Below are 115,343 nucleotides of genomic sequence, written 5' to 3'. Positions count from 1 at the left end.
TATACGCTGTATTTTGTAAATACAAGCCAAAGGCTGTTAATCCGGAATGCGCGGCCGCCGGTATCGGCGCAGGCAATGCTGCGTCCGCGGCGCCTATGCCAGTTCGGCGCCGGTCGGGGTATGACCGTGCTAGGAGCGCGGTTCGCGGTTATGCAACTAACGGCCCGCCGCATCCGATCCCCGCGACTGCTTCGCAGCATCTCAGGGGCCCTCACCGGAAAGCGGTCAGAGCGAGCCTGCGAAATGGCAGAGCGGCGCAATTCGCTGAGACTCGCGTCGATTGCCGTATTCCATTCAAATCGACACAACGCGCATTCAAAAGGCGCAAAAACACATTCTCGCGATTCCACGTCGTCCTTCGGAACTTTCCCAGATTTATTCGAGGGGCCGTGTTTTATTCTCATGCCGGTCATCGACGTAAGTCTCCAGCATTAACTCGATTGAATCATGGCTGACGGGGTAGCGATCAATCATTAGCCATGCAATGGTTTCCGCGAAGCATCGACTGTCTCATTTAACAAAGGATCATCCGACATCGCAGAGACACTTCAAGGGGAAGCCCGCAATACACTGATCAAATTGGTTTTCAAAAAAGACGAGTATCTATTTTTCAAGAATAACGATAATGCGTGAAATTGCTGTGGTCGGAATGGCTTGCCGCCTTCCAGGCGGACTGGACGATGTCGATTCGCTGCTGGCCGCCCTCCGTGCACGCGTCGTGACCGCCGGGCCGATACCGGCGGATCGCTGGGACGCAGCCCGTTACTACTGCGCTGACGAGAGCGTGAAGGGCAAAGCCTATGTCGACCACGCCAACTTCCTGAAGCAGGACGTCCGCTCGATCGACGCGGCGTTTTTCGATCTGCCCGCGCGCGTGGCCGAGAACCTCGATCCGCAGCAGCGACTGCTGCTCGAACTGACCTGGGAAGCGTTCGAGAACGCCGGTCTCGACCTGCCTGCTCATGCCGGCCGCAGGGTCGGCGTGTACGTCGGCGGCTTCATGCTCGACCACATGATCACGCTGACGCAGGCCGCCAACCGCGCACAGCACAACGCCAATACCGCGGCCGGCATGATGATGACCATGTTGGCGAACCGCTTGTCGCATGCGTTCGACCTGCGCGGACCGAGCCTGTCGATCGACACCGCCTGCTCGTCGTCGCTGGTGGCATTCAGCTATGCGTGCCGCGACATCTGGGCGGGCGAGTGCGATGTTGCGGTGGTCGGCGGCGTGAACGTCATGACGCGGCCCGAGTACTCGATCGGCATGAGCAAAGGGCAATTTTTGTCGCGCGACGGGCAGTGCAAATCCTTCGACGCCCGCGGCGACGGATATGGCCGCGGTGAGGGCGGCGGCATCGTGCTCTTGAAGACATTGGAGCAAGCGCTTGCCGACGGCGACACGATTCTCGCGACCGTCGCGGGCGCGGGCGTCAACTCGGACGGCCGCACGCCCGGCATCTCGATGCCTGGCGTCGACGCGCAAAGCCGGCTGATCCGCGAAGTATGCGAGCGCTTCGCCATCGATCCGGCGCAGGTGCGCTACGTCGAATGCCACGGCACCGGGACCGCGGTGGGCGATCCGCTCGAAGCGGCGTCGATCGGCTCAGTGTACGGCGCGGGTCGCGAGGGCGACGAACGCGTGGTGCTGGGCTCGATCAAGAGCAACATCGGGCATCTGGAAGCGGGTGCGGGGATTGTCGGCGTGATCAAGGCGGTGCTCACGCTGATGCATCGCGAAGCGTTTCCGCTCGGCAACCTGCAAACGCCGCATCCGGACATCGCGTTCGAAGAATTGGGCGTGCGTCTCGCAGACAGGTCGATTCCGCTTGCCGGCGCGCACGAGCCATTTCTCGTAGCGGTCAATTCATTCGGCTATGGCGGCACCAACGCGCATGTGGTCTTGCGCTCGGCGCACGGCGCGCCCCAACCGGGCGCGACCGAGAGCGCCGCGCCCGCGCGTCCCGCAGGCTTTCCGTTGTACCTGCCGTTCTCCGCGCGCAGCGAGCCGGCGCTGAAGGCGCTCGCGCAGCGTTACATCGACCGTCTGTCGAATCCCGGTGCGCCGGTCGCCGATCTGCTGCATTCCGCCGCGCTGCACCGTGCTGCGCTGAGCCATCGCGCAGTCGCGCTCGGCGCAAGCAACGGCGAATTGCGTGGCGCGCTTGCAGCCTGGCTGGAAAGCGGCAAATCGGCGCACGTGCTCACCGGCCAGCAGGTCGTGCCGGGCGGCAGGTTGCCCGTCTGGGTGTTCACCGGCATGGGCCCGCAGTGGTGGGCGATGGGCCAGCAGCTGTATGGCGAGGAGCCCGTCTATCGGGCAGCCGTCGACCATGCCGATCGTCTCTTTCAGCGCATCGCCGGCTTCTCCATCCTCGCCGAGATGCTCAGGAGCGAAGCGCATTCTCACATCACCCAGACCCTTTACGCGCAGACGGCGAACTTCATGATCCAGTGGGGCATCGTCGCGGTACTGCGCGCCGCGGGCGTCGAGCCGGGCGCCGTGGTGGGCCACAGCGTCGGAGAAGTCACGGCCGCTGGCGTGAGCGGCGCGCTGAGCCTCGAAGACGCCTTGCGCGTCAGCTACGAGCGAAGCCGTCTGCAGGCGCGCACGGCGGGCAGCGGCAGCATGCTCGCCGTGAGCGGCCTCGACCGCGAGCGTGGCGCCGCGCTGCTGCAGCCGTTCGAAGGGCGTCTCGAAATCGCCGCGATCAATGGACCCGGCACCCTCACGCTGTCGGGAGACACGGCGGCGATCGAAGCACTCGCCGCCGAGCTTGCCGCCCGTGACATATTCCATCGCGTGCTGAACGTCGAAGTGCCGTATCACAGCCACCTGATGGACCCGATTCTCGACGAGCTCGCGTCGTCGCTGAGCGCGATCGTCGCTTGCGAGCCCGCGGTGCCGCTGTATTCGACGGTCACTGGCCGCCGCGCGCAAGGGCCGGCGTTCGGTGCCAGCTACTGGCCGCGCAACGTGCGCCAGCCGGTCGTGTTTGCCGACGCGGTGCAGTCGCTGCTCGACGACGGCTTTACCACCTTTGTCGAGATCGGCCCGCACCCGGTATTGTCGAGCGCGCTGCGCGACTGCGCCCAAGCGCGCGCCAAAGAGATCCGCGTCGTGGAGACATTGCGCCGCAATGAGGCGGAGTGCGCGCGTTTGCATCGCGCCGTGGCCCAGGTGTTCGCGAGCGGCTGCGAAATCGATTGGACGCGCCTTAACGGGCAGGGCCAGGCGACCACGCTGCCGAACTATCCATGGCAGCGCGAACGCTCGTGGATCGAAACCGAGCGGGCGGTCCATCAGCGCGTCGGTGCGACCGCGCGTCCTCTGCTCGGCTGCGAGCAGTATCCCGCGCCCGACGTCTGGGTCAACGACCTCGAACACCAAAACCTGGCTTATCTGAAAGACCATATCGTATCGGGCACGTCTATCATGCCGGCCGCGGCTTATGTCGAGACGCTGCTCGAAATCGCCGCGGGACTGCATCCCGACGCGCCGGGCTGGCGCCTCAGCGACGTCGAAATCCGCGCGCCGCTGGTGCTCTCCAGCGACCGCGCGATCGACTACGTCTCCAGCTACGAGCGCAGCACGTGCCGCGCGGCGATTCACAGCGTCGAAAGCGGCAAGACCGGCGAGGGGCAACTGCATCTGACCGGCAACGTGGGTGCATTGCAGGCTGCGGAAGTTCGTCGCGTCGATCTGAACTCGCTGAAGGCGTCGTCAGGCGTCCAGCGGAACCCGGCGGTGTTTTACCGCGAGCTATCGCGCATCGGTTTGCAATATGGGCCGCACTTCCGGACGGTCCGGTCGCTGCACGTCGACCCGCAAGGCGGGCGTGTGCTCGCGCTAATCGAGCGCGGCCCCGGCCTGCACGCCACCGGCTATTGCGCGCAGCCGGTGATGCTGGACGCGTGCTTCCAGGTGCTCGTCGGCATGCTCGAAAACAATGAAACGACATTTCTGCCGACCGGCTTCAAGGAGCTGCGTCTGCTCGTGCCCGCATTGCCGGATCGCTACTGGTGCGAGGCGGTAGAGGTCAAGGCCACGCCGCGCCACGTCGACGCCGACCTGACGATCATCGACGACGCGGGCCGTGTGCTCGCGGTGATTCGCGGTTTGCGCGTGACGGCATCGTCGGCGAAGGTGGAGCGTACCGATGCGTACGGCGACCTCGTCAAGCTGCAAATGCCGCGCTTCGAATGGGCCGACGCGGGCCGCCTGTCAGAACCGAAGCGGCTCGGCCACTGGTTGATCGTGGAGGAGGGGGGCACGGCCGCGCTCGCCGGGCACCTGGCCGCCGGCCTTGAAGCATTCGGCGCGCGGGTGTGCGCGCGGCTGAGCGCTGGTGCGTCGTTCAACGCGGAAGGTGTGCGCATGACCGCGCGCCCCGACTCGGGCGACGACATCGCCGCCGCACTGCAAGCCGCCGGCGCGCTGCATGGCGTGGTCTTCGTCCACGGCGCGAACGCGACGCTCGCGGGCGCCGATCCCACCGGCGCGCAGGCTCTGCTCTTCATGCACGCAGTCACGCGGCAGCTTGCAGGCTTGCCGGTCGCGCACCGGCCGCGCGCCTATCTGCTCACACGCAGCGCATTCAACGCCTGCGACAACGACGCGCCCGTGCAGCCCGCACAGACCGCGCTGAACGGCTTCGCCAGAGTCGCCTTCAACGAGCTCGAAGGCATGCGATTCAGTACCGTCGACATTCCGGCGGCCGCCAGCGACGACGATCTGGACGCGGCGATTCTCGAATTGTTGTGCGACGCGCCGCAAGACGAGGTGGCGATCCGCCGCGGTCGCCGTCTTTTCAGCCGCCTTGCCGTGAACCCGTTGCTCGCGCAGCCGCGCGTCGTGCCTGTGTCGCTGAGTGGGGACCGCGCAGTCCAGGTTCGCCATGCCGCCGAGCATGAAGAAAGCGCGGGCAGCGTCAAGCTCATCGAAATCGCCCGCCCCCCGTTGCGGGACGACGAAATCGAACTGAAGGTCGATTGCGTCGCGTTGACAATGCGAGCGTTGCGCGGGTCAAACGGCGACACGCTCGATCTCGACTTCGTCGAAGTGGTGGCGAACGTCGAGCGCGTGGGTGCGGCAGTGGTCGACTTGCACGTCGGGCAGCGCGTCTACGGTCTCGCGCCTGCCGATTTCGCCAGTCACATTCGCGGGCCGCGCGCGGCTTTCCACCTGGTCGAAGTGGCGCACGGCGCCGCCGCTTCGTCACTGCTGCTCACGGCCGTGCGAGAAGCCGTGGCTGAACGCCTGGTCGAGCAGTCCGACCTCGACGAGCACGCTCGCGTGCTCGTCGAAGCTGACGAACTGGGCTTGTCGGTGCACGCTGCGCTGCGCCGGCGCGGCATCGATACCACGCTGCTCGTGCGTCCGAACGCCCGCAACGCGCAGCAGATCAGCGGCTGTACGCCGATCGCGGCCACCCATGCCGCGCTCGAAGCGGCAGTCGCCAGTCGTACGGATGGCCAGGGCTTCGACGCGATCGTCGGCCCGCTCGCCACGTGGGCCGACAGCTTAGGCTGGCGCGCGCTTACCGCTGGCGGACTGCTGATCGACACGGCACAGCGCGCAAAAGCATGCTCGCTGCCGGACTCCGCTTCGTCGATCGTGCGTGCCGATCTGTCCGTGCTGACGCGGCGTGCAGACCGCTTCGCCGCGGCGCTGCGCCAGGCCGTCGCGCGCGCGGGTAGCGGTGAAGTCGCAGCGGCCGAAAGCCTGTCCGTGTCGATCGTCGATCTCGCCACCAAAAAGTTCGCGCTGCCCGATACCGACATTCCCCTTATCGTCAGTTTCGACGATGCGTCCACCGCGTTGCCGGTTCACGTGCTCGAAACAATGGCCTTCAGGCCCGACGCGACCTACCTCGTCACGGGCGGCCTCGGCGGGTTCGGTCAGAAGACCGCGCGCTGGCTGGTGGAGCACGGTGCGCGTCATCTGGTGCTGGCCGGACGCAGCGGCGCGGATACGCGCGAGCGAAGCGCGTTCGTCGACGATCTGCGCGCGCGCGGCGCGAGCGTCGTTTGCATGAAGTGCGATCTCGCGCATGAAGGCCAGGTGCGCGATCTGTTCGCTACCATCGCGGCCGCAGCGCCGCCGCTGCGCGGCGTATTCCATGCGGCGGCGGTGATCGTCGACCAGCCGATCGTCGAGCTGGTCCCGCAAGACCTGGTCGCGGTGATGCGCGCCAAGGCCGAGAGTGCGCGTCTGCTGCACGAACAGACCCGCGAGATGACGCTCGACCACTTCGTGCTCTATTCGTCGATTGCCAATCTGGTGGGCAATAGCCGCCAGGCCAGCTATGTCAGCGCGAACGGTTTTCTCGACGGCCTCGCATGGCACCGGCGCGCGCTTGGACTGCCGGCCACCAGCATCAACTGGGGGGCGATTGCCGACGTCGGTGTCGTGACGCGAGACGAGAGGCTTGAACAGTTCATGCGCTACATGGGACTGCGCGGCATGGAGTCGGCCGAGGCGTTGCGCTGGCTCGAACGCGCGATGCTGCGCGACTTCACGCAACTCGGCATCACGCTGATCACGAACTGGAGCGACTGGGGGCGCTACGAGACGCTCGGTGCGCAGTCGCCCCGCTATGCGGAGCTGATTGCCGCCGACGCGAACCCGCACGCCGATCCGGCCGCCGTGTTGCGCGGCGAACTGGCCGACCTGCCGTCCGCCGAACGCTTCACGGTGCTGGCGAGCCTCGTCGCGTCGCTGATCGCCGATGAACTGGGAACCGCGGCGCAGGCGATTCCGGTCGACCGGCCAATTCTCGAGCTGGGCGTCGATTCGTTGATGGCGACCGAAATCCAGCTGCTGCTCAGCCGCGATCTCGGCATCGGCGTGTCGGTGCTCGAGATCCTGGACGACCTGACGATTCGCGCGATCGTCGACAGGGCGCTGACAGCGTTCGGCTGGGGCGACGCAAACGTCGCCGCCGGGCCGGCGGCCCAGGCTGCTTGAGGCGCATTGCAAGGTCCAGGCCTCAGGACCAGTTCCGCACACCGGAGAGAGTTGAAAAATGAGTTCTGACAGTCACGTCGAGCGGCTGCGCGCCAGATTGCTCGCCAGGCAGCGCGCCGCGGCGGCCGGCAATGAGACATCGGCCGCGCGCGCCGTCGCACCGAAGGTCGCGCTCGCGCGGGAGCATTACGACTTCGCGCAGTTTCCCGAGCTGCGCGATTACGCGAACACGCGCTGGTACTACGACAAGCAGGGCTACGAGTGGAACATGTTCCGTGAGCACGTCGGCGTGGCGAGCGCCGAGGTCAACGTCGCGGGTCGGCGGATGATCAACTTTTCTTCGTACAACTATCTGAATCTATCAGGCGACCCGCGCGTGCAAGCGGCTGCGAAGCAGGCCATCGACGACTACGGAACCTCGACCGGGTCCGGCCGCATCATCATGGGCGAGATCCCGATCTTCGGCGAGTTCGAGAAGGAACTGGCCGAGACGCTCGGCGTGGAGGACGCGGTGCTCGGCGTGAGCGGCTACGGCACCAACGTCGCCACGGTGGGCTACCTCGCGCGCAAGCAGGATCTGGTGGTGTACGACGAACTGGTCCACAACAGCATGCTGGTCGGCGCGAAGCTGAGCGGCGCGCGCCGCTTCGCATTTGCGCACAACGACTGCGACGCGCTGGAGCGGCTGCTGGTCGAGCATCGCGGCAACTTCGAGCGGGTGCTGATCCTGACCGAAGGCGTGTTCAGCATGGACGGCGATATCCCCGATATACCGCGGCTGATCGACATCAAGAAGCGCCACCATGCGCTGCTGATGGTCGACGAAGCGCATTCGATGGGCGTGATAGGCGCGCGCGGACTCGGCGTGGTCGATCACTTCGGCCTGGACGGCGCGGACATCGACATTCACTACGCGTCGATGAGCAAGGCGTTCGCAACGATCGGCGGCTATGTTGCCGGGCGCCGCGAATTGATCACGATGCTCAAGTACTACGCGCCGGGACTCGGGCTTTATATCGCGTCGCCGATGCCGGCCAACGCCGCTGCCGGACTCGCGGCGCTGCGCATCATGCGCGAGGAGCCGCAACGCGCGCAGCGCACGGTGCAGAACGCCGCCTACTTTCGCGAGCAGGCGCGGCTTGCCGGCCTCGACATCGGATCGAGCGGCGCATCGGCGGTGGTTCCGGTGATGCTGCCCGACGCGGAGGTCGCGCTGTGGCTGGCGGCGCGCATGTTCGACAACGACGTTTTCACGTTCCCGATGATCTTCCCCGTCGTACCGCGCAATGCCGCGCGCCTGCGCTTTTTCATCAATACCGCTCACACGCGCGAACAGATCGATCGCACGGTTCGACTGCTGGCTGAGCTGAAGGCCGTCGCGCCGGCCAGCAAGGGGCTCTTTTGAAGCAGATCCGTTTCGACGCGTTCGGGACACCCTCGCAGGCCGCGCGCTGCTGCGAGGTCGCCGCGCCTGGCGCACCCTCGGCGTGGGAAGTGCTGGTCGATGTCGAGGCTTGCGCGATCAATCCTGCCGACCTCGCGCGGCTCGCGGGCCGCTATGGCGAATTGCCGAGGCTGCCTGCCAGCGTCGGACTCGAAGCGGTGGGACGGGTGGCCGCTCGCGGCCATTCCGTGCGCGAGCTGGCCGTGGGCGACCGGGTCATCCTGGTCGGCAACGACAACTGGTGTCAGCAGCGGCGGCTCGCGGCGTCGCAAGTATTCAAGGTCCCGCCGGAGCTCGACCCGCTGCAGCTCGCCGCGCTCAAGGTGAACGCCTGTACCGCGCTCGAACTGGTGCGCCGTCAGGCGCCACTGGAGCGCGGCGCGTGGCTCGTGCAGACCGCGCCGCTGTCGGGTGTCGGCCGTGCGGTTATGCAGATCGCGCGGCACGACGGCCTGCGCACGCTGAACATCGTGCGGCGCACCGACGCGATTGAGCAGGTGTGCGCGGCGGGCGGCGACGTCGCGCTCGTCGATGGGCCGGAACTCGCGCGCGCGGCGAAAGCCCTCACGGGCGCAGCACCGATGCGGCTCGCGCTCGATCCGGTTGGTGGCGATGGCGTCGCGCGTCTCGCGCCGCTGCTCGAACGCGGCGGCACGATCGTGAACTACGGGATGTTGTCGGGCAGGCCGGTTCAACTCGACAGCGACGCGCTGATCTTCGGAGGCATCGGGCTCCAGGGTTTCTGGCTCACGCAGCGTTTGGCGCGCATGACTCTCGCGCAGCGCGACGCGCTGATGGCAGAAGCCGTCGACCTGCTGCGCGCGGGCGTGCTGCACGTCGAGGTGGCCGCGGTCTATCCACTGGAAGCGGTCGGCCAAGCGTTGCGCCATGTTGACGAGCCCGGCCGTCGCGGCAAGGTCTTCCTGCTGCCGAACGGACCGATCGGACCGATCGGACAGAGCGGCTCAGGTCGCGCTTCCATGCCGCCCGGCAGCGCGGCCATTAACCGGCAAACCATGTCGCCGGTCCCCACGACTGCGGAGCACCTTTGGACAGACATTCATGAAAGCCGAACTGCGTGAACTGGCATGGCCCCGTACGGACGCCGCGCCGGCCAGGAAAGATGCGGGGCCTGTGGCGCGGCTCAGCGGCGTCGGTAAGACATATGGTGGCGTGCGCGCGCTCGCCGGTATCGATCTGGAGGTTCAGACTGGCGAGATGCTTGCCATCGTCGGTCCGTCCGGTAGCGGCAAGACCACCTTGCTGAATCTGATCGGACTGCTGGACAAGCCGTCGGCCGGCGAGATCGACGTGCTGGGCGAGCCGACCGCTCGTCTGAGTCCGCGCGAGTACGCGCGTCGCCGTCAGTCGTCGATCGGCTTCGTATTCCAGAGCTTCAACCTGATTCCCGTGCTCGACGCGCTCGACAACGTATTGCTGCCGCTGCGGCTCGCAGGTCGCACGAGCGCCGCGCAGACCGCGCAGGCGCGCCAGTTACTCGACGAAGTGGGACTCGACGGGCAGCACCACAAGCGTCCCGAGCGCATGAGCGGCGGACAACGCCAGCGCGTGGCGATCGCGCGCGCTTTGATCGCAAGCCCGCCACTGGTGATTGCCGACGAACCGACCGCCAGCCTCGACAGCGGCAACGCGCGCGCCGCGATGCAATTATTCCAGCGCCTGAACCGCACGCGCGGCGTGACCTTCGTGTTTTCCACCCACGATGAGCGCGCGCTGACCTATATGACCCGCGCGATACGTCTGTGCGACGGACGGCTGCCCGATGGAGATGGACATTGACGCATTCGCTGACTCTGGCGCTGAAGAACGCTTTCCGAAACCGTCGCCGCAGTTTCGTCACGCTCGCGGCGATCGCGCTCGGCCTTGCCGCGATCAACCTCTTTAGCGGTTATATCGCGAACGTCTACGCGGGGCTCGAGCAACAGGCCGTGATGGGCGAGCGCCTAGGGCATCTGACCATCTTCAGGCGCGGTTTTCTGCTGGAAGGCAAGCTGAAGCCGAAACGCTATCTGTTCACACCGGAGGAAACGCGCCGGCTCGAAGCACTCGTTCTGCGCGAACCGGGGACCCGGCTGGTCTCGCCGCGCCTGAGCCTGAATGGCCTGATTTCGAATGGCCAGGCGTCGACCGTGTTCATCGGCGAGGGCATCGTCGCCGAACATAACGACACGCTCGGCGCGGCCGACGCAGGCGACGCCGGCGGCCGGCTCGAACGGCACCGGCAAGCGGGCGTCGCGGTGTCGTCCGACCTCGCGAAGCTGCTCAATCTGCACAAGGGCGAGACGTTCAGCCTGCTGGCGTCGACCATCGACGGCCAGGCCAATGCGGTGGATGCGGACGTCGTCGATATCTTCAATACGGGCAGCGCGGGCACCAACGACAAGTATGTGCTGACCACGCTCGGGCTCGCGCAGTCGCTGATGAACACGGACTCGGTGGAGCGCTTCATCGTGCTGCTCGACAGCGCGGCATTGACCGAGCAGGTGAAGCTGGACCTGAGCCGCCGACTGCGCGCCGAGGGATTCGATATCGAGATCAGGACGTGGCAGGACATGTCGAGCTTCTATACGCAGGTGAAGGGCCTGTTTGACATGATCTTCTCGTTCATTGCGAGCATCGTGCTGGTGATCTCCGCGATGAGCGTCGCCAACACGATGTCGATGGCGGTGGTCGAGCGTACCCGCGAGATCGGCACCCTGCGCGCGCTCGGGCTCAGCAATGCGGGCGTGGTCCGCCTGTTCGCCTTCGAGGGACTCTGGATCGCGTTGCTGGGCGCGCTGCTCGGGCTCGTCGTCACGCTCGTCGCCGCCTGCGCGATCAATGCATCGGGGATCGGCTATACGCCGCCCAATTCATCTTCTCGTGTGCTGCTGGAGGTCGATCTGGACTGGCTGCGCATGGGGGCGATCGCGTTCGCCGTGAGCTTTTTCGCCGTGCTGTGCGCGGCTTACCCCGCATATCGCACAACGCGGATCGAAGTGGTCGACGCATTGAGCTTCGTGTGAGCATGCGGCGCGCCTTTGTCGTTTTTCTTGTCATGAATTCAGGTATCCAGATCATGCAGCGCTATAAAAAGACCGTCGTTCGGCTGGTGTCATTGCTTCTGGCAATCGCTGCCTCATGCGTCGTAACCCGCACGACCGCCACGGCAGCTCCAATCGAAGCGCCCGATGCCGCGCAGATCGTCGCAGCCAGTGACCGCGCGCGTGGCGGCGGTATGAACGGCGTGCAATGGACCATCGATATCACCGGCCACGATAGCGGCGGGCCGATTGACAGAAGAACGTATGTGGTGCGCGCGAGCGGCGAGGACAGTCTCGCGGAAGCGACTTTCCCGCCGCGTGAAGCAGGCAGCCGGCTGTTGCAGAACGGCCGCAGCATGTGGTTCGGCAAGGCGACATTGACCAAGCCCGTGTCTATTTCGACACGCCAGAAGATGGTCGGCCCTGCGTCGAACGGCGACATCGCGTCGACCAACTATGCGAAGGATTACGACGCAAGCTTGCTGCGCACCGAAGCGGTCAACGGTGAAACCGCTTACGTGCTCAACCTGCTCGCGAAAAACCGTTTCGTCACCTATGACCGGATCGTCTACTACGTTTCCGTATCGCGACTCGTGCCGTTGAAGGCAGAGTTTTATACCGTGTCGGGAAAGGTCTTCAAGACGGCCGTGTTCGAGATGAACAACCGGCTCAATATTGACGGCAAGGCGCAGACCTTCGTGAGCAAGATGAGCATCCAGGACGCGATCGACCAGTCGAACTACTCGCTGCTGCAATACACCGACGTGAAGACGAAGCAGTTCGCCGCCGATACCTTCAATCTGGATTCGTTGAATCGTCCCTGATCGCAGGCATCGACGTCATGCATGCTGAACGGGCCGGGAGGCGGCCGCACGCTGTGCCGTGCTGGACGGCCACCGTCGTGCTCGGTCTGATGCGGCTCTTTGCGCTGGTTTGCGCGGGCATGTCGGGGACCGCATCGGCGGCCGAAGGGCAGGACGATGGCGGGTCTGGCGGGATCGCTTTTCAGGAGCATACGCAGATCGTCGGCTTTGTGACGGGGACGGTGCTCAACCGGCGCTCAGAGGTCAATCCCGACAATCAGATAGCGAAGCTGCCGGGAACCCAGGCCGAAATCGATCCGCGGGTCGATCTAACGGTGAAGGCTGATCCGTGCTATCTGCAACTCAAGCCGCGCGCCTTCTTCGTGTGGCAAGGCAGTACGCCGGGGCAGGGCGCCCGCACCACGACCGACGCATACCTGAACGAAGGGCGCCTGTCGTGTCGGATGCCAGGCAATGTGACCATGGAGGTGGGCCGCGGTGTGCTGCTATGGGGCAGCGCGATACTGCTGTCGCCAAGCAATCCCTTTTTCGCGGAAACGGGCAAGACCGATCCCGTGCATGAGCAACTCGGCCGGGATATGGTCCGCGCGAGCGCTCAGATCACGCCGGAGTTCAGTGTCGAGGGCATCGGCAATTTCCACGTCGATACCCGCGATACGACGAAGGCCTACTTCTCTCCAGTGACGGCCCTCAAGGTCAACTGGACCGGCGACTCGGTGTCGGCCAGCGCGCTCGTGTCGCATCGGGACAATGGCGTGAACCGGCTCGGCGCATACGGCACGTGGACGGTGTCGGACGCGCTGCTGTTGTACGGCGATGCGTCGCTAGGCCAGGGGCGCGATGCGCTGTTCGCCGAGCAGAACGCGCTGGCGCCGGCTGGCTGGACACTCTCGCAAACTCAGACGCGCGACCCTTCCTGGCGCGCCAGTGCATTGCTCGGCGCGAGCTACACGCTGCTGTCCGGATGGACCCAGACACTGGAGCTGCTCTATAACGGCGACGGCTACACGAGCGATGAGAGGCGTGCGTATCAGAACGCGATCCGTTCCGGCAGTTCGGCGCTTGCCATGGGCAATCCTGCGGGGGCCGGGCTGTTGGGCCAGGCGTTGAATCCGCAGCAGAGCCTGCTGGGACAACGTTATGCATTGGTGCAGCTGGGCCGCACGGACCTGTTCAATAAACTCGATTTGACAATTCGCTACATTCAGGCGTTCGACGCGCCCTATGGAGGGAACCTCGCATTGTCGCTCACTTATAAGCTGAGTCCCGCAGCCGAGTTGTTTGTATTCGGACAATGGAATGTCGGCAACTCGCAATCGGAATTCTTACAGCTATATCGGCTTTCCGTGATCAGCGGTTTGCACTACTACTGGAACTGAATTGCATACGATAGTGGCACGTGATGATTCTCCTTCATTCCAGCAACGGATCGCTGCTGTTTGACTTTCAGGTTCGAACCGCTTGAGCTTGCGCCAGGACGCAAGCGCCCTGCTGCATGGATGGGGCGGAAACGACCTTGGAAATTGTAGAAAACGCCCTAGACTCTATATCGCGCCCCATCGCAGATGCCGGCGGCTAGTCCCGCAATGTCGGGGCGGCCGACTCACTGCGGCAGTTGAGACCGAAAAAAGGAGTCCCGATCACCTTCAAATCCATTGCCCTACATAAACGATCGACGCCACCGGATGCGGTGCGCGCACGCTGCTGGAGAACATAACTTCCATGGAGTACGTGATGGCAACCAAACCACAATGGCGAACGCTGTTATCTCTGACTTTCCTGACGTTCGCAACGATGAGCCATGTCGCCCGCGCGGACAGCATTCCAATTGTCACGGGCGAGCAATGGGTCCACTCGTCGGAAGAGGCCAAGAAGGCGTATCTCGTCGGCGTCGCCAATGCGCTCGAGATCGAGCGCGCGTACGACGCGGGCAATCAATCCGCCGGCCAGGAACTCGCGCCGCGCTTTGCCAAAGGTATGCAAGGTCAAACCCTCGATAGCGTGCGGCAGGGACTCGACAACTGGTACGCCGGGAATCCCACCCGGATGCAGCATCCGGTGATCGAGACATTGTGGTTCGAGATGGTTGTGCCGGGCCTGAAGAAAAACCCATAAAGGAGACGATCATGAAACGACTTGGATGGATCGTGGGCACGGGGGCGTTTGTGATCCTGGTCGGCTGCACGGACATGAGCGCGCAGCAGCAGGGCACGATGAGCGGCGCGGCGATCGGCGCGGCAGGCGGCGCAGGCATTGCGGCGATCTCGGGCGGCGACGCATGGACCGGCGCGCTCATCGGCGGGGCTGCCGGTGGCGTGGCGGGCAATATCAGGGGTGGCCGGCAGTAGTCATGCCGATGGGGCGCCGGGGCGATGCATCGCGCCCGGTGCGCCTGTCCATGCCGCGATTTTCTCGACAGTGCCTTGCGCCGAGCGCTACGACCAGGCGGCGGCCTACGTTGTCGCCAGACACGCAGTGCCGCAGGCAGCTGGTCGCGAGCATGCCCCGCTCGACACGTTCCTTTGCCGATTTGGCGCCGAAGCGCGCGTCAAACAGTGAGTCGCGGCGCTCCCAGCTTCGCTACTCCCCAGACGGTACATCCAGGCCGGCATCGTGCCGGGCCGACCGTGCATGCAATACGTTGAAAGCGTATCCACCTGGCTGCACAGCCCGGCAGTGTCCTGGCTCGGGCGCACCCAACGTGGCGCTTCATGAAATTGCAGCAGTGTTTGAACGGATCGATAAAAGACTTTAGGATATCCGGGCGCGATCTTCCAAACCACGCATGCCGTCATCACCGCCGAACGCCACAACGATGATCCCATGAGTCGATCGGGTCGGCCATCAGCATCTTGTATCGGTCCTGGTTACGCATGGCGGCCGGCGAGCGCGCCGATGCTTGCGTTCACATTGCAGACGCCGACGCGGCGCAGCGGCGTAGACTGAACCCGCTGTGTTCCGAGTGTGGCTGATCATCGCCTGGCAGGCCGTTGCACCCCTCACCGAGAGAGCACGAATGCTACGCACATCGCTGAAGGTAATAAAGATAAGTGCCTTGATTCTGTTCCTCCTGAGCGTAATCGCGCTGGGCTTGCGCGCGTGGTACGCGCAGCGTGCTCCTGAACTCGCGGTGTGGCACACCTATGTGCCGCGTGAAATGACTGTCAAGGAAATGGACGCCGGCGACTGGAACGCCTACCTCAAGGCGGAGTCGCGGATCTTCGACGACGTGCGCGCGAACGTCGTCGAAAAACTGACTCCTGCCGAACGTGTGCCGGCCAACCGCTACTACGAAGGCGCGCCGATCTATCCGGAGCACTTCGCGCAAAACCGGAATCGCTCGTACATACTCGAACCGTCCGGGGCGCCCGCGGGTGCGGTCGTGCTGCTGCATGGCCTGACGGATTCGCCGTTCAGCTTGCGGCACATCGCGCGCCGCTACCGGGACCGCGGCTTTGTCGCCATCGGCATCCGTCTGCCGGGACACGGCACCGTGCCGGCCGGGCTTACGCGGGTCGAGTGGCGTGAATGGGCGGCAGCAACGCGGCTCGCGGTGCGTGAGGCGCGCCGACGTATCGGTCCGGACAAACCGCTCGAACTGGTCGGTTTTTCGAACGGCGGCGCGCTCGCGCTGCAATATGCGCTCGATTCGATCGAGAACCCGGCGCTTTCGCGCCCGACCCGCGTCATCCTCGTCTCGCCGATGATCGGCGTGACCCGCTACGCCCGTTTTGCCGGTCTCGCCGGACTGCCGGCGGTGTTCCCGGCGTTCGCGCGCGCCGCGTGGCTCGGCATCGTGCCCGAGTTCAATCCGTTCAAATACAACTCGTTTCCGGTCAACGGCGCGCGCCAGTCGTACCTGCTCACGAGTACGATCCAGGAGCAGATCGCCAGACTGCATCGTGAGAACCGGCTGGTCGCATTGCCGCCCATTCTGACGTTCCAGTCCGTGACCGATTTCACCGTCAGCACGCCGGCGGTGATGTCCTCGCTATACGACCAGCTTCCCGAGAACGGCAGTGAAGTCGTGCTGTTCGACGTGAACCGCAGCGTGCGATTCAGGACGTTTCTGCGGGTGGCGTCATACACCGCACTGTCGCGATTGCTGCGGACAGGTCCGCAGGACTATCGCACCACCGTGATCGCGAACGCGGCGCCGGACTCGAGTCAGACAGTCGAGCGCAGTGTCGATGCGGGTCAGGTCGAAACGCGCGTCAAGCCTTTGAGCATCGAATATCCGCAGGATATCTTCTCGTTATCGCACGTGGCCATTCCGTTCCCGGTGACGGATGCGCTATACGGCATCGCGCCGGGCAACGAGGAGAACTTCAACGAAAACCTCGGCACGCTAGCGCCGCGTGGCGAGCGCGGCACGCTGATCCTGACGCTCGACTCGATGTTCCGGATCGCGTCCAACCCGTTTTTCCCCTATGTACTGCAACGCATCGACGAAGGCATTGGCAAGATGCCTCCCCCCGTCGTGCCAACCCCCGAGCGTTCTCACGCAACTGCCGCTGGACAACCGAACCAGGCGGAGGACGAGTTGCCGGAGGTCAACGAGGTGGGCTCGTATGAGCCATGAGAAGGCGGATCATCCGATGCGCGCAGTTGCGCGTGCAGACTTCGCGGCGGGACGAAGAGTCTGCTATGGGCCGGGCCTAGTCGAACGCCGCGGAGTGGGCACCCCGATGAAAGCTGCCCGAGGCAAAACGCAGATGCAGCGCGCGCACGGTCTCACTCACGTCCGCGCGCCCGTTCGCCCGCTGTCAGCGCCCACGAGAGAGCAGGTTGTTCAACGACGTGACGCCGCTCACCGCAGTGGCGCTTTGCTCGGCCAGCGCCACCTGCGTACGCTCAGGCACCCATCCGATTAGCGTGACCTGCCCTGGTCGTGCAAACACGAGCGTTCGCGCCCGGCGAACACGGCGGCGAGGCGCTCGCCGATCTGCTGACGGGCCGGGCGAATTTCAGCGCACGCCTGCCGTTGTCCGTGCCAAAGAGCGCGGGCGCCGTGCCCTACACTTACAACCATCGGCTCAAGAGCGCCGGTACGCCGGTCGCCTATCACTTCGGTTGTCGCTACCCGTTCGGTTTCGGTCTCAGCTATACGCAGTTCCGTTACAGCGGTCTCGCCGTGGCGCGATGGGAAGTGCCGATCGGCGATGGAACGGTCGAACTCAGCTTTATGCTGGAGAACGTGGGCGCGCGCGAAGGCACCGAGGTCGTGCAGATCTATGTGCGCGACCTGCTCGCATCGTCCGCGCGACCGGTGCGCGAGTTGAAGGGGTTCGCACGCGTGCCCCTCGCGGCACGCGAGTCGGCGCAGGTCCGTGTGCGCATTCCGGTCGACATGCTCAACTTCACCGACGGGCGCGAAGAGCGTATCGTCGAGCCTGGCGACTTCGAGTTGATGGTGGGAAGTTCCAGCCGCGACATTCATCTGAGCGACACGGTGAGCGTCACCGGTCAAGCGGTGCGAACGCTCGAACGCGACTGGCGCATGGTGAGCGAAGTCGAGGTCGTGTCGTAACAGGCAGGTCGGGGAGGTATCCAGCCGGGGTGGCTGAATACTTCGCATAGCCTCGCATAGAGAGTCATTTTCGGAACAAGCGGAATACCAGATGTCGTACGCAATCTATCCCAGCCTCTCGGGCAAAACGGTCGTCATCACAGGTGGCGGCAGCGGTATCGGCGCCGCGATGGTCGAAGCATTCGCACGACAAGGCTCGCGCGTTTTCTTCCTCGACGTGGCGGAGGCGGATTCGCTGGCGTTGCAGCAGTCGCTGAGCGACGCCCCGCATCCGCCGTTGTTCCGCCACTGCGATTTGCGCAACGTCGACGCGATTCAAAGCACGTTCGCGGAGATCGCCGCCATCGCGGGGCCGGTCGAGGTGCTGGTGAATAACGCCGGCAACGACGACCGGCACGAAATCGACGCGGTCACGTCGACCTATTGGGACGAGCGCATGGCCGTGAACCTGCGGCATCAGTTCTTCTGCGCGCAGGCAGCGGCGGCAGGCATGCGCAAGATCGGGCGCGGCGTGATCCTGAATCTCGGCTCGGTGTCGTGGCACCTCGCGTTGCCCAGGCTGGCGCTCTACATGAGCGCGAAGGCCGCGATCGAGGGGCTGACCCGAGGCCTCGCGCGCGATCTGGGCGACGCCGGCATCCGCGTGAACTGCATCATTCCGGGCGCGGTGCGAACGCCGCGGCAGATGGAGCTGTGGCAGTCGGCGGAGAGCGAAGCGAAGCTCGTTGCGAGCCAATGCTTGCGCTTGCGCATCGAGCCCGAGCACGTCGCCCGCATGGCGTTGTTCCTCGCGTCGGACGACGCATCGCGCTGCTCCGGCCGCGACTACTTCGTCGACGCCGGGTGGTACGGAGAATGAAGATCCGTCTGCCAGAGTGCGTATGGCCGGTGAATGCGGAACTCGGCGAAGGCCCGGTGTGGCATGCCGCGGAGAACGCGGTCTATTTCGTCGACATCAAAGGTCGCCATATCCATCGTTTGTCGGTCGCTACGGGGCTCACGCAAACGTGGAGCGCGCCGGATCAGCCGGGCTTCGTCGTGCCGCTTGCGCACGGCGGTTTCGTCTGCGGGATGCCGGGCGGGCTGTATCGCTTCGATGCTCACAGCGGACAGTTCAGCAAGCTCAGGGACGTGGAGACGCATCTGCCGGGCAACCGTCTGAACGACGGTTTCGTCGATCCGAGCGGGCACCTGTGGTTCGGCTCGATGGACGACGGCGAGGAGCAATCGACCGGCAGGCTGTATCGCGTGAACGACGCGGGCGACGTGGTGGTGCAGGACGACGACTATGTGATCACCAACGGCCCGGCGATGAGTCCGGATGCACGCACGCTCTATCATAACGACACGTTGCGGCGCGTCGTCTACGCATTCGACGTGAGCGATGACGGGACGTTGTCGCGCAAACGCATCTTTGCCGCTATTTCCGGCGACGGCTATCCGGACGGAATCGCGGTCGATGCCGAAGGCTGTGTGTGGGTTGCGTTGTTCGGCGGCTGGCGTATCGAACGATTCTCGCCGGACGGCAAGGTGGTCGAGCAGGTGCGGTTTCCGTGCGCGAACGTAACGAAGCTCGCGTTCGGCGCAGACGACCTTCGGACGGTTTATGCATCGACCGCGTGGAAGGGCTTGTCGCGGGTCGAGCGTCAGCAGCAGCCGCAGGCGGGCGGCCTGTTTTTGTTTCGCTCGCCCGTGCCGGGGCAGCCGCAGGCGCCGTGTCGATGGGGCGTCGCGCAATGAACGGGGCATGACGGGCAAGCACCGCGCGCGGGAAAGCCGATCCCGATGCCGGGTTTCGCCACGTATCATGTGCGTTCCGTAACTTCCGCGCGTTTGCAGTGATCAAGACCATGACGTCCCAACCGCCCGTTCCGCCCCGCATGGCCGACGTCGCCCAACGCGCCGGCGTGTCGAAGATGACTGTCTCGCGCGTGCTGGCTGGGCGCAGCGTTTCGCAGGCCACCCGCGAAAAAGTGCAGAAGGTCATCGACGAACTGGGGTACGTCGCCGATGCGGCAGCCGGTGCATTGTCATCGGGACGCTCGGAGTTCGTCGCGGTGCTGGTGCCGTCGCTCTCGAGCTCCAACTTCTCCGATACGGTGCGCGGGCTGAACGCGGCGTTCAGCCCGCATGGGCTGCAACTGCTGCTTGGCGACACCGACTATCGTCTCGAACAGGAAGAACTGCTGGTGCGCTCCATGCTGCGCCATCAGCCGCGCTGCGTCGCGCTCACGGGCAGCCGGCACACCGATGCGACCCGCACGCTGTTGCAGCGCGCCGGTATCCCGGTCGTCGAGATGTGGGACCTGCCTGCCGATCCGATCGACACCGCGGTGGGCTTTTCGAACGCAGCGGCCGCGCGCGCGATGGTTCGGCACCTGCATGCGAAGGGCTATCGGCGAATCGGCTTCATTGCCGGAGCGAGTGAGCGCGATCGTCGCGGTCTCGACCGCGCGCGCGGCTATATCGCGGAAATGAAAGCGCTCGGACTCGGCGAGCCGCGCGTGATTCGGCTCGGCGAATCGCCGATCACGATGAGCCATGGCGCGCCCGCGATCGGCGCGTTGCTCGACGCGTGGCCCGATACGCAGGCCGTGATGTGCGTGAGCGACATGTCGGCGTTCGGCGCGATCATGGAATGCCACCGGCGTGGACTGTCGGTGCCGGGCGACATCGCGATTGCCGGATTCGGCAACTTCGAGGTGTCGTGGTGCTGTCAGCCGACCATCACTACGGTGTCGGTGGACGCATATGGAATAGGGTTGCGCGCCGGTGAAAACCTGCTTGCCGCGCTCTCGGCGCCCGAACCGGGACAGCCGCAGCGCGCCAAAGCGGTCAAGATCGACTTCTCGGTGATTGCGCGCGAAAGCGCCTGAGCGCCTGAGCCACTGAGCGGGCGGCGCGCCGGTTCGGCACCACCTCAGCAGACCGTTTTCCACGGTCATTCCCATCTCAGGGATATCCCTTGGTTGTTCCGGTGGTTCGCCACGCGTAACATCCACACCGCGAAATGTTACCGGTAACTTTCCCGGCGGCGGTATATCGACTCGCATGCAGGCGAGCGGTGGCGCGGAGGCGTTTCCTTCAAAAATACGCTGATGGAGATTGGAATGACCACTGTGCCCTCCACCGTCGCCGCGCCTGCCGCGCAGACGAGCGAGTTCGACGAAAGGACCTATCGCAAGGTCGTGCGCCGCCTGTTGCCGGTGCTGTTGCTGTGCTATGTCGTGGCTTATCTGGATCGCGTCAACGTCGGCTTCGCGAAGCTGCAGATGCTCGACGACCTCGGCTTGTCCGACACCATGTACGCGATCGGCGCCAGCGTGTTCTTCTGGGGCTACTTCATCTTCGAAATTCCGAGCAATGTGTTTCTGCATCGCTTCGGCGCACGGTTCTGGATCGCGCGAATCATGTTCACGTGGGGTCTCGTGTCGATGGCGCTCGCCTTCGTCGAGCCGCTCGCGCACCTCGCGCATGTCGAGACGGCGACGATGTTCTATACCCTGCGCTTCCTGCTCGGGATCTGCGAGGCGGGCTTTTTCCCCGGCGTGATTCTTTACCTGAACTACTGGTTCCCCGCGCAGCGTCAGAGCCGCGTGATGTCGGGCTTTCTGATTGCGATGCCGGTCAGTCTCATGCTGGGCGGCGTGGTGTCGGGCTGGTTGATGGATCACACCGCGGGCCTGTTCGGCTACCAGGGCTGGCAGTGGATGCTGTTGATCGAAGGCGTGCCGTCGCTGTTGACCGCGTTCGTCGTGTACTTCTCGCTCGATGACTGCATCGAGCGCGCACGCTGGCTGACGGCGCAGGAGAAGAAGTTGCTCACGGCGAATCTGCAGCGCGAGGCCGCCCAGAAGACCGCGCGTTTCGGCTCGGCGGTGCGCGATCCGCGCGTATGGCTGCTGGTCGCGATCTTGCTGACGTTCAACACCGGCTTCTACGGACTGGCGTTCTGGCTGCCGTCGATCATCAAGGCGACCGGCGTGCACGACCCGTTGCATATTGGTTTGCTGACGGCGATCCCGTATGGGGTCGCGATCATCGCGACACTCGCCAATGCGGCGCATTCGAAGCAAACCGGCGAGCGGCGGCTGCATGCTGCAATCCCGGCGCTGATCGGCGGCGTCGGCCTGATCCTGAGCGCGGCGTTTGCGCATCAGATCGTACTGGCGATTACCTTTCTCACGATTGCCACCGCCGGCGTTCTCGCGCTGATGCCGATCTACTGGACGTTCCCCGGCCAGCTGCTGTCCGGCGCGGCCGCCGCGGCCGGGATTGCGATGATCAACGCGATCGGCAACCTGTCGGGCTTCACCGGTTCGATGATCACGGCCGTCGCCAGGAATCTGACCGGCGACCTGAACAACGGCACCTATGCGCTCGGCGCGTGTCTGCTGGTTAGTTGTATGCTGATCCTGCTCGTGCCGCGCAGCATGCTGACGCGGGCAGCGCCGGCCGATGGCGGTAAACCCAACCGCCAGACGGTGCGCGCGACGCAGCGCGCCAGTGATCCAGCTCTCCCCATGACAGAGAGGTAAGCACTATGCCAGCAATTACACCGCGCCGGCTGAGAAGCCAGGAATGGTTCGACGACCCTTCGCATGCGGATATGACGGCGCTTTACGTCGAGCGCTTCATGAATTACGGTCTGACGCGCGAAGAGCTTCAGTCGGGCCGGCCCATCATCGGCATTGCGCAAACGGGCAGCGACCTTGCGCCGTGCAACCGCCATCACATCGAACTCGCCGTGCGCACCAAGGCCGGCATTCGGGACGCGGGCGGCATTCCGATGGAATTTCCGGTGCACCCGCTCGCCGAACAGAGCCGCCGGCCCACCGCCGCGCTCGACCGCAATCTCGCGTATCTCGGGCTGGTGGAAATTCTGCACGGCTTTCCGCTCGACGGCGTCGTGCTCACCACCGGTTGCGACAAGACCACGCCTGCCTGTCTGATGGCGGCGGCGACCGTCGACATGCCCGCTATCGTGCTGTCGGGCGGTCCGATGCTCGACGGCTGGCACGAAGGCAAGCGCGTGGGTTCGGGCACCGTCATCTGGCATGCGCGCAGTCTGCTCGCCACCGGGGAGATCGACTACGAGGGCTTCATGCAGCTGACCACGGCCTCGTCGCCATCGATCGGACACTGCAATACGATGGGCACCGCGTTGTCGATGAACAGTCTCGCCGAGGCGCTCGGCATGTCCTTGCCTGGCTGCGCGAGCATTCCCGCCGCCTATCGCGAACGCGGCCAGATGGCCTACGTGACCGGCAAACGGATCGTCGATCTGGTGCGTGAGGACGTGCGCCCGTCGCACATTATGACGAAGGCCGCGTTCGAAAACGCGATCGTGGTGGCCTCGGCGCTGGGCGCGTCGAGCAACTGCCCGCCGCATCTGATCGCGATTGCCCGGCACATCGGTGTCGAACTGAGTCTGGACGACTGGCAGCGCGTGGGCGAGCAGGTGCCGCTGATCGTGAACTGCATGCCCGCGGGTGAATATCTCGGCGAGAGCTTTCACCGTGCGGGCGGCGTGCCGGCCGTGTTGCGCGAACTGGTCAATGCACGGCTCGTGCATGGCGAATGCCTGACGGTGTCCGGCCGCACGATTGGCGAGATCGCGGCGGATGCGCCTGTGGCAGATCGCGAAGTGATCAGGACAACTGAGGAGCCGCTCAAGCACGGCGCCGGGTTCATCGTGCTGTCCGGCAACTTCTTCGACAGCGCGATCATGAAGATGTCGGTGGTCGGCGACGCGTTCCGCCAGACCTATCTGAGCGAGCCCGGTGACGAGAATGCGTTCGAGGCACGCGCTATCGTATTCGACGGTCCCGAGGACTATCACGCGCGCATCAACGACCCGTCGCTCGAAATCGACCAGCATTGCATTCTGGTGATTCGCGGCGCGGGGACGGTGGGCTATCCGGGCAGCGCCGAGGTGGTGAACATGGCGCCGCCGGCCGCGCTGGTGCGCGAGGGCATCACGTCCTTGCCCACGCTCGGCGACGGCCGCCAAAGCGGCACCTCCGCGAGCCCGTCGATTCTGAACATGTCGCCCGAAGCGGCGGTGGGCGGCGGACTCTCGCTGTTGCGCACGAACGACCGCATTCGCGTGGACCTGAATTCGCGCAGTGTCAACGTGCTGCTCGACGAGAAGGAACTCGCGCGGCGCCGCGAAACGGCGAGCTTTGCGTATCCGCCAGCGCAGACGCCCTGGCAGGAGCTGTACCGCCAGACGGTGGGTCAACTGTCGACTGGCGGCTGTCTCGAGCCCGCGACGCTGTATCTGAAAGTGATTGCCGAGCGCGGCAATCCGAGGCATTCGCACTGACGCGCAGCTTGCAGCGCCGGGTTCCGGTTTGACGTCGGACCCCGGCCCTTGTGCTTTCCAACTTTCCTGAACAAACCACTCCCATGTCCGCAACTTTCCAATCCAGTTTCCTTCCGGACGACCTCGACCAGGCGCTGCTCGTGGGGCGCGTGTGGCGCAAGACCGATCAGCATGAAGGCCCGTGCGTGGTGGTCGTGCGTGGCGGCGAGGTGTTCGACATCACCGCCGCGGTGCCTACCACGGCTGACCTGTTCGAGCGCGAGGATGCCGCGCAGTTCGCGCGCACGGCGCCGGGCGTGCCGCTAGGCAGCGCCGGGCAACTGATGGCAGCCAACCTGCCCGGCGCCGGCGCGCCGGCCGTGCAGCTGCTCGCGCCGTGCGACGTCCAGGCCATCAAGGCGTGCGGCGTCACCTTTGCGGTGAGTCTGATCGAACGGGTGATCGAAGAGCAGGCGGGTGGCGATCCGGCGAAGGCGAGGGAGGTCCGCGAGACCATCGCTTCGACGATCGGCACCGACCTTTCGAAGATCAAGCCGGGCTCGGACGCCGCGATGAAGCTGAAGGCCGAGCTCGAACGGCGCGGCGCGTGGTCGCAATACATGGAAGTAGGCATCGGCCCGGACGCGGAAGTGTTTTCGAAGTCGCAGCCGATGTCGTCGGTGGGTTTCGGCGCCGACGTGGGGTTGCTCGCGGCGTCGACCTGGAACAATCCGGAGCCGGAGATCGTGCTGGCGGTGAATGGCCGCGGCCAGATCGTCGGCGCGACGCTGGGCAACGACGTCAACCTGCGCGACATAGAAGGCCGCTCGGCGCTGCTGCTCGGCAAGTGCAAGGACAACAACGGCTCCTGCGCGATCGGGCCATTCGTGCGCCTGTTCGACGAACGCTTTTCTCTCGACTCGGTGCGCTCGGCGAGCGTCGCGCTGCGGGTGGAAGGCGCCGACGACGACTTCGTGCTCGAAGGCGTGAGCCACATGAGCGAAATCAGCCGCGATCCGGCGGACCTCGTCGCGCAGACATGGGGACGGCATCACCAGTACCCGGACGGCTTCATGCTGTTCCTCGGCACGATGTTCTCGCCGATCAAGGACCGCGATGCCGCCGGGGGCGGATTCACGCATCACCTGGGCGACCTGGTGACGATTTCGACGCCGCAACTCGGCGCGCTGACTAACACGGTCCGGTTGAGCACCGAAATCGAGCCGTGGACGTTCGGCGTGCGCGCGCTTTATCGGAACCTTGCGGCGCGTGGGCTGCTCGGCACGGCCTGATCGGCACGCCCATTGAGCGTATCGTGAGCGTAGCGCGCGGCGATCTTGCCGCGCATCGCTTCAGGTATTTTCCGTGGCCTCCGTGCCGGGCTGACCATCGCGCGTCGCCGGCGAAGGCTTCAATCCCAATCGACCGGAGAAAGACAGCATGAGCCAATTTGCAAACTACATCGACGGACAGTGGGTAGAAGGCGCGAGCGTGTCGCGCAACGTCAATCCGTCCAACCTCGACGACCTGATCGGCGAGTTCGCGCAGGCCGACGCCGAGCAGACCCAACGCGCGATCAGCGCCGCGCGCAAAGCGTTCGTGCAGTGGTCGTTGTCCACACCCCAGCAGCGCTTCGACATCCTCGACCAGGCGGGCACCGCGATCCTCGCGCGCAAGGCCGAGCTTGGCCGGCTGCTCGCGCGTGAAGAAGGCAAGACGCTGCCCGAGGCGATCGGCGAAGTGGGCCGCGCCGGGCAGATCTTCAAGTTCTTCGCGGGCGAAGCGCTGCGTTTGAACGGCGAGACGCTGCCGTCCGTGCGCCCCGGCATGACCGTCGAAGTCACGCGCGAACCGCTCGGCGTGGTCGGCCTGATCACGCCGTGGAATTTCCCCATCGCAATCCCCGCATGGAAGATCGCGCCGGCGCTTGCGTATGGAAACACGGTCATCGTCAAGCCGGCCGATCTGGTGCCGGCCTGCACGTGGGAACTCGTCAAGATCATCGCCGAAGCGGGCGCGCCCGCGGGTGTGATCAACCTCGTGATGGGACGTGGCTCGGTGGTCGGCGAAGCGTTGGTTTTGTCGCCGGAAGTGGATGCCCTGAGCTTCACCGGTTCGGTCGCGACCGGGCGGGCCATCGGTGCGAAATGCTTCGAGTCGGGCAAGAAGTTCCAGCTGGAGATGGGCGGAAAGAATCCGATGGTGGTGCTCGACGACGCCGACCTCGCGGTCGCGATCGAAGCGTGCATCAACGGCGCGTTCTACTCGACGGGTCAACGTTGCACCGCGTCGAGCCGTCTGATCGTGACCGAAGGTATCTATGAGCGCTTCATCGACGGCATGAAAGCGCGCATGCGTGCGTTGCAGGTAGGCGATGCGCTGGCCGACGGCACGCACATCGGCCCGGTGGTGGACGACAAGCAGCTTCAGCAGGACGAACGCTATCTCGCGATCGCCACGGAAGAGGGCGGCACGGTATTCGGCGGCGAGCGGGTGGAGCGCGACACGCGCGGCCACTTCCTCGCGCCGGCACTGGTCACCGATACCACGCCGCAGATGCGCATCAACCGCGAAGAAGTGTTCGGCCCGGTGGCCTCGGTTATCAAGGTCAAGGACTACGACGAGGCGCTCGCGGTGGCCAACGACACGGAATTCGGTCTGTCCGCGGGCATCTGCACGACTTCCCTCAAGTACTCGACTCATTTTCGCCGTCATGCGCAGGCCGGCATGGTGATGGTCAACACCGCAACCGCCGGTGTGGACTATCACGTGCCGTTTGGCGGGCGCAAGGGTTCGAGCTACGGTCCGCGGGAGCAAGGCAGTTATGCGCGGGAGTTTTATACGACGGTCAAGACCGCGTACGTGAACCCGGGTGCCGTTTGAGAGTTGGGACGAGCGGGGGTTTGCCGGGAGCGGCGTGATGTGGAGAAAACGCGGCGGGCGCAACTTTGTTGTACGCGGTAGCGATCCGGCCTGACACCTCCGTGTGGGCGCAGGGTACGGGGCCACTTCCGCCCGGGCATTTGAGCGGAAGTGGCAAGCCGCCGACATTGTTGCGCCGTGCGCCCGGCCATGAAACGCTCCGATGAAGGAACTCGCCATGCAGTTACCGTGACCGCCTGGCAAAGCGTAACCTGGCGGGCAGGCAGCGAGTCAGGATGAAGCAGATCTGCGCGATAAAAAAGATTCCTCGAACGTGCGCTGCCTGCCCTTCCCCCGAATTACGTCCCACCGGGGCATCCAGCGCGCACAACGTCACTTTCCTGATTCCATCACCATCTTACGTATCCTGCCTGGACTGCGCTTCATGCAACGATGGCGTGTCTCGTGTAGCGATAGACTCGCGAGCCGTTTACATAGTATAACTAAGATATAGGCGAAGACTCCACAGATATCGAGCCAGTGGCTTAACGTATCTTGCAATGAAATTTCTTCCTGACGAATTCTCTTCCAGGCACGGCACACTTGCCAGTGAGGGACGCTGTTTCCCCTGGCGCAGGATGCGGAAAGAAGGAACAGCAGCATGAGCAAAGAACAACGCGCATTGCAAGGTGAGGCCGTCAATCCGGAACGACGCGATTTTCTGGCGAGGACTTCGATGTGGTCAGCGGCTAGCTTTGCGTTGCCGATTGCAGGATGCGGCGGCAGTCTCGCCGACGAGATGCAGAATGCCGATTATGTGATCGATACATCGATTCAATCACCGAACCAGGACTCGCGAGTTCGCGCACTGGTGTTCCATTACACCGCGCAGACGCTGGCGGACTCCCTCGCATCGCTGACTGATTCACAGAAACAGGTAAGTTCGCACTACCTCATACCGGACACGGGCACCAGCGGTGAGCGCTTGCGCGTCTATGCGCTTGTGCCGGAACCTCGTCGCGCCTGGCATGCCGGTGTCAGCTACTGGCAGGGTGACCGGATGCTCAATGCGAGCTCGGTCGGCATCGAGGCTGTTAATCTCGGCTTTCCCTCGCAGGACGAAGATGCGCCGCTGATGAGTCGACGCTGGTATCCGTACGTGCCCGCGCAGATCGCAGTGATCGGCAAGCTCGCGGCTGATGTCGTCGCGCGTCACAAAATCCTCCCGCAAAAGGTCGTTGGGCATTCCGACATCGCGCCTGGGCGCAAGTTCGATCCGGGTCCGCTGTTTCCGTGGCAAAAGCTATACGAGCAGTACCAGGTCGGGGCTTGGCCAGAAGCGGAAGCGATAAGCTATTACCGCAGCCATCAACCATTCCACGGCGACATTGCAGAACTTCAGGCGATGTTACTTGCGTATGGTTACGACACGCCGCAAACGGGCGTGCTCGATGCGCAAACCGTCAGCGTCGTCGCAGCGTTCCAGATGCATTTCCGTCCCGCACAATACGACGGCGTACCCGATGTCGAAACTGTGGCGATCCTCAATGCGCTACTGGAAAAATATTTTGGCCGAAGTCGTTCGCAGCTACGTCAAGCGGTGCCCGGACAGTTCGGTCCGCGAGGCGAAAACGAAAAAGGCGACGACTCGTGGCCTGCTCCAGGCGCAATCAGGCAACCGGATACACCACACTTCTGAAGCACGGTGCATGCTGGCCGCCGCTTCCTGCATCCAAGCGGTCTGATTCCATTCTGCGGGCCTGCGCAGTGGCCAACCGGCGGTTGCACACCCACGGCAATCGCATATAGTGCAACGGCAGCGTCTACGCCAGTTCATGTGCCGGCGTGCCGCTACTGCGCTTTCACGTCAGACGGCCTCTTCACTATTAAAGCAGTGCTTCCATCGTTTCGTCGTGTAAAAGAAAAATTAAACGCTTTTGCGACTTGTCTGAAACCTATTCCCTAAGCTGTCGATTATAAATGCCGTTGCATATGATGCCTTTGGCGGAATATCTGGCATTTGACAATGCTTGACTACTGGCTTTTGCGTGCACAAGGTAGACTCGGTGTCCGCTTTTGCCACCGCGATCCTTTCGAGAAAAGAATCGATCAGCAGGTCATTGACGGTTGGCAGCCAGAATACTCACTTGGCGAAGCGTTTATCTGCCGATGCTTATTTCGAGATGGCTGTCGTAAGGAAAAACAACTTATTTATGCTGCACATGGCGATCATGTGCGGAATAAGAATTCGATGACGCTACGCGCGTCGGCTTGGATGTGGGGCATGAATTTCGCGGCCATTAGCAGGACGCAAGAATGATTCCGGACCTGTGGCGTAACTTTGCGGGGAAAAACGTCCTGCTATTACAAGGGCCCGTCGGACCTTTTTTCAGAAGACTATCGAAGGTTCTGAAGAAGGCGGGCGCTTGTCATGTGCATAAAGTGAATTTCAATGCGGGTGACTGGTTTTTTTACCCATTCAATGCCATCAATTATCGCGGCGATGCCGAAGCGTGGCCCGTTTTTTTCGAGAATCTGTTGGTAGATTTGCGCATTGATACCGTCATGCTTTTCGGTGATTGCCGCTATCTTCACGCAGTTGCCCGAAGCATCGCCCGCGCCAGAAAAGTTGAAACCTGGGTATTTGAGGAAGGTTATGTCCGTCCTGATTTCATAACCATGGAGCGTGACGGGACCAATGCATATTCGTCAGTACCGCGACGATCCGATTTTTATCGTGGAAGGCCCGAAGTGCCTATGCGCGAGGTGCGGCCCGTTGGCAAGACGTTCAGATACGCTGCCGGCTGGGCTGTGATGTACTACCTGGCGGCTAGTGCTGGAATGTTGCTGTTTCCTCGCTATCGCCATCATCGCTCGCTCTCGATTGCGCAAGGTTTGTTCTGGGTGGCCGCAGGTTGGCGCAAGCTGTTGTACCGCATCAAGGAAAGAAATGTCCTGAATTATCTGCGCGGGCAGAAGTCGAAACGATTTTTTCTTATGCCACTGCAGACGGAAATCGATGCGCAGATGCGGGTTCATTCGAGATTCGACTCGGTCCAGGATTTCATAGAGGAGGTGGCGGCTTCATTTTCCCGCTACGCCAGTCCAGAATATTTGCTGGTTATCAAGCATCACCCCCTTGATCGTGGCTATAACGATTATTCGAGCTTTATTAAAAAGATCGGCCTGAAGTATGGTGTGACGGGCAGGTTGATTTACATTCACGATCAGCATTTGCCAACCTTGCTCGACCACGCGGCGGGGGTGCTCGTCGTTAATAGCACCGTTGGCCTGTCGGGGATCCATCATGGTGTGCCGCTAAAGGTTTTGGGAAAGGCCATTTATGACTTTGATGGACTCACTTTCCAGGGCGAATTGACGCGCTTTTGGTACGAATCGGCAAATTTCACCCCTGACATGTCGTTGTATCACCGATTTCGAACTTTTCTGATTCAGCATACCCAGTTGAATGGAAATTTCTATTCAGGCAACGTGGCGGATATTTCCAGCGTGGCATGCAGTGGGTCGTACCGTTTTTGCGATAGTCGCCAGGATGAGCTTAGGAATTGGGGGCGGAATAACGCGCTGGTGCCTGAGCGAGCCGTCGAACAGGATTCCGCTGAAATTTAACATGTATTTACATTGGCTTATTGGGTAAACCCCTACAATTGCCGCTTGGCCAATTTGGGTGGCAACCTGATTTTGAGAGCACGGTGAAAGGGCGGGAGTCTTGCAGATTTACCTGGATATTACGAGGCTCCTGAAAGGGCGGTTTTTCGGACAGAGGCCGACTGGCATAGATCGTGTGAGTCTTGCATATGTGCGGAACTACTCGCATACAGCGCTGGCCGTTCTGTGCGTGCACGGCTTTTATATTGCGTTGTCGGCGCGAGAGTCCGCGCACGCGTTTCAGTTGCTTCTGGCTCAGGATTGTTCTCGCAACTCCGTCGCGCGGCTCATCCTCCGTTCGGTGTTGACTGTCTGGCCCCGCAGGCAATTGAAAGACGGGATCTTGCTGCACACATCTCATTCGGGTGGCGAATCCGATCGTTATTTCCGCGGGTTGCGCCGGCGAAATGTGGGTCTGGCTTTCATGGTGCATGACCTGATTCCGCTGACGCACGCGGAGTATTGCCGTGCAGGGATAGCGCAGGTGCATGAAGAGAGAGTTAGGACTGCTTTGAAATATTCGGGCGGAATCATTGCGAATTCGCAGGCAACGCTCGATTCGCTTTTGGGATACGCAAGCCGTGCGCGCCTGCCGCTTCCAAAAACGGTCGTGGCAAGACTCGCACCGGCGATGTCGCGGGGCAATGTTGCGTCGCGCCCAATTGATACGCCGTACTTCGTGATGCTCGGAACGATCGAGCCCCGCAAGAACCACTGGCTTATCCTGCACGTCTGGCGCCGCCTCGTGGAACAGTTGGGCAAAGCAGCGCCGAAACTGGTGGTGATCGGACGTCGCGGTTGGGAATGCGAGAACGTGCTCGATATGCTTGAACGCTGCACCAGTATCCAGGGCAGTGTGATCGAGGAAATGGACTGCTCCGACGAGCGATTGCATACCTGGCTGCGGCATGCGCAGGCGCTCGTATTTCCTTCGTTTGCTGAAGGCTATGGCATCCCGATCGCCGAAGCGCTTGCGGAACGCGTGCCGGTACTCGCGAGCGACCTCAGCGTATTTCGCGAGTTCGCTGGCGACATCCCCGACTACCTCGATCCGCTTGACGGTCCTGCATGGTTTGCCCGGATTCTCGCGTACGCGCGGCCCGACAGCCCTGAGCGGAAGGCACAGCTCGCTCGAATCGAACGGTTTCGCGAGCCCACGTGGGCCGAGCATTTCGAAAACGTCGACCGACTTCTAAACGCGCTAAAGAGTCCGGCGTAGTGAGCCGATGCGCTCGGTGACCAGAGTTCGCGTTGTCGGCCCCTACGTTGCTTCCCCAGCGAAGAGGGTACGGCCAGCGCATATATTTGAGGATTTACCTTGGTCGTTGACCGAACTATCGATGCGCTTGCCGATACCGCGCCGTGCGGGATCGCGGGCGCGAACGGCCGGACGATCGCGTCGCACCGGCAAACACGCTTGCGGTGCGACGGCTGCGCGATGCGTGCGCCTGCCGGTTCGGTTCGCACGCTTGGCAGTCGTTCACACAACGCGTGTGGGCGTCACTCGCCGCATCATTTGCGCACGACAACCTCGAAACATAACGCGGTCATGTCTCTTAACCCGATAACCCGGCAACCGGCCGATTGCGACGACGCCAAGAAGGCATTCGATCTGCGCGCCATTACGCGCGGATCGCGTCTTCTCAGCTGGTTCATGGGCCGATCCGACTTGCTGTGGATGGATACATGGGCGGGATATCTTTTGCTTCGCGTCGCGCGCATGGCCGGATGGCAGGCGCGTGCCGCGTGGCCAGGACCGTTTACGCCCAGGATGGTGCGCGGCGTGCCGGCGGAGTCGTGGTTCGAAATGCCGCAAGGGGCGAGGGCACCGATGACCCTGGTTGCGGCGATGAACACAGCGCTCGTCGATCAGTCCTCCGCGCAAACGAATCCCGAGGGCATTCGGCTGATGCACCGCGTTCTCGCAACGTGCTCGCGGGTCGACACGCCACGTCGTCCGTGCGCAATGACGACGTCTGCGCGTTCTGTGCGCCTGCTGCTGATCGACGAGCGTGGCTCGTCGTCGGCCGCTGGGGGGTTTTCGAGGCGTCGGCGCCGCGATGCATTCGACAGGATGGCCGCCGCCGCGCACCTGGCCTACCCGGACGCGGAGATTCTTCTTGCGCGCTCCGGTGACAGCGGATCCGGCCCGTGGTTGTCTTCGAGTTGCACAACGTTGCCGCCGAGCGTTCGACAGTTGAATGCCGAGCGTTCGCTTTGCGCCGTGTTCGGCAATGTCGACCACGTCTATACAGTCAGCGCCTCCGAAGGGATGTACGCAATGCTGGCCGGGGCTCAGGTCCATGTGTTCGGCGATCCGTACTATGCCGGCTGGGGACTCACTATCGATTATCGCGTGCTGTGCGGCCGTACTGCCCGGCCGACGCTCGCTGGCTTCTTCGAGGCGGTGTTCCTCCGATCCGCGCGCTATCTCGATCCGCTTACGCTCGCTCCTGGCAGTCTCGATTCCCTGCTTGACAGCATGGAGTTGCAGCAAGACGTTGCTCGCCGGTTCAACGATCTGCGGGAAGTTGTCGGCTGGCACTTTCAATGGTGGAAGCGGCCATTCGCCACGCCATTCCTGACGGCCGGAGGCGGCTTGCTGAGATGGACTTGCGCTCGGTCGTCGTTAAGGACCACAGAGTGCGCAGCGCTATGGGGTGCGCGAAGTTCCGACGATCTGCCACCGGGCAGTCGTCATGTTCGGATTGAAGATGGCTTCCTGCACTCGTCGGGTCTCGGTTCTGACATCGTCGCGCCATTCAGTCAGGTGATTGATCGCCGCGGCTTGTACTTCGATTCCACCCAGCCGAGCGATCTCACGACGATACTGAATGAGGCCGATTTTAGCGGCACTGAACTGGCACGCGCGGCTGCGTTACGCGAGGCAATCGTCAGGTTCGGCATCACCAAATATAACCTTGGCCGGTGCCGGCCGGCATGGAAGGCACCCGCCGGCAAAACAACGGCTTTGGTGCTGGGGCAGGTCGCGGGGGACGCTTCGTTGCGGCTTGGCAGCCGGGCAATCGCTTCATCGGAAGCTCTGCTGCGTGAAGTGCGCGCGCGACGCCCGGACGCGTTTATCGTCTACAAACCCCACCCAGATGTGCTTTCAGGCAATCGTGCAGGTCTTATCGATGCGGGACGGGTTGTGGACGTGATCGATATCGCAGCGGACCTGATCTCCCTGATTGATGCAGTGGATGAGGTACACACTATGTCATCGCTCGCGGGTTTCGACGCGCTGCTGCGCGGCAAAGAAGTCTTTACATACGGCCTGCCGTTTTACGCCGGCTGGGGACTCACACACGATGCCGCAGCACCTGTTCCGTGGCGCGAACGCACAGTCTCGCTCGATATGCTGATTGCGGGCGCATTACTTCGTTATCCGATATATTGGGATTGGAAGCTGCAACGGTATACGACGCCTGAGGCAGTAGTGCGCCGCATTGCGTCGGATGCCGGCCGTCCGCTTCGAAGCATGCAGCGTTCGACAGCAAGACCCTTTTTGAAAGGTGCACGATGGACGCGCAACGTACTGCGTCACGCTTTATGGCGGTTTAGACAGCGGATGCGTTCGAAGACCACACTGGCAACTCATATTTAACCATCTTCATTGGCAGTCCGAAAAGCTCGCGCATGCGCCACCGCAATTTTGCTCGACCACTCGTGGCTATATCGGCACGCCTTAACAATGTTTTGATGTAAGAGAGAAGTACGTGATGCATATCTATCCAGTAATTCTGTGTGGCGGAAGCGGCACCCGCCTGTGGCCGCTGTCGCGAGGCGGATATCCGAAGCAGTATCTGAAGTTGACAGGGCAGCACACCTTGCTTCAGCAAACTGCGCTTCGGCTACGCGCGCTCGACGGGGCGACGGCCCCGTTGGTCATCGCTAACAACGAACAACGATTCCTGGTTGCCGAGCAACTCAGGGAAGTCGACGTGAAGCCGTCGTCGATCGTCCTGGAGCCCGTGGGCCGTAATACCGCGCCGGCTGTCGCAGCAGCCGCGTTGCTTGCGCTGCGCGAATCGCCGGATGCGCTGCTGCTCATCGTTCCGTCGGATCACGTGATTGCAGAAGAGACGGCGTTCGCGGCGAAGGTCAACGAAGCCGCGCAGATTGCGAAAGACGGCTACATGGCGACGTTCGGGATCGAACCGACCGAAGCGCATACCGGATACGGCTACATCCGTCGCGGCGCGCGGCTCGGCAGCAGCGGCGATACTTATCGTGTGGACGCGTTCGTCGAAAAGCCGGATACCCAGAGGGCCAACGTTTTCCTCCGTGATGGTGGCTACTACTGGAACAGTGGCATGTTCATGATGAAGGCGTCGACGTATGTTGAAGAACTTGTCCGGCATGAACCGGATACGGCCCGCCTGGTCGATACGGCTTTGCATTGCGCTACGCGCGACAGCGATTTCGTGCGTCTCGATGCGGCCGCGTTCGCCGGTTGCCGCAACGTATCGATCGATTATGCGGTGATGGAGAAAACCGACCGCGCGGTCGTCGTGGCGGCGGGCGAGCTCGGCTGGAACGACATCGGCTCGTGGGACTCCGTCGCCGCGCTTTCCGCAGCCGATCCGGCCGGTAACGCGATTCTCGGCGATGTGTTTATCGATGCTGTTTCGAACTCGTACATTCGCGCGGAGCACCGTATGGTTGCGGCGGTAGGTTTGCAGGACGTCGTCATCGTCGAAACGGCAGATGCAGTGTTGGTCGCGAGCCGGGACAAGGCGCAGGATGTGAAGAAGATCGTCGAGCAACTGAATGCCGCGGGGCGGCACGAGCCGTCGACGCACCGCCGTGTCGTTCGTCCCTGGGGCGCATACGAGGGCATTGATCAAGGCGACCGATTTCAGGTGAAGCGGATTATCGTCAATCCCTCCGCTCAATTGAGCCTGCAGAAGCATCATCATCGCGCGGAACACTGGATCGTGGTCAAGGGCACGGCGTTGGTTACGAACGGCGATCAGCAAATCATGCTGAGCGAAAATCAGTCGACCTACATTCCGCTTGGCACAGTGCACCGCTTGACGAATCCGGGAAAGATTCCGCTCGAATTGATTGAAGTTCAGTCTGGAACCTATCTGGGAGAGGACGATATCGTGCGCATCGAGGATACCTACGGCCGAGCGTCAGACGATGCGGGTCGGCGTGCCTAGTATCGCCTGAACTGCCGAATTGGCCTTGCATTTGAATTTTCAGAGAGATCATTCACGTGAGATCTTATTGGTCGCATTCTTTTCAATGGCGTCCTGGCCGACAATTAAAGATTGACCGGGATCGCTGCATTTGTACCAGGTAATGCCAAATTTATCTTTCCGTTGTATTTGTGCTGGACTCGTTTGCGGACTGGCGTCGCTCTTCGGCTGCTCGAGCATCCCGACATCGGGACCCAGCAGGGCCCAAATCGCGCATGTAACGGCCACGCCGAATCAGGCCGGAATTCAGATCGTCGACGTAACGGAGACGATTGCGCGGACGCTCTATTCCAAACGGCATCACGCGGAGTTTTCTGAAGCACTCGGCGACAGTCAGGCCTTCCGGCAGCGGCTGGGCATCGGTGACACGCTTGAAGTGTCGATCTGGGAAGCGCCGCCCGCCACGCTATTCGGTGCCGGACAACTGGGGGGGAGCGGTACGACGGGCAATGAGCACGCGACCGTGCTGCCCGATCAGGTGATCGATGGAGACGGAGATATCAGCGTCCCCTTTATTGGTGCGGTTCAGGCTGCAGGGCGCACACCGACGCAATTGCAACGGGATATCGCGTCGCGACTCCGGAACATGGCGCACGAGCCGCAGGTACTCGTGAAGCTGTCGCATAACGCCACGTCCTATGTGACCGTAGTGGGCGACGTCGTCAACAGTAATCGGCTACCGTTGACGGCGCACGGCGAGCGAGTCCTGGATGCGCTGGCGGCGGCCGGCGGCGTCCGTCAGCCGATAGGCAAGATGACGATTCAGATCACGCGTGGAAATACCGTCGCATCAATGCCACTGGACCACGTGATCCGGAATCCTCGGCAGAACGTTCCACTGAATGCCGGTGATGTAGTCACCGCCTTGTTCCAGCCTGACAGCTTTATCGCGCTTGGAGCTACCGGAAAAAACGAGGAGATCGATTTCGAAGGTCAGGGCATCACGCTGGCGCAGGCACTTGCACGCGCCGGCGGGTTGCAGGATTCGCGTTCGGACGCTCAAGGCGTGTTTGTGTTCCGCCTCGAGAACGCCAATGCCTTGAACAATTGGCCGAGAACGCCGGTTCGTACCACAGCGGACGGCAAGGTGCCCGTCATATACCGGATAGATCTGCGCGATCCCAATTCCTTCATCGTCGCACAAAGTTTCATGATCGACGACAAGGATTTGCTGTACGTGTCCAATGCTCCGGTTACGGAACTGCAAAAGGTGTTGAATCTGTTCTTTTCCGTCGCGTATCCCATTGTGACGGGTGTGCAGACGTTCAAGTGAGAATTGGTTGAAGTGAATGATCGTCTCTTTAGTGGTTAGCCGCGACTGGCTAGCGCTGCATGGGCAACGCACCATCCTCTGGATCACGTGCGTTCGCGGTTTCTCTTGAGATCGATCAAATCAACTTTTATCTATAGCGACGTCCCCAACAAGATGCAAAGTCATATCAGTTCATTGACCAAGGCCATATTTGACAACCCGGGAGAGCAGAGGCGCCTTGCTGAAGTTCTCGAGCCTTGGGTGACCGAATTGCTGCAACGCGTTGTTGTTGACGTCCAGGCGGCAGAAATGACGCGCGAGCAATGTTTGATCAAGATCGCGCCCGACGTGGTGCACTCGATCTTCCATGCGTTGCTTGGCCGCGCGCCGGAGGATGAGGCTGTCGAACTGTACAGGCAGCATTTGCATGAGTTGGATGGAATCGAACAGTTGATCAAAATTGTGCTCGAATCGGAGGAATGCCGGCGTCGATTGGGGATCTTCCCGTTGGATTATCCCCATCCAGGGGCGACATATGACTTGCCCGCGATTGTATTGATACACATCCAGAAAACCGGCGGCACGTCACTGCAGAATATGTTTACCGACGTTTTTGACGATCGGCATGTCTATCGCGAGCATGCCGATACGTTGTATCGGCGGCCGCCCGGTGAGCTGGGACAGTACGATCTGTTCCTCGGCCACTTCAACTATGACTCGATTGCGTTCATACCCAAGTCCAACATTTCGCTGATTACGTTCCTGCGCAATCCTGAGGCGCGACTGTTGTCCCTGTACGGGTTTTGGCGAGCACACGAACCAGATCATCCATCGTTCCATGAAGGCATGGAGTTGGCAAATAAGTTCGATTTCGATGGCCTCGCGAATGCGGTGTTGTCAAACCCGAACCCGGACACGTGGAATCACATCGCTTGGTCGATCATGGGTGAGAGGAGCTGGACATATTGGCGCGATGTTTTGACTGACGAGTCGAGCGCAGCTGACGGCATCTCAAATGCGATCGACAGGTTTCGGCTGGCGGCTAGAGCACGGCTCAACCAATTCTTCTTCATCGGTATGCTGGAGGATTTCGACCGTTCAACGAAAATGCTTGCTGAGCTATTGCGCAAGCCAGCGCTCAAGTCCAGACACGATCACGCGGTCAGTTCGTTGATTGAAAACGAACCGTTCTTCAAAAGAATACCCGCGACTGGTGAGGACTTCTTAATCAGGAGCGATGCGATAAGGAAGTTGACACAGCTGGATGCGATTATCGTTGACGAAGCGCAGGCGCTCTATCAGGCACGCTGCGACTTGTATGAGCTGAGATTGCAGAATGACGACGGCGTGACAACACGGGATGAATCCAGCCAGGCATCGCAATCGTCGAATGCGGCGGTGTCGGCTCGTTCAGGAATTCGGTGATAACGTGACACGTATCGTTGCAATCGATGGGCATAATCTCGCGCTGCAGCAGGGAACTGGCGTGGCGACGTATGCCCGAAATCTGGCCAATAACATCGACGAAATGGGCTGGGACGTATGGACACTGTATGGTGCGCCAATCCCGCGCCGACTGCCACCGATTTTGCGCGAAATTTCCTTTTTTGATTATCTTGGTGGCGCAAGTTCGTCTAAGAACAAGTTTGCACAAACGTGTGGCTGGATCAGGCATTCACTTACCAGCCCGTTTGGATACCGAGCTGACGAGGTTCAGCTGAGCGGTCATGTCGAGACCCGCCGGTTTGTCGACAGGCTACCTCAGAGATCGACAATCTTCAACATAGAGAGTTTATTCGGAATTTCCCGCCAGTATTTCCAGAGACATAAGAAGTTTTTGGAAATACGTTTTCAGAACCCACCGGACGTGATGCATTGGACTTATCCGTTGCCGATCAGGGTCGCAGGGGTCCCCAACATCTATACTATTCACGACCTTGTTCCCCTGCGTCTTCCTTATACGACACTGGATAACAGACGTTACTACTACAGGTTGATAAAGCACTGCGTTACCACTGGAGATCACATCTGCACGGTCTCCGAGCGGTCCAGGCGCGATATAGCTGAGATGTTCGGCACTTCCGGGTCGATCATTACCAACACCTATCAGGCGGTCGATACGACGCGCGAGGTGGCTGGTAAAAGCCAACGCGAGGCCGAGCTCGAGGTACTGGGTATCTATGGTCTGGAACCAGAAAAGTATTTCCTGTTTTTTGGTGCAATTGAGCCAAAGAAAAACGTTGGCCGTTTGATCGAAGCCTTTCTTTCAACTCAGGTAAAAGCGCGTCTTGTAATTGTTGGCGCGCCGGCCTGGAAGTCTGGCGAAGAAATGAAGCTGCTTGACAGCATCGTCAAGCAACGCCGCGATCTGAAAGAACGCATTCAGATTTTTGACTATGCGCCGCGGCCTTTTCTGCTCAGTTTGATCCGCTCCGCCAAAGCCGTTGTGTTTCCGTCGCTATACGAAGGGTTCGGTCTGCCGGCGCTGGAAGCTATGCAATTAGGAACGCCCACACTGTGCTCATCAGAGGGAGCACTGCCGGAAATTGTGGGCGACGCCAGCTTGAGCGTGAATCCCTATGACGTTAAGTCGATTGCGGCCGGACTGCGCATCCTTGACGAGGACGAGGGCGTTCGTCGCGCACTGGTGGCCGCAGGCTTTGAGCGGGCCAAGCTGTTTGGGCCGGCAGCTTATCGAGGGCGGTTGCTCAGAATGTATCAGAACAGCTTCTGATGGAACGATGGATTAACTTGCGGGTTCGAGAACACATGCTAAATAAATTAATGCCTTTCCAAAACGGAAAAAAACTGATGTTTGAAAAAAAGAGAAAACTGGGTGATGAGGCGCGTGATGCACGCGCATGGGATAACGCGGTTGCCCATTACAGCGAAGCTCTGCAAATCAACCCGAACGCGGAAGGTATCTGGGTTCAGCTCGGCCATGCACAAAAAGAATTGGGCATGTTTGGCAAGGCGGAAGAAAGCTATCTTCGCGCGATCAAGTTGAATCCGCACAATGCAGATACGAGCGTGCAGCTCGGGCATCTTTTTTCAATCCGCGGCGACGCCCGAAATGCATTGAAGCGATACCGGCAAGCGGCACAGTACGGCTCGCGTGACCCGATTGCGTTGGAATGCATCGAGAAAAATCAGAGCGATGATGAACCGGAAAGTGCGATCGCGCTGTCACGCAAGCCCCAGATTTATTTCGACTACAGTGATCTTGTGCAGTATTTCCGCCATAATCGCTTTCCTACGGGCATCCAGCGTGTCCAGATCGAGCTATTCAAGGCTGCACAGGAGACAGCATCTGACGTTCCGCTGCGTGCGTGCGCGTTTCTGGAAGGCACGAACTTCTGGGCGGAAATCGATCCAATTGCGTTTAGAAGAATTTGCGATCTTTCGTCGCTTCCGGGCGATATCGACGATCCGACATGGATAACTGCTTTAAGTCAGCTAACCAGTCAGCTCGAGAAGAGCCCTTCGATTCGATTTCCGAAAGATTCGATTCTGGTGAATATTGGCACATCCTGGTGGATAAGAGATTACGGCGCCTTTGTTCGTCAAGCAAAGCTGAAATTCGGGTTGCGCTATGTTCCGTTCATACATGACCTGATTCCACTGCTGACTCCCGAGCACTGCTCGAAAGGCCTCGTTGAAGAGTTTAGAGCATGGATCAACCTCGTCACGTTACAAGCGGACTTTATTGCAGTCAATTCCAGTAGCACGCGCAACGATGTGCTTACCTATGCCAAGCAAGAATCGCCGCTTTCCTTTGACCCGGTCGTGGTGCGACTCGACGCCGAATTCGCACGGAACAAGCTAGTTCGGGAAGATGATCATGTCTTTCTCGATAATGGTCTTGAACAGGATAACTACGTACTTTTCGTTGGTACACTCGAGTCCCGCAAGAATCACGTGGGCGTCTTTCAGGCATGGAAAAAACTGATCGCCAAGCACGGCGTCGACGCCGTACCAACGCTGGTTTGCGTTGGCAAGCGTGGCTGGCTATTCGATCAGGCGAACGCGCTTCTCGAAGCGGACGCGACGCTTGCGAACAAAGTGGTATTGCTGTCCGGGATTTCTGATGACGATCTTGCGTCGCTCTACAAACGCTGTTTATTTACTGTGTATGCAAGCTTCTACGAAGGATGGGGGTTGCCTGTCACGGAAAGCCTGAGCTTTGGCAAGGCGTGTCTTACTGCAAACAATTCATCGCTGCCCGAGGCGGGGTCGCGGTTCGCCGACTACTATGACAATGCTTCGGTTCCGGAACTTGTTGCGGGTTTGGAAAAGCTGCTGTTCGACAAGGCGTACCGTGAGCGACGCGAAGCTGAGATCGCGACAGACTTTGCGACTCGCCGATGGGAAGAGGTATTGCACGACCTGATAGATGGCGTCACAGGCCATTTCTCGGCAAATTCTCATGAGTCGCAACGCGATGTCATGGCGGAAGTGAAGCCAGGCGTGCTTTACGATTTCCGCACGCGGGCCTCTACGACGAGCGGTATCGAACGTGCGATCGCGGATACGATGCGCCATGATTTGACATGGCATGCTGTCGAGACGTGGGGCGCTTGGGCCCGGAGCAAAAGTGCGAAACTGGCGTTCAAGCTTTTGCCTGACAGCGAGCCGGCTCAGGACGAACTATTGGTCTATTTGAAGCTTTGTTGTGGCCCCATGTCGACCGAAGTCAGGATCCGGCTTGCACATCACACTATCGGCGTTGTCGACTTGGCACCGCACGAGACCAGGTTCGTTCGCTTCCCAGTACGGCGCACGTGGCTTGCGGAACAGGTTGCGTCGATGGGACACGTCGTCCTAGTGTTTGATCACAGAGCGATGACCCATTTGGCCGAGTATACAGACAATCGGGACCGCCGATCTATTGGCGTCGGATTTTGTGCGTTTGGCATCTGTCATTCGAACGATTTCGCATTCCGACTGAATATACAGGAGCATCAATACATGCAGGTCCTTTAGAGAGCAGTGAAGGAATGCACAGCCACGCCCACGAGTTGGAGAACCTCTAGATCGAATCATGAACCATTGTCAAATCTGAACATCCGCTGGGAATTTTGGGCTCCTCACCAGGTCTGATCGCTATAATTTGGATGAAAGAAATCCAGTTAACTGGACTTGCATATGTGAGTTGCCTGCCCATGATCAGGCTGGTGTTCGAATATGGTCGGGGGCGATTCGCTATATAACGTGCCATCGTTCCTGCCGTTTCGCCCAATGTTGCCGTGAGGCAACCATGTTCGCTAAATAGCTAATCAAGTAGTCGGGAAATAGTTGGAAAACGGATCAAAAAAAATTGCGCTGCCGCAGACAGAAAAGCTGAACCACCTGATCGAGCTCATGAGAGGAATGAATCGGCTGTTCGTCCTCACTGTGCTCTTGCCGACAGCTATCGCGATCGTCTATTACGGCATGATCGCGTCGGGTGTTTATGTGTCGGAGTCGCGCTTTGTTGTGCGGAGTGCACAGCAGCAGCCTCAAATGAGCGTGGTCGGTGCCCTGCTGCAGGGAACCGGCTTTATTCGCGCACAAGACGATACCTATCCTGTTATCGACTACATCGAATCTCGTGACGCGCTCAAGGCGCTGAACGAAGGCAACTACCTTCGGGATGCATACTCGACACAAGGCGACATTGTCGGCCGGTTTCACGCGACGCTCGACGACAGTTTCGAAGGGTTGTGGAAGTACTATGTGAAAAACATCGTATCGGCGGATCTGGATTCCACGTCGTCAATCACAACGCTTCAGGTTCGAGCTTACACGGCGCAGGATGCGGCACAAATCAACAAAAGGCTGCTTGAGTTGAGCGAGCAGTTGATCAATCGCATGAACCGACGCGCAGCAGCCGACCAAATACAGTTTGCACAGCGCGAAGTGGATGTTGCGGCGGGAAAGGCGAAGGATGCGGCCGCTGCGCTGGCTGCGTACCGAAACTCGTCTGTAGTGTTCGACCCGGAGAAGCAGTCGGCGCTCCAACTGCAGCAGGTGACGAGCCTGCAATCCCAGATGTTTTCTGCTCAAACGCAGTTGATGCAGCTTCTGTCGATCTCGCCTCAGAACCCGCAGATTCCAGTGCTGAAGACCAGCATTGAAGAACTGCAGCGACAAATCCGGGCTGCTACTCAAGGTGTGGCGGGAGGCCGTAACTCACTCTCGCAGAAGGCAGCTGACTATGCACGGTTACAGCTTGATTCCCAGTTTGCGGACAAGCAACTGGCATCGGCTCTCGCGACACTGGAAAGCGCACGCGCGGAAGCGGAACATAAGCAGCTTTATCTGGAAAGGCTAGTCGAGCCGAATACCCCGGACGTGGCGACAGAACCGAAGCGGTTGCGTGGAATCGCGACCGTGTTCGTCATCGCACTGGTCGCATGGGCGTCAGTCAGCTTGCTGCTTGCAAGCGTGCAGGAGCACCGGGATTGAACCGATGTCAATGAAGCGCTCGTCACCACTCGGTCGCTCGGCGACAATTCAGGCTCGGGTGGTCTTTGCGTTGATCATGCGCGAGATCATCACGCGTTATGGGCGGCATAACATTGGTTTCGCGTGGCTGTTCGGCGAGCCAATGCTATTCACGGTAGGCGTCATGGCACTGTGGTCGATTCTGCGCGAAGGCGGATCGGCGCATGGAACCAACATAATGGCTTTCGCGATTACCAGCTATTCGACCGTTCTCGTCTGGCGAAATACGATCAGCCGCTGCGTCCTGGCCGTGGAACCTAATGCCAGTCTGCTTTTTCACCGGAACGTGCAGGTAATCGATATTTTTTTCGCGCGCATTGTCCTCGAGATCGCCGGGATCACGCTGTCAATGATCGTTCTGATGTTCGGCTTTGTGGCAACGGGACTGATTGCGCCTCCAGCGGACATCCTGACGATGGCGGCCGGCTGGGGGCTGCTTGCCTGGTACTCGGCCGCGATGGGGCTCTTGATTGGAGGTCTGTGCGAATACAGTGAGCTGGTCGAACGGCTATGGCACCCGATCGCCTATTTCCAACTACCCGTCTCCGGCGCATTCATGATGGCGAGCTGGCTGCCGAAACAGGCCCGGGATATCGTCATGTTCTTTCCGGTCCCTCATTGCGTGGAACTCTTCCGATTCGGATACTTCGGTACTTCTATCAAAGCGTACTATGACGTGAGCTACGTGGTGGTCATTTGCACCATTCTCACGTGGCTTGGGTTGGTCGTCGTTCGCGACATATCGTCGAAGGTAGAGTATTGATGCTCGGTCTGCACCAGGTGAGCAAGTTCTACCCTACGCGATCGGGGCGGAGCCTGATTCTGGACAAGGTCGATCTAACAATCGATCGATCGGAACATGTGGGCATTCTGGGGCGAAACGGCTCGGGTAAATCGACGCTCGTTCGCTTGATAGGTGGTTCCGAGTACCCAAGTTCAGGCGAGATAGTCAGAAACATGACAGTTTCCTGGCCGCTCGCGTTTTCCGGAGGGTTTCAGAGTAGCCTCACCGGGTTGGACAACCTCCGCTTCATTTGCCGCATATACGACACGGCTTACGACGATGCGCTTCCGTTCGTTGAAGAATTTACGGAGCTAGGATCCCATCTGCGCGAACCTGTCAGAAACTATTCGAACGGGATGCGTGCGCGACTGGCGTTCGCGATGTCGATGGCGATCGAGTTCGACTGCTTTCTCATCGATGAAGTCATTGCGGTTGGCGACGCGCGCTTCCAGGCAAAGTGCCACGAAGAGTTATTCGAGCGTCGCCGCGATCGCGCCATGCTGATGGTCTCCCATGACCCGCATATGATTCGCGATCACTGTTCACGAGCTTGCGTACTGGAAAACAATACGCTGCGTGAATTTCCGGATGTCGACTCGGCGTTTGCCTTCTATAACGAATTTATCATGCAGCCCAGACGGAGCATCGCCTCGCAGCAGGCCACATCAACCCAGCCGATCAGCCAGGCCGGCCCTCCCCAAAAGTCTTATAAAGCGATTGAGGCTGCCACTTCACTTGTACGCTCTCCTGAAAATTCCGTCCCAATGGCCGCTAATAACTGGAAAGAACAGATAATCACTGCTTTCTACCGCGTGTTGCTGGGACGGGACCCGGAGCCGGAAGGGTTGCGGCACCACATGGAGCACATGGAATTGCTCGCGCAACGTGACGGCAAAACGGCGGTCGAGCAAACATTGAAGATGTTTTTGGGCAGCGATGAGGCTAAAAATAAATCGCTCGTCTTATTTCCCGACACACTGGGCCGGTTCACGAATGATCTCGATCATATCGTCAGCCTGGGCACGCATTGTTATACCAGCGCATTCATGAAGAGATTTCATTTAAAGAAATTCTCTTCGGCATTTGACTGGACGTTTTCGAGCCCCGCAATGATAGCGCATGCAATCGATGACGACTTTGAGACGTTCCTGGACCCGCAGTACTACCTGCCCGTGCCGATAGAAGAACGTCGAGACGGTGTTGCGGTCAATCGCGTTCAGCACGAGTTTTATCGAAAGCAGTACGGCGTCAACTTCGTATTCAATCATCACGACGTTCACGAACCCGAAGATTATGCCTATTTGACACGTTGCGTCGAACGGCTACGTACCTCGCTGCGGGCCGGCGATAAAACGCTGTTTCTCCTCATTCGGCGAGAAGACGAGTCGACGTCGCGGGACTTCGAGCTGCTCCGAACCGCTCTAAAACAGGCCGCTCCGGGTACGCGGTTCATTTTTGTCGCTGTGGCCGCGCAGGTAACTGGGTCCAGGATGCCCAGCGTTAGCGTCGTCCAGCAAGATAGCTGTTCAGCTTTATACCGATTTGCTGCGTCATCGGGATGGAAGGCACTGAGCTTCGCAGATCCATTCGATGACATTTGCCTGTTCCGTACCGTTCTGAATGCAGCTGACTCACTAGGGTAACTAGTGACCAGCATCGAAATGAAGAAGCCGCACGCCTTTGAAAGATCCATTATGTGTAACTTAACCCACCTGCAGCGGCTCGAGGCGGAAAGCATTCACATCATGCGCGAGGTGGTCGCGCAGACGGAGCGGCCCGTAATGCTGTATTCAATCGGCAAGGACAGCGCCTGCATGCTGCACCTCGCGAGGAAGGCTTTCTATCCGGCACCGCCGCCTTTCCCGTTGTTGCACGTGGACACTACGTGGAAGTTCCGTGACATGTACGTGATGCGCGACCGTATGGCAGGCGAGATGGGCATGGAACTGCTCGTGCATCATAACCCCGAAGCGTGCAAGCTGCGCATCAACCCGTTCGATCACGGGTCACAGGTCCACACGGATATGTGGAAAACTCAGGGGCTAAAGCAGGCGCTCGACAAGTACGGCTTCGACGCAGCGTTTGGCGGTGCGCGTCGCGATGAGGAGAAATCGCGCGCCAAGGAACGGATCTTCTCGTTTCGTACCGCGACTCACCACTGGGACCCGAAAAACCAGCGGCCGGAGCTTTGGCGCTTGTATAACGCACGCAAGAACAAGGGCGAGTCGATTCGGGTGTTCCCGATTTCGAATTGGACCGAGCTCGACATATGGCAGTACATTCATCGCGAGAACATTCCGATCGTACCTTTGTACTTCGCGGCGAAACGTCAGGTGGTAGATCGCGACGGTATCCTGATCATGGTTGATGACGAGCGCATGCCGCTCAAGCCTGGCGAGGAGCCGACGGAGAAGATGGTGCGTTTCGGCACGCTCGGATGCTAGCCGCTCACAGGTGCGGTGGAATCCGAAGCAACGACGCTGCCTCGGATCATTCAGGATATGCTGCTGACCACGACATCAGAGCGCCATGGTCGCATGATCGACCACGACGGCGCTGCCTCCATGGAGAAGAAAAAGCAGGAGGGGTATTTCTGATGGCACACGTCGGCGACCTTATCGCCACCGATATCGATCGATACCTGAAGCAACACGAGGCCAAGAGCCTCTTGCGGTTCATCACGTGTGGCAGTGTCGACGATGGCAAGAGCACACTGATCGGAAGACTGCTATACGAGTCGAAAGTGCTGTTCGATGACCAGCTTGCGGCACTCAAAGCGGATTCCAGGAAGGTGGGTACCCGTGGCGGTGAGATCGACTATGCACTGCTGCTCGACGGTCTCGCGGCTGAACGCGAGCAAGGCATTACGATCGACGTCGCATATCGCTTTTTCTCTACCGACCGGCGAAAGTTCATTGTCGCCGATACGCCCGGCCATGAACAGTACACTCGCAACATGATCACGGGTGCTTCAACAGCGGACCTCGCGATCATCCTCATCGATGCGCGCAAGGGGGTGCTGGTGCAAACGCGACGGCACAGTTATCTCGTCTCGCTAATCGGCATCCGAAAACTTGTGCTTGCGATCAACAAGATGGATCTGGTGGACTACTCGCAGGAAGCTTTCGACGCGATCGTGCGCGAGTATGGCGAGTTCGCCACAACAATTGGAATCCAGGATGTGATGGCAATTCCGATTTCGGGTGTGAACGGGGACAACATTGTTGAAAAGAGCGCGAAGACTGCATGGTATGCCGGCCCGACGCTGATGCATCACCTCGAGACGGTGGAGGTCGACGAAGAACATCTTCGAAAGCAGCCATTTCGCTTGCCTGTGCAATGGGTGAACCGGCCGAATCCTGACTTTCGCGGGTTCGCCGGAACTATCGCGGCCGGTACGGTGCGAGTGGGTGATCGTGTCAGCGTGCAGCCGGCCGGCCGCCAAAGCACAGTCGTAGGTATTGTCACCGCCGACGGGGAACTCGAAGAGGCGATGGCTAACGAGTCCGTGACGCTGACGCTGGCGGATGAAGTGGATATTTTCACGTGGCGACGTGATCTGCGCTGCGCAAGAGCCTGCGCGGACCACTGATCGTATCGAAGCGACTGTCGTGTGGATGAGCGACCCGCCGATGCTGCGCCGACGTAACTACCTGTTGAAAATCGGTGCCAAGACGGTCATCGCCACTTTGCTGACGCTCAAGTACAAGGTCAACATCAATACGCTGGAACACGTGGCGAGCGACACGCTTGGCGTCAATGAGATCGGCGTGGCCGAATTGGAACTGGACCGTACCATTGCCTTCGATCCCTACGCGCAAAACCGCGACACGGGTGGCTTTATCCTGATAGACCGGCTGACCAACAATACCGTGGCGATGGGGCTGGTGCGATTCGCGCCGCGCCGCGAGTCAAATGTTCTCTGGCAGGCGCTGGATGTCAGCAAGGGAGCGCGGCGTGTGCTCAATGGGCATCAAAGCGGGGTCGTGTGGCTGACGGGTCTGTCCGGAGCGGGCAAGTCCACGATCGCGAACCTGCTGGAAAAGCGCCTGTATGCAATGGGTAAACGCACGTATCTGCTCGATGGCGACAACCTGCGGCATGGCTTGAACAGGGACCTTGGCTTCACGGCCGAAGAACGCGTCGAGAATATCCGGCGCGTGGCTGAAGTAGCGAAGCTGATGGCTGATGCAGGTTTGATCGTGATCACAGCGTTCATCTCGCCGTTTCACGCCGAGCGGTCCGCGGCACGCGAGCTGATGGAACCGGGCGAGTTTATCGAGGTATTCGTCGATACACCGCTTGAAGTGGCCGAGCAGCGAGATCCGAAGGGGCTTTACAGGAAGGCGCGCCGCGGTGAACTGAAGAACTTCACCGGTATCGATTCACCTTATGAAGTGCCGCAGAATCCTGATATCCGCGTCGATACGACGCGCGTTTCACCCGAGACAGCGGTGGAACAAATCTACGACAGCCTGATAAGCCGCGGATTTCTCGACGTCTAGCTGCTGGAACGGCGAACAGATTAGCGTCTGCGCTTCACAGTGGCGCCGCCGCCGTCAACTGCACACAGACATCATGCGCGAGAGCGGCAACTACTCCTTGCGATCCATTCCGGCCGACACCGAATAGCCGAAATCGCCGTCGAGCCAACAGACCTCGCCACGGCGCTCTGCGGACAGCGTGCCGATGCGACTACCGGACCCCGGACCCTTTTGCCGCTGCATCAGGGCAACCCGTGGCGCGGCGCGCGTTGGCCGCGCGAGCTTCTCGCCCGCCACGCCATGGCACTACGACCCAAGTTTTTCCATCAAAAAGTCCACAAAGCTGCGTACGCGCGACGAGAGATGCCGGGCATGCGGATACAGCAGCACGAAGGGCCGTGAACAACCGCCATAGGGTTTCAGCAATTCTTTAAGTGTGCCGTCCGCAATGTCTTTGTCGACGATAAAGCGGTACGTCTGGAAAATCCCCGCGCCGTGGCGCGCCAGGGTCACACCGGAGAGCACGTCGCCCGAAGCCGCGCAACCGCCGCGCGTCATCACCTGCGCTTCCTCGCCATTCTCCTTGAACAGCCACGGCAAGTTGCGGCCGTTGCTCGGCAACGCGTACTGGATGCAGTCGTGATGGACCAGGTCGTCGGGCGTCTTCAATGTGGCCGCTCCGCGCAGATAGGCGGGCGACGCGACCACCACCAGTTCGGCATCCTCGATCTTTCGCGCGATCAGGCCCGAATCGCCGGGCGCACGTCCGCGAATGGCCAGGTCGAAGCCTTCTTCCGCGAAGTCGATGTTGCGATTGCTCAGGTGTGCTTCGACGGTCACGCCCGGGTAGCGGGCACGAAACTGCGCGAGTAGCGGCAGCACCCGGTAGTGGCCATACGGCGTCGGCATGCTGATGCGCAACACGCCGGCCGGCGCGCTCTGCTGTCCCGTTGCTTCACGCTCGGCGTCCGCAAGCTGGTTGAGCGCTTGCCGGCATTGTTCGAAGTAGCGTCGTCCCGCATCCGTGAGCCGGATCTGTCGCGTTGTCCGCACGAACAGGCGTACGCCCAGGCGCGTCTCCAGACGCGCGACCGAGCGGCTGACCGCAGCCGGCGTAACGCTCGCGGCGGTCGCGGCGAGCGTGAAACTCTCGAGTTCGGCGGCGAGACAAAACAGTTCGATACTGCCGAGGAGCACGTCCTCAAATTGACGCTGCATGTTTTTTCTGATGTCCTGTCTGATCGCGTTGTTTGCAGCGCGCTTGCCCCTGTGTGCAATCGCGTGCTGCGCACACCAACTCACGACTATAGTCTAGTGAGCATCGACAGGGGATAGACATGATCAGCCAGAAGGACAATCGTGGTTTGCTGCAAATACTGGGTATCGAGAAGCCGATCGTGCAGGCGCCGATGGCCGGCGTCAGCACGCCGGCGTTGGCTGCGGCCGTCTCGAACGCGGGCGGCCTCGGCTCGCTTGGCGTCGGCGCGATGAACGCCGAAGGCGCGCGCAAGGTCATCGGACAGACGCGCGCGCTAACGGCTAAACCGTTCAACATCAACGTTTTTTGCCATCGACCGGCTCAAGCGGACGAGCTTGTCGAGCGCCAATGGCTGACATGGCTTGCGCCGTATTTCGAAGAATACGGCGCCACGCCGCCCGCATCACTGTCGGAGATCTACACGAGCTTCGTGGTGGACGCCGCAATGCTGCAGGTCTTTATCGAGGAAAAGCCGGCGATCGTGAGCTTCCATTTTGGTTTGCCTGGCGCCGATGTGATCGCCCAACTGAAGAACGCGGGCATCACGTTGCTCGCGAGCGTAACCAACCTCGATGAAGCTGCGCAGGTTGTAGCGGCGGGAGTCGATGCGATCGTCGCGCAAGGTATCGAGGCCGGCGGGCATCGCGGCGTCTTCGATCCGGATGCCGTCGATGACGGTTTGGGCGTGTTTGCGCTGACGCGTCTGCTAGTCAGCGAATTCGATCTGCCGGTGATCGCTGCGGGCGGCATCATGGACGGCGCCGGGATCGCGGCGGCCCTTGCGTTGGGTGCTCAGGCGGCACAGCTCGGCACTGCTTTCGTTGCGTGCCCGGAGACGTCGATCGATGACGGGTATCGTCGAGCGATTCTCGCGGACTCGGCTCGCCGGACCACGTTTACCGCCGCAATTTCCGGGCGGATTGCACGAAGCATGGTGAACCGCTTCACTGCACTCGGCAGCGACCCCCGCGCGCCGAAACCGCCGGCTTATCCGATTGCATACGATGCGGGCAAGGCGCTTCATGCTGCCGCAAAAGCCACGGGCGAGTTCGGCTATGGCGCGCAGTGGGCGGGACAGGCGGCCGCGCTGGCGAGATCGCTGCCAGCGGCCGAGCTGGTTGCCGAGCTGGAGCGCGAACTGAAAGAGAGTATTGGGCAACTGCAGCGGGTCACCGACTAGCGGCCATCGTAGTGACGAGGGCGCAAGCAACACAGTCAGCTTTCCCGAGATTGCGCCCCTCGTCGTTCGAACAGGGACCATCCCGCCAGTGTGACGGCTAATCTGCCTTCAGGCTGCGCTGTGTGCGATACGCCTCGACCGGCAATCCGCCCCAGCCCCAGTTCTCCGTGTCCACTTCCTGAATGACGACAAACGTCGCTTCGAGCGGCTTGTTCAGCACATCGAGCAGCAGCTGACTCGCGCCTTTGATGAGCGCGGCTTTTTCGTCGGCAGTGACGCTGTGGTTGCCGGGCTTGCTGCCTTCGCGGGTTACCTGAATGGTGACGATGGGCATGCGAACCTCCCTATAGCTGAGTTGACTTGCGGGGCGCCAGGTTGCAGCGCCCCGCTCCGATTAGTGGCCGGCGCTTTGGCCGCCGTCGACGTGCAGGATTTCGCCGGTGACGAACGGCGCGCCATCCAGATACAGCACAGCGCCGACCACATCGCTCATTTCACCCATGTGACCGATGGGATGCAGTGAGTCGAGCGCCGCGTGCGTTTCTTTCGGGTGCATTGGCGATTTGATGACGCCCGGTGAAACGGCATTGGCGCGAATACCCTTGTGCGCGTATTCGATTGCGAGGGACTTCGTGGCCGCGTTCAGACCGCCCTTGGTCAGCGAAGCCAGTACCGACGGTACGCCATTAATGGCGTGATCGGTAAGACTGGTTGTGATGCTGACCACGTGACCGCTCGCATTCTTTTCCATCTCGGCGATGGCCAACTGGGTAATGTGGAAGAAGCCCGAGAGGTTCACCCCAGTGATGGCTGCATAGTCTTGCGGGGTATAGCCGGTAAAGGGCTTGGCGACGAAGATGCCGGCGTTGTTCACCAGCGTGTCGATGCGGCCGAAGCGTTCGAGGGCTGCGGCGATCACGCGTTGCGCGGTGGCCGGGTCGGCGATATCGCCGGCCACGGTCACGAGGTTGGCATCGTCCGACGGTTTGATCGACCGCGCAGTGGCGACGACGCGATAGTCGAGCTTGCGAAATGCGGTGACCAGTTCCGCGCCAATGCCTTGCGATGCGCCGGTAACAACCACAACCTTGGATGATGTGCTCATGATTGAATCTCCAGATGTACTGTTTGGGATCAGATGCTGATCGGGCCACGGGCTCCGATGGGTATGAAATCTAGGCGCATTGGCCAGAAACTCGAATACCCGCTGTGGACAAACAGTCGTGCGTGGCAGGTACAAATGCCCGCGGGCCCGTGCTGGCAGTGCACGCAGCGATGGTTCGCGATCTACCGGATATTCACCGCGATCCGTTCGACCGGCTTCCTGTGCCGCAAGCTGTGTCGGAACCGTTGCGTGTGTTGACTGCGGACGGTCATCTGTCCAGGTACATGGATCGGGTTGTCACCGTTCAGGAAAACGGGAACGGCGTGATGGGAATGGAATCAATGGTTTTTTCCGCGACAGCGTCGAGTGGATGGAGCCCAAAGCAGCCGCCGCTCCATCGACAACCGTCCACTTATCGGAATCGCTCGGGACGAAACGGACGCATATCGATGAACGGCTCAGCACCCGTCATCATTTCCGCCAGCAAACGTCCGGTGACCGGGCCGAGCGTCAAGCCGTGATGGTTGTGCCCGAACGCGAACCAGAGCCCGCGATGGCGGGGCGCCCGTCCGATGACGGGCCGCATGTCGGGCGTACACGGACGCCGCCCGAGCCACGGCGTCTCGTCGAGCCGCTCGCCCAGGCCGAATAGCGCTTTGGCGATGCGTTCAGCGCGCTCGAGTTGAACCGGAGAGGGCGCGGCATCACGGTTCGCCATCTCGACGCCGGTGGTCAGCCGCAAGCCGGCTTGCATCGGCGCGACCACGTAGCCTTTTTCCGTGTCGACCACCGGCACGGAGAGGACCGCCCCGGTTGGCCGATAGTGCATGTGATAGCCCCGCTTCGCACGCAGCGGAATGCGATAGCCGAGCGGCTCGAACACCGTATCGGACCACGGCCCGAGCGCCACCACCACTTCCTTCGCGCTGATTGCTCCGGCGCTCGTCTGTACGGTCCACACGTCGCCTTGCGCGCGCAGCGTGGCGGCGTCTCCGGTCAGCACGGCGCCGCCGTTCTCTTCGAACAGGCCTGCATAGCCCTTCGTCAACGCGCCGGGGTCCGAAATGCTCTTCGGGTCGTGCCAGTGCAATGCGCCGCAAAAGCCCGCGCCGATACCGGGTTCTTTCGCGCGCAACGCCGTCGCGTCCAAAGGCGTGACGCGCAGGCCGTAATCGCGTACCGCCGCTTGCGCCGCCGCCGCTTGCTCGTCCAACTCACTGCGCGTGCGATATGCCTCGATCCAGCCGCCGTCGTGCGAGAGGCGTTCCAGGCCGGCGCGCGCGATCAGCACATCGTGTTCAGCGACGCTTTGCCGGATCAACGGCAACATGTCGCGCGCGGCCATTGCGAGGCGCTTGGGGGACGATTCCCACCAGAAGCGCCCCAGCCATCCGGCGAACGCGGGCAATGCGCGGTAATCCCAGTAGAGGTCGGTCGATTGATTGCGCGCATAGCGCAGCAGCGTGCCGAGCCGGCGCGGAAAGCCGTACGGCACGATCGACGAACTCTCGATCAGGCCGGCGTTGCCGAAACTGGTTTCCTCGCCGGGCCCGCGCCGATCGACCAGCGCGACGCGTCGTCCGCGATCCTGCAAATGCAGCGCGGACGACACGCCGACAATGCCGGCACCCAAAACGATTACGTCGAAATCCATAGACTGGCTCTGCCTCGCACACCGGTTCGCGCGTGATGGACCTGCTGCTCGCGGTCCGGAAGTCGGGGACTCGCTTACCTGGCGATGATGTCGCGCTTGAAGTATTTGATCGACAGCTTGCTCAGCGTGCCGTCCTTTTTCAGCTCGTCGAGCGCGGTGTCGATCTTCGCGCCCAGCGCTTTGTCGCCTTTACGCAGCCCGAAGCCGGTGCCTTCGCCGAGGGTCGCCGGATCTTTCAACGGCTCGCCGACGATCACATAGTCGCGGCCGGCAGGTTTGTCCAGAAAGCCTTCCTGAACCGTCTGCGCTTCCTGCACCGCGGCGTCGAGGCGCCCCGCCGTGAGATCGGCATACACCTGATCCTGATCCTGATACGACACGACGGAGACCCCCGCATTCGCCCAGTGCTGCTTGAGGAAGTCTTCCTGCGACGACCCCTGCAACACGCCGACGCGCTTGCCTTGCAGGCTCTTCGCGTCGGGCAGCAGCGGCGAGCCGCGCTTGACCACCATCACGATCGGCACGACGTAGATCGGCGGGGTGAAGTCGATGCTTTGCTTGCGCTTGGCCGTGATGTTCATCGCCGAGTTGATGACGTCGAACTTGCGCGCCTGCAACGCGGGAATCAGGCCGTCGAACGAATTTTCCACCCACACGCATTTCACGCGCAGCTTGGCGCAGACGGCGTTGCCGACGTCCACGTCGAAGCCCTGCAATTGCCCGGTCGGCGACTTGCTCTCGAACGGCGGATACGCGGCCTCGATGCCGAAACGCAAGCTGCCGGCGGATTCGGCGTTGGCTGCACAGGTTGCGCCGAACAGTGCGGCAGCAAGGCAAACAGAGAGCGGGAGCTTGAGCATCATGATGGATCCGGGCGTGGTGGGAGTTCGCAAAAGGGGCCAGGTGAAGCAGCGGGAAGCCGACGCGCAGCCTTGGAGGGACGGCGCGCCCGTCGCTGTTCTGGAACTCGAGTCTATTCTGGACAGCGGTAATTGCAAGCGATTTCAAAAAAAATAATCCAGTCTGGACTTTAATTTAGAATTGAGCCGATGCCGGAACCCTGGCACCCACTCGGAGAGCAGATTCATGAGCCATAGCCGTAGCGAAACGACCACCCCGTTGATCGTGCAGCACGATGCGGTGCGCAACGCGCTGCCTGAACTGGACGTGCGCCGCGCGCTGACGGAAATGTTCCGCGCGCTCCACAGTGAGCATGCGGTGCAGCCGCCGCAAAGCCTGACGCTGTTTCCCGCGAATGCGGGCGATTTCATCACGTACCTGGGCGCGATCGCCGACGCCAAGGTGTTCGGCGCGAAGCTGTCGCCGTATATCGTCACGGACTCGAAGCCGATCATCACCGCGTGGACCGCGCTGATGTCGATGGAGACCGGCCAGCCGCTGATGTGGTGCGACGCGGGTTTGCTCACCGTGGAGCGCACCGCAGGCGCTACCGCGCTCGCGGTCGAGCAACTCGCCGCGCCCGGCGCGCGCCGGCTCGCGATCGTCGGCACGGGGGCAGTCGGTCAGGCGCATCTGCGCCAGATCGCGCCGTTGCGGCCGTGGGATTCGATCCGGGTCTTCTCGCCCAACCTGCGTGCCAGCGAAACACAACGTGCCGCAGTGACCGCGCTGGACCCACGCGTCACCGCGCACGCGACGCTCGAAGACTGCGTGCGCGACGCGGATGTCGTGGCGCTGTGCACATCGTCGGGCACGCCGGTTTTGACCGACGGCATGTTGACGAGGCCGGCATTGATCACGTCGATCAGCACGAACGTCGCGAACGCCCATGAAATCCCGCCCGCATGGTTGCCGCAAATGGACGTGTATTGCGACTACCGGCGCACCACGCCAGCGAGTGCCGGGGAAATGAAGCTCGCGGCCCAACTGCACGGCTGGTCTCCGCAGCGCGTGGTCGCCGACCTGCCCGAGCTGCTTGGCGGTAACGCGCAACGGCCGTCGTACGGCCGCCATGCGTTTTTCCGTTCGATCGGACTCGGACTCGAAGACGTCGCGATCGCGTACGAGCTGTTTCGCTATCTGAGCGCCCGACACGCCGTGGCAAAATAGTACGGACCCTTGGCGGCGGCATCCCAGGCATCTCGCACATCGCGGCTAGTCCGTGCCGGCGCTTGCCGCCATCCCGCAACCTCTGCCGACTCCATGCGAAAGACCCAACCCACACCGGCTCGCCGGATGCTGCTCGAACGTTACAGCCGCGTCGCCGACGGTATCGCACTGCTGTTTTTCCCCTATGTCGAAGTCGTGATTCACGACCTGCACAGCCAGACGGTCGCGCACATCGCGAATAATCTGTCGAAGCGGGAATTGGGCGACGACTCCGCATTGGAAGAAATCGACCACGTCGCCCAGCCCGGCAACATCGGCCCGTACGAGAAGATCAACTGGGATGGCCGGCGCATGCGCTGTGTCAGCACCGTGTTGTTCGACGACGCGGGCGTGGCCTGCGGCGTGATGTGCATCAACTACAACATCGCGGTGTTCGAGGAAGTGAAGCACGTGATCGACCTCGTGATTTCGGGCGCCGGCGTCGTGAAGCAACCGGAAGAGCTGTTCAAGGACGACTGGCAGGAGCGCATCAACACCTTCCTGCACGGCTGGCTTCAGGAACGCCAGCTGGCGCTGAATTCGCTGACACGCGATCACCGGCGTGAACTCGTCGCCGCGTTGTGGGCCGAGGGGGCTTTCAAGGGCAAGAGCGCGGCGAACTATGTCGCGAACGTGTTAGGGATGGGCCGCGCGACCGTCTACCAGCACATCCGCGATCTGCGCGGCAGCGCACAGTAGCAGCGGGGTGGGGCGCCGCCCCCGGCATCGCACCGGGCAGTGCCGACGGCCTCCGATTCCACGCGGGGCTCTGCGCGCCAGCATCTTCGACACTGGGGAATGCCTCAGCTTGAGCCGCCGCGCGCCGGCGTCGTAAAATCGTGGCACATCGGTTTTCGGGGTCCAGCAATGCGCCTGGCTTCTCTTTGCGATTACCGTACCCAACCCCTGCGGCGCCTCGCGCCCTTGCGGCCCGCCCCGCCCGGGAACGCCCGTGGCGGCCGCGCATTTGTCGCCCGATCCTCGCCGTGACGCCGCTCATTTCCGTCAAAAGGCTCAGCAAGAGCTTTCCCGGCGTAAGGGCGCTGCACGAAGTCCAGTTCGAGCTCATCGCCGGGGAAGTCCACGCGCTGATGGGCGAGAACGGCGCGGGCAAGTCAACGCTGATGAAAATCCTCGCCGGAGTCTACACCCGGGACTCGGGCGAAATCCTCTACGAAGGCAAGCCGGTCGCGTTCGAGAGCCCGCGCGACGCGCAGGCCGTCGGCATCGGCATCATTCATCAGGAACTGCACCTGATGAACCATCTCACTGTCGCGCAGAACATTTTCATCGGCCGCGAGCCGCGCGGGCGTTTCGGCCTGTTGCTCGACGAAGTCAAGCTCAACGCGCAGGCGCGCGACATTCTGAGCCGCATGCATGTGACGCTCGACCCGCGCGCCGTGGTCGGCTCACTCACCGTTGCGCGGCAGCAGATGGTCGAGATCGCCAAGGCGTTGTCGTTCGATTCGCGTGTGCTGATCATGGACGAACCCACATCCGCGCTCAACGACGCCGAGATCGCCGAGCTCTTTCGCATCATTCGCGAGCTGAGGAGCCGGGGCGTCGGCATCGTCTACATCTCGCACAAGATGGATGAGCTCAAGCAGATCGCCGACCGCGTCACCGTGATGCGCGACGGCGAATACGTGGCCACCGTCGCCGCTCAGGACACCACGGTCGAAGCGATCATCGGCATGATGGTCGGGCGAAGCTTGAGCGATGTCGCGCCTTCGCACAGTACCGCGAATAAGGGCGAAGTTGCGCTCGAAGTCAGGAATCTGAATGCCGGCCCGCTCGTCAGGGACGTGAGCTTCACGCTGCACAAGGGCGAAATATTGGGCTTCGCGGGCTTGATGGGCGCGGGGCGCACCGAGGTCGCGCGCGCGGTGTTCGGCGCCGATCCGATCGAATCGGGCGAAATCGTCGTGAAAGGCGTGAAGGCGGTCATCCGAACGCCGAGCGACGCGGTGGCGCGCGGCATCGGCTATCTGTCGGAGGACCGCAAACGCTATGGCCTTGCGACCGGCATGGACGTCGAATCGAACATCGTCATGTCCAATCTGAGCCGGTTCCTCGCGTTCAACTGCTTCCTGCGCCGCGCGCAGATTCGCCGCACCGCCAGCCAGTTCATCAACCTGCTTGCCATTCGTACGCCTTCCGCGACCCAGCAGGTGGGGTTGCTGTCGGGCGGCAACCAGCAGAAGGTGGTGATCGCCAAGTGGCTGCAGCGCGATTGCGACGTGCTCTTTTTCGACGAGCCGACGCGCGGCATCGACGTTGGCGCGAAGAACGAAATCTACAAGCTGCTGCGCGCGCTCGCCGACCAGGGCAAGGCCGTCGTGATGATCTCGTCGGAATTGCCGGAAATTCTGCGCATGAGCGATCGCGTGATCGTGATGTGCGAGGGCCGCATTACCGGCGAGCTGTCAGCGCGAGAAGCGACCCAGCAGCGCATCATGCATCTGGCGACGCAGCGTGAAACCCTGAAAACGGCGGCGTGAGCCGACAGACCGATATGACCTTGCCCACGGATAGTTCGGCGCTTGCGAGACAGGGACGCTCTGCCGCCCTGAGAGCGCGCGTCTTTTCGCCGACCGCGCTGCAAAAGCTGCTCGCCTTCGCGAGCCTCATTCTGCTGCTGATTTTCTTCAGCTTCGCCTCGCCCGCGTTCATGCAGATGGACAACATGCTGGGCATTCTGCAGGCGACGGCGGTCAACGGCGTGCTCGCAATTGCCTGCACTTTCGTGATCATCACCGGCGGCATCGACCTGTCGGTCGGCACGTTGATGACCTTTACGGCGGTGATCTGCGGTGTGTTCCTCACGTTCTGGCATTTGCCGATGTGGCTCGGCGTGCTCGCCGCGATCGGCACGGGCGCGGTCTGCGGGACCATTTCCGGCACCCTCACGGCAAAGATGAAAATACCGCCCTTCATCGCCACGCTCGGCATGATGATGCTGCTCAAGGGCCTCTCGCTCGTCGTCTCGTCGGACAAACCCATCTATTTCACCGACACCGAAAACTTCTACCGGATCTCGCAGGACTCGCTCATCGGCTATCTCGTGCCGAGCCTGCCCATTCCGAATGCGGTCCTGATTCTGTTTCTGCTGGCCATCGCGAGTTCCATCACGCTCAATCGTACGGCGCTCGGGCGCTATACGTTTGCGCTCGGCAGCAACGAAGAAGCCGTGCGCCTGTCCGGCGTGAACGTCGATGGGTGGAAGATCGCCATTTACGGACTGAGCGGAGCGATTTGCGGCATCGCCGGGCTGCTGATCGCGTCGCGGCTGAATTCGGCGCAGCCTGCGCTCGGCCAGGGGTACGAGCTCGAAGCGATCGCTGCGGTCGTGATCGGCGGCACGTCGCTCAGCGGCGGCTCGGGCACGATCCTCGGCACGATCATCGGCGCGTTCATCATGAGCGTGCTGACCAACGGCTTGCGCATCATGTCCGTCGCTCAGGAGTGGCAGATCGTGGTGACGGGGCTCATCATCATTCTGGCGGTCTACGCCGACATTCTGCGGCGCAGGCGGGGCTGACACGACGCCGACAACATTAAACGGGGAGCGCCGAAGCTGCTCGACGGCTTCCCGACGACTGAAGCTTGCTGGTCCACCTTAGGAGGAGAACTTCCATGTTGAATAAAAAAATGGTCGCTGTCGTGGTCGGCCTGGGCGCATTGGTTGGCGGGGCGAATCTCGCGTATGCGGACGACGTCTATATCCCGCTCATTTCGAAGGGCTTCCAGCATCAATTCTGGCAAGCGGTCAAATCGGGCGCCGAGCAATCGGCGAAAGATCACAGCGTAAGGATCACCTTCGAGGGACCGGAAACGGAGGCGATGGTCGACAAGCAGATCGACATGCTGTCGGCCGCGCTCGCCAAGAAGCCCCAGGCGCTCGGCATCGCCGCGCTCGACAGCAAGGCCGCGATTCCGCTACTGAAACGGGCGCAGGCCGACAAGATTCCCGTCATCGCATTCGACTCCGGCGTGGACAGCAACATCCCCCTAACCACCTGCGCGACGGACAACCTTGCAGCCGCCGCGCTCGCCGCCGACAAGATGGCCGAGGCCATCGGCAATTCGGGCGAGGTCGGCGTGATCGTTCACGACCAGACCAGCCGGACGGGCATTGATCGCCGCGACGGTTTCGTGAACGAGATGAAGGCAAAGCATCCGAACGTGAAGATCGTCTCCGTCCAGTACGGCGGCGGCGACCATCTGAAGTCGGCCGAAATCGCCAAGGCGATGATTCAGGCCAATCCCAACCTGAAGGGCATTTTCGGGGCCAATGAAGGCTCGGCGGAAGGCGCGGCGATCGGCGTGCGCGAATCGGGCAAGAAGCTCCTGCTGATCGGCTTCGACTCCGGCAAGGAACAGAAAGCGGACATCACGTCAGGCTTGATGCTCGGCGCGATCACGCAGAATCCGGTGGGCATCGGCAAGTGCGTGGTCGATTCGGCAGTGACGGCGCTAAAGGGCGGCAAGCTGGCGAAGAAAATCGACACGGGCTTCTACTGGTACGACAAGAGCAACATGACCGATCCGAAGATCGCCGCCGTGCTCTACGATTGACCTACGCCGTGCGTAAGTGACGAAAGAAGAGGAGCGCGCCGCGCTTCCTCGACCTGTCCGTTGCGACTCACGGCGATAGCAACCGATACACGTCGATGCGGGGCGGAAGCAGCCCGCCCGTCGAGTCGCAAGCCACAAACCGGTCCGCCTTCGCTGCCAGGCGGAAGTCGATAGCTGTCGATGAGGAGCGTGTTCACATGACCACGATCACCAGGCTGTCCGTTCGGGACATCCGCTTTCCTACCTCGCGTTCACTCGACGGCTCCGACGCGATGAACGCCGCGCCCGACTACTCCGCGACCTACGTCACGCTCGAAACCGATTCGCCCGACGCGCTCACGGGCCACGGCCTGACCTTCACGATCGGGCGGGGCAACGAGATCTGCGTGAGCGCGGCACAAGCGCTGGCCCCGCTGGTGGTCGGCAAGACGCTGGAGGACATCGCGGCGAACATGGGTGCGTTCTGGCGTGCGGTGACGTCCGACAGCCAGTTGCGCTGGATCGGCCCTGACAAGGGCGCGATTCATCTGGCGACGGCGGCCGTCGTGAATGCCGTATGGGACCTGTGGGCCAAAGCGCAAGGCAAGCCGGTATGGAAGCTGCTCGTGGACATGAGCCCGGAAGAACTCGTGCGTTGTCTGGACTTTCGCTACGTGACCGACGCGATCACGCCGCATGAGGCGATCGCGCTGCTGCACCGCCACGCGGCAACTCGCGGCGAACGCGAACAGGAAATGCGCGAGCACGGCTATCCGGCCTATACGACATCGGCCGGCTGGCTCGGCTACGACGACGACAAGATCCGCCGCCTCGCGCGTGAAGGCGTCGCGCAGGGCTGGATGCACTTCAAGCAAAAGGTCGGCGGCAGCCTCGAAGAAGACGTGCGGCGCGCGCGCATTCTGCGCGAAGAAATCGGCGCAGAGCGCAAGCTGATGATGGACGCGAACCAGGTGTGGGATGTCGACGAAGCAATCACGAACATGCGGCGTCTCGCGGAATTCGACCCGTGGTGGATCGAGGAGCCGACGAGCCCCGACGACATTCTCGGACATGCGACCATCCGCCAGCGCCTGCGGCCGATCGGCGTGGCGACGGGCGAGCATTGCCACAACCGCGTGATGTTCAAGCAACTGCTGCAGGCGCAGGCAATCGACTTCTGCCAGGTGGACAGCTGCCGCCTCGGCGGTCTGAACGAAGTGATCGTGGTGCTCCTGATGGCCGCGAAGTTCGGCGTGCCGGTGTGTCCGCACGCGGGCGGCGTCGGTTTATGCGAGTACGTGCAGCACATTTCGCTGTTCGACTACATCTGCGTGTCGGCGTCGCTGCATAATCGCGTGCTCGAATACGTGGATCATCTGCACGAGCACTTCCTCGATCCGGTCGTGATCCGCAATGGCCGTTATATGCCGCCGCAGGCGTCGGGCTATAGCATCGAAATGCATAGGGCCTCGCTCGACCAGCATGGCTTTCCCGATGGGCCGATCTGGCGGGTGTGAGCGCGTCCGCGCGGCGCCGCTGGCTCGCGCTCCGAACCAGCGCGTTGCGCGCTCAGCGGCGCAGCGTCACGACGACGCGGGGTCGAACGAACCGCGTCGGCCGCGAGCGCGAACGTTTGCTTCCTTGTCATGCGCTGTGCGCGCTGTTCTTGCCGCCGCGAACGCGTGATGGAAAAACGTTGCGCACAACGCGGCAACCTGTTGCCGTGCCGCGGGATTCAGCACTTCGTGATCCATGTTGGGGATCACCATGGCGCTCGCATGCGCGAGCTTGTTGAGCCTTCGTCCGCCCGGGCCGAAGTGCATCCGCAGTTCGTCCAGCCCGCGATCCAATGGGCTGAATAGCAGCCGGACACGCACGCCCCGTGCATCGAGATCCTGCATTCTCCGCCGGGCACGGGCGCCTCGATTGCCAGCCTTTCCGTTCGCGTCGCCGGCCAGCGCCGCGGCATTGCTGACCAAAGCGTCCATCGCGTAGCGCGACAGCGTGCGCCACACCGGCCGCAGGCCGACCTCGCCGCGCAGAACCTGCGCCCATTTGCGCACCCGCAGCATTGCCCGGAAATGGGCGCGCGTCGAGCCCGCGCCGATCTTCAGCGCGTCGCACATTCTGAAGTCGGGCGGAAACTCGAAGCGCTGGAGGTTGATCAGCAGCATCGCCGAGACGGACGGGTTTTTCGTCGCGACCTGAAGGCTCAGGTAAGCGCCGGAGCAGATGCCGAACAGCGCGACACGGGGATGTCCTCTGTCGACGGCCCAGTCGACGGCGAGCGCGGTATCGGCGGCGAGCTGCTCGTAGGTGAGCAGCGATGAGTTGATGACCGTATGCGCGCCGGGGCTGTCGCCGATGCCATGCGCGTCGACCCGCAACGACGCGATACCCGCGCGTGCCAGCGAGCGGGCGAGTTCGACGTTAAAGCGTCCGTCACCGACATGCGGTGTGGTCGCCGTGTTGGCGATGACCACCAGCGGCGCGCGCTCGCGATCGTCTGCCGGTTCGCAGAGGACTCCGAACAAACGTCCGCCGCCAAGCTCGACCGGCGTTTCGGCCGCGCCGTTCGCAACGCTCCGAGCCGATGGACGCCGTGGCGGGAAAGCGGGGATCGCGGGGCCGAATGCGGGAAGCGGCAACGGCGCGCACGGTTGGGCAAATTCGCGGGCGAACCACGCTTCGACGCGACCCAGCGTGGCCTGTGGCAGCGCCGACAGCCACGAGGGCTGCAGCGTCTGCGCGTATTCGGGGAACGGCAGCGAATCGACCCGGGCGCCCAGCTTGCGATAGACGTTCGCCAGCTCGTGACTCGGCCCCTGAGTGGCCGCGTGAACGATCAACAGTTTGCCCGCGGGTGGGCTGCTCGCCCGGCGCAAGTCGTGCTTCGCAATCTCGTCGACGGAGGCGCGGCGAAAGCGATGGCCAAGCACGTCGAACGCATCGTCGGGCGGCACGTCGTTGCGCACGTCCGGCGCTACCGTGTCCAGCCAGGTGCGGTGCAGTGCGATCATTTCACGCACGAACTGCTGTCCCGCGACGACCGGCGCGATTAGCGCCACGGTGTCCGCCGCCGCCGCGCGTGCAGCCTGCACGGCCACCGTCGCGCCGAAGCGAAAGCCCACCAACGCGACGCGCCCGACGCCGCTCGCGCGCCTGAAAAAGCTCACGGCCGCGATGGCTTGGTCCACCCAGCGGCCAGGGTCGACCCGTGCGCCGATATCGATCGAGTCGCCGGTGCCCGCATAGTCGAATCTCAGTACGGCAAAGCCCCGCGCCGCGAGGCGGTCGCTCAGCGATCGCATGGTCTGATGCAGCCATAGCGCTTCATGTCCGAGTGGCGCGCAGAGCACGACGCCGGACCGACGATGCCCGCCGGCGATGGCAAGCGGCTGGTAAAGCCAGCCGAAATGCCCGTTGAAATTCACGGGCTCCATCTCGAAGGTCGGTGCATGTGCCGCGCGTTCTTCGCTGCGACGCGCATTCATCGGCTGCGAATGCTCTTGGAGTGCCTTTGCCATTTTTTTTTGGACACAGGGGGTGTGCGTGCCATTAGGCGATACCCGCCAAGGACTGTCCGTACGCTTGCGCACATGGCGGCTGGCTGACATTTGCCAGCCGTTGCCCGCCTCAAATGCATCTGCCTGGCGGAGCAAACGTTTGCCGATGGCCCCCGGTTTGGCGAACGCCTTGGTGTGGCAGTGCGCTTGGCGCTCGCTGCGCCGCGACGCTCAGGACCGACTGCGTTGCCGAGCGCAAAGGCGCATCTCCAGGCTAAGCGCGCATAGCGGGCTTGCCGGGCAGCGTAGAGAAAGTGCCTCGCATAGCATCGCGATTGAATTTCGACGCGGGAATAGGGTAGGCATTACCAATAAAAACAACGAAAACGAAAGCAAATAAGCACAATAAAAACGGCGCCGCGGGCCAACTGTGCCGTTTTCGCGGTATTCGCATTTGGCAGCGCGAACCCGACTATCAAACGTTTGCGTGCACCGATTTCCCGGGAAATCGCCGACCAGCAAGCCTGCGCGCCGCTCGCGGTAGATTCGCGGCGGCTCGGCTTCCCCAAGGCGCGGAAGCCAGGAACCACAAAAAAGCGGCGCAACGCGCTAGCAGTTGACACAGTACTTTTGTAGCGCTAATTCGTGGTGTTAAGCGTTTGCGCCACAAAAATAACGAATACAAAACGCGTTGCAAAACTGCCAAAAAATATGGCCCGGCGTCTCAAAAATGCCTTTCCAAAATTGAGGCATCAAGTCAATAATTCCCGCAAGAGATGGGTATGACGTCGTCGCCGCCGAGCTTCGATGAGTACCGCGAACACCATCAATAGAAAGAAAGACTGAAAAGAAGATTCAGGCCACTCCATCGATGAAGGAACTCTCGCGGACGTGACCGGCGTGCGCCGTCTGCTGACCAACATTCACGGTATTCGCGAGCCGATGTGCGACGGGGTGCGCATCGGTTTGCCAACGACGCCGGCCGCACGCGCCAGGAGCGCACCGTCAGGTGCCGCTCCGACTGTTTGCGTGCGAGCGGCGCCGATGTCGGGACGTAGCGCGTCCTTACTGCATCAACCTATCCCCGCCTTTTTGTTGCACCTGAATCGAGTCAGGGGCGTGCCGCTTGACGCCTTGTCAAAACGTATTTCGAGTTCTCTTTATCTTGGGGAAGTTCATGGTTGTGCGGCGCGCGAACTATCGCAACGGCATGCTTGAAGGCGAGACGCGCGATTACGCCGCCGACGGCTCCCTCGCGCAGAGCGCGCCGTATCAGCGCGATCTGCTGCACGGCACGGTGCGCCGTTTCGCGCCCGACGGTCAGATCAGCGCGGAGCGCCGCTACGCCAACGGCAAACCGCTCGGCGCATGGCAGAGCCTACTCGCAAGCGCGCCGCCAGCCGATGAGAAAGGTGCGCCCCGCGTGACGATGCAATACGTTTTTTCGATGACTTCGCGGATGGTGACGATCGCACTCGGTTGCGCGCTGTTGTTTCTGCTGGGCTTCGAGATCGGCGCGCGCTTTGTCGGGCCGGCGTCGTCGCCGGTGCTGGCGACGCCGTCGAGCGCTCATGCATCACCGGCGGCGGCCTCCGCTGGGCTCAGCGCGCTCGACGGCGCGCCCGAGCGTCCTGCGGCCGCTTCCGATTCTTCCACTTACTGATACCGGTACCCGAGATGTCGTTTTCGTCCTTGTCACCTGAGCCGATGCTGCAACGGCCTACTCGCACCGCGCCCCTGCTGCGCCGTCTTTCGCGCTGGGGCGCGACGCTCGCCGCCGGTCTCGCGTTCGCGGGCACGCCGGCTTTCGCGGCGACCCCGGCAGGCAGCGTTGCCGGTGCGGTAGCGACTGCCGCGATGTCCGCTGCGGCGAACCCGGCCGCCGGCTTGCCGACCACCTCCACCGGTCTGGTGAAGATGCCCGATGGCCGCCTGCTCACGCCGGAATTCGCGCGCATCGTTGCGCGCGGCGAACTGGTGGTCGCCGTGCTCGGCGTCGATCAGCCGCCGTTCTTCCAGCTGCAGAACGGCCAGCTGGTGGGCATCGATATCGACATCGCCAAAGAGATGGCCGCCAGGCTCGGCGTGAAAGTGCGTTTCAATCGCGACGCGAAGACCTTTGACAGCGTCGTGACGTTGCTCGCCAACGGCGAGGCCGATCTGGCGATCAGCAAGCTCTCGCGCACGCTCACGCGCGCCCAGGTGGTCAGCTTCAGCGTGCCGTACATCCGCCTGCATCGCGCGCTGCTGCTCAATCGCGTGAAGTTTGCGCAGCTCGCGAAAGGGCGCGCGGCGCCCGAGGTGATCCGCAGCTACGACGGCAGCATTGGCGTGGTGACGAACTCGTCGTACGCGACGTACGTGCTGAGCAATTTCCCGCACGCGAACGTGCAGAGCTATCCGAGCTGGGAAGCGCTGCTCAAGGCGCTCGACGCGGGCGAAGTGACGGCCGCCTATCGCGACGAATTCGAGGTCAAGCACGTGCTGAAGGTCGACCCGACCGCATCGCTGCGCCTGCGCGTCGTCACGCTCGAAGATCTCGACGACACCATTTCGATCGGCGTGAACGTGTGCGCGCCGTCGCTGCTCGCCTTCGTCAACCAGTTCCTTGCCGAGCGCACCAACAAGATCGACGTGATGACGCTGCTGCAAGCGTCCAACGAATAACCGGCTCAGAAAGACCATGATCAATCCAAGCAAGATTTACGCGCTGGCCGTGAACCCGTGGGCGGTGATCGGCAGTCTGGCGATCGGCGGCGCATTCGGGCTGCTGCAGCCCGAGTTGTCGCAGAAGTTCTCCATCGTCGGCGACATCTACGTGAACCTGTTGAAGATGACCACGCTGCCGTTCATGGTGTCGGCGGTGATCTTCAGCCTGCAACGGCTGTTTCGCGACGGCGGCACCTCGCGGCTGCTGTTGCGCGTGGTCACGGTGTTCATCGGCGCGTCGGTGACGGTGGCGGTGGTCGGCGCGATCGTGCTGCTGGTGATGCGCCCCGGCATGAACCTGTCCACTGCAACCATGCATACCTTCGGGCTGATGGTCGGCAACGACACGACCTCGAACGAAACGGTGATGAACCTGTACGGCACCGACGCCGCCGCAAAAGGCGTGAGCCTGTACGACGTGCTGACGAGCCTCGTGCCGACCAACATCTTCGCCGCGCTCGCCAACGGCGACGCGCTCAAGGCGCTGGTATTCGCGCTGCTGTTCGGCCTCGCGGTCGGCCGCGTGCCGGAGCGCATTTCGGTCGGCCTGAGCCAGGCGCTGGAAACCGTCTACCACGCGTGCCAGAAGCTGATGCACTGGTTGAGCTATCCGCTGCCGCTGATCCTCTTTTGCATGAGCGCCGCGCAACTCGGCAAATCGGGTGTCGGGCCGCTGCACGCCATGCTGCAGTTCGTCATTGCGTTCTTCGTCGTGTCGGTCGTGCTGGTGGCGCTGGCCGCCGTAGTGATCTGGAAACGCTCCAGCCACTCGCTCGGCAAGACGCTCGACGCGCTGCGCGCGCCGTTCGCGCTCGCGCTCGCCACGCGCAACAGCGCGGCCTGCATGCCGAGCATGATCGAAACGCTGGTGGACGGCCTGGGCTTCGCACGCGCCCGCGTCGAGCTGATGGTGCCGCTGACCGTGTCGCTGCTGCGCGTCGGGCCGATGGTGTACTACGTGTGCGCGACGCTCTTCATCGCGCAGCTCTACGGGCATCCGCTCGGCGTCGTCGAAGTCAGTACGGTGCTGCTCGCGTCGGTGCTGGCGGGGTTCGCGTCGGCGGGCATGACGGGGCTCGTGACGGTGTCGCTGGTCGGCATGACCTGCGTGTATGTGAGCCTGCCGTTCGAAGCCGCCTTTATTCTGTTTCTCGCCGTCGATCCGCTGTGCGACATGCTGCGCACGCTCATTCTGGTGATCGGCAACACGGCCGCCGTGACGGTGATCTGCCCGCGGCCACTCAAGATCTAGGGGGAAACGCATGGCACTGACTGGCATTCTCGGGGGGATGGGGCCGCTCGCCACGGTCGATTTCTTCGAGCGCGTGATCGAGCTGACCCGTGCGGCCGGCGCTTCATGCGACCAGCAGCATCTGCCGCTGCTGATCGCGAACCTGCCGCATATCCCGGACCGCTCCACGGCCATGCTGGCCGCGGGCGAAGACCCGCTGCCGGCATTGCTCGACGGCATCGACATGCTCAACCGCAACGGCGTCGAGCTGATCGCCATTCCGTGCAATTCCGCGCACTACTGGTACGACGCGATGCGCGAGCGCAGCCGCGCGCCGATCCTGCATATCGCCGAAGCCTGCGTCGCGGCGATCCCGCGCGGCACGCGGCGAGCCGCCGTGCTGGCGACCGGCGGCACGCTTGCGTCGGGGCTGTATCAACGGATGCTGGAGCGCAACGACATCGAACCCATCGTGCCGGACGGCGCGACCCAGCAACACATCGACGCGTGCATCCGGGAGGTCAAAGCGGGCGCGCTGGACGCGTCGGCGCTGCAGATCGAGGCAGCGCTCGCCGGCCTCGCCGCGCGCGGCGCACAGGCCGCGGTGATGGGTTGCACCGAGATTCCGCTGGCCGCGCGGCGGCTCGCGGCGCCGTCGATGCGATTGATCGACAGCACGCTCGAACTGGCGCGCGCGACCGTCTCATACGGTCTCGCGCGCGGCTGGAATACCCGTCGATGAAACTGCTGAGGCGCCTCTCGAACAGCCAACCCGCGGATCTGTACTATTCGCTCAAGGAAAGTCCGTACAAGGCGGGCTGACGATAGCGGCACGCATGCGCTCGTGGGGCGCGCGCCCCACGGCTTGTCGAGAGCTACGACAGGTGATGCACTTCCTGCAACCCGAACACGGGCGTCGGTATGGCTTCCATGCGCGCCTTCAGCTGCAACGACAGATACTGCGAGTAATGGCGCGACTGGTGCAGGTTGCCCCCATGAAACCAGAGCGCCGGCTGCCGCGTGGGCTTCCACATGTTGCGCTGCTCACCTTCCCAGGGGCCGGGGTCTTTCGTCGTATTCGAGCCCAGGCCCCACACCTTGCCTACCTTGTCGGCGACCTCGCGCGAGATCAGATCGGCGGCCCAGCCGTTCATCGAACCATAGCCGGTTGCGTAAACCACGACGTCCGCTTCGAGTTCGCTGCCATCGCTTAGCAGTACAGAATGCGCTTTGAGCTCCACAACGTCGACGCCGCTTTTCAGCTTGATCTTTCCGTTAGCCACGAGCTCGGACGCGCCGACATCGATGTAGTAACCCGAGCCGCGGCGCAGGTACTTCATGAACAGCCCCGAATCGTCATCGCCGAAATCGAGCATGAAACCGCTCTTTTGCAGGCGCTCGTAGTAGTCGGCATCGCGCTCCCGGATTGCGTTGAACACCGGAATCTGGAATTCGTGAAGGATGGCATAGGGAATCGATGCGAAGGTCAGATCGGCTTTAGCGGTCGTCATGCCAGCGGCCACCGCGCGCTCCGAATAGAGATCGCCGAGCGCCAGTTCCATCAGCGAATCCGACTTGACGATGTGCGTGGACGAGCGCTGCACCATCGTCACGTCGACGCCGGCTTCCCACAGCGCGGCGCAGATGTCGTGCGCCGAATTGTTCGCGCCGATCACGACGACCTTCTTGCCGCGATACCCATCCGGCCCGGGATGCCGCGACGAGTGATGCTGCTCGCCCTTGAACACGTCCATGCCTTTGAACGTCGGCAGATTGGGCTTGCCCGACATGCCGGTGGCGAGCACCAGCTGTTTGGGCCGCAACGTGATGTTGCGGCCGTCGCGTTCCACTTCCACGAGCCATTCGCCGTTGGCCTCGTCATAGCGGGCGGACTTGCAGGTGGTCGACCCCCAGTAGTTCAACTCCATCACCTTCGTGTACATCTCCAGCCAGTCGCCGATTTTGTCCTTCGGCGTGAACACCGGCCAGTTGTCGGGGAAGGGCAGATACGGCATGTGGTCGTACCAGACCGGATCGTGCAGGCAGAGCGTCTTGTAGCGGTTGCGCCATGCGTCGCCGGGCCGCGCGTTCCTGTCGATGATGATGGTCGGCACGCCAAGCTGCCGCAGCCGCGCACCCAGGCCGATCCCGCCTTGCCCGCCGCCGACGATCAGGCAATAAGGTTGCGACGCGTTGCCAAGCGCTTCCAGTTCGGCCTCGCGGTTTTCCTTCCAGCTCGTGCGATCGGGACGCGCGCCGTGCTCGGCGCCCATCGGCCGGCGCACTCCCTTCGGCTCTTCGTAGCCCTTGAGTTCGGCCATCGTCGTGAGCAGCGTCCAGATGCGGCCGTTTTTCAGGCGAATCAATCCGCTGCCGCGCGCCACCCCGGTTTCGAACGTGATCCAGCCTTGCGTCACGCCGTTCGCATCGGGGACAGCCTCCGCATCTTCCGCGAGCTGGAGCTTCGATGGCTTGATCGCGTCGAGCTGCGCATCCAGCATCGCGGCGATCTGTTCACGCCCTTCCATGGTCTTGATGTTCCAGGTGAACGCGAGCAGGTCGCGCCAATAGCAGTCGGGCTGGAACAGTTCGACGGCTGCCGCCGTGTCGCCGCTTTGCAGCGCGGTGTCGAGCGCTTCCAGCACGCGTGAGATGGGTCGGTTGACGTTGCTTTCAGGCATGGTTGCTCCTCCATACAAAACGGATAGTGAACTTCGATGGGAAACGCGGGTTCTGCGCCCGCTAAGGGAATCGGTGCCGCGCGGCTAGCATTTATGCGGCGGCATGATGCGCAGCTTGGCAATGCGCCGGTACAACGTCGCGCGTGACATGCCGAGCGCTTGCGCGGCCTGTTCGGTGCGCCATTTCGCCTCGCTCATCGCGGCGACGATGCGCTTGCGTTCCAGCACATCGCTGTCGGCCATCGCGGGCGTGCTGGACGAGCCTGCAGCCGGAGCGTTGGCGGGTTGCAATGCGACCGCGCGTTTGGCCGGCATGCGCGCGACGGGCGGCGGCCGCACACGCGCATAGAGCGTCGAACCGGAGTTGTTTAGTCTAAGCGCGACGAGCCCACGGCTCGCCTTTGCGGCAAACAGGCGCTCCGGCGCAATGTCGAACAACTCGGCGACGGGACGCGGCAACTGGTTGAGCGCAGGCTCGCATTCACGCGCGCGCCGGTTGGCGGCGATCGCGTGGCCGCATGCATCGATGGCGATCAGGATTTCCGGCTGCGCTTCCACGTAGTGACGATTGCGGTGTGCGAGCAGCACCCAGCAGTCCGTTGCGGCGTTCAAAAAGTACGCGTCCTCGATCAGCAGCGCGCTCTGTCGCACGATATGGTTGACGAGCCGCTGGCTCTCGCGCTCGTCGGGCGAGCGCACCGCCGAGGCGTCCAGCACGCCCAGCAGATCGCCGTGCAAGCCGAAGATCGGCGACGCGCTGCAGGTCAGTGTTGTAAATGCCGCCCGAAAGTGATCGGTTCGGTGCACGGTGATCGGCTCGGCGTCGAGCAGCACGGACGCGATGCCGCACGTGCCTTCTTCGCTTTCCGACCAGCATGAGCCGAGATAGAGGCCCGCGCGCTTGAAGTCATGGCGGCGTTCGCGATCGACGCGGTAGTCGATGGTCACGCCTTGCGCGTCGGTGAGCATGACGCAATAGTCCGCCTCGCGCACCATTTCATGCAGGCGCGACAGACACTGGCCGGACGCGCGCAGGAAGGTTTCCTCGCGATGCTGCACGTCGCGCAATTCGGGCGTGGTGAGAACGCGCGGACCGGCGGTCGCACCGGGGTCGAGATGATATTGCTCCAGCGAGCGTCGGTATGACGACGCGAGCCGCTTGCCATCCGCGCCGGGCCGCGTGGTCTGTCCTTCGATCACATTGCATACGCGGTCGATGTGTCGGGTAGGCGGGACGTAGGGCATCGCGGAGCCTCCGGTCGGATATGGCCTGAACTGTGGGCTGGAGACATTGTGCGCCGCGTGCGGCGCCACCGGTCTCCCAAGCTCGAAGTTACTGGATGCTTTTTATCACGCGGGGTCCGGCAGATCACACTGCGCTGCACCATGGCCTGCAATGAGACTTTTTTCTCACGGGGCCGGTCCATTCCCACGCCATACGCGAGCCCGAAGAAATCGACGGGAATAGCGATTGCTGATCCCCTTGCTGCCGACGATGCCGGCAAAGCCCATCGGCGCGAATGACGATGTCTGAACGGCGTCGTTAGCGTACGCCACGGTTGCCGGGAGTCGGTCGATACCTTTATCCAGGAGGCACGAACATGGACAGCGACCTCGAAGCCCGAATCCGGACGCGGGCATACCACATCTGGGAGAACGATCCCTCGCCTGACGGCAATGCCGAGAAGCACTGGGAAGAGGCACGCCGGCAGATTGAAGCGGAAGGCAATCTCGCCGAGAACGATCCTGCTCCGAACGTCGATCAGTCGGTCGATCGCGATCGCGGATCGCGCATCCCGCCGGAACAAGAGTTGCAGGAAACGCCGGGCGGGGGAAGTTGAGACGGCTGTGGACCAGCGCAGCGCAACGGCGGATCCGCAGCCACAATCGCTTCACTAAACAGCCGGCCTCTCGGCCGCATTCTCCCCACCCACGACGCTTTCAAAAAACTGCTCGTAGCGCCGGCCGCAGGCATGCCAGCCGAACTCTTCGACCGCCAGAGCGTTGCTCGAATTGCGCGAAATCGTCGGCCATGACGCGCTAATGGAGCGCACGATGTCGGGTAACTCGGAGACGTCATTGAACAGCACGACATTGTCGAACTTCCGTGCAGCCCACATCATGAAAGGCGTCGAACGCGAGATGAGTAACGGTACGCGTCCGATGGCCTCGAAAAACGCGCCGCTCACCAACATCGAGTCGGCCGCGTGCGGCAGGATCAGCACGTCGGTATCCACGATGCCCTGCGCGAACTCTGCATCCGACAAAAATTTGGCGTCCAGTTGCACCACCTCGCGCAGCGACCGCTTATCGATAATCTGGTTCAGCGTTGCAAGGTAGGCTTGGGTGCCTTGTCCGGCGATGTACAGCTTGCTTTCGCGTGGCCACACATCGAGCACCGCGTCGATCTGCTTGTACGGGCGAATCACGCCGAGCATCGAGAAAAGCGGCGTTGCATGATCGGTCTTGGGCGCAGTCGGCGTCTGCCCAGGCGCGTCCCAATAGAGCGGATGCGGCAGGTAGCGCGCGTTGTATTCGCTCTGAAAATCCGGTGCATGGACGACACGGAAGTCCGCTAAACGCCGCAATAACGCGATGATCCGGATCGACAGACGCCGGTTGAAGCCAACCGTATCGTGAACCGCGTGATCGTGGATGAAGTAGACAACCTTGGCCCGCCCGATCAGCATCATCGAGCAGTAAAACGCGAACAGCAGGGAGCCGGGCAAGCTCAGGCGGGCGGTGCCTTTTTTGCGCCCGAATGGCCGGTATTCCAGCCAATGAAAAGCGAGAATGTTGTTCGGTTTGAACAGCTGGAAGAACCCGCCTTTCAGCAGGCCCTTTATGGAAAGCGGCACCACGTCATAGCCGATCGACCTATAGAGATCCTTTTGAATCTCTATGTAGCGATTGGTCGGGTTGGTGAAGGGGGACATCATCACGCACGGCCGCGGCGCATTGATCTGGCCGCTTTGAATCCTGCTGCGTGCTTCGTCGATAGACTGCGTCATCTGTAGGTTTCCAGTTGGGCTGTACGTCGCAAGACATCGGACACCACGCCGGAAATCAATCAGGTTTGCGTCTTTCTAAAACGTGCGACGAACCAGGCGTCTAGTGAACGGCGTCATCTTCCTGGTTAGCTTGCAGCAAAAGCAATGTGCGCGGGGCATCGAAATCCGCCAATCAATCGGCGTAATTCGGCCAATCCAGCACGGGTTCGCGCATGATGGCGCGGCAGTGGCGCGAAACGCAGAGGTATAAGCCGCTTACCTCTTTCTTACTGCCGCGATTGGCTGCGTCCGGTAATAGTTATCGAATCAAGCCTCGTGTCATAAACAACAAAAAAGCCGCGACCCATTAGGGCGCGGCCATTCACCACAATACTGTCGGCGTCATTCAATCAGCCCGGACCGTCAATCCGGGTCAACCGAGCCACGTCTTGATAGCCGCGGACATCGCGGCAGTCGATATACCGTAACGATCATGTAGCGTCGGCAATGCGCCCGCATCGAGAAAGGCATCGGGCAACGCGATCTGCCTGAAGGTCGGCGCGACCCCAGCACCGAGCAGCGTCCGCGCAACCGCTTCACCCAGTCCGCCCATTACGGTATGGTTTTCCGCCACCACGACCATGCGGCCTGTGCGCCCCGCTTCCTGCAGGATGGTGTCGACGTCGAGCGGCTTGATGGTCGGCACATGCAGCACACCGACGCCAACGTTCTCTTTCTCCAGCGCCTTCGCGACTTCCAGCGAGCGCATCGTCATGATGCCGGACGAGATCAGCAACACGTCGTTGCCGTCACGCAGCAGTTTCGCTTTGCCGAGTTCGAAACGGTAATCGTATTCGTCGAGCACGGCGGGCACGTTGCCGCGCAGCAGGCGCGCGTAGACAGGACCTTTGTGAGCCGCGATTGCCGGCACCATCTGCTCGATGTCGAGCGCGTCGCACGGGTCGATCACCGTCATGTTGGGCATGGCGCGCATCAGCGCGAGGTCCTCGGCGGCCTGGTGACTCGGACCGTAGCCGGTCGTGAGCCCAGGCAGCGCGCAAACGATCTTCACGTCCAGGTTATCTTCGGCGATGGCCTGATGCATGAAGTCGTACGCGCGCCGCGTGGCGAACACGGCGTAGGTCGTGACGAACGGCTGGGCGCCTTCATGCGCGAAGCCGGCGGCAGCGCCCATCAGCAACTGCTCGGCCATCCCCATCTGATAGTAACGCTCGGGAAATTCCTTTGCGAAGATGTGCAGATCGGTGTATTTGCCAAGGTCGGCCGTCATACCGATCACGTTCGTCCTGGTGCGCGCCAGTTCGGCGAGCGCGTGGCCGAATGGCGCGGAGCGTGTGACCTGGCCTTCGCTCGCAATCGACGCGATCATTGCAGAGGTCTTCAGGCGCGGCTTCTTTTCGATGGTACTCATGCTTGTCTCCCGGCTTCGAGGGCGTCGAGCGCGAGTTGCCACTCGTGCGCATCGACGCGGATGAAATGGTTTTTCTCGCGTGCTTCCAGAAACGGTACGCCACAGCCCATCTTCGTATCGCAGACGATGATGCGCGGTTGCGGCTTGTCATGATTGCGGGCGTTATCGAACGCGCGCTTGACTGCCTCGATGTCGTTGCCGTTCACGCGCTGGGTGTACCAGCCGAACGTCTGCAGCTTCTCGGCGAGCGGCTCGAACGACATGATCTGCGTCGAAGGGCCGTCGGCCTGCTGGTTGTTGACGTCGACGATCGCGATCAGGTTGTCGAGTTTCCAGTGCGCGGCCGACATCAGGCCTTCCCAGATCGCGCCTTCGTCGAGCTCGCCGTCGGAGAACAGCGTGTAGACGAACGCGTCCGAGTTCTTGCGCTTGAGCCCCAGACAGCGGCCCACGGCGATCGTCAGGCCTTGGCCGAGCGAGCCGCCCGACATCTCCATGCCGGGGGTGTAACTCGCCATGCCGGACATCGGCAGACGGCTGTCATCGCTGCCATAGGTTTCGAGTTCGTCGGCCGGCAGGATGCCCGCCTCGAAAAGCGCCGCATAGAGTGCGATCGCGTAGTGACCATTCGACAGCAGGAAGCGGTCGCGGCCTTCCCAATCGGGGTCCTGCGGCCGGTAGCGCATGGCGCCGAAGTAGGCGACGGCGAGTACGTCCGCAATGTCGAGTGCCTGGCCGATATAGCCCTGGCCCTGCACTTCGCCCATCAGCAGGGCGTTCCTGCGAATCCGGTACGCGTGCTCGGCGAGCGTCGCGTGCTCGGCAATGATTTCGCTGTCCATGTATTGCTCCTTTGAGATCGAGAGATGCGTGATGCGTTAGCGGTTGACGGACTTCGCCGGGACCAGCAGAACGAGCAGGGCGCCTAGCGTCACAGCCGCGGAAATGAAGATCAGGCCGGCTGTCGATTTGCCCGTCAGGTCATTGAGCCAGCCCACGATCGCCGGCGAGAAGAAGCCGGCCAGATTGGCAAAACAGTTGACCGCGGCAATGCCCGCCGCCGCGGACATTCCGCCCAGCAGCGCCGTCGGCAGCGACCAGAACTGCGACGAAGACGCGAGAATGCCGGCCGCTGCGATGCTCAGGCAGATAATCGAGGCCGCGACGCTGCCAAGTGCAGGCAGGGTTGCGAAGCCTGCGGCTGCTATCAGCATCGGAACCGCGAGGTGAAAGCGGCGCTCGCGCAGACGGTCCGCGCTCATGCCGATCAGCGGCAGCGCGATGATCGCGCACAGGTACGGAATCGCGGTGAAGATGCCGACCCACAGCGGGTCCGCCACGCCCGATTTGCGAATGATGGTGGGCAGCCAGAACGTCAGGCCGTACTGACCGAGCACGACGCAAAAGTAGATGGTGGCCATCAGCCACAGACGGCGGTCGCCGATAAACGCCTTGATCGACAGATGAGCCGTCTTATGTTCATTGTCGCTGGCGATATTGCGGGCGAGCAGCGCCTTTTCGGTGTCGTTGAGCCACTTCGCCTTGACGATGCTGTCGTCGAGATAGAGGAGGATCGCGATCCCGAGCACGAGCGACGGCAGCGCTTCGAGTACGAAGAGCCACTTCCATCCTGCCATCGACATGGCGCCTTGCAGCGAGTGCATGATCCAGCCCGACAGCGGACCGCCGATCATGCCCGCGAGTGGAATCGCCATGAAAAAGAGCGACAGTGCTTTCGCCCGGCGCGCGGACGGATACCAATAGGTCAGATACAGGATCACGCCCGGCGCGAAACCGGCTTCGGCGACGCCGAGCAGAAACCGCAGCATGTAAAAGACCACTGGCGATTTCACGAACACGAAGCTCGCGGAGATCACCGCCCAGGTCAGCATGATTCGCGCAAGCCATCTGCGCGCGCCTACTTTGTGAAGAATCAGATTGCTCGGTACTTCGAAAAGAAAATAGCCGAGAAAGAAGATGCCTGCGCCCATCCCGTAGACGGTTTCGCTAAAGCGCAGGTCGCTGAGCATCTGCAGTTTCGCGAAGCCGACGTTGACGCGGTCGAGATACGCGCCGAGGTAGCACAGCATGAGAAACGGAATCAGCCGGCGGCTGACCTTGGCGTAGGTCCTGACCTCGAACGTCCGCGAGTCGTCATACGGAATCGCATCGCCCGGTGCGGGCTGCGCGCTGTACCTGGATTTCATTGATGTCTCCTGCCACGGCCCCGGGTTATCCCAGGTGCTGGGGAATGCATGCCGCGCGAACGCGGCGCTGTTGTCAGTGAATGAGCATGCCGCCGTTCACGTCGAGGGTGATGCCTGTCAGATAGCTCGACAGGTCGCTGACCAGAAAGAGGCAGGCGTTGGCGACGTCGGCTGCATCGCCGAGCCGCCCCAGAGGGATGCCCTTGATGATGTCGGCGCGCATTTCGGGCGTCAGTTTTCCGCCCGTGATGTCCGTCTGGATCAGGCCCGGCGTGATGGAGTTGATGCGGATGTGATTGGGTCCGAACTCGCGTGCCATTGCTTTCGCGAGTCCCAGCACGCCCGCCTTTGCGGCGCTGTAATGGGGCCCGCCGAAGATGCCGCCGCCGCGTTGCGCGGAGACCGACGACATGCAGACGATGCTGCCGCCGTCGTGCTCCTTCATCGACGGAATGACGGCCTGCGACATGTAGAGCGTACCGCGCAGATTGACATCGACGATCGCGTCGAAGTCCTTGCCGCCGATTTCCAGCGTGCGAACCGGCTGCGTGATGCCGGCATTGTTGATCAGCCCGTCGATCTTGCCGTACCGTTCGAGCGTGGCCCGCGCGGCGGCCACGCACGCTGCCTTGTCGGTGACGTCGCAGGCAAGCCCCAGATGCTCGGGGCCGAGGTCGGCCGCGGCCGCTTCTGCTTCGTCGCGGCGCAGGTCGAGGATCGCGATACGCGCGCCGTGGGCGGCCAGCGCCTGCGCGGTTGCCTTACCGATACCGCGGGGCGATGCGGCGCCCGTGATCACGATGACTTTGTTCTCCAGCAACATTTGGCTGTCTCCTGGGTGTTGATTGGGTGCATGTAGTGTCATCGGACACGGCAACCGGATCAACGCGGAAACGTTCAACCATCGCTGAGAAAAATTCAGGTGGGCGTCGCTCGATGCCAGACGGCGTTCCCCGTCAGGCGATGCAGTGCGATGACTGCATTGCGGCTATCGCACAGCCCCGTAGGGCACGGACGACTCGCGCTCCAGCCACGCGAGGAACCGTTCGACACGCGGCAGGTCGGCATTCTGCGTCGGGTAAACCAGATGATGTGCGCCGACTTCGACCGAGTACGTAGCGTCGAAAACAGGAACCAGCAAGCCATCCCTGATCTTTACCGACGCCAGCATGAGGCTTTCGAGCGCGATCCCGAGTCCAAGCGCCGCGGTCTCGAGCGACATGTACGAGCGATCGAATGAAAAGTCGAAGGTTTTCTGCGCGGCCGACACGCCGCTCCTGCCGAACCATTGCTTCCACTGCACGAGCGGCGTTTCCGAATAGATCAGACGATGAGAGAGCAGATCCGCCGGCGTCTTCACCGGATGGAGTTTCAGATAGGCCGGCGAAGCCAGCGGCGCAATGAATTCGCCGCGCACGGTTCTGACTTCCAGGTTGCTCCAGTTGCCGTAGCCGTGACGGATGTCGATGTCGTAGTAGCCGTTCGAAAACGACACGTTCTCGTACGAGCACGCGAGATTGAGCTGGATGTCGCCGTTTGCTTCCTGAAACGAGGACAGTCTCGGCAGCAACCACATCAGGCCGAAGCTCGGGCTTGAATGCACCCGCAGAATGTCCACTTCCTTGCGGCTCGACGCGCGCTCCGTCGCCCGGCTGAGATCGGCCAGCGACCCGGTCACGTCGGCTAGGTAGCGTTCGCCGGTCGGCGTCAGCACGAGGCCGCGCCCGGATCGCTGGAATAGCGGCTGACCGATGATCGAGTCCAGATTGCTGAGCTGATGGCTCACTGCCGACGCAGTCAAACCGAGTTCCTCGGCCGCGCGATTCACGCTTTTGGTCCTCGCAACGCTTTCGAACGCAATGATCGCTTTCAGCGGTGGAATGCGCATGGTGAACAGGTTCTCGATTGCAGTTGAATGAAACCGCGTTGCGCGCAAGCCGTTCGCGCCGCCATGCTTTGGATAAGCCACACGGGATGCAGGAATTGCGCTCACACACCGCTTGTCGCGGCGCACAACGGCGGACCCGACAAATGCATTATCCGTTCTTCGCTGCCGAAGCGCGATCGACGTCGCGAGGATGATTGCGACGTCGCCGAAAGCCAGGGGAGGTGGTGCCGGGGCCACTGGCGTGGGTGGCATTGGAAGCTCTGCGAACTGATCGCAACCGCCAGGACGCGTGGTGTGCGAGGTTAGAAACGCTCCGCCGTGAAATCCCCTGCCGGCTGGCTGCGGTGCAGACCGGAAGACTGTGCGCGAAACAGAGTGATGAACTCTTGCGCAGGCAGCGGTCGTGAGAACAAATAACCCTGTCCAGCGTGGCAGGACCATTCGCGAAGCAGTCTTGCCTGCTCACGAGTTTCTATCCCTTCGGCCGTCACGCTCAAGCCGAGCGACTGCGCGACCGAGATGACGGCTCGAACGATTGCATCGTCTTCGGCGCTCGTTCCGATGCCCTGAACGAATGACCGGTCGATCTTCAGAACATCCAGCGGCAGCTTGCGAAGGTAACTCAGAGATGAGTAACCGGTGCCGAAGTCATCGATTGCAATGGTGACGCCAAAATCCTTCAGGCATTTGAGGATCTCGATACTCTTCGCCGTATCGCGCATGATCAGGCTTTCGGTGACTTCCAGTTTCAGCAGGGCAGCGCCGATCTGAGCATCGCGGAGCGCGGCGGCCACGTCGGCGACGAGGTTCGGGTCATCGAACTGCCTTGGAGAAAGGTTCACACTTACCTGCAGCGGCGGCTCGCTCGGAAACTCGCGCTGCCAGCGGGCGACTTGCTGGCAAGCCTCTTGCAGTACGTATCGTCCAAGCGGGATGATCAGGCCGCTCTCTTCTGCAATTGCAATGAACTCGGAGGGCGGCAACAGACCTCTCTTGGGGTGCTGCCACCTTACCAGCGCCTCCATTTCGCGGAACCCGTCGCCCTGCAGCTGCATGATGGGCTGGAAATACACGCGCAGTTCCCGATGCTCGATCGCCGAGCGCAGGTCGGTTTCGATCTCCAGCTTTTTAACCGCTTCCGCGTGCATGTCTTCTTCGAAAACCACATAGCGGCCTTTCCCGCCATTTTTGGCCCGGTACATCGCGACGTCAGCGTCGCGCAACAAGGTGTCAGCATCTCCCCGGCCGCCGCCTGCGTGCGCGAATGCCAGTCCTACGCTTGCGCTGACAATGTACTGTTTGCCGTCGAGATCGAACGGTTGACCGAATTGCGCCAGGATCTTCTCCGCGACCAGCGTCCCCTCGCTCGTGGCTTCACTGCCCAGATGTTCCAGCAAGATGACGAATTCATCCCCGCCTAGTCGCGCGACGGTGTCGGCGGGGCGTATGCACGCCTCGAGGCGTTTGGCCGCCGCGATCAGCAGCCGGTCGCCCACGTGATGGCCCAGACTGTCGTTGACGCGTTTGAAGTTGTCCAGATCGATGAAAACGACGCCGATGACTGCTTTGCGTCGACGCGCGCGAGCTTCGGCCTGATTGATACGATCGAGCAGGAGTGCGCGGTTGGGTAGCGAGGTGAGCGTATCGTAGAACGCCCTTCGGGCCAATTGCTCTTCGAAGTTCTTTCTTTCGGTCGTGTCGCTCGCTGTCGCCACGATCGCACCGACAGCCGGTTCGTCGAGCAGATTCGTCAACGTCAGCTGAATGTAGCGCCACGCATCGTCCTCGCCGCGCGTGCGAAGCTCGATGGATTTGGTAGACCCGGATGCCGATGACACGGCCTCCAGCAGCCCTTGCAGCGTAGGACGGTCAGCGGGATGAATGGGATCGAGCAGGCTGGTGCCGACGAGCCGACCCATGTCCTTCAGCGGGTCCGGCCTTCGGGTTGGCGCTTCGTAAATGACATTTCCGTCGATGTCGGAAACGAGGATTGCATCCGACGTGTTTGCCACGAGCGCCTGGAGCCTTTGCTCGCTCGTGCGCAGCGCGCCTTGGGCAGCCGCATCGATATTCTTGCGAATACGCCGCAGCATCTGCAGAAACAGAAGCGCAAGCCCCACGCCGATCGCGAGAACCACGGGGGTCGAGATCAGGACGATCCGTTGAACTGCGACGAGCCGGTTCAGTTGCATCGTCGCATCGTCACGGTGCCGCGCCGCCGTTGCGAAGACTTTCTGTTCGATCTGGCCGAAGAGCGGGTCAGCCGAATTCGCGTCAATGTCGTTGGCTCTCGCTATGTCGTGATCGTCGACGGCCTTGAACATTGGCTTTGCGAACGCCCGATACTTCGCGTGCTTCTCCAGCAACCCCGTCAGCATTGCACTGCTGCCAGGTTCAAGTGCCATCGCTTTCTTCAGCGACGCGTCCAATGCTTCGCCGGCCTCGCCATGCTCGCGTAAGACCTCCGGACGCGGGTCCAGGAAGTACTTGCGTTCGGCCGATTCCTCCCATGCAACGCTGTAACGGGCTTCTTCGAAGGCCTTATCGGCCTCATTGGCAGCCTGCGCGGCGAATCCCGCGCTCAGGCTTTCGTACGCGCCCCAAAAGGCCAGAAGCGGCACGCTCAACAGAACGAGCACGAGCCCAACCACGGCGGTGCGCTGCGCACGGGGCACGGTCAACGACGACGGCTCCGGCGGCGCTGCTGCTGAACCGTTTCCCCACGGGTGACGGCGGCTTCCGGTATTTTTCTGTCCTGTCACGGTTGCTCCGATGTCAAACGGCACGTCGTCGGTTCCGTCCGTTCGAACGGATCCCACGAAAGCCATCAGATGCTGTAGTCGTGTGGCAGACGTGCGCCTAACCTCCAGGTCGCAAGCCTGGGCGCGAGTGATTTCATCCGGGTCAAAACCGCGGAGATCACGAGCGAGGCCGGTGGCCGCGCCGGTTTTTGTCGGTCCACCGCGTGTTTACGGCATGGTCTGGCAAATCTGGAGGTCAGCTGGTGTTAGTGATGCGCAAAGAAAAATGCGCCGCGCAGGCGCGGCGCAAAACGGAATTCACACATACTTCCTGCTTTGCGATGTCAACCAGGGACATCTATTGGTCGACATCGATACGCCCATAGACGCCGTTTGCCTCGCCGTTGGGACCTGCGGCAAAAAACAGCGTGTTGGTGGGCTGATTGTCGAGCCCGTTGCCGAAGGCGATACCCCAGAGGCCGTCTTGCACGATCTGGGTTCCGTCCTTCCGTTCCAGCGTGCCCTGGAACGTGCCCGAGTCCGGATCGAACGCATTGATCGTGCCGTCACCGAAGTTGCCGATCAGGATGTCATGCGTGAACCGCGCGAAGTCCGAGGGCGCCATTGCCACACCCCATGGAGCATTCAGAGGGCCGCCGGAAGCGAAGCGCTGAATCATTCGCCCGGCCGTGTCGAATACGTTGACGAACCCGAGCCCCGGGCCCTTCACGTCGTCATGCGCGTCGGCATCCTGCTTCGCATAGGTGACGAAGATCCTGGAGCCGATGGCCTGGATGCCGAATGGGGCAAAGCCGGCGGGCAACGAGGGGTCCTGGAAGGCACCCGCCGTGGTGACCTTGTTGAAGTTTTTGTCGAACACGTCGATCTTGTTGTTGTGAAAATCGGCGGCAAAAAGAAAATTCGCACCATTGTTGCTTGCAAGGGCGAGCCCTTTATAGACGGCGCCGCCGCTGCCATCATCGAACACCGTGATCGCTTGGGTCGCATTGACAGCTGGCGCCCACGCAGTGATGGTGCCACCTTCGCCCGCAAAGATGAAAGCAGCGACACCCGACTTGCCAGCCTGACTCGCCACGAAATCAGTCGTCCCGTTGAAGACAAGGCCTGTGGGGTTTGACGGACCGCTCGTTCCCTCGGAAATGGTCACGACCAGGGATTGCGGGACGCCGTTGCCGTCATAGAGCGTGGCCCGCTGCGTACCGTTGTCGGCCACCCAGACAAAGGCCTTCGGATTGAAAGCGACGCCCCATGGATTCTTCAGATTCGGATCGACGTGCGCAGCGGGCACGCTGCCGTCGGAGACCAACACGGTTGACTTGTACTGCGCTGGGCCCGTCAACTTCGAATCACCACCACAGGCGACCAGGCCGACTACCAACATGGCACTCATCGCGCTCAAGGCCAGACGAATCCGTTTCATGATCGACCCTCCTTCGTCATTGCCACGTCGTCCGGTATCGCCGTGACTTCGTCTAAACGTCCGGGTTGGGCCAGTTATTCCGACGATCCAGTGAGGAAGACGTCGTGGGCCGCATACCGCTTGCACGAGAGGGCGTAGTACGGCGAGCGCAGCGCGCGTGATGTAAGTGCATGACGCACTTGGAGGACGGCGCGACGCTCGGGATACGGCGCCACGTTTGCACAGCGCGAGACGGCGTGACGATGACCGCAACAATGTTGCCGTGCCGAGCATATGAGCCAGGCTTGCGCATCGCAGCAATCGCAGCGGCGAACGCCGCTTTCACGCATCGCTCGAATGAAATAAGCGGTCTATCATGATAGAAGCAGCATTCATCAGCGCAGGAGCACGCCATGCCCTCCGACCCATCAGCTGAGCCGACTGACCAGTCTCCCGACCCGGCGCAGGACCCGTCGGGCACGACCGGCCAGTCCCCGTCAGAGCGCGCGCAGAAGCCGGCCAAAGACGATCTGCCCAACGCCGATGCGGCAGAGCCCGAACCCCATGAGCATCTGCCGCCGCGAAGCGACGATAATTGAGTCGACGCTGCACGGATCGATATTGCCCGCACCGGGTCGTGCGGCGCATCCACGCGACTGGACCCATGCTTTGCCCCCGCGCGTACGTGGCGAAAGCGGCAAGCGCAAGCGGGTTGCAATCAAGGCATGGTCCGGTTGAACCGCACAGGAGCAGATCATGCAAAACGTGCTGGTAGCTTATGACGGGTCGCCATCGGCGCGACAGGCGATGACGTTCGCTATCGATCTCGCGAAGCGCTTCGACGCGCGCTTGCGTGTGCTCGTCGTGGCGCGCGCGCCGGACTGGGGCGCCATCGAGCTGGAAAGAAAAGAGCTGGTCGATTTCGAACTGCGGCACGCGGGCGCGATCCTCGACGAAGCGAAGGCAAGCCTCGCTTCCATTGGTGAGCATCCCGAATTCGATCTCGTGACAGGGCAGCCCGCAAAGGAGATCGTGCTCTACGCGGAGCGGCACGCTATCGATCATCTTGTCGTCGGCCATCGCGGACATACGCCGTTCGATCGCTGGCTCATCGGCTCGGTCGCACGCCAGGTTCTCGCGTACGCGCCATGCGCGGTCACGATCGTGCGCGACCCCTCGACCGTGAAAAAAGCGCCGCGCGAAGGATGAGCAACAATCGGCGGACGAAACGCCGCTCGTGTGAGAGAAGGCACTTAGCATCGGGGGCTGCAATCAATCCGGATCAGCATGCTGCGAAGTGCTCATTGCGATGTTGCCGACGCAACGCGCCCCTCACCGGCGCGTCGTCCTGAAGCGAACTGTTCGGTGCGGCGGAATCAGGCGCCAGGTGAGCAACACCAGCAACGCGAAAGCAACGTATGACAGCGTGAAGACCCACACGGGCAGATCGTAGTAAAGCAGGCGACTCACCCGGCGCTGAATGAAGCCTTGCGCATCCAGAGAACCCGTGCGCAGCCAATCCTCGAGCACGGTCAACGGGCACGCGATACCAAGCAGCGACAGCGTTGCCACGATAGCAATCGCCAGCAGATGCGCAAGCCGGAAAAACCGGTCGCGTATCCAGTTCCAGCCGAGGCCGGCACCCATCCAGATCGCGACGAGCCCGCAAACGATGAATAGCGCAAGCAGCGCATGCAGGCCCAGCACTGCGTCGGCTAGCCAGATCATGATGCGTGCTCGCGTGAGCGGCTGCGATGCGGGTTCGGTCGAATGGAAGAGGGGCTCGACCTTGCCCCACGTTCAGTCCGCTGCCTTGCAGTCCGGATCGACTGCGCGTGGCGCGATCAGAGGCCCGGCCTGCCGCTCCATCAGCGTGCGCGCCATTCTCCAATATTCGTCCGCGCAGCCTTCGAGGCTGCCGTCCAGTTGCCACAGCATGAAGGCGCACTCACGGATTCGTTCTGCCAATGATGGCTCGGGCATGTGTTCGTCTCCTGTCGATGGCGTACTCGCGAAAGCCCCGAGAACCCATGGCGTGACTGATGATGATCGATGGGCGGGTGCAACGAGCGCACCATCACCGCCGGTGACGCATTACTTCCCAGCAATCGCGATGATCCATCCGTTTCAGATGCCTTGTACGCATCCACTCGCGCCAATAGTGACTGGCAACCAGCAGAACGGCAACTGTCAGGCCGCACAGACCCACTACGATTCCTATCCCCGGTTCGCCCACGGCATCCTCCATGACTGTGAAAGAGATCAGGTGATGCAGGTCAGTCGTCGTTGAAGATGCGCGCGGCGGCGTTCAGAAACATTTGGCCGTCCTGCGTGATGAGAGGACGTTGGCGTCCGGAGGCGAGTTGTTCGAGCGTGACGAGCTGGCGATCCAGAAGTGCTTCGAGATCCGCACCGTCCAGACTGGGCAGATCCGGCGCATCCTTCAGTAGCATGAGAGTGGCGAATTCATGTGGACTGAGCATCTCCGTCTCCTGGCTGGGCTTGCTGCTTCGCGGGGAATCTGATCCGTTGGCCTCGCGTGGCGAGCAGGGTCAGTTCGGGGATGGCTGCTGCGCACGTCACCGTTGCAAAGCAGATGAGATGTCGCGAGCCAACGCAGCCATCTTAATGCGCACGCGGCGCAAAGATCAATATGTGGGAAAGCTTTTTTGATCTATTTCAAGTACCGCGACGCAAGGACTCGAAGTGCAGCATGATTCCTCGACAGGCCAGCATCCACTGCTTCACGCGATGTGTTCGCAAACGCACAGACATCATGCGGTCCGTCACATTCCTGATGTAAATCCTGGCAGCGCTCCCATGCATCAGCTTGCATACTGGGGAAGTGAGGCCCGGACACCGGGCGCTGCGATCGCAACCGGAAGGAGATATACGTTGACTAGCTACCTACTACGTAACGGCGCGCTTCTCGATCCTGCTCGACCCGATTTGCTGGAAGGCCACGAAGTGCTCGTCGAAGACGGCTTCGTGCGCGAAGTGTCGGACCAGGCGATCAAAAGCAGCAACGCGCAGGTGATCGACGTCAAGGGCAAAACCATCATGCCGGGTCTGATCGATCTGCATGTGCACGTCGTCGCGATCGAGTTCAACCTGCCGCGCGTGGCGACGCTGCCCAATGTGCTCGTTACGCTGCGCGCCGTGCCGATCATGCGTGCGATGTTGCGCCGCGGCTTCACCACGGTGCGCGACGCGGGCGGTGCCGGGCACCCGTTCAAGCTGGCCGTCGAGTCGGGGCTGGTTGAAGGGCCGCGGCTTTTCGTCTCCGGCCGCGCGTTGAGTCAGACCGGCGGTCATGCGGATCCGCGCGCTCGCACGGACTATATGCCTGCCGATTCGCCCTGCGGATGCTGTGTGCGCGTGGGCGCGCTGGGTCGCGTTGCGGACGGCGTCGACGAAGTGCGTCGCGCGGTGCGCGAGGAACTGCAAATGGGCGCCGACCAGATCAAGATCATGGCGTCGGGCGGCGTCGCCTCGCCGACCGACCCGGTTGGCGCATTCGGCTACTCCGAAGACGAGATTCGCGCGATCGTCGCCGAGGCGCAAGGGCGCAGCACCTATGTGCTTGCTCATGCGTACACGCCGGCGGCCATCGCTCGCGCGGTACGCTGCGGCGTGCGCACCATCGAGCACGGCAATCTGATCGACGACGAAACGGCGCGGATCGTCGCGGAGCACGGCGCGTATGTGGTGCCGACGCTCGTCACCTACGACGCTCTTGCAAGCGAGGGCGAGAAGTATGGACTGCCGCCGGAAAGCATTGCGAAGATCGAGGACGTGCATGGCGCCGGCATGCAGTCGATCGAAATCATGAAGCGCGCGGGGGTCAAGATGGGTTTCGGCACGGATCTGCTCGGCGAGGCGCAGCGTCTGCAAAGCGACGAGTTCCGGCTGCTGGCCCAGGTGCTGTCGCCCGCCGAGGTGATCGCGAGCGCGACCGTCGTTGGAGCGGAAATACTGGGCAAGCAGAACAAGCTGGGCAGGATCGTGCCGGGTGCCCATGCCGATGTGCTGGTGGTCGATGGCAACCCGCTGAAGACGCTCGATTGTCTGCTAGGTCAGGGCGAGCATATTCCGCTGGTGATGAAGGACGGCCGCATCTTCGTCAACGAGCTCGAACGTGCTGCCTGAATGTGGCTGAACCTGCTTGAACGAAGGACCTTGCGTACGCCGCGTCCCACAATCCCACCGGAGTCCGTTCATGTCGATGATCGCTGCGCGCATCGAGCGCTTGCCGTTTTCGGGTTTTCACCGCCGTCTGTTGTTGATGGGCGGCCTCGGCTACACGTTCGATGCGATGGACGCCGCGGTGCTCGCGTTCCTGCTGCCAGTGCTGCGCACGCAGTGGGGACTGACGAGCGTGCAGACGGGTGTGCTGGGAAGCGGCACGTTCATCGGCTATTTCGTCGGCGCGATGCTTGCGGGCATGCTCGGCGATATTATCGGCCGGCGCAAGGTGATGATGTATGCGCTCGTGATTTACTGCGTCGCGTCACTTGCCAGCGCGTTCGCCAATGACTGGGGCTTTTTTCTCGGGACACGCATTGTCGCTGGCCTGGGTACGGGCGCGGAAAGCGCGATTGTCGCGCCCTTCCTTTCGGAGTTCGTGGCGCGCCGCTATCGTGGCAGTTTCACCGGTAGCCTCGCGGGGTTCTTCTCGTTCGGCTTCGTGGCGGCCGCGCTGCTCGGGTACCTGGTGATTCCGCTTGCACCCAATGCATGGCGGGCGGTCATGGTCATCACCGCGCTGCCGATCGTGATGCTGCTCTGGTGGCGGCGTGCCTTGCCCGAATCGCCGCGTTGGCTGGAAGCGCGCGACCGGCATGCGGAGGCCGATGCGATCGTGTCACGCATGGAGACCGAAGTGATGGGAGCGGGCGTGCAGCTGGAGCCGCTGTCTTCGCTGCGCGAGGGCGAGGTTCCACTTGCGGCGGGACGGGCGTCGGTGATCGCGAATGTCAAAGCGTTGTGGACCGCGAAGCTTGCGCGCATTACGGCAATGACGTGGCTGATGTGGCTTTCCATCACGTTCAGCTACTACGCGTTCTTCACGTGGATTCCCGGCTTGCTGGTTCAGAACGGCATGACGATCACGCGAAGCTTCTCGTATTCGCTCGTGATCTACATCGCGCAGATTCCGGGCTATTTTTCAGGCGCGTGGCTCAACGAGAAGATCGGCCGGCAGGCGACGATCGCGTCGTACATGATCCTCGGCGGCGTATCGGCGCTTGGGCTCGCTTTGACTCGCACCGATGCGGGCATCATGGTGTCGGGCATTCTGCTGTCGTTCTTCATGAACGGCACCTATGCGGGCGTTTATGCGTATACACCGGAAGTTTTTCCGACCGACGTGCGCGCAACGGGGACCGGGCTTGCTTCGTCGATTGGAAGGCTGGGCGCGATTGCTGCGCCGATTCTGGTCGGCTATGTTTATCCACTGCTGGGGTTCGGCGGCGTATTCGGCGCGACGACGCTGGTGTTGCTGACCGGTGCGCTGGCCGTGGTGCTCATGGGGGTGCCGACACGTGGAAGGTCGCTCGAGGACATTGCGGCGGGGCAGGTCGAGCATTGATCCGGCGGCGCGGTTGCGATCCAGCAAGCAGGGTCGGTCATCGACAAGGCCGCAGTCGAGCGGCAGTTGTAGCGGCGCAAGGGAACATGGGTCAGAGTAGCAATGGTCTCGTTGAGAGCGGACAACGAACGCGGACTCCTGTATCGCTGACAGGTTGCATGCAGTCGCGCCGGCCCTGCTCGTCAAGTCGGCACTTTCTGGGAGAACTTCCATGAAGGGTAACGATTCCCGCGGCCACGAGTTGCAGCGTCCGCACGCGGACGATCACGATCACGCGGGCAGTGCACTGTCGGAGATGGACTTGCGCGTGCGCGCGCTCGAATCTCTGCTGGTCGAAAAGGGATACGTCGATCCCGGCGCGCTCGACGTACTGATCGAGACCTACGAGCACCAGGTCGGACCGCGCAACGGCGCGCGCGTGATCGCAAAAGCGTGGCACGACCCGACTTACAAACGATGGTTGCTCGACGACGCCACTGCGGCGATCGCCTCGCTCGGCTATCGGGGCAGGCAGGGCGAGCATATGGTCGTGCTGGAAAACACGCCCACGGTGCACAACATGGTGGTCTGCACGTTGTGTTCATGCTATCCGTGGCCGGTGCTGGGGCTTCCGCCCGTCTGGTACAAGTCGGCGCCATACCGCTCGCGCGCGGTGGTCGATCCGCGAGGTGTACTGAAGGAATTCGGTTTTGAATTGGCCGCCGACGTGGAGTTTCGCGTCTGGGACTCCACTTCCGAGGTCCGCTATCTGGTGTTGCCCATGCAACCTGCGCGAACCGAGGGTTTCTCGGAGGAAGCGTTGGCTGAACTGGTGACACGCGATTCCATGATCGGCACAGGTCTGCCGAAAACACCTGAATCCACCGGGGAGCCCATATGAACGGTGCACAAGATCTTGGCGGCATGCAGTCGTTCGGCCCGATACGGCCGGAAGCCGAGGCCGTGATTTTTCACGCGGAGTGGGAGCGCCGCGTGCTCGCGATCACCCTGGCGATGGGCGCGCTCGTCAAGTGGAACATCGATATGTCGCGTGCCGCAAGGGAAAGCTTGCCGCCCGCGCAATACCTCGCCAGCAGCTACTTCGAGATCTGGTTGGAAGGTCTGAAAAAGCTGCTGGTGGATAAGGGGCTTGCGACAGCCGAGGAAATTGCCAGCGGCGTATCAAGCAGTGCGGGAATGCCGGTGTCTCACGTATTGATGGCCACCGAAGTGGCTGCGGTGCTACGCCGAGGCAGTCCTGTCGATCGTCCCGCGCTCACTGAACCCCGATTCAAGGTGGGTGACGAGATCCGGACCCGTCAGTTGAACCCGCCGACGCATACGCGCTTGCCACGCTATTGCCGGGGCAGACGCGCTCGCGTGATCGCTGTGCACGGTCCACACGTTTTTCCTGACACCAACGCCATTGGGCTCGGTGAACAGCCACAATGGCTGTATACCGTTCGCTTTGATGCGTCGGAACTCTGGGGGAAGGATACGACCGCGGCATTCGTTTGCGTCGATTGCTGGGAACCCTATCTCGACTATCCGGATGCCCCGCCCACCTGATATGACAGACACCCGATCGCACCTTCCCGAACTCCGCGCTGCGTTGCCAGCATTGCCTTGCGACGACGCGGGGCCCGTCTTCAACGCGCCTTGGGAAGCGCGTGCGTTCGCGATGACGTTGACTTTATATGAGCAAGGCCTCTTCACGTGGGGCGAATGGGCGCAATGTCTGAACCGGGCAATCCGCGATGCGCAGTCCGCTGGCGACCCAGATCATGGCGACACTTACTACCGTCATTGGCTGACGGCACTGGAGCGCATGAGCGCGCGTAAGCGATTGGTGACGAGTAGCATGCTCGAGGCGCGCCAGAAAGAATGGGACATCGCTGCGCGCCATACACCGCATGGGCGGCCGATTGAACTGAAGTGACGATACGCTACATGCACGTGCCAGGGGCTCCACGCCTCGCCGTCATTTTGGAGGCGGGAGTGTGCCATCGCCTGCCAGGCGGCTCTTTACATGATCGATGAAGGCGCGCAGCTTCGGCAGCATCTGCCGGCGGCCGGGATAATAGAGAAAAACGCCGGGCGTGACCGGCGCAAAGGGCTCCAGCACCTGCACCAGTTTTCCCGCTCTGAGCGCTTCGGCGACCATCGGTTCAGGTAGCTGGGCGAGTCCTACCCCTTCGATTGCCGCGCCTAGCATGGTGGGAAAATCATGGGCAATGAAAGGTCCGGTTACGGCGATCTCTATCGCATTGCCGCTGTCGTTGAATGACCACAGCGCGAGCGCGCCGCTGGATCTGCGCCATCGCACACACGCGTGCTGGCGCAGATCGTCGGTGTGCTCGGGCCGACCGTGCCCCGAAAAATACGCAGGACTGCCAATGACGACGAGACGCAACGGCGGCGTCAACCGCACTGCGACCATGTCGGTGGCGACGAATTGGCCCAGCCGGATACCGGCGTCGAACCCTTCCGCAGCAAGGTCGACCAGCTCGCTGCTTGTGGCGAGTTCCACTTCGACCTCGGGATAAGCGGTGCAGAACGACGCAATCAGTGGTTCCAGCAGGATCGGCACCACCGCTCGCGGCACGGAAAGACGCAACAATCCGGCGGCCCGCTGGCCAAGCCCGCGCGCCACGTCACCAGCGGCGACAAGCTCCTCGAAAGCAGGCTTCGCTCGCGAAAGAAACCGTTCGCCGGCTTCGGTCAGTCCGACACTGCGCGTGGTGCGTATGAAGAGCGCTGCGCCGATGCGCGCTTCGAGTACACGCACTGCCTGGCTCACGGCCGACGGCGTCACCCCCAGTTCGGCCGCTGCGCGGCGAAAACTGTGATGCTGGGCAACGCTCAGGAATACTTCCACGCCATCGAGCGCGCCCTGCCTGACTGTGAAGTTCTGCTTCATAGCCCGTCAACATTGTGATGGATAGTCGTTCGCGAGAGGCCATGGTACACCTACGCCTGTACATGACGAGTCAAGCGCCCGACAACATCTTGCAGGAGGTAGCATGTCCCCGGAAGTTCTCTTTCAATTGCAACTGGTATTGGGGTATGTCGCGTGGCTGCTGTGCTTTCGCACATACGTATGGCCGCGGCTCAAATCGATGGACCCATTCGATGTGCAACGCGCCATTGCCACTTTGCACAGTTTCCGTTTCTTCGGCCTGGTCTTCATCCTGCCGGGCATCGTCAGTCCAAATCTACCCGCCAGGTTCGCCGTGTTCGCCGCATACGGCGACCTGGCAACGGGAATTTTGGCGATGCTGGCGCTACTCACCGCGCGAATCCGTCCACTTTTCTGGTTGTTCGTCGTAGCGTTCCATCTCGTGGGCGCAACGGATCTCCTCGTCGACTACTACCACGCTATCGAGTCGGACCTTCCTGCGCGCGCGGGAGAGCTCGGCGCTCTGTATGCGATTCCGATCATCTACGTGCCTGCGCTGATGATCACGCATGTTGCCGGCTGCTATCTGCTGCTTCGCCGACAGCGCAGGGCCGCGAGCAGCTATCTATCGTTCGATAAGCCGTGAGCGCGGTGATTATCCGGCGCCAGCGATCCTAGCCGCGATCGCAATCTGACTCAGGAGGATACACAGTGATGACACTCGACAATCCGATCACGCAGGTCCTCAACGCTTACAAAGCTGGGGTATTCGCAAAAGACGTCGACGCGTTCGTCTCACTGTATGACGCCGAGGTACTGATCTACGAATGTGGGGTGTATGGTCGTACAACGGCATTGCGGTCTGGCGCGAAATGGTGGCGGGCTGGTTTGGTTCGCCAGGTACGGACCGCGTTGTCGTGGAGTTTAGCGACGCGCAAACGATCGTGACGGAAGACCTCGCAGTTGTTCACGCCTTCGCGACATACAGGGCTGTCAATACGGATGGCGTTGAGCTGCGCTCGCTGGACAATCGCCTCACTGCGACGCTCAGGCGAAAGGGCGACGGGTGGAAGATCGTCCACCAGCATACGTCTGCTCCGGTCGACCACGCCACAGCGAAGGTTGTCTTCAAGCGTTGAAAGAAACGTGCTGCAAGGGCGGCGCCGGCCGAAACCACGGCGTACGCATTGCCCCGGCGAGCTTCGCGATTCCCATGTTCAAGCCGGGACAATTGGCCAACAGCCGACGCGGATACGGCAGAATTATTGAACCCACGGGTGTCTGCACAGCAGGTGTGAAGGTGCGCATCACTCGCCAGCGTATGGTCGGAAGAATCGCCCGACACAGTGGTGCGAACATAGCAGCCGGAGTAACGCCCGGCCGCCCGTGGCATTGCCTTATTACTCGAGAAACCGGCCGGCGTCTCGCGCGCCGGCTGCGCAGCATTTCATGCGCTTAATGGTTGATTGAACGACTGCGGGTGCGCTGGCCGACCCAACGAGGCGTCCGTTTGTGGATCGACCGACGCGTTACGCTTTTCTTCGGCCGCTTTGATGAAGTCCGAGAGTTCGCGTGCCATGGACGAATCTTTCGCCCCCGGCTTCCACGTCGCGGCGCCGTGCCGGCGACGCGTAACCCGAGCCAGATCCAACGCAAACCTCGCTGCCTTCGCACATTCGTATTCAACCTGGCCGCAAAACTCGATCGGCTCGCCGAACTCCCTGAACGCTTCCACGTATTCGCGGGCGGAGTGCACCGTCGCGGGGTACTCGCGGAGATCCGAAATAGCTCTGCGGTTGAGCACGCGCCACTGCAGCTTGTCCGGATAGGCAAATGGGGGAATGGATACGCCTTTGCTGGCTTCGCGGCCGAGGGGGCCGGCCGGCGCTGCGGCCGCCCAGGCGGCCTTGTGCATCATCGTCCGGCAGGTTCGCGCATAGCTTTCGAGCGATAACGCGAGTTCCAACGCAGTATCGCGTCGCTGACGCCTGCGCTCCCTCGCGTCCCGTGCCGAAATCCACAGGAGCGTGATCACAGAGCCGATGGCCGCTGACGCGAGCGCCAAAACCATCGGAGTGTTCCAGCTGAGAGGCTGGAGATATTTAAGCCATTCATGCCACATACGAAGCGCCTCGAAAAGGAGGTGCGTAGAGTATAAGCAATCGCTTGCGCGAAATAGTCAGCGCAAAAAACCGCAGATGCATTTTTGCGACAAGCGCTTCGACCAAGCGAAGCGCACCTTGACAGATCAGGGCGAACCGTGGCCTTGCGCGGCCCGGCACGCCGGTAGAGCGCGTACCATTTCGCGGGCGTCGCTGCGAAGGCGGACAGGGGCGCTGGCGCCCATTTGGGGTCGGGGTGCGTCCCGCGTGGCCGACCACGGCACTTCGAGTTCGGTCGTTTGAGGACCGGTGGGCGCGGCCAAGCAGGGCGGTTGTCAGTCGGGGCTAAGTGACAGTTCAGAAAGCGCTTGCCAGCTGTTCGACGCTTGGGAAACGGGATGGCTAAGCGCCACGACTGCGTTCCACTTTAGCCAGGATCGAGTTCGCGCCCGCGGCCGCGGCCGAGCTCCCCGCGAACGGGCATATCTTGTTTGCCGGACAGCATGCAATCAATGAAGGTGTGAGCGCGGTTTTCAGCATATTTAAGCGCTTCACGCTCGGACAGGAACTCCAGACGTTCGGGAAAACTGGCAATTTCCTGCTCAGGATTCACAAGCGAACTGATGACCCAGCAGACTTTGTATCGACGTCCACCCCCATTGAAACACAATGTCGTAGCGCGATCGATTTGAACATGGATGCGATATCCACGGTACGAAGCATACGTCTGGAAAGACATTGACGCCTCCTCATTCACTCCTGCCCGCATCGGCAGAAAAGTGACGCGCAACCGCCGTGCCGCAGCCGGATCGCTCAGGGAAAGTACGTGGTTCAGACGGGACACGCATTGCGCGAGATCGCAACGCGCGCTCATCTCATTGAAGAATGGAGATCCGTCAACAAGCGACAACGGCGCAGGTGTCGATATGCCAGGTCATAGCCGACGGCGGCGGATCCTTGCGCGAGTCGCAAGCGCTCTTGGCCCGACACATCCTGATTCGGCAAAAAAAGCCGCAGCGATGCTGCGGCCGACAAACACACACGCCAACCGTTGGGGACGCTGACGTGTTTCATCATGCTATCCAACGTTGTTCTCAATGAAAAGCGGGGCCTCCTGTATGACGATTTGCGTCTGCCCGCCAAGGCTTGCCGGCTCTGCCTCTGCCCGTACGCCCTTGCCCGGATGGTCGCATAAAAACCACACCTGGCCGCTCATCGACCTTGATGTTCTTGCCAACGACGCAGCGTCCCTCGCCCAAGACGAAGAACAGTTCACGCGGTAGCGCTCAAAGCGGCGACCGGGGAGTGCATTTCTGGAGCGTGGTCATTGGCGTCTTTGTCGACTTCATGGCTGACGCCAATCGCGTTCTTACGGCTGCGTTTAGATAACTCGAGCAGCGTTCGCTTCGCAGAGGATCCCCCTCTTTCTGCCGTGCGACGTGCGGGCGAGTGCGCCGCGTCGCCGCGGACGCCGCTGTCCATACATCGGATAAGATACGGGCCGCCATGCAAATCTCAGAACAGAAGGAGCGATTCTCAATGATTCAACCGAGCAACGTATTCAAGGAAAATCTCGCCCAGATGCCCTCCATCGACGGTATAGCGCGTATCGATCTGGTGGATGGCAGCGGCGGAGTGATCGCGAGTATCGAGAACAAGCCGGGCAAGCAGGGCTCGCTCAGCGTTTACAACTATCTGCGCGAGACATTCGGCTCGCTGGACGCGAGCGCCGCCAAGCACGGCCTCGCGTTGTTCGCCGAACACACAGCCGACGCGCGCAATCGTCCCGGCGCGCATCCCAATGTCGACCTACTGCTCGCGGTGGCGGCGGGCGACGACGCATTGCGCGTCGAAGTGATTCCGGTTGCTTGAGTCGAGGCGTTCCGCCCGGGGTTAACTGCAATTGTTCGTGGACTGCGCGAGCATTGCCGTCGTTGGCGGATTTCCCCGCAGCCAGGCGGATCGGCCGCTCGCCTGTGAACCCGGGGGTCGACCCGGACGACTTGCGGGCTTGCCGGGCGGCGCATTCATCAGGAGAAAGCCGCGGAGTGCATAACGCTTCGGATTGACTCGAAAATCGGCTTCTGTTCGACAGATTGAAAACTCCCGGTGCGGAGCAGACTGACATCGTCCAATCCCCCAAGGAACCGCGATGTCTTACCGCCACGACAAAAATCGTCTGTTCGAAACCGGCTTGCCGGAGATCGTCACTTCCGACCTGGACCGCTCATCGTCGGGCGCGGGCGCCGGCCACATGCAGGAGCTCCAACGCGCATCGGAAAGGGTATTGCAGCTGGCAACCCAGACGCATGCAGCGGTCGCGCGCAACGACGCGGCCGGCGCGCAAGCGGTGCGCGCATCGCTCGATAAGCAGCTGATGCACACCACCCGGATAATCGAGCAGCTTCTGTTCGGCGCCTCCGGCCAACATACGACGCACTGAGCGGCCAACCCGCCAGACGTACCGATCGCAACCTCGAGATTCCGACAACCGAAATGAGCGCTTTGACGATAATTCTCTGCATCTGGGCGACGCTCGCCGTGTGCGCCGTGCTTTTTATCCGTGGCGCCAATCCGCGCGTCGAGCGTCCGACGAAATCGCCGCAAAGCCGTCGGTCGCGCTATACGATCGCGAAGTAACGGCAGTCGGGCGGCAGTCGGGGTCAAGACTTGCGCCCGCCGGGTTAGTCATCCGACGCGCGCCGCCCTCCTGCGAGCCGCCGGGGGTAACATGAGGTGCGGCCAGCACTCGCGCTGGCTTGCATCGACGATGCCTTCGCCGGAGGTTTTCGCATGGACACTCACTCGATTCTCGGCATGATGCATGCCGAAGAGGCTTTGCTGGTTTCCATCTTGCGGTCGCTGCCTGCCGCCGTCCAACGCACCATCGCCAACGATTTCCACGAGCAGGTCGAACTCGCCGAAACGTCGCATCTGGACCCGACGACTGATCGCGAAGTGAGCGACGCGTTCAAGGCGCATATGAGACGCCTGTCGAACATGCTGGCCTCGTTGTCTTGACGCTCGACCGCTTCATTCAAGTCTGTGCAACGTTCTGTAGCGCGCGTCCTGCCCCCGCGCGTCGGCAAAATCGCCTTGGTGTGTGCGATCAGTTCGGTGTGCGCGGCCTGGCTGGTGAGTCACGAACGCGCCATCTGCGCTCGCCTGATCCGTCGCAAATCGGCTTGCGCGCCGCCCACGGGGCTGCGAAGATCGCATTAACGCGCCTGCTCGTCAGCCGACGCCTGGTCGCCCGGCGCTTTTGCGCCAGGTTGAGCGCAACGCTGTGCAGCCCAGGGCCGGCGGCGCGGTGCAACGCATCACCGGGGAATCAGATGTTTGCGTCAAGTCCGCTTGCCGGCCTGCTGCACCACGCGAGTCTTTGGCTGCAGGCGTATGCGCTCGTGCTGGCGACGATGGCCGCCGGTGCGACGCTGGAACGCCGCTGGCCGGCCGCGCTGCTGCAATCGCGCCCGGCGCAGCGTCTGAACATCGCCTATGCCGCTTTGTATCTGGCGCTGGTGGAAGCGGCCAAGCCGCTCACGGCGGCAGCCAGCGTGGCCATCGTGAACGCGCTCGGCGGCGGCATGGTCGTGCTGGTATCACACGGATGGGGCGCGCTCGCGTCGTTCGTGATCGTGCTGCTCACCATCGACCTGCTCGAATACGCGTTTCACCGTTTGCAGCACACATGGCCGGTGCTATGGAAGCTGCATTCGCTGCACCATAGCGCGGTCGACCTGAATGTCACCGTGACGCTGCGGCATCACTGGTTCGAAGTACTGATCAAGGGCTGTCTGCTTTATCCGCTGGTGGGCGTGCTGTTCAAGGTCGAGCCATGGATCGTCGGGCTCACCTCCTTCGTCTTCATGTTCGGCAATGACTTCGCGCATCTGAATCTGCGCGTGGACCTGGGCCGCTACGTCACGTGGGTCAACAATCCGCAATATCACCGCGTGCATCATTCGGTTCGCGGCGAACATGTCGGCCACAACTTCGCGCAACTGCTGCCGCTTTGGGACCACCTGTTCGGCACGCTGTGGGTACCCGCAAAGCACGAATGGCCGGCCACAGGGCTGGTCGATGGGGCTGAGCCGCGCTCGCTGCTCGGCGCAATCAGCTGGCCGCTCGATCTGCATGCGGGACGCGCGGTGACGCTCGTTCGCGAGCGGGCAGCGTTGCTCGACAAAGAGACGAAATAAAGCCGCTTGCCGCGCGCCGGCACCGGTTGGTGCCGCGACAGGCGCACCTGTCCTACGCGAGCCGCGCGCTGCGCACCGCCTTGCCCCCGAGCACGCACACAATCAGCGCCGCCATCACGAGCACACACAGCGCAACCCGCAAGCCGAGCAGACCCGCGCCGAGACCGATCAACGGCGGCCCGACCAGGAACCCGGCATAGCCCGCCGTAGCCGCCATCGACACGCCCATAGCCGGCGCGACGGTCGAGCGGCCCGCTGCACTGAAAATCACCGGGACGATATTCGCGAGGCCGACGCCGACCATCGCAAAGCCCACGCAGGCGGTGAGCACGGTTGGCAGGCCGAGCACCAGCGCGAGCCCTGTGAGGGCGACGAGACCGCCCAGCGCAACCACCCGGCTCGAGCCGAAGCGGCGCACGGACACATCGCCGACGATACGGCACGCCGCCATCGAGAAAGCGAACGCGGAATACCCGATCGCAGCGACACTGGCCTCCTGGTTCAACGTGGAGCGCAAGTACACCGCGCTCCAGTCGGCCACCGCGCCCTCCACCAGCATGCAGAGGAACGCGAGCAGTGCGAGTTTCATCACGGCGCCGCTCGGCCACGCAAAGGCGCTCGACGCACCAGCCATGCGCGGGCCGAGATCGCGTAATGCCAGCACCGCAGCGCAGATGATAAGGACTACGATGAAGGCGGCAGGCACCAGCAATCCGCCGCGCACACCCATGCCGCTTTTGACCAGCATCGCGCCGGTGGCGGCGCCCAGCAGTCCGCCCGCACTCCAGGCCGCGTGGAACGATGACATGATCGGCGCGCGCCACTGCGTTTCGATCGTGCTCGCGTGGCCGTTCATCGACACGTCCAGCGCGCCGTTGGCTGCGCCGAGCGCGAGCAGCACGATGCAAAGCGTGATCAGGTTGGGCGCCAACGCGGGCAGCGGCAGTGTGACGGCGAACGCCGCGCCGAGCAAGGCGGTCGCGCGGCCGCTGCCGAAGCGCGGCGCGAGTTGTCCCGCGAGCGGCATCGCGACGATCGCGCCCAGCGCAAAGGCGAACAGCGCGAGGCCGAGCGAGGTGTCGCTGAGCGCCAGGCTTTCCTTGATGCGCGGCACTTCGACCGCCCATGCGCCGATCCCGAAGCCGTTCGCGAGAAATACGCCGACGGTCGCAATGCGCTCGTTGAGCGGCCTGGTGTGTGAAGCGGCGGGCGAACTCATGAGCGCGCCACCATCACGTTGTCGCAGACCGCTTGCAGACTCGCGAGCCGCTCGGCCGGCACATCGGCTTCGACGAACAGATAATCGACCGACGATGCCGGCGCAACCGCGAAAGGCGCGGCGGTCATCAACTTTTCCGACGTCAGCGCGATCGCGATCTGCCCGCTTGCTTTAACCATGGCCCGTTTGAGTTCGGCGTCTTCCGCGTCGAAGGCCGCGACGCCTTCATCGGGGTCGAACGCACATGCGCCCAGGAAGCATAGGTCGGCGCGGATTTGCTGCACTTGCAAGAGGGCGGTGGCGCCAAGCGAGCCCGCCGCGCCCCGCGAGAGGCGCCCGCCGATCAGAATCACTTCGAAGCCCGGCCGACTCAGCAAGCGCGTGCATGCGTCGGGCGAACTGGTTACGACGGTCAGATCCGCGTTGTCGGGCAGCGCGGCCGCGATCGACGCGTTGGTCGAACCGGCGTCCAGCAGAACGACCTGCTTCGGACGGACGATCGACGCCGCCGCGGCCGCGAGGCACGCCTTGCGATCCATGGCTTCGCTCATGCGGACCGCCGCGGGCTTGTCGGCGGGCGAAATCAGCAGAGCGCCGCCGTACACGCGCTTGCAGTGCCCTTGTTCAGCCAGATCGCGCAGATGGCGGCGCACTGTGTGCTCGGAGGTCTGGAATTCGGCGGCCAGCGCCGCCGCCAGCACGCGCCCGTGCAGGCGCAGCCGCTCCAGAATTAACTGTTCGCGCTGCTCCGGCAGCAGGCCGTGGAGCGCGTCGTCTCGAGTTCGCTGCATGGGGTCACCTTGTCGTTGGTCATAATCTAGCATAAACGAGCATAAGGTATCGTAAACGAGCATATAGCGCAAGGTTGCGGCGTCCGATTCGAATATCGTTGAGAGGGCTCATCGGCGCGGTGGTCCCGCGGTGGACCATTACGCCGGATAGCGTTTAGCCAGTTACATGCTTCGGCCGTCATGGATAAGCGAGCTGGCCGGAGATACCGGTGCGCGAGGTATGACAGGTACGATGCCGTTCGTAGCGGCAACGCTTCCCAGGTGGATAGGACTCCGTATTGATTTCGCAGAAATGCGTGTCCTCTATCGGCTCTAATGCCGGGGTCTTTTCGCAGGTTGCAGACGAGGCGCGTTCAGTCGACCCTTAGCGTTGGCCCGACACGATCGACATCGAAAATCCATCCCATCCTTTCACGCCGACCGTTTGCACGGCGGTCGAGTCGAGCTGCGGATTCGTCGCAAGCAGTCTGAAATACTCGTGTAAGCCTGTTACGTCGGGATCGGTGCTATGCAGATCCGCAATCCGGCCGCCGCGAATCACGTTATCGCCAACGATCAACGTGCCCGGCAGGCTCAATTGCAGCGACAGGCGCAGATACTCGGGATAGCTTTTCTTGTCGGCGTCGAGAAAAATCATCTCGAAGGGTTCGACGCCGTCGGTGACGAACTTCTCGAGTGTTTGCGCGGCGGCGCCGATCACGATGGAGACGGCGCCCGACAAACCGGCTCGCTCGACATTGGCCCGCGCCACCGCCGCGTTGTCGGCATTTACTTCGAGCGAGATCAGGCGGCCGCCTGACGGCAGCGCGCGTGCCAGCCAGATCGTGCTGTAGCCGCCCAGTGTGCCGACTTCGAGAATGCGGCGAGCGCCGCGCAGCTTCGCCAGCAGGTGCAGCAGCTTGCCCTGGTTCGGCGCCACGTGGATGGGTGGCAGGCCTGCTGCGGTACTGGAGGCCAGCGCTGCATCGAGCACGGGATCGGGCGTTAGCAGCCGGCTCGTCAGAAATTCATCCATTGCGTCCCATTGTTCCTGAGTCATCGTCTCACCCTGTTTCGCACCGGTTTGGAGGTTCTTTTTTGCTTGTAGCAGAAAAGCGCAATGAGTACCGTTGCACAGCGCATGCCCGTATGCAACATTTGCTCAGTCGATGGGACAGAAATTGCGCGCTGCTCCGAGAAATCGCGTGGCGTCAAAAGCTGAGGAATAGACTGGTCGTTACGAGGTCAACTGCTATTCTTGTTGGACTGCGATATACGCGTTTCCGGGCGGTGTCCCGCGCGTCGTCGGCGGCCGTTCCGCGCTTACGCCGAAGGGGAGGATATATGGAACTTTCAACTTTCCCTATTCCCGCGCAACCCGCATGCGGTGCGGGCAGGTGCCCCGCGGTTCGGGAACGGGAGCATAAGTTGTCGCGCTATTTTGGGGACTGCTTGCGTCAAAGCGGCCCGATTGCGGCGCTGGCAATGTTGCTGACCTTACTATCCCTGACGAACCTGGCGCACGCAGACCCTCCACGCCCAACGACCGTACCGAGCGCCGTTGCTGTCGGGCAGACGGTTACGTGCCAGCCCACTTCCACGACCAGGCCGCAGCCGACTCTCCCAAAGGGATTTACCGAACAGATTTTTTACCGAGGTTGTCTCAATCAGCCGACGGCAATCAGTTTTGACGGAACGAAAAGCGCTCTGGTCGCCGAAAAGGGAGGCAGGGTTTGGGACTGCGATTTATCGCAACCTGCCTGTACGTTGATTGCCGACCTCACCAATGAAGTTTGCAATAACTCAGACCGCGGGCTTCTCGGACTTGCAGTCGATCCTCAAAACGATCGCAATATCTACGTGCTTTACACGACGCCGCCTGTTGCAGGTCCATGTAGCGGCAACGTCGTTACCCACGGCCAACTTTCTCTTTTGACCAGGACGGGGAAAGGAACGAGCGAAACAAAAATCCTGCCGACCCAACAATCAGCTAGCCAGACATGGTGCTTCTTCTATCAGTCTCACAGCATCGGCGACCTGGCTTTCGGCGCCGATAACAGAACGCTCTATGTCAGCGCAGGCGACGGCGCAAGCTTCGATCAGGTGGACTACGGGCAACTTGACAGCGCTTGCGGCGATGGCACGAATTTGCCGCAGGGCGCGTTTCGCAGCCAGCGCGTACAACCTTACAGTGATGGGGTTATTCTCCGGATAACGAACCCGGCCACCACAACCCAACGCATTGATGTTGTTGCAGAGGGCCTGCGCAATCCTTTCCGCTTCGCCCGTGTGCCCGGCATGACGGATGACCTCTATATCGGCAATGTGGGATGGAACACCTGGGAGGCGATCGACCATATGAGCGTCGCCGGCCAGAACTTTGGCTGGCCGTGCTACGAAGGATGGGACCCGAACAACAACTTCCGTGAGGCTCCCGAGCCTGACTACCAGCGCACTGGCTACTGTGGAAGTGTCGGAGGGGTCACTGCGCCGTTCTTTGCGTACGCGCACCAGAGCTACGTTACGCCCGAGGACAGCAGAGGAAGGACCTGCGGCGGCAAGCCCTCGCAAGGAGGAGCGGACAGCAACGGCAGTGTGATCTCCGCGATCGGGTTCACTGACGACACCAGCGCGACTTATCCTGGCCCATTCAAGAAGGCCTTGTACTTTGGCGATCTCCTGCGGCAATGCATCTGGACAGTGCAGCCCGGGAAGAAAGTACCTGTGCCTCAGACATTTGCAAGAGGCCTCGAGGGAGGACCGGTGGACCTTAAAACCGGGCCGGACGGGGACCTTTTTTATGTAGACATCGTTACGAGCACGGTGAGGCGAATCTCGCACAAGTAGCAGGGGAACCGGGAACCACTTTTTCCGAGCCATTCTCAGCGGCGTCGAGAGCGGGCCGCGCACCCGAGCATCGGCCTTCGCGCCGTGAGTCGATAACGTGCAGGGCCTGCTCGCTGGAACCGCTTGCCGCGTGTGATGCCTCCGGGCAAGCCTCGCAGCCTCGCAACGGTGCTGCCGAGCTCACCACTGCGGCTGTCCCTTCACTGCGACACTCATGCCGCATACTCAGAACCCGACAATGCGCCACACCACGCATTTCGTAGAAAAAATAATGCCCGCTGCAAAGGAATGTGCTAGAAACTAATAATTGCACGGGGCACAACAAAAGCCGTACTGGCCAGCGAGCAAACGATCTTGGGCTTACAAAATTCTTAATCGGCCGCGAGGTGGATCATGAGAATAAAAACGCTGTTAGGGTGCGGCGCGACGACGGTTGCGTCGATGCTAACGCTCCAGTGCGGTCTCGCATGGGCCGATGGCCCCGAAGCCGCGTATGCCGGGGATGAGGCGCCGGCCGGGTCACTGAGTCCGGAGGAGTATCAGGTCAATGCCGACGGCATGAAAGAAGACCCGAACGGCAAGATGTCGGACGTGGCCCGCGCGTATCGCAACGGCTATATCAATCGCGGCAAGGAAGATCAGGCGGGCTACGACGCCATGATCGACTCGCACAACCATGGCCAGCGCCACCCGACGAATACCCAGGTCGCCCGCGTCGATGTGCCGCCGCTGCCGGCCGGCGTCCCCGAAGACGACAACGCCAGGTACACGACCATCCCCCCGCAACCTCGCCAGTACGCGCAGCGCCAGCCAGCGCAAGCGCGTCAGGTGCCGCAACCGCCGCCGCAGCAGGTTCATTATCGGCAGGCTTATCAGGAGCCGCAGTACGCGCCGGCCATGCCAATGCCGTATCAGCCGATGCCCGAATATGCCCAGGCGCAGCCGCAGCCGATGTATGCCGAAAGTCAGCCGGTCTATGTGCGGCAGGACTACGCGCCGCCGCCCGTCCAGTACATTCCGGTGTACGCACAACAGCAATACGAAGAGATGCCCGTGGTGGAAACGGTCGTTCAGCCGGTTGCGCCGCCTGTCGCCTATCAGATGTATCGGCCGCCGGTTTATTGGGGCGCGCCGCGCGTGTACGCGTACCGGGCTCCAGTGATGAGCTACCGCGTCTGGCGCTGACAGATTGCCGGTTCGGAGTACTAAAGACACGGCGCTGTCACGCAAGGCGCCGGCTGGAAAACATGCAGAAAGAATCTGCGGGTTTTGAATAAGCCCGACAGCATCGCCTTGGGTGAGCGATGCCGCCGGGTTATGGATCGAACCGGTGGAGGCGCGAGAGGTTCAAGCGCGGCTGGTGTGCCTATTGTGCACTGTCAGCCTGTTCGATACAGACCTCACTCCGCGAACCGACCTTGCGGCATTTCCCGCCCGCTCGATCTGCGAGCGCTGAGGCACGCGGCCGGTTAGCGTTACGACGCCGTGGCGCGCCTTCACGTGAATTGCCGACGAATTCAGCCCCGTTGTACGTGTGAAGGCCCGGCGAACATCACGAACAATCTGGCTGTCCGATCTCGGTCGAGATGACGATGATGGGGACGCCGTCTGCATCGGCGAGCTTTGCGTCGGCGCACCGTTGCCCGTGCTACCGGTGGTCTGCGCATCCGCGCAGGTTGCACAAATTGCCATGGCCACGGCGGCCATGGCGCCGATCATTGTTCTCGCGCGGTTTTTCTTCACTATTCCTCCTTTGCCGGATTTGCGGGCTTTGCCTTTAAGCTGCGGGGTGCCTGGCGGCGAGGCAACGAAACATGAGGCCGCCTCGAGAAGCGTAGTTGATCGCTGGTGTGATTATATGCCGCGATGACGGCATCAAGGCGGTTGGTGCCTCGCTCAGGTGTCCGTTGTATGTCACTTCCCGGCAGGGTGTCCGAGCGATTGCAGAAGCCGCGCCAGATTCTGCGGCTGAACGTGGATGATCCCGCCACGTGGACTGTCGATGTCCGCTATGAGCGCGAGCGACAGCGAGAGGGTCAAGGGCAGGATAAGCAAGCCCCGGCGCAGTCTTCCCTTGGCACCGTAACCCTGAACCGTGCAGGCGAGCAGGCCGATCACGATCATCAGTACCCAGCTGCCGATGGGAATGCGGTTGATGCGGGCGGCCTCGGAGTAGTCCTGAGAATTGAGTACATCGTTCATGCCGCTGGTGACGAGGGCGGCGATGGGCGTCGGCTGGTTTTTCGCCACCTGAGTTGCCAACTGCCACAAGTCGGCTTGCACTCGAGTCGTCTCGCCGCCGATCCGCGCAAGTTCATCGTGGTCTCGCGTGTCATAGTCGGCCAGTCTCAACTGTGCATAGTGGATCAAGGCCGCCTTCATCCGCGTACCGATAGCCGCGTCAGTCAGATCGGCTCGCGCATATTGCGTGCCGATGGCATTTGCTTCGTTTTCCTCAAGAGTTTTACGCTGATCGTAGCGGTTCACCGCCATCGAAAGACTGAAGCCGATTAGCAGAGCCAGCAGGGTCAACGTCGACGTTTGCACCACGCTGAAGTCGTCGCGCTCTTCTTCGGGCAGCGGCGAGCGCTGGCGGAGAACGAATGCGCCCAGCGCCATGACGGCGGTGAGAAGCACGAGAAGCAGGATAAACAGGATGGCGGGGTGGTCGACGATTGCTGCCATGCGATGCCTCCATTGACAGACTTATGCTCACGCAGCGCTGTGGGCTCATGGCTAACACGGCGCATGGAAAGCGTCCGCCGCCCGGTCGCCGAAGGCACACGCAAGACCGCCGCCATCACGTGCTATTGCTCGCCCAGCACCTGCTCGATGACCTTGACGAATTGCTCCACCGGTTGCCCTCCGGTCACGAGGTACTTGCGATTGAAGATGATAGCGGGTACCGAATCGATACCCATCTCCTGATTGTGCTGTTCTTGCGCGCGCACTTCGTCGGCGTACAGGCCGCTCTTTAGCACGTTGCGCGCCTCGGTGGCGTCGAGTCCCACGGATTGCGCCGCGTCGACCAGCACATCGTGATTGCTCGGGTCTTTGCCATCGGAATGATAGGCCCGCAGCAGCGCTAGCTTGAGCGGCAACTGCATGCCTTGAATGCCGGCCCAGTGCAGCAGACGGTGCGCGTCGAATGTGTTGTAGACACGCGTGCGCGGCCCGAAGTCGAAGCCGACACTCGCGCCGCGTTCGCGGATCATGGCCTGCGTCTCGGCGATCTGCGCGGGCGTACGGCCGTACTTCTTGCGCAAATAGTCGACAATGGCTTCGCCGTCCGAGCCCATCTGCGGATTCAACTCGAACGGATGTACGGTGATGTGGGCATCTACGTTGCCGGCAACTCGCGCTAGCGCGAGCTGTAGGGAAGACAGGCCGATAGCGCACCACGGGCACGCGATATCGGACACAAAATCGATGGTGAGGGCCTGTTTCATTGCTGTCCTTACGGGAATGTCATATTGCGCGACCCGCGTGCGACGGGCGCAGCTCAGGCCGACAGCGTAGCCTGAATCCGCAACTCCTGCAGGATCGCATGTTTCTTGCTAATCAGGTGCACACACCCGCGAATTGAACCGCAAGACCCGGAGTGTTGTGTTTGCGCCGCGCCCGTACACTGGTTCGATCAACCCTATTCCAGGAACCGGCTGCGAGCGCAGCCGAGACGTAACTATGAGTTCATCTTTGGAGAAGACGACCGTCGCCGGCGTGGCCCGCACAATCGCCCAACGAATCGATGCGCTGGACTGGCCGGGCATCGAGCAGGAGCTGGACCGGTACGGCTGCGCCGCCGTGCCCCAACTCCTGACGCCGCCCGAGTGCGACGCGCTCTCGGCGCTCTATTCACGCGACGATGTGTTTCGCAGCCGGATCGCCATGGCGCGTCATGGCTTTGGGCGCGGCGAATACAAGTACTTCGACTATCCGCTGCCGGACATGATCGGTCAATTGCGCACGGCGATGTACCCGCATCTGGTGCCGGTGGCAAACCGATGGAATGTAGCGATGGGCATCGACGTGCGCTACCCCGCGAAGCATGCGGACTTCGTCGAGCGTTGTCACGACGCCGGACAGGTCCGTCCGACACCGCTGATCCTGCAATACGGCGAGGGCGATTACAACTGCCTGCACCAAGACCTCTACGGCGAGCACGTGTTTCCGCTTCAGGTCGCCATTTTGCTGTCGGAGCCGGGGCGGGATTTCACGGGCGGCGAGTTCGTCATGACGGAGCAGCGTCCGCGCATGCAGTCGCGCGCCGAGGTGGTGCCGCTCGCAAAGGGCGATGCCGTTGTGTTCACGGTCAACAGCCGGCCGGTGCAGGGCACGCGAGGCCCGTATCGTGTCAAGCTGCGGCACGGCGTGAGCCGCTTGCGCTCGGGACAACGGTATACGCTGGGTGTCATCTTCCATGACGCGCTGTAGCCGGCTCTAGTGCGATGATGCTGAGCGCGCGTGATGCGGAAATAGACGTGTCACGACGTGAGCAATTGCGGCTCCATCGTCCGGGTCGCTCGATGTCAGCGCAGCGGCATGCGCCGCATGGACGGCATATCATTCGCGGGCCACCGCCGCTGGCTTTGGCAAATTGCGCAACCCGCGCCACAATCGGTAACCGAGCGCCGACCGACACCATGGAAAACCTTCTCAAGAAGCTCGACCTCACTTCGCTGCGTCTGTTCGTCGCCGTTTGCCAGGAGCGCAACATCGCGCGCGCGGCCGAGCGCGAGTTCATCGCGACGTCCGCCGTGAGCCGGCGCATCGCCGACATCGAGGCGACGATCGGCTTGCCGGTGATCCAGCGCCAGTCGCGCGGCATCACGGTGACGCCGGTCGGCGAGACGGTATTGCGCTATGCGCTAGCCATCATCGGCAACATCGAACAGATGAGCGCGGAGTTGTCGCGCTTTTCGTCGGGGGCTAAAGGGCGCGTGCGAGTGGTCGCGAATCTGTCGTCCATCGTGCAGTTTCTGCCCGAAGATGTGGCCGCGTTCGGGCGCGCGTTCCCCGAGGTGTCGATCGAACTCGAAGAGGAAAACAGCGCCGACGTGCTGCGTATCGTCGGCGAGCACGGCGCGGACTTCGGCATCTGCAACCCGGTCGCTGGCAGCGAAGCGTTCGAGCAGGTGCCCTATCGGCAAGACCGGCTCGCGGTGCTGGTGCCGGGCGGCCATCGGCTCGCGGGCGCGTCGCGCGTGGCGTTCGGCGAATTGCTCGGAGACCGCTTTGTCGGATTGCGCAGCGAAAGCGCGCTTACGCGTTTGCTCGCGCAGGAGGCGGGCAGCGCGGGGCGGCAGCTTGACGTGAGCATGCGCGTCAGCAGCCTCGACGCGCTGTGCCGAATGGTGCACGTCGGGCTCGGCATCGCGATCGTGCCCGAGCAGGTCGGGTTGCTGTACGTCAATGCGCTCGACGTGCGACTGCTGTCCCTCATCGATGCCTGGTCCGTGCGCCGCCTCATCCTGATCTTCAAGGCGCGCGAGCAGTTGAGCGCGAGCGCGGCGGCGCTGGTCGGATTTCTCGGCAATCAGCCGTAGCGCGCGCGAGGCGGCGCGCATCGCAAGGATTGCAACCGATCGCAACGCCACGCTTGCGAGCACTCGCCAAACGAGACGGCAGGGTTGCCGCACCGGCACTTCGGCGTCGGCCTTGCGCGCCGTATAGTGAGCGCGAAGGAGGATGCACCGATGAGCGACACGATTCGTCTGCACGGCCGCGTGCTGTATCTGGCCCGGGACCCCGCGGTGATCGACGCGCAACTCGCGGGCCGCGATGTCACGCGTGCCACGGCCGGCGCGCTGCGCGATGACGTTTCCACCGACGAGATCACGCCGGTCACCGTCATGCTCACCTACGATGAACGCCTCGGTCAGTATCCGTATGTCGGCTTCAAGACGGGCGAGCGCATGCCGATCGGCCGCAATGCGGTGAAAGACGGCGGCTTTCAGGTGACGGTGGCGGGCAAGCGCTACGGCAAGGGGTCGTCGCGCGAATCGAGTCCGCTGGCGGAGCTCTCGGCGGGCATTCGGCTGATCGTTGCGGAGAGCTTCGAGCGGATCTATCAGCAGAACTGCGACAACATCGGCATTCTCACCACTACGGATTTCCGCGTGCTCGATCGTCTGATCGCGGGCGAAGCCCTGCCGATCGACGAGTTTCTGAAAGGCCGTGACGCGCTCACGCAGCAGATCATTCGCAGCGGCGGCCTGCTGGCGTACAGCCGGTTCGCGGCCTGGCCCCTGCCGCGTGTGCGCGATCATGCGGACGATGGCGGACAAGCCGTCGAGCCAAAGACGTTGGTCGAAAAGATCATCGAGCGCCACCTGCACCCCGAAAACGCGCACGCGCAGCGCGGCGACGGCGTGTTCATCGCCGCCGACTGGCGCTTTAGCCACGACTACTTCACCGGCATGTGCGCGCATCTGATGCATCGCGCGTTTGGTAAGCCCGCGCCGCTGCATGCGCCGGATCACATCATCGCGTTTCAGGATCATCTGGTGCTCGCGCCGCAAAGCATTCCGCACGTGCGCGACGGTTTGTTGCCGGGCGTCGCGAATCTGATGGAAGGCCACACGTCGTTCTCACGCGATTATCCGGTGCGCGCGCATGGCGCGCTCGACACGATGCCGGGTTCCGAAGGGATCTGTCACGCGCTGATGGCCGAGCAGTACGTATTGCCCGGCGAGGTCGCGTGCGGCACCGATTCCCATACGCCGCATTCCGGCGCACTCGGCTGCCTCGCGTTCGGTGCGGGCGCGACCGAGATCGCCAATAGCTGGGTCACGGGCTACGTGCGTTGCAAGGTGCCGCAGACGTTGCGGGTCGAGATCGACGGTCGCTTGCGGGACGGCGTGACCGCGAAGGACGTGGTGCTGCATTTGCTGCAGATCGACGCGATCCGCTCTGGCGGCGCGATCGGCCTCGTATTCGAATACGGGGGCGCGGCGGTGCGCGCGATGTCGATCGACGAGCGCGCGACTTTGACCAACATGGTCGCCGAGCTGGGTGGCTTCACCGGCATCGTGGAGCCGGACGAGCGCACGGTGGCGTTTCTGAAGGAGCGGCGCGGCGTCGATTTCGCGCTGGAAAGCTGGATGAAGAGCGACCCAGGCGCGGCTTATCACGACACCATCCGTATCGACGCCGGCACGATCGAACCGATGCTCGCGCGTCCGGGTGACCCCGGCAACGGCGTGCCCGCACAGCAACTGAACCAGGACGTGGCGATCGATATCGCGTACGGCGGCTCGTGCACGGCGGGCAAGCGCGAGGACTTCGATTTCTATCACGAAGTACTGCGTTGGGGTGTCGAGCAAGGCATGCAGGTGCCCGAGGGCACCCGTCTTTTCCTGCAATTCGGCACAATGGCGGTGCGCGCATATTGCGAGGCGCAAGGGTATATGCCGGTCTTCGAGCGTGCGGGCGCGACCCTCGTCATGCCGGGTTGCGGGTCGTGCGCTAACTGCGGGCCGGGTCAATCGGCCGACGCAAGCGAGGTGACGATCAGCGCGATCAACCGTAACTTTCCAGGCCGCTCGGGGCCGGGCAACGTCTGGCTCGCGAGTCCATACACGGTGGCGGCGAGCGCGTTGGCGGGAAAAATCACCACTTTCGAACAATTAAAGGGTGCGCGCGGCTAGAATGCTGGCCGGACGTGGGGCTGGCTTGGGAGCGGCATACGGTTGCATGGGATGAGAGTAAGCGCTAAAGCGCTAACTCTCATCGACATAGGAGACAAGCACGATGGCATCGCCAGATCACGCAGGCTCGGTCGCGCGCGGCGGCCGCACGTTGTTTCCGGGAATTCAAGCTTTGTTATTTCATATGTGAAATACGGTGCTATGCTGCACGCACTTCTAAAAGAAAGTCTAAGAAGAGCGGCAGTGATTCCACGAACTCAATAGCAGTTCACAAGCCGTGAATGGCGTCGGACATCCGACTATCTGGAAGCTGATCATTTATGAGCACAACAAATTTAGATCCAAGCACCTGCATCGTCGATGCAGGTGCAATTTCGGCACGGTTAGATAGATTGCCGCCTACCCGGACCATTTGGAAGTTAGTTATCCTCTTGAGTCTGGGATTTTTCTTTGAACTCTACGACCTGCTGTACACCGGTTACGTGGCGCCGGGGTTGGTTAAGAGTGGCGTCCTAACAGCCACGACTCACGGCCTTTTCGGTACCACCGGAATCGCGAGCTTTATCGCCGCATTGTTTGCGGGTTTGTTCGTTGGCACCATCGCGTGCGGATTCCTCGCTGACAAGTTCGGACGGCGCTCAGTCTTTACCTATTCGTTGCTTTGGTACGTCGCAGCAAACGTCATTATGGCGTTTCAGCAATCAGCTACCGGGCTGAATTTCTGGCGCTTCGTTGCAGGAGTTGGCATCGGCGTGGAACTGGTGACGATCGGCACATACATCTCCGAACTGGTGCCCAAGGATATTCGCGGACGCGCGTTTGCGTGCGAGCAGGCAGTCGGATTTACAGCAGTGCCGGTGGTGGCATTTTTGTCTTACCTGCTCGTGCCGCGTACATTCCTCGGCCTCGACGGCTGGCGCTGGGTCGTGTTGATCGGCGCGCACGGTGCAGTCTTTGTCTGGTGGATTCGTCGAGCATTGCCGGAAAGCCCGCGTTGGCTCGCACAGCAGGGACGTCTGGCAGAAGCGGATCGCGTGATGACCGAACTTGAAGCGAAAGTGCGCAGCGAATACGGCCGCGAGCTGCCGCCGCCCGCGCCGCCGGTGCCGGTTGCGCCGCGCGGCAGCTTCCGCGATATGTGGGTGCCGCCGTACCGCATCCGCACGGTGATGATGACCCTCTTCAACATCTTCCAGACGGTGGGCTTCTACGGATTCGCGAACTGGGTACCTACATTGCTCATCAAGCAGGGCATCACGATTACGACGAGCCTGATGTACTCGAGCGTGATCGCCTTGGCTGCGCCAGTAGGTCCGGTTATTGGGCTTTTCATCGGCGACCGCTTCGAGCGCAAGACGGTGATCGTGGTGATGGCTGCCGTGAATATTGTCTGCGGGCTGTGGTTCAGCCAGGCATCGGGCGCGGTGCTGCTGGTGAGCCTCGGGGTGTGTCTGACGCTTGCCGGCAATATCATTTCCTACAGCTTCCATGCCTACCAAACCGAACTCTTTCCAACCAGCATTCGCGCGCGCGCGGTGGGTTTCGTCTATTCGTGGAGCCGGTTTTCGGCTATTTTCACGGCCTTTCTGATTGCTGCCGTGTTGAAGCAATTCGGCACGACCGGCGTGTTCGTGTTCATCGCAGGCGCGATGCTGATCGTCATGCTGGCAATCGGGTTGATGGGCCCGCGTACGAAGGGTATTGAGCTGGAAAAAATATCCCAGTAACTTGGAGAGACGAGGCTGTGAGAAGGCCGCTTACAGCGGCCGTAATAACCGCTCCTCAGTGATTGACAGCGCAGTCCCCGCGAAACAATTGAACTACACCCAGTTCATACCATCGCCGATCATGGTCGATGAAAAAACCAACAGAAATCGTTGGAGGTGGTGCTACCTGGCTGGACCATCAACATAGCGAGCTCAGCCCGCGGGCTTAGCACGGCCCTGCGAATGGCTGGAACCTTTAAAGATGGTGTGACCAAGCAGCGTTTGCTTGGGTGCTTATATTGACGCACAACAAAGTCTGCACCAATCGATAACGACGCGTTAACACACAACATAGTCTGCTCCAACGGTAAAATACGTGATGCGGTGCAGCATTCGTCAGGGAAAGTGCTATCAGAGCGCCTGATGCTTCCAGCATAAGAACACAACGCCGGGTGCGTCGGCCGGGAGTGCCTTTTACATCTGGCGTAAACTTGGCTCTGGACGGGCTGAAGAGGGCGCCGGTGAAAGTCCTGCGGCGTTGGCCCGCAGGTCCGGTTCGTATCATTCGTTCCTGGTTTCCGCGTTCGAGCCTGATAAGGGCGGTTGAACATATCGCCCACGTCCTGCAAACCACCACCTCGTGTATTGGGAGGCGAAATGACGAAGGTACCTGACGACTTTCCGCGTGATGTCGCGCCAGCCGCGCTCGCCGGGGCACAGCCGAAGCTGGCGGCGCGCATGATCGACGGGCAGTTTGTCGTCGGACTGACCGAAGAAGAGCGGTTGGACCGATGGAAGATGTGTGAGGACCTGGCACTGCAACTGATGGTGCCCGCCCGGAAGGACGCCGCAAAGTACCCGCAGAAGACTCACGATGTGGTGCTTGGGCGCATCGGGGACGCTATCGTGTGCAAGGACTGGTGCAGTGCAGTCGAAATGAACTGGATCATTGCCCGGTTGCGCGAACTGCTCGATGGTGATCCCTCATCGGCTACCGGGCGTGTGTCGAAAGCCGGCTCAGATTCACCGGACATTTTCATCCATCTGGCCGCGAAGTAATCCGGCGACACTGATGTCTTCGTCGAGGGCGTCCCAATGCAGACCCGCGCCTGAGGCGGAGATGCGGAATCCGTCGCGTTGTCCAGGCGTTGCCGCGGCCAGTCGCGGGAAACACCGTAGTGGAATTTTGAGCCTGCGGCCGTCGCCAAGTACGACGGTGAAGCTGATTTCGTCAAACAGCAGGTCTGTTGCGAACGGTGTCATCACGATACCTTCTGCAGTTTCGTCGGTAGTGTCGCAGTAAAGCTCTGCGGCAAGGTTCGCCACTCCATATTGTTGACGGGCGCGCAATGGCAAAAACGAAGAAGACACTGCCTCCACGCATCGGCACGGTGCTCAAACGCCTGCACTACCCCGTGAATGTGATGTTGTTGTGCGTGCGGTGGGACGTGGCCTACTCACTGAGTCTGCGCAATCTCGAAGAATGAAATGAACGCGTCCCGCCCGTGAGCGTGGGAGCAAAGGAAGGTGGATCCTCACGGGCCAACGGCATCGATGTGCCCACGCGGAAAATATGAGTTTTCCCAGGCCTGCCACCCGTCTGCGTGGACTCGCAGGTGCCTTTCATCATCTGGCAGTGGAGCGTGGTCATCATGCCATTGCAACTCCCACGGTGTGGCACACGTCAACGTCGAAGCCGCGTCGAATTCGTAAGCTGTCTGGAGATTCCCCGTCGAGCAAAGCACGGCCACCATGCAGACCACTCAGGTGCCATCGGAAACGATATCTGAATGCATATTTCGCTTATATATTAGACTGCGGGCCGGCATCGTTCATTGATTCTGCGCATCGGAAGCGCTGGCGTCGACGTACGGACCGGCGATGTCATCCAGGTCAGTGGGTGAAATCGACGCACTGCAGTCAGTCGAGGAACTGCGGCGAATATCCGCTTTACAGTGCGGATTCAACGGACGTCCCCGCCTCGTCGTCTGGTCGTTCGTTGAGCGTTGCGGCGCAAAGCTGGCCGGTCCGGTTCAGCCGGCATGACACGGGCGTCGATCTCAACCCGGCATGCCGGCCGGTGAAGCGTGAAGCTCGTGCACGACAATACGCGCCTTGCCCGCGACTTTGGCGCGATACATTGCAGCACCAGCCGCGCGTAACAGGGCTTCGCTACTCAATGACGCGGCCTGGTCGCGCGGTAGCATGCCGATACTGGCCGATAAGCGGACGACCTTCGCCCCGAACGTTATGGGCTGGCTCAGGGTCAGCAGGATCGCACGTGCAATTCTCTCCAGTGCAGCACGATCGATTGCAGGGCCGGTCAGCAGCACCGTGAACTCATCCCCGGCATGCCGCGCAACCAGATCCCCGCCACGTACGCAGCGGCTGATCCGGCGCGCAGTTTCAACCAGTACTTCGTCGCCGCACTGATGCCCGTATGTATCGTTCACGGCCTTGAAGCCGTCCAGGTCGATAAACATGATGGCAGCCACACTGTCGCCGCCTGCTGCGCATGCCTGATCCAGCCTCTCGAGGAACGAGCGTCTGTTCGGCAGGCCGGTCAGCGCGTCGTGGAACGCCTGATGCCGCAGACGATCGAGCAACGCCGTTCGCTCGGTCACATCGTGCACCAGCAGGTAGTACCCATCAGCCGACTGATCGTGCACGCGACGCGGCACCAGCACACCACGCAGGACACGTTGGGTCCCGTTTAGCGTCGCTCGAACCTCGTACTCGACCCTTTCGCCGTTGAGCACGCGTTGGACGTACGGCTCGATGGCAGCAAAAAAGTCAGCGTCGAGAACCTCCTGGGTGAGCCGTCCCACGATCTCCTCCGGGTCCAACCC

At 61.9% G+C, this 115,343-nt stretch carries 94 protein-coding genes and 5 pseudogenes; 68 read left to right on the top strand and 31 right to left on the bottom strand.

What is annotated here, in order from left to right; genetic code table 11:
• Window positions 1-625 precede the first annotated feature (625 nt).
• From ABQJ48_RS20730 to ABQJ48_RS20685, 10 genes are all read left to right on the top strand, one after another.
• The gene (locus ABQJ48_RS20730; RefSeq protein WP_367839863.1) at window positions 626-6,970 is read left to right on the top strand and encodes an SDR family NAD(P)-dependent oxidoreductase; all 6,345 of its coding nucleotides are present in this window, start codon (window positions 626-628) and stop codon (window positions 6,968-6,970) included.
• 58 nt (window positions 6,971-7,028) lie between these two features.
• On the top strand, window positions 7,029-8,375 hold the full coding sequence (locus ABQJ48_RS20725) for an aminotransferase class I/II-fold pyridoxal phosphate-dependent enzyme (RefSeq protein WP_367839862.1): 1,347 nt from the start codon (window positions 7,029-7,031) through the stop codon (window positions 8,373-8,375).
• Window positions 8,372-9,496: a zinc-dependent alcohol dehydrogenase family protein gene (locus tag ABQJ48_RS20720; RefSeq protein WP_367839861.1), complete on the top strand. Its 1,125-nt coding sequence runs from the start codon at window positions 8,372-8,374 to the stop codon at window positions 9,494-9,496. The genes ABQJ48_RS20725 and ABQJ48_RS20720 overlap by 4 nt, the downstream gene beginning before the upstream one ends.
• Window positions 9,477-10,214, top strand: a complete 738-nt coding sequence (locus ABQJ48_RS20715; protein WP_367839860.1) for an ABC transporter ATP-binding protein — start codon at window positions 9,477-9,479, stop codon at window positions 10,212-10,214. The genes ABQJ48_RS20720 and ABQJ48_RS20715 overlap by 20 nt, the downstream gene beginning before the upstream one ends.
• Window positions 10,211-11,440 carry an ABC transporter permease gene (locus ABQJ48_RS20710; RefSeq protein ID WP_367839859.1) on the top strand — a complete coding sequence of 410 codons (1,230 nt, stop codon included), beginning with the start codon at window positions 10,211-10,213 and terminating at the stop codon, window positions 11,438-11,440. Before ABQJ48_RS20715 ends, ABQJ48_RS20710 begins: the two co-directional genes overlap by 4 nt.
• Before the next feature lie 53 nt (window positions 11,441-11,493).
• Window positions 11,494-12,282, top strand: coding sequence for an outer membrane lipoprotein-sorting protein (locus ABQJ48_RS20705; protein WP_367839858.1), 789 nt, complete (start codon window positions 11,494-11,496; stop codon window positions 12,280-12,282).
• A 17-nt stretch (window positions 12,283-12,299) separates the two neighbouring features.
• On the top strand, window positions 12,300-13,661 hold the full coding sequence (locus tag ABQJ48_RS20700; protein ID WP_367839857.1) for a hypothetical protein: 1,362 nt from the start codon (window positions 12,300-12,302) through the stop codon (window positions 13,659-13,661).
• 355 nt (window positions 13,662-14,016) lie between these two features.
• Complete coding sequence (locus tag ABQJ48_RS20695; RefSeq protein ID WP_367839856.1) at window positions 14,017-14,397, top strand: hypothetical protein; 381 nt, start codon at window positions 14,017-14,019, stop codon at window positions 14,395-14,397.
• Window positions 14,398-14,408: 11 nt separating this feature from the next.
• The gene (locus tag ABQJ48_RS20690; protein WP_367839855.1) at window positions 14,409-14,630 is read left to right on the top strand and encodes a hypothetical protein; all 222 of its coding nucleotides are present in this window, start codon (window positions 14,409-14,411) and stop codon (window positions 14,628-14,630) included.
• A gap of 668 nt (window positions 14,631-15,298) precedes the next feature.
• The gene (locus tag ABQJ48_RS20685; protein WP_367839854.1) at window positions 15,299-16,864 is read left to right on the top strand and encodes an alpha/beta hydrolase; all 1,566 of its coding nucleotides are present in this window, start codon (window positions 15,299-15,301) and stop codon (window positions 16,862-16,864) included.
• A gap of 184 nt (window positions 16,865-17,048) precedes the next feature.
• Here ABQJ48_RS20685 and ABQJ48_RS20680 read toward each other — a convergent pair whose 3' ends face one another.
• Complete coding sequence (locus ABQJ48_RS20680; protein WP_367839930.1) at window positions 17,049-17,126, bottom strand: hypothetical protein; 78 nt, start codon at window positions 17,124-17,126, stop codon at window positions 17,049-17,051.
• 47 nt (window positions 17,127-17,173) lie between these two features.
• Here ABQJ48_RS20680 and ABQJ48_RS20675 point away from each other — a divergent pair, with 47 nt between their 5' ends.
• The 25 genes and pseudogenes from ABQJ48_RS20675 to cysN all read left to right on the top strand — a co-directional run bounded on the left by ABQJ48_RS20675 (window position 17,174) and on the right by cysN (window position 48,884).
• A complete protein-coding gene (locus ABQJ48_RS20675; RefSeq protein WP_367839853.1) occupies window positions 17,174-17,812 on the top strand; it encodes a fibronectin type III-like domain-contianing protein in 639 nt (212 codons plus the stop codon).
• 91 nt (window positions 17,813-17,903) lie between these two features.
• Window positions 17,904-18,671, top strand: coding sequence for a D-xylose 1-dehydrogenase (xylB, locus tag ABQJ48_RS20670; RefSeq protein ID WP_367839852.1), 768 nt, complete (start codon window positions 17,904-17,906; stop codon window positions 18,669-18,671).
• Complete coding sequence (locus tag ABQJ48_RS20665) at window positions 18,668-19,552, top strand: SMP-30/gluconolactonase/LRE family protein (protein WP_367839851.1); 885 nt, start codon at window positions 18,668-18,670, stop codon at window positions 19,550-19,552. The genes xylB and ABQJ48_RS20665 overlap by 4 nt, the downstream gene beginning before the upstream one ends.
• Window positions 19,553-19,692: 140 nt before the next feature.
• A complete protein-coding gene (locus ABQJ48_RS20660) occupies window positions 19,693-20,688 on the top strand; it encodes a LacI family DNA-binding transcriptional regulator (RefSeq protein ID WP_367839929.1) in 996 nt (331 codons plus the stop codon).
• A gap of 234 nt (window positions 20,689-20,922) precedes the next feature.
• Window positions 20,923-22,350 (top strand): MFS transporter, encoded by a 1,428-nt coding sequence (locus ABQJ48_RS20655; RefSeq protein WP_367839850.1) that lies wholly within the window; start codon window positions 20,923-20,925, stop codon window positions 22,348-22,350.
• Window positions 22,351-22,355: 5 nt separating this feature from the next.
• Window positions 22,356-24,140 (top strand): IlvD/Edd family dehydratase, encoded by a 1,785-nt coding sequence (locus tag ABQJ48_RS20650; RefSeq protein ID WP_367839849.1) that lies wholly within the window; start codon window positions 22,356-22,358, stop codon window positions 24,138-24,140.
• Window positions 24,141-24,223: 83 nt separating this feature from the next.
• Window positions 24,224-25,411 carry a fumarylacetoacetate hydrolase family protein gene (locus ABQJ48_RS20645; RefSeq protein ID WP_367839848.1) on the top strand — a complete coding sequence of 396 codons (1,188 nt, stop codon included), beginning with the start codon at window positions 24,224-24,226 and terminating at the stop codon, window positions 25,409-25,411.
• 148 nt (window positions 25,412-25,559) lie between these two features.
• Entirely contained in the window at window positions 25,560-27,002 is a 1,443-nt protein-coding gene (locus ABQJ48_RS20640; protein ID WP_367839847.1) for an aldehyde dehydrogenase family protein, read from the top strand.
• 62 nt (window positions 27,003-27,064) lie between these two features.
• A pseudogene (locus tag ABQJ48_RS20635) lies at window positions 27,065-27,266 on the top strand (transposase); the annotation flags it as partial.
• 376 nt (window positions 27,267-27,642) lie between these two features.
• Window positions 27,643-28,680, top strand: a complete 1,038-nt coding sequence (locus ABQJ48_RS20630) for an N-acetylmuramoyl-L-alanine amidase (RefSeq protein ID WP_367839846.1) — start codon at window positions 27,643-27,645, stop codon at window positions 28,678-28,680.
• 327 nt (window positions 28,681-29,007) lie between these two features.
• Entirely contained in the window at window positions 29,008-29,301 is a 294-nt protein-coding gene (locus ABQJ48_RS20625) for a hypothetical protein (protein ID WP_367839845.1), read from the top strand.
• Window positions 29,298-30,611, top strand: coding sequence for a capsule biosynthesis protein (locus ABQJ48_RS20620; protein WP_367839844.1), 1,314 nt, complete (start codon window positions 29,298-29,300; stop codon window positions 30,609-30,611). Before ABQJ48_RS20625 ends, ABQJ48_RS20620 begins: the two co-directional genes overlap by 4 nt.
• A 100-nt stretch (window positions 30,612-30,711) precedes the next feature.
• Entirely contained in the window at window positions 30,712-31,869 is a 1,158-nt protein-coding gene (locus tag ABQJ48_RS20615; RefSeq protein WP_367839843.1) for a glycosyltransferase family 4 protein, read from the top strand.
• Window positions 31,870-32,199: 330 nt separating this feature from the next.
• Window positions 32,200-34,257 carry a capsular polysaccharide export protein, LipB/KpsS family gene (locus ABQJ48_RS20610; RefSeq protein WP_367839842.1) on the top strand — a complete coding sequence of 686 codons (2,058 nt, stop codon included), beginning with the start codon at window positions 32,200-32,202 and terminating at the stop codon, window positions 34,255-34,257.
• A gap of 115 nt (window positions 34,258-34,372) precedes the next feature.
• Window positions 34,373-35,818, top strand: a complete 1,446-nt coding sequence (locus ABQJ48_RS20605; RefSeq protein ID WP_367839841.1) for a mannose-1-phosphate guanylyltransferase/mannose-6-phosphate isomerase — start codon at window positions 34,373-34,375, stop codon at window positions 35,816-35,818.
• Window positions 35,819-35,960: 142 nt separating this feature from the next.
• Window positions 35,961-37,130, top strand: coding sequence for a polysaccharide biosynthesis/export family protein (locus tag ABQJ48_RS20600; RefSeq protein WP_367839928.1), 1,170 nt, complete (start codon window positions 35,961-35,963; stop codon window positions 37,128-37,130).
• Between the two features lie 240 nt (window positions 37,131-37,370).
• Window positions 37,371-38,534, top strand: a complete 1,164-nt coding sequence (locus ABQJ48_RS20595) for a sulfotransferase family 2 domain-containing protein (protein WP_367839840.1) — start codon at window positions 37,371-37,373, stop codon at window positions 38,532-38,534.
• Window positions 38,535-38,538: 4 nt separating this feature from the next.
• The gene (locus tag ABQJ48_RS20590; protein ID WP_367839839.1) at window positions 38,539-39,843 is read left to right on the top strand and encodes a glycosyltransferase family 4 protein; all 1,305 of its coding nucleotides are present in this window, start codon (window positions 38,539-38,541) and stop codon (window positions 39,841-39,843) included.
• Window positions 39,844-39,878: 35 nt separating this feature from the next.
• On the top strand, window positions 39,879-42,092 hold the full coding sequence (locus ABQJ48_RS20585) for a glycosyltransferase (protein WP_367839838.1): 2,214 nt from the start codon (window positions 39,879-39,881) through the stop codon (window positions 42,090-42,092).
• 312 nt (window positions 42,093-42,404) lie between these two features.
• Complete coding sequence (locus ABQJ48_RS20580) at window positions 42,405-43,556, top strand: KpsE/RkpR family capsule polysaccharide export protein (RefSeq protein ID WP_473094162.1); 1,152 nt, start codon at window positions 42,405-42,407, stop codon at window positions 43,554-43,556.
• Between the two features lie 10 nt (window positions 43,557-43,566).
• Entirely contained in the window at window positions 43,567-44,358 is a 792-nt protein-coding gene (locus ABQJ48_RS20575; RefSeq protein WP_367839837.1) for an ABC transporter permease, read from the top strand.
• Window positions 44,358-44,999: pseudogene (locus ABQJ48_RS20570) on the top strand (ABC transporter ATP-binding protein); the annotation flags it as partial. The gene ABQJ48_RS20575 and the pseudogene ABQJ48_RS20570, both read left to right, overlap by 1 nt.
• Before the next feature lie 6 nt (window positions 45,000-45,005).
• Window positions 45,006-46,022 (top strand): DUF1796 family putative cysteine peptidase, encoded by a 1,017-nt coding sequence (locus ABQJ48_RS20565; protein WP_367839926.1) that lies wholly within the window; start codon window positions 45,006-45,008, stop codon window positions 46,020-46,022.
• Between the two features lie 51 nt (window positions 46,023-46,073).
• Window positions 46,074-46,976, top strand: a pseudogene (gene cysD / locus ABQJ48_RS20560) (sulfate adenylyltransferase subunit CysD).
• Window positions 46,976-48,884, top strand: a pseudogene (gene cysN / locus ABQJ48_RS20555) (sulfate adenylyltransferase subunit CysN). Before cysD ends, cysN begins: the two co-directional pseudogenes overlap by 1 nt.
• A 285-nt stretch (window positions 48,885-49,169) precedes the next feature.
• Here cysN and ABQJ48_RS20550 read toward each other — a convergent pair.
• A complete protein-coding gene (locus tag ABQJ48_RS20550; RefSeq protein ID WP_367839836.1) occupies window positions 49,170-50,081 on the bottom strand; it encodes a LysR family transcriptional regulator in 912 nt (303 codons plus the stop codon).
• Window positions 50,082-50,200: 119 nt separating this feature from the next.
• Here ABQJ48_RS20550 and ABQJ48_RS20545 point away from each other — a divergent pair, with 119 nt between their 5' ends.
• On the top strand, window positions 50,201-51,301 hold the full coding sequence (locus ABQJ48_RS20545) for an NAD(P)H-dependent flavin oxidoreductase (protein ID WP_367839835.1): 1,101 nt from the start codon (window positions 50,201-50,203) through the stop codon (window positions 51,299-51,301).
• Between the two features lie 97 nt (window positions 51,302-51,398).
• Here the strand turns inward: ABQJ48_RS20545 and ABQJ48_RS20540 are convergent, their stop codons facing one another.
• The 4 genes from ABQJ48_RS20540 to ABQJ48_RS20520 form a co-directional block, all read right to left on the bottom strand.
• Entirely contained in the window at window positions 51,399-51,635 is a 237-nt protein-coding gene (locus ABQJ48_RS20540) for a tautomerase family protein (RefSeq protein ID WP_367839834.1), read from the bottom strand.
• A 60-nt stretch (window positions 51,636-51,695) separates the two neighbouring features.
• Window positions 51,696-52,406 carry an SDR family NAD(P)-dependent oxidoreductase gene (locus ABQJ48_RS20535; protein WP_367839833.1) on the bottom strand — a complete coding sequence of 237 codons (711 nt, stop codon included), beginning with the start codon at window positions 52,404-52,406 and terminating at the stop codon, window positions 51,696-51,698.
• A 412-nt stretch (window positions 52,407-52,818) separates the two neighbouring features.
• Window positions 52,819-54,060: an NAD(P)/FAD-dependent oxidoreductase gene (locus ABQJ48_RS20525; protein ID WP_367839832.1), complete on the bottom strand. Its 1,242-nt coding sequence runs from the start codon at window positions 54,058-54,060 to the stop codon at window positions 52,819-52,821.
• A 74-nt stretch (window positions 54,061-54,134) separates the two neighbouring features.
• Complete coding sequence (locus ABQJ48_RS20520) at window positions 54,135-54,923, bottom strand: ABC transporter substrate-binding protein (RefSeq protein ID WP_367839831.1); 789 nt, start codon at window positions 54,921-54,923, stop codon at window positions 54,135-54,137.
• Between the two features lie 223 nt (window positions 54,924-55,146).
• On the opposite strand from ABQJ48_RS20520, the gene ABQJ48_RS20515 reads away from it, so the two are divergent.
• From ABQJ48_RS20515 to ABQJ48_RS20490, 6 genes are all read left to right on the top strand, one after another.
• Complete coding sequence (locus tag ABQJ48_RS20515; protein WP_367839829.1) at window positions 55,147-56,130, top strand: ornithine cyclodeaminase family protein; 984 nt, start codon at window positions 55,147-55,149, stop codon at window positions 56,128-56,130.
• Between the two features lie 93 nt (window positions 56,131-56,223).
• Window positions 56,224-56,868 carry a helix-turn-helix transcriptional regulator gene (locus tag ABQJ48_RS20510; RefSeq protein WP_367839828.1) on the top strand — a complete coding sequence of 215 codons (645 nt, stop codon included), beginning with the start codon at window positions 56,224-56,226 and terminating at the stop codon, window positions 56,866-56,868.
• A gap of 287 nt (window positions 56,869-57,155) precedes the next feature.
• Window positions 57,156-58,670: a sugar ABC transporter ATP-binding protein gene (locus ABQJ48_RS20505; protein ID WP_367839827.1), complete on the top strand. Its 1,515-nt coding sequence runs from the start codon at window positions 57,156-57,158 to the stop codon at window positions 58,668-58,670.
• A 14-nt stretch (window positions 58,671-58,684) separates the two neighbouring features.
• A complete protein-coding gene (locus ABQJ48_RS20500) occupies window positions 58,685-59,710 on the top strand; it encodes an ABC transporter permease (RefSeq protein ID WP_367839925.1) in 1,026 nt (341 codons plus the stop codon).
• 95 nt (window positions 59,711-59,805) lie between these two features.
• A complete protein-coding gene (locus ABQJ48_RS20495; RefSeq protein WP_367839826.1) occupies window positions 59,806-60,747 on the top strand; it encodes an ABC transporter substrate-binding protein in 942 nt (313 codons plus the stop codon).
• 197 nt (window positions 60,748-60,944) lie between these two features.
• Window positions 60,945-62,243: an L-fuconate dehydratase gene (locus tag ABQJ48_RS20490; protein ID WP_367839825.1), complete on the top strand. Its 1,299-nt coding sequence runs from the start codon at window positions 60,945-60,947 to the stop codon at window positions 62,241-62,243.
• A gap of 66 nt (window positions 62,244-62,309) precedes the next feature.
• On the opposite strand, the gene ABQJ48_RS20485 is transcribed toward ABQJ48_RS20490, so the two are convergent.
• Window positions 62,310-64,253 (bottom strand): serine aminopeptidase domain-containing protein, encoded by a 1,944-nt coding sequence (locus ABQJ48_RS20485; protein ID WP_367839824.1) that lies wholly within the window; start codon window positions 64,251-64,253, stop codon window positions 62,310-62,312.
• A gap of 1,156 nt (window positions 64,254-65,409) precedes the next feature.
• On the opposite strand from ABQJ48_RS20485, the gene ABQJ48_RS20480 reads away from it, so the two are divergent.
• Genes ABQJ48_RS20480 through cuyB form a run of 4 tightly spaced genes read left to right on the top strand, consistent with a single transcriptional unit; the run spans window position 65,410 to window position 68,914 of the window.
• A complete protein-coding gene (locus tag ABQJ48_RS20480; protein ID WP_367839823.1) occupies window positions 65,410-65,895 on the top strand; it encodes a toxin-antitoxin system YwqK family antitoxin in 486 nt (161 codons plus the stop codon).
• A gap of 14 nt (window positions 65,896-65,909) precedes the next feature.
• Window positions 65,910-66,899 (top strand): ABC transporter substrate-binding protein, encoded by a 990-nt coding sequence (locus ABQJ48_RS20475; protein ID WP_367839822.1) that lies wholly within the window; start codon window positions 65,910-65,912, stop codon window positions 66,897-66,899.
• 19 nt (window positions 66,900-66,918) lie between these two features.
• On the top strand, window positions 66,919-68,193 hold the full coding sequence (locus tag ABQJ48_RS20470; protein WP_367839924.1) for a dicarboxylate/amino acid:cation symporter: 1,275 nt from the start codon (window positions 66,919-66,921) through the stop codon (window positions 68,191-68,193).
• Window positions 68,194-68,203: 10 nt separating this feature from the next.
• Window positions 68,204-68,914: a cysteate racemase gene (cuyB, locus tag ABQJ48_RS20465; protein WP_367839821.1), complete on the top strand. Its 711-nt coding sequence runs from the start codon at window positions 68,204-68,206 to the stop codon at window positions 68,912-68,914.
• A gap of 133 nt (window positions 68,915-69,047) precedes the next feature.
• Here cuyB and ABQJ48_RS20460 read toward each other — a convergent pair whose 3' ends face one another.
• Together ABQJ48_RS20460 and ABQJ48_RS20455 are read right to left on the bottom strand one after the other, a co-directional pair.
• Window positions 69,048-70,853, bottom strand: a complete 1,806-nt coding sequence (locus ABQJ48_RS20460; RefSeq protein WP_367839820.1) for an NAD(P)-binding domain-containing protein — start codon at window positions 70,851-70,853, stop codon at window positions 69,048-69,050.
• Between the two features lie 84 nt (window positions 70,854-70,937).
• The gene (locus ABQJ48_RS20455) at window positions 70,938-72,098 is read right to left on the bottom strand and encodes a sigma-54-dependent Fis family transcriptional regulator (RefSeq protein ID WP_367839819.1); all 1,161 of its coding nucleotides are present in this window, start codon (window positions 72,096-72,098) and stop codon (window positions 70,938-70,940) included.
• Between the two features lie 356 nt (window positions 72,099-72,454).
• Here ABQJ48_RS20455 and ABQJ48_RS20450 point away from each other — a divergent pair, with 356 nt between their 5' ends.
• Complete coding sequence (locus ABQJ48_RS20450; RefSeq protein ID WP_367839818.1) at window positions 72,455-72,694, top strand: DUF2934 domain-containing protein; 240 nt, start codon at window positions 72,455-72,457, stop codon at window positions 72,692-72,694.
• A gap of 54 nt (window positions 72,695-72,748) precedes the next feature.
• On the opposite strand, the gene ABQJ48_RS20445 is transcribed toward ABQJ48_RS20450, so the two are convergent.
• The 8 genes from ABQJ48_RS20445 to ABQJ48_RS20410 form a co-directional block, all read right to left on the bottom strand.
• Window positions 72,749-73,864 (bottom strand): glycosyltransferase family protein, encoded by a 1,116-nt coding sequence (locus ABQJ48_RS20445; RefSeq protein ID WP_367839817.1) that lies wholly within the window; start codon window positions 73,862-73,864, stop codon window positions 72,749-72,751.
• Window positions 73,865-74,276: 412 nt separating this feature from the next.
• Entirely contained in the window at window positions 74,277-75,275 is a 999-nt protein-coding gene (locus ABQJ48_RS20440) for a transketolase family protein (protein WP_367839816.1), read from the bottom strand.
• Window positions 75,272-76,117: a transketolase gene (locus ABQJ48_RS20435; protein ID WP_367839815.1), complete on the bottom strand. Its 846-nt coding sequence runs from the start codon at window positions 76,115-76,117 to the stop codon at window positions 75,272-75,274. Before ABQJ48_RS20435 ends, ABQJ48_RS20440 begins: the two co-directional genes overlap by 4 nt.
• A 36-nt stretch (window positions 76,118-76,153) precedes the next feature.
• Window positions 76,154-77,482 (bottom strand): MFS transporter, encoded by a 1,329-nt coding sequence (locus ABQJ48_RS20430; RefSeq protein ID WP_367839814.1) that lies wholly within the window; start codon window positions 77,480-77,482, stop codon window positions 76,154-76,156.
• 73 nt (window positions 77,483-77,555) lie between these two features.
• Window positions 77,556-78,305 (bottom strand): SDR family NAD(P)-dependent oxidoreductase, encoded by a 750-nt coding sequence (locus tag ABQJ48_RS20425; protein ID WP_367839813.1) that lies wholly within the window; start codon window positions 78,303-78,305, stop codon window positions 77,556-77,558.
• A 165-nt stretch (window positions 78,306-78,470) separates the two neighbouring features.
• The gene (locus tag ABQJ48_RS20420) at window positions 78,471-79,370 is read right to left on the bottom strand and encodes a LysR substrate-binding domain-containing protein (protein ID WP_367839923.1); all 900 of its coding nucleotides are present in this window, start codon (window positions 79,368-79,370) and stop codon (window positions 78,471-78,473) included.
• 302 nt (window positions 79,371-79,672) lie between these two features.
• Window positions 79,673-81,694 carry a putative bifunctional diguanylate cyclase/phosphodiesterase gene (locus ABQJ48_RS20415; protein WP_367839812.1) on the bottom strand — a complete coding sequence of 674 codons (2,022 nt, stop codon included), beginning with the start codon at window positions 81,692-81,694 and terminating at the stop codon, window positions 79,673-79,675.
• A 775-nt stretch (window positions 81,695-82,469) separates the two neighbouring features.
• Window positions 82,470-83,552: a TIGR03118 family protein gene (locus tag ABQJ48_RS20410; RefSeq protein ID WP_367839922.1), complete on the bottom strand. Its 1,083-nt coding sequence runs from the start codon at window positions 83,550-83,552 to the stop codon at window positions 82,470-82,472.
• A 392-nt stretch (window positions 83,553-83,944) separates the two neighbouring features.
• Between ABQJ48_RS20410 and ABQJ48_RS20405 the strand changes: the two genes are divergently transcribed.
• Window positions 83,945-84,130: a hypothetical protein gene (locus ABQJ48_RS20405; protein WP_367839811.1), complete on the top strand. Its 186-nt coding sequence runs from the start codon at window positions 83,945-83,947 to the stop codon at window positions 84,128-84,130.
• A gap of 157 nt (window positions 84,131-84,287) precedes the next feature.
• Window positions 84,288-84,740 carry a universal stress protein gene (locus tag ABQJ48_RS20400; protein ID WP_367839810.1) on the top strand — a complete coding sequence of 151 codons (453 nt, stop codon included), beginning with the start codon at window positions 84,288-84,290 and terminating at the stop codon, window positions 84,738-84,740.
• Window positions 84,741-84,863: 123 nt separating this feature from the next.
• Here ABQJ48_RS20400 and ABQJ48_RS20395 read toward each other — a convergent pair whose 3' ends face one another.
• The 3 genes from ABQJ48_RS20395 to ABQJ48_RS20385 form a co-directional block, all read right to left on the bottom strand.
• Window positions 84,864-85,259 (bottom strand): DUF2784 domain-containing protein, encoded by a 396-nt coding sequence (locus ABQJ48_RS20395; protein WP_367839809.1) that lies wholly within the window; start codon window positions 85,257-85,259, stop codon window positions 84,864-84,866.
• Window positions 85,260-85,331: 72 nt separating this feature from the next.
• Entirely contained in the window at window positions 85,332-85,514 is a 183-nt protein-coding gene (locus ABQJ48_RS20390) for a DUF2934 domain-containing protein (RefSeq protein WP_367839808.1), read from the bottom strand.
• Window positions 85,515-85,807: 293 nt separating this feature from the next.
• Window positions 85,808-86,014: a hypothetical protein gene (locus tag ABQJ48_RS20385; RefSeq protein WP_367839807.1), complete on the bottom strand. Its 207-nt coding sequence runs from the start codon at window positions 86,012-86,014 to the stop codon at window positions 85,808-85,810.
• Window positions 86,015-86,426: 412 nt separating this feature from the next.
• Between ABQJ48_RS20385 and ABQJ48_RS20380 the strand changes: the two genes are divergently transcribed.
• The 5 genes from ABQJ48_RS20380 (at window position 86,427) to ABQJ48_RS20360 (ending at window position 91,039) form a co-directional block, all read left to right on the top strand.
• Window positions 86,427-87,680: a metal-dependent hydrolase family protein gene (locus ABQJ48_RS20380; protein WP_367839806.1), complete on the top strand. Its 1,254-nt coding sequence runs from the start codon at window positions 86,427-86,429 to the stop codon at window positions 87,678-87,680.
• A gap of 70 nt (window positions 87,681-87,750) precedes the next feature.
• Complete coding sequence (locus tag ABQJ48_RS20375) at window positions 87,751-89,121, top strand: MFS transporter (protein ID WP_367839805.1); 1,371 nt, start codon at window positions 87,751-87,753, stop codon at window positions 89,119-89,121.
• A 211-nt stretch (window positions 89,122-89,332) separates the two neighbouring features.
• Window positions 89,333-90,001, top strand: coding sequence for a nitrile hydratase subunit alpha (nthA, locus tag ABQJ48_RS20370; RefSeq protein WP_367839804.1), 669 nt, complete (start codon window positions 89,333-89,335; stop codon window positions 89,999-90,001).
• Complete coding sequence (gene nthB / locus ABQJ48_RS20365; RefSeq protein ID WP_367839803.1) at window positions 89,998-90,669, top strand: nitrile hydratase subunit beta; 672 nt, start codon at window positions 89,998-90,000, stop codon at window positions 90,667-90,669. Before nthA ends, nthB begins: the two co-directional genes overlap by 4 nt.
• The gene (locus ABQJ48_RS20360; RefSeq protein WP_367839802.1) at window positions 90,572-91,039 is read left to right on the top strand and encodes a nitrile hydratase accessory protein; all 468 of its coding nucleotides are present in this window, start codon (window positions 90,572-90,574) and stop codon (window positions 91,037-91,039) included. Before nthB ends, ABQJ48_RS20360 begins: the two co-directional genes overlap by 98 nt.
• A 42-nt stretch (window positions 91,040-91,081) precedes the next feature.
• On the opposite strand, the gene ABQJ48_RS20355 is transcribed toward ABQJ48_RS20360, so the two are convergent.
• The gene (locus ABQJ48_RS20355) at window positions 91,082-92,020 is read right to left on the bottom strand and encodes a LysR family transcriptional regulator (RefSeq protein ID WP_367839801.1); all 939 of its coding nucleotides are present in this window, start codon (window positions 92,018-92,020) and stop codon (window positions 91,082-91,084) included.
• A 103-nt stretch (window positions 92,021-92,123) separates the two neighbouring features.
• Here ABQJ48_RS20355 and ABQJ48_RS20350 point away from each other — a divergent pair, with 103 nt between their 5' ends.
• Both ABQJ48_RS20350 and ABQJ48_RS20345 read left to right on the top strand, forming a co-directional pair.
• On the top strand, window positions 92,124-92,645 hold the full coding sequence (locus tag ABQJ48_RS20350) for a hypothetical protein (RefSeq protein ID WP_367839800.1): 522 nt from the start codon (window positions 92,124-92,126) through the stop codon (window positions 92,643-92,645).
• Window positions 92,646-92,826: 181 nt separating this feature from the next.
• The gene (locus tag ABQJ48_RS20345; protein WP_367839799.1) at window positions 92,827-93,138 is read left to right on the top strand and encodes a YybH family protein; all 312 of its coding nucleotides are present in this window, start codon (window positions 92,827-92,829) and stop codon (window positions 93,136-93,138) included.
• 308 nt (window positions 93,139-93,446) lie between these two features.
• On the opposite strand, the gene ABQJ48_RS20340 is transcribed toward ABQJ48_RS20345, so the two are convergent.
• Window positions 93,447-94,070, bottom strand: coding sequence for a hypothetical protein (locus tag ABQJ48_RS20340; protein WP_367839798.1), 624 nt, complete (start codon window positions 94,068-94,070; stop codon window positions 93,447-93,449).
• A gap of 458 nt (window positions 94,071-94,528) precedes the next feature.
• Window positions 94,529-94,945: a hypothetical protein gene (locus ABQJ48_RS20335; RefSeq protein WP_367839797.1), complete on the bottom strand. Its 417-nt coding sequence runs from the start codon at window positions 94,943-94,945 to the stop codon at window positions 94,529-94,531.
• A gap of 695 nt (window positions 94,946-95,640) precedes the next feature.
• Between ABQJ48_RS20335 and ABQJ48_RS20330 the strand changes: the two genes are divergently transcribed.
• From ABQJ48_RS20330 to ABQJ48_RS20315, 4 genes are all read left to right on the top strand, one after another.
• On the top strand, window positions 95,641-95,973 hold the full coding sequence (locus ABQJ48_RS20330; protein WP_367839796.1) for a DUF2322 family protein: 333 nt from the start codon (window positions 95,641-95,643) through the stop codon (window positions 95,971-95,973).
• Window positions 95,974-96,253: 280 nt separating this feature from the next.
• A complete protein-coding gene (locus tag ABQJ48_RS20325) occupies window positions 96,254-96,544 on the top strand; it encodes a hypothetical protein (RefSeq protein ID WP_367839795.1) in 291 nt (96 codons plus the stop codon).
• A gap of 350 nt (window positions 96,545-96,894) precedes the next feature.
• A complete protein-coding gene (locus ABQJ48_RS20320) occupies window positions 96,895-97,122 on the top strand; it encodes a hypothetical protein (protein WP_367839794.1) in 228 nt (75 codons plus the stop codon).
• Window positions 97,123-97,436: 314 nt separating this feature from the next.
• Window positions 97,437-98,303 carry a sterol desaturase family protein gene (locus tag ABQJ48_RS20315; protein WP_367839793.1) on the top strand — a complete coding sequence of 289 codons (867 nt, stop codon included), beginning with the start codon at window positions 97,437-97,439 and terminating at the stop codon, window positions 98,301-98,303.
• A 52-nt stretch (window positions 98,304-98,355) separates the two neighbouring features.
• On the opposite strand, the gene ABQJ48_RS20310 is transcribed toward ABQJ48_RS20315, so the two are convergent.
• From ABQJ48_RS20310 to ABQJ48_RS20300, 3 genes are all read right to left on the bottom strand, one after another.
• Window positions 98,356-99,522: an MFS transporter gene (locus tag ABQJ48_RS20310; RefSeq protein WP_367839792.1), complete on the bottom strand. Its 1,167-nt coding sequence runs from the start codon at window positions 99,520-99,522 to the stop codon at window positions 98,356-98,358.
• Window positions 99,519-100,313 carry a DeoR/GlpR family DNA-binding transcription regulator gene (locus tag ABQJ48_RS20305; protein WP_367839791.1) on the bottom strand — a complete coding sequence of 265 codons (795 nt, stop codon included), beginning with the start codon at window positions 100,311-100,313 and terminating at the stop codon, window positions 99,519-99,521. Before ABQJ48_RS20305 ends, ABQJ48_RS20310 begins: the two co-directional genes overlap by 4 nt.
• A 364-nt stretch (window positions 100,314-100,677) precedes the next feature.
• Window positions 100,678-101,352, bottom strand: coding sequence for an O-methyltransferase (locus ABQJ48_RS20300; protein ID WP_367839790.1), 675 nt, complete (start codon window positions 101,350-101,352; stop codon window positions 100,678-100,680).
• 425 nt (window positions 101,353-101,777) lie between these two features.
• Here ABQJ48_RS20300 and ABQJ48_RS20295 point away from each other — a divergent pair, with 425 nt between their 5' ends.
• Entirely contained in the window at window positions 101,778-103,139 is a 1,362-nt protein-coding gene (locus tag ABQJ48_RS20295) for a PQQ-dependent sugar dehydrogenase (RefSeq protein WP_473094165.1), read from the top strand.
• Between the two features lie 441 nt (window positions 103,140-103,580).
• A complete protein-coding gene (locus tag ABQJ48_RS20290; protein WP_367839787.1) occupies window positions 103,581-104,324 on the top strand; it encodes a hypothetical protein in 744 nt (247 codons plus the stop codon).
• Window positions 104,325-104,486: 162 nt separating this feature from the next.
• On the opposite strand, the gene ABQJ48_RS20285 is transcribed toward ABQJ48_RS20290, so the two are convergent.
• The 3 genes from ABQJ48_RS20285 to ABQJ48_RS20275 all read right to left on the bottom strand — a co-directional run bounded on the left by ABQJ48_RS20285 (window position 104,487) and on the right by ABQJ48_RS20275 (window position 106,588).
• A complete protein-coding gene (locus tag ABQJ48_RS20285; RefSeq protein WP_367839921.1) occupies window positions 104,487-104,753 on the bottom strand; it encodes a BON domain-containing protein in 267 nt (88 codons plus the stop codon).
• Between the two features lie 300 nt (window positions 104,754-105,053).
• On the bottom strand, window positions 105,054-105,824 hold the full coding sequence (locus ABQJ48_RS20280; RefSeq protein ID WP_367839786.1) for a bestrophin-like domain: 771 nt from the start codon (window positions 105,822-105,824) through the stop codon (window positions 105,054-105,056).
• Between the two features lie 122 nt (window positions 105,825-105,946).
• The gene (locus ABQJ48_RS20275; protein ID WP_367839785.1) at window positions 105,947-106,588 is read right to left on the bottom strand and encodes a DsbA family oxidoreductase; all 642 of its coding nucleotides are present in this window, start codon (window positions 106,586-106,588) and stop codon (window positions 105,947-105,949) included.
• A 235-nt stretch (window positions 106,589-106,823) separates the two neighbouring features.
• Between ABQJ48_RS20275 and ABQJ48_RS20270 the strand changes: the two genes are divergently transcribed.
• The 5 genes from ABQJ48_RS20270 to ABQJ48_RS20250 all read left to right on the top strand — a co-directional run bounded on the left by ABQJ48_RS20270 (window position 106,824) and on the right by ABQJ48_RS20250 (window position 113,553).
• Window positions 106,824-107,573: a 2OG-Fe(II) oxygenase gene (locus ABQJ48_RS20270; RefSeq protein WP_367839784.1), complete on the top strand. Its 750-nt coding sequence runs from the start codon at window positions 106,824-106,826 to the stop codon at window positions 107,571-107,573.
• Window positions 107,574-107,782: 209 nt separating this feature from the next.
• The gene (locus tag ABQJ48_RS20265) at window positions 107,783-108,685 is read left to right on the top strand and encodes a LysR family transcriptional regulator (protein WP_367839783.1); all 903 of its coding nucleotides are present in this window, start codon (window positions 107,783-107,785) and stop codon (window positions 108,683-108,685) included.
• A gap of 150 nt (window positions 108,686-108,835) precedes the next feature.
• The gene (locus ABQJ48_RS20260) at window positions 108,836-110,788 is read left to right on the top strand and encodes an aconitase family protein (RefSeq protein ID WP_367839782.1); all 1,953 of its coding nucleotides are present in this window, start codon (window positions 108,836-108,838) and stop codon (window positions 110,786-110,788) included.
• A 320-nt stretch (window positions 110,789-111,108) separates the two neighbouring features.
• Window positions 111,109-112,515: an MFS transporter gene (locus ABQJ48_RS20255; RefSeq protein WP_367839781.1), complete on the top strand. Its 1,407-nt coding sequence runs from the start codon at window positions 111,109-111,111 to the stop codon at window positions 112,513-112,515.
• A gap of 636 nt (window positions 112,516-113,151) precedes the next feature.
• Window positions 113,152-113,553 carry a hypothetical protein gene (locus ABQJ48_RS20250; protein WP_367839780.1) on the top strand — a complete coding sequence of 134 codons (402 nt, stop codon included), beginning with the start codon at window positions 113,152-113,154 and terminating at the stop codon, window positions 113,551-113,553.
• Here the strand turns inward: ABQJ48_RS20250 and ABQJ48_RS20245 are convergent.
• On the bottom strand, window positions 113,518-113,820 hold the full coding sequence (locus ABQJ48_RS20245) for a DUF2442 domain-containing protein (protein WP_367839779.1): 303 nt from the start codon (window positions 113,818-113,820) through the stop codon (window positions 113,518-113,520). The genes ABQJ48_RS20250 and ABQJ48_RS20245 overlap by 36 nt on opposite strands.
• A 23-nt stretch (window positions 113,821-113,843) precedes the next feature.
• Here ABQJ48_RS20245 and ABQJ48_RS20240 point away from each other — a divergent pair.
• A pseudogene (locus ABQJ48_RS20240) lies at window positions 113,844-113,978 on the top strand (IS6 family transposase); the annotation flags it as partial.
• Between the two features lie 576 nt (window positions 113,979-114,554).
• Here the strand turns inward: ABQJ48_RS20240 and ABQJ48_RS20235 are convergent.
• Window positions 114,555-115,343 (bottom strand): diguanylate cyclase domain-containing protein (locus ABQJ48_RS20235; RefSeq protein WP_367839778.1); only part of this gene is annotated, 789 nt, incomplete at its 5' end.

This window comes from Paraburkholderia suaedae (assembly GCF_040812055.1).
GTDB lineage: Bacteria > Pseudomonadota > Gammaproteobacteria > Burkholderiales > Burkholderiaceae > Paraburkholderia.
Note: the sequence above shows the minus strand (reverse complement) of the source record. Positions and strands in the feature narration are given on the sequence as shown.

Bases quoted from the DNA above. Each gene is read 5' to 3' on its own strand.
- ABQJ48_RS20730 (WP_367839863.1), top strand. From the start codon at position 626: ATGCGTGAAATTGCTGTGGTCGGAATGGCTTGCCGCCTTCCAGGCGGA.
- ABQJ48_RS20725 (WP_367839862.1), top strand. From the start codon at position 7,029: ATGAGTTCTGACAGTCACGTCGAGCGGCTGCGCGCCAGATTGCTCGCC.
- ABQJ48_RS20715 (WP_367839860.1), top strand. From the start codon at position 9,477: ATGAAAGCCGAACTGCGTGAACTGGCATGGCCCCGTACGGACGCCGCG.
- ABQJ48_RS20705 (WP_367839858.1), top strand. From the start codon at position 11,494: ATGCAGCGCTATAAAAAGACCGTCGTTCGGCTGGTGTCATTGCTTCTG.
- ABQJ48_RS20700 (WP_367839857.1), top strand. From the start codon at position 12,300: ATGCATGCTGAACGGGCCGGGAGGCGGCCGCACGCTGTGCCGTGCTGG.
- ABQJ48_RS20695 (WP_367839856.1), top strand. From the start codon at position 14,017: ATGGCAACCAAACCACAATGGCGAACGCTGTTATCTCTGACTTTCCTG.
- ABQJ48_RS20690 (WP_367839855.1), top strand. From the start codon at position 14,409: ATGAAACGACTTGGATGGATCGTGGGCACGGGGGCGTTTGTGATCCTG.
- ABQJ48_RS20685 (WP_367839854.1), top strand. From the start codon at position 15,299: ATGCTACGCACATCGCTGAAGGTAATAAAGATAAGTGCCTTGATTCTG.
- xylB (WP_367839852.1), top strand. From the start codon at position 17,904: ATGTCGTACGCAATCTATCCCAGCCTCTCGGGCAAAACGGTCGTCATC.
- ABQJ48_RS20665 (WP_367839851.1), top strand. From the start codon at position 18,668: ATGAAGATCCGTCTGCCAGAGTGCGTATGGCCGGTGAATGCGGAACTC.
- ABQJ48_RS20660 (WP_367839929.1), top strand. From the start codon at position 19,693: ATGGCCGACGTCGCCCAACGCGCCGGCGTGTCGAAGATGACTGTCTCG.
- ABQJ48_RS20655 (WP_367839850.1), top strand. From the start codon at position 20,923: ATGACCACTGTGCCCTCCACCGTCGCCGCGCCTGCCGCGCAGACGAGC.
- ABQJ48_RS20650 (WP_367839849.1), top strand. From the start codon at position 22,356: ATGCCAGCAATTACACCGCGCCGGCTGAGAAGCCAGGAATGGTTCGAC.
- ABQJ48_RS20645 (WP_367839848.1), top strand. From the start codon at position 24,224: ATGTCCGCAACTTTCCAATCCAGTTTCCTTCCGGACGACCTCGACCAG.
- ABQJ48_RS20640 (WP_367839847.1), top strand. From the start codon at position 25,560: ATGAGCCAATTTGCAAACTACATCGACGGACAGTGGGTAGAAGGCGCG.
- ABQJ48_RS20630 (WP_367839846.1), top strand. From the start codon at position 27,643: ATGAGCAAAGAACAACGCGCATTGCAAGGTGAGGCCGTCAATCCGGAA.
- ABQJ48_RS20625 (WP_367839845.1), top strand. From the start codon at position 29,008: ATGCTTGACTACTGGCTTTTGCGTGCACAAGGTAGACTCGGTGTCCGC.
- ABQJ48_RS20620 (WP_367839844.1), top strand. From the start codon at position 29,298: ATGATTCCGGACCTGTGGCGTAACTTTGCGGGGAAAAACGTCCTGCTA.
- ABQJ48_RS20610 (WP_367839842.1), top strand. From the start codon at position 32,200: ATGTCTCTTAACCCGATAACCCGGCAACCGGCCGATTGCGACGACGCC.
- ABQJ48_RS20605 (WP_367839841.1), top strand. From the start codon at position 34,373: ATGCATATCTATCCAGTAATTCTGTGTGGCGGAAGCGGCACCCGCCTG.
- ABQJ48_RS20600 (WP_367839928.1), top strand. From the start codon at position 35,961: ATGCCAAATTTATCTTTCCGTTGTATTTGTGCTGGACTCGTTTGCGGA.
- ABQJ48_RS20585 (WP_367839838.1), top strand. From the start codon at position 39,879: ATGCTAAATAAATTAATGCCTTTCCAAAACGGAAAAAAACTGATGTTT.
- ABQJ48_RS20575 (WP_367839837.1), top strand. From the start codon at position 43,567: ATGAAGCGCTCGTCACCACTCGGTCGCTCGGCGACAATTCAGGCTCGG.
- ABQJ48_RS20565 (WP_367839926.1), top strand. From the start codon at position 45,006: ATGCAGCCCAGACGGAGCATCGCCTCGCAGCAGGCCACATCAACCCAG.
- ABQJ48_RS20550 (WP_367839836.1), bottom strand. From the start codon at position 50,081: ATGCAGCGTCAATTTGAGGACGTGCTCCTCGGCAGTATCGAACTGTTT.
- ABQJ48_RS20545 (WP_367839835.1), top strand. From the start codon at position 50,201: ATGATCAGCCAGAAGGACAATCGTGGTTTGCTGCAAATACTGGGTATC.
- ABQJ48_RS20540 (WP_367839834.1), bottom strand. From the start codon at position 51,635: ATGCCCATCGTCACCATTCAGGTAACCCGCGAAGGCAGCAAGCCCGGC.
- ABQJ48_RS20535 (WP_367839833.1), bottom strand. From the start codon at position 52,406: ATGAGCACATCATCCAAGGTTGTGGTTGTTACCGGCGCATCGCAAGGC.
- ABQJ48_RS20525 (WP_367839832.1), bottom strand. From the start codon at position 54,060: ATGGATTTCGACGTAATCGTTTTGGGTGCCGGCATTGTCGGCGTGTCG.
- ABQJ48_RS20520 (WP_367839831.1), bottom strand. From the start codon at position 54,923: ATGATGCTCAAGCTCCCGCTCTCTGTTTGCCTTGCTGCCGCACTGTTC.
- ABQJ48_RS20515 (WP_367839829.1), top strand. From the start codon at position 55,147: ATGAGCCATAGCCGTAGCGAAACGACCACCCCGTTGATCGTGCAGCAC.
- ABQJ48_RS20510 (WP_367839828.1), top strand. From the start codon at position 56,224: ATGCGAAAGACCCAACCCACACCGGCTCGCCGGATGCTGCTCGAACGT.
- ABQJ48_RS20500 (WP_367839925.1), top strand. From the start codon at position 58,685: ATGACCTTGCCCACGGATAGTTCGGCGCTTGCGAGACAGGGACGCTCT.
- ABQJ48_RS20495 (WP_367839826.1), top strand. From the start codon at position 59,806: ATGTTGAATAAAAAAATGGTCGCTGTCGTGGTCGGCCTGGGCGCATTG.
- ABQJ48_RS20490 (WP_367839825.1), top strand. From the start codon at position 60,945: ATGACCACGATCACCAGGCTGTCCGTTCGGGACATCCGCTTTCCTACC.
- ABQJ48_RS20485 (WP_367839824.1), bottom strand. From the start codon at position 64,253: ATGGCAAAGGCACTCCAAGAGCATTCGCAGCCGATGAATGCGCGTCGC.
- ABQJ48_RS20480 (WP_367839823.1), top strand. From the start codon at position 65,410: ATGGTTGTGCGGCGCGCGAACTATCGCAACGGCATGCTTGAAGGCGAG.
- ABQJ48_RS20475 (WP_367839822.1), top strand. From the start codon at position 65,910: ATGTCGTTTTCGTCCTTGTCACCTGAGCCGATGCTGCAACGGCCTACT.
- cuyB (WP_367839821.1), top strand. From the start codon at position 68,204: ATGGCACTGACTGGCATTCTCGGGGGGATGGGGCCGCTCGCCACGGTC.
- ABQJ48_RS20460 (WP_367839820.1), bottom strand. From the start codon at position 70,853: ATGCCTGAAAGCAACGTCAACCGACCCATCTCACGCGTGCTGGAAGCG.
- ABQJ48_RS20455 (WP_367839819.1), bottom strand. From the start codon at position 72,098: ATGCCCTACGTCCCGCCTACCCGACACATCGACCGCGTATGCAATGTG.
- ABQJ48_RS20450 (WP_367839818.1), top strand. From the start codon at position 72,455: ATGGACAGCGACCTCGAAGCCCGAATCCGGACGCGGGCATACCACATC.
- ABQJ48_RS20445 (WP_367839817.1), bottom strand. From the start codon at position 73,864: ATGACGCAGTCTATCGACGAAGCACGCAGCAGGATTCAAAGCGGCCAG.
- ABQJ48_RS20440 (WP_367839816.1), bottom strand. From the start codon at position 75,275: ATGAGTACCATCGAAAAGAAGCCGCGCCTGAAGACCTCTGCAATGATC.
- ABQJ48_RS20435 (WP_367839815.1), bottom strand. From the start codon at position 76,117: ATGGACAGCGAAATCATTGCCGAGCACGCGACGCTCGCCGAGCACGCG.
- ABQJ48_RS20430 (WP_367839814.1), bottom strand. From the start codon at position 77,482: ATGAAATCCAGGTACAGCGCGCAGCCCGCACCGGGCGATGCGATTCCG.
- ABQJ48_RS20425 (WP_367839813.1), bottom strand. From the start codon at position 78,305: ATGTTGCTGGAGAACAAAGTCATCGTGATCACGGGCGCCGCATCGCCC.
- ABQJ48_RS20420 (WP_367839923.1), bottom strand. From the start codon at position 79,370: ATGCGCATTCCACCGCTGAAAGCGATCATTGCGTTCGAAAGCGTTGCG.
- ABQJ48_RS20415 (WP_367839812.1), bottom strand. From the start codon at position 81,694: ATGTTCAAGGCCGTCGACGATCACGACATAGCGAGAGCCAACGACATT.
- ABQJ48_RS20410 (WP_367839922.1), bottom strand. From the start codon at position 83,552: ATGAAACGGATTCGTCTGGCCTTGAGCGCGATGAGTGCCATGTTGGTA.
- ABQJ48_RS20405 (WP_367839811.1), top strand. From the start codon at position 83,945: ATGCCCTCCGACCCATCAGCTGAGCCGACTGACCAGTCTCCCGACCCG.
- ABQJ48_RS20400 (WP_367839810.1), top strand. From the start codon at position 84,288: ATGCAAAACGTGCTGGTAGCTTATGACGGGTCGCCATCGGCGCGACAG.
- ABQJ48_RS20395 (WP_367839809.1), bottom strand. From the start codon at position 85,259: ATGATCTGGCTAGCCGACGCAGTGCTGGGCCTGCATGCGCTGCTTGCG.
- ABQJ48_RS20390 (WP_367839808.1), bottom strand. From the start codon at position 85,514: ATGCCCGAGCCATCATTGGCAGAACGAATCCGTGAGTGCGCCTTCATG.
- ABQJ48_RS20385 (WP_367839807.1), bottom strand. From the start codon at position 86,014: ATGCTCAGTCCACATGAATTCGCCACTCTCATGCTACTGAAGGATGCG.
- ABQJ48_RS20375 (WP_367839805.1), top strand. From the start codon at position 87,751: ATGTCGATGATCGCTGCGCGCATCGAGCGCTTGCCGTTTTCGGGTTTT.
- nthA (WP_367839804.1), top strand. From the start codon at position 89,333: ATGAAGGGTAACGATTCCCGCGGCCACGAGTTGCAGCGTCCGCACGCG.
- nthB (WP_367839803.1), top strand. From the start codon at position 89,998: ATGAACGGTGCACAAGATCTTGGCGGCATGCAGTCGTTCGGCCCGATA.
- ABQJ48_RS20360 (WP_367839802.1), top strand. From the start codon at position 90,572: ATGCGTCGGAACTCTGGGGGAAGGATACGACCGCGGCATTCGTTTGCG.
- ABQJ48_RS20355 (WP_367839801.1), bottom strand. From the start codon at position 92,020: ATGAAGCAGAACTTCACAGTCAGGCAGGGCGCGCTCGATGGCGTGGAA.
- ABQJ48_RS20350 (WP_367839800.1), top strand. From the start codon at position 92,124: ATGTCCCCGGAAGTTCTCTTTCAATTGCAACTGGTATTGGGGTATGTC.
- ABQJ48_RS20345 (WP_367839799.1), top strand. From the start codon at position 92,827: ATGTGGGGTGTATGGTCGTACAACGGCATTGCGGTCTGGCGCGAAATG.
- ABQJ48_RS20340 (WP_367839798.1), bottom strand. From the start codon at position 94,070: ATGGTTTTGGCGCTCGCGTCAGCGGCCATCGGCTCTGTGATCACGCTC.
- ABQJ48_RS20330 (WP_367839796.1), top strand. From the start codon at position 95,641: ATGATTCAACCGAGCAACGTATTCAAGGAAAATCTCGCCCAGATGCCC.
- ABQJ48_RS20325 (WP_367839795.1), top strand. From the start codon at position 96,254: ATGTCTTACCGCCACGACAAAAATCGTCTGTTCGAAACCGGCTTGCCG.
- ABQJ48_RS20320 (WP_367839794.1), top strand. From the start codon at position 96,895: ATGGACACTCACTCGATTCTCGGCATGATGCATGCCGAAGAGGCTTTG.
- ABQJ48_RS20315 (WP_367839793.1), top strand. From the start codon at position 97,437: ATGTTTGCGTCAAGTCCGCTTGCCGGCCTGCTGCACCACGCGAGTCTT.
- ABQJ48_RS20310 (WP_367839792.1), bottom strand. From the start codon at position 99,522: ATGAGTTCGCCCGCCGCTTCACACACCAGGCCGCTCAACGAGCGCATT.
- ABQJ48_RS20305 (WP_367839791.1), bottom strand. From the start codon at position 100,313: ATGCAGCGAACTCGAGACGACGCGCTCCACGGCCTGCTGCCGGAGCAG.
- ABQJ48_RS20300 (WP_367839790.1), bottom strand. From the start codon at position 101,352: ATGACTCAGGAACAATGGGACGCAATGGATGAATTTCTGACGAGCCGG.
- ABQJ48_RS20295 (WP_473094165.1), top strand. From the start codon at position 101,778: ATGTTGCTGACCTTACTATCCCTGACGAACCTGGCGCACGCAGACCCT.
- ABQJ48_RS20290 (WP_367839787.1), top strand. From the start codon at position 103,581: ATGCTAACGCTCCAGTGCGGTCTCGCATGGGCCGATGGCCCCGAAGCC.
- ABQJ48_RS20285 (WP_367839921.1), bottom strand. From the start codon at position 104,753: ATGCAGACGGCGTCCCCATCATCGTCATCTCGACCGAGATCGGACAGC.
- ABQJ48_RS20280 (WP_367839786.1), bottom strand. From the start codon at position 105,824: ATGGCAGCAATCGTCGACCACCCCGCCATCCTGTTTATCCTGCTTCTC.
- ABQJ48_RS20275 (WP_367839785.1), bottom strand. From the start codon at position 106,588: ATGAAACAGGCCCTCACCATCGATTTTGTGTCCGATATCGCGTGCCCG.
- ABQJ48_RS20270 (WP_367839784.1), top strand. From the start codon at position 106,824: ATGAGTTCATCTTTGGAGAAGACGACCGTCGCCGGCGTGGCCCGCACA.
- ABQJ48_RS20265 (WP_367839783.1), top strand. From the start codon at position 107,783: ATGGAAAACCTTCTCAAGAAGCTCGACCTCACTTCGCTGCGTCTGTTC.
- ABQJ48_RS20260 (WP_367839782.1), top strand. From the start codon at position 108,836: ATGAGCGACACGATTCGTCTGCACGGCCGCGTGCTGTATCTGGCCCGG.
- ABQJ48_RS20255 (WP_367839781.1), top strand. From the start codon at position 111,109: ATGAGCACAACAAATTTAGATCCAAGCACCTGCATCGTCGATGCAGGT.
- ABQJ48_RS20250 (WP_367839780.1), top strand. From the start codon at position 113,152: ATGACGAAGGTACCTGACGACTTTCCGCGTGATGTCGCGCCAGCCGCG.